Origin of the sequence: Pseudomonas sp. URIL14HWK12:I6, from assembly GCF_000514195.1 — a bacterium.
GTDB lineage: Bacteria > Pseudomonadota > Gammaproteobacteria > Pseudomonadales > Pseudomonadaceae > Aquipseudomonas > Aquipseudomonas putida_A.
This window is the reverse complement of the sequence record NZ_AZVL01000001.1, coordinates 688287-796202: the sequence shown is the minus strand read 5'-3', so window position 1 is coordinate 796202 and position 107916 is coordinate 688287. Positions and strand designations below refer to the sequence as shown.

Genomic DNA, 107916 nt, shown 5'->3' with positions numbered 1-107916 from the left:
TTCTTCAACAACTTCAACCACTTGCGCTTCCGATCTCTCGTTAGCGGGAGGCGAATTCTACAGCGTTACACGCTGCTGTCAACACCTCTTTTTCTCCGCTTTCGACCGAGAAGATCTAACCGTCAAAAGAGCCAAGCATCACCGCTCTTTCAACTCCTTCCAGGCTTCGATGAACTGAAGCAAGTCGCTGCCGAAAACTGCGTAACTCATTGAATCTCAAGGAGTTTTCCGTTTCGACTGCGCCGGAAGTGGGGCGAATTATAGACTTCTAAAATTCGCCGTCAACCCTTATTTCAAACTTTATTCAGCTTTCAGTGTGATTCGTGCAAATGCCTTCTTGCCCGCCTGGCAAACGTGGGTCGCGCCCAGCACATATATAAAGGAGCGATCAACCACCTCACCATCCACACGCACACCACCGGAAGCCAACAGATCACGCGCAGCCGCCGAGTTCTTCACCAGGCCTGCCTTATTAAGGACGGCCGCAATTGGCATATCTTCAGCAGAGGCCAGTTCGATCTCCGGCAGATCATCCGGCAGTTCGCCATCCTTCATACGGTTACCGGCAGCGCGATGAGCATTGGCCGCAGCCTCCTCACCATGGAAGCGCGCGACAATCTCTTCCGCCAACTTGATCTTGATGTCGCGCGGGTTAGCCCCCGCCTCAACATCTGCACGGAAGGCATTGATCTCATCCATCGAACGGAAGCTGAGCAGCTCAAAGTAACGCCACATCAGCGCATCCGGAATCGAAACCAACTTGCCGTACATGACACCCGGCGCTTCCTGGATACCAACGTAATTGCCCAACGACTTGGACATCTTCTTCACGCCATCCAGACCTTCCAGCAACGGCATGGTCAGAATGCACTGAGCTTCCTGGCCGTACCCACGCTGCAGCTCACGCCCCATCAGCAGGTTGAATTTCTGATCGGTACCGCCCAACTCAACATCCGCGCGCAGAGCAACCGAGTCATAACCCTGAACCAGCGGATAGAGGAACTCATGAATAGCGATCGGCTGATTGGTGGTGTAACGCTTATCAAAGTCATCACGCTCAAGCATACGCGCGACAGTGTATTGCGAAGTCAGACGAATAAAGTCCGCCGGCCCCATCTGATCCATCCAGGTGGAGTTGAACGCAACTTCGGTCTTCGCCGGATCAAGAATCTTGAACACCTGAGACTTGTAGGTCTCGGCGTTTTCCAGAACCTGCTCGCGAGTCAAAGGAGGACGCGTAGCGCTCTTGCCGCTTGGATCACCGATCATCCCGGTGAAGTCACCAATCAGGAAGATCACCTGATGCCCCAATTCCTGGAACTGGCGCAGCTTATTAATAAGCACGGTGTGACCCAAGTGCAGATCCGGGGCGGTTGGATCGAAACCAGCCTTGATACGCAGCGGCTGGCCGCGCTTGAGCTTCTCGATCAGCTCGGACTCGACCAATAGTTCTTCCGCACCACGTTTAATCAGCGCTAGCTGCTCTTCAACCGACTTCATAACAGACCCGCAAGGCTCAGATTCAAAGGGAACCAACCATACAAGATCGTGCACCAATTACAAGTTTTGCCCGGCGCACGGACACCAATCTGCAGACAGGGTGTCTGTAGACTTGCTTCGGGGATGATTTGGTTATATTTTATACAGTTATTTCATCTTCATCATGTCATTCATCTTTTCCAATTCATCTTTTTTCAAAGTCAAAATTACTTATGACCACTGAACCGTCTAAAGCGCCACCGCTTTACCCGAAGACCCACCTGCTCGCCGCAAGTGGAATCGCCGCCCTTCTCAGTCTGGCGCTCCTGGTATTTCCTTCCAGTGATGTTGAAGCCAAAAAGACGACCCTGAGCCTGGAACTGGAAAGTCCTGCTGAACAACTGACACAAGATCAAGACGCTGCTGACGCGATTCAAGCCACAAATGAGCCAGCAGCCTCACCTTTCGCCCAGATCGAAAACAGCACCGAAGAAACCCCGAAAACCGCTGAAGCCGCACCTGCCCCAGCTCCGGCTGCAGAGAAATCAAAAGCCCCGGGGCACCGCGAAGTCGTCGTATCCAAAGGCGATACGCTCTCTACATTGTTCGAGAAAGTCGGTCTGCCAGCCGCTGCTGTCCACGAAGTGCTGGCCAGCGACAAACAAGCCAAACAGTTCAGCCAGCTCAAGCACGGCCAGAAGCTGGAGTTCGAACTGAACCCGGAAGGCCAACTGAACAGCCTGCACAGCAAGGTCAGCGATGTCGAAACCATTACCCTGACCAAGAATGACAAGGGCTACGCATTCAACCGCGTAACAGCCAAGCCGACCGTTCGCACGGCTTACGTGCACGGCGTGATCAATAGCTCCCTGTCACAATCCGCTGCCCGTGCAGGCCTGTCCCATAGCCTGACCATGGATATGGCCAGCGTCTTCGGCTACGACGTCGACTTCGCTCAGGACATCCGTCAAGGTGACGAATTCGACGTGATCTACGAGCAGAAAGTGGTCAACGGCAAGGCAGTTGGCACCGGCCCGATTCTGTCTGCACGCTTCACCAACCGCGGCAAGACCTACACCGCCGTGCGTTACACCAACAAACAAGGCAACAGCAGCTATTACACCGCTGATGGCAACAGCATGCGGAAAGCGTTCATTCGTACCCCGGTGGACTTCGCCCGCATCAGTTCGAAATTCTCCATGGGCCGCAAACACCCGATCCTCAACAAGATCCGCGCCCACAAAGGTGTCGATTACGCAGCGCCACGCGGTACGCCGATCAAGGCTGCCGGCGACGGTAAAGTATTGCTGGCCGGCCGCCGCGGTGGCTACGGCAACACGGTGATCATCCAGCACGGCAACACCTACCGCACGCTGTATGGCCACATGCAAGGCTTTGCCAAAGGCGTGAAAACCGGCGGCAGCGTCAAGCAGGGCCAGGTGATCGGCTACATTGGTACCACCGGCCTGTCCACCGGACCGCACTTGCACTATGAGTTCCAGGTCAACGGTGTTCACGTCGACCCGCTGGGCCAGAAGCTGCCGATGGCAGATCCGATCGCCAAGTCCGAGCGCGCACGCTTCCTTGCGCAGAGCCAACCGCTGATGGCGCGCATGGATCAAGAGAAGGCCACCATGCTGGCTTCGAGCAAGCGCTAAGCCATGGCTCTTTATATCGGCGTGATGTCCGGCACCAGTCTCGATGGGCTGGACATCGCCCTGATCGAGCAGACCTCGGCGATCAAACTGATCGCCACGCATTACATCCCCATGCCTGAACCCCTGCGCGCCGAGCTGCTTGGCTTGTGCGCCAGCGGCCCCGACGAGATTGCCCGCTCGGCGATCGCCCAGCAGCACTGGGTCAAACTCGCTGCACAGGGCATCCATACCCTCCTCGATCAGCAGCAACTAAAGCCTGAGGCCATTCGTGCAATCGGCAGCCATGGCCAGACCATTCGCCATGAGCCCGCTCGTGGCTTCACAGTGCAGATCGGCAATCCCGCACTACTGACCGAGCTGACCGGCATCACCGTGGTTAGCGACTTCCGCAGCCGCGACGTGGCTGCTGGCGGTCAGGGTGCCCCGCTGGTACCAGCCTTCCATGAGGCTTTGTTCGAAGAGCGTAACGGCAACCGCGCAGTCCTGAATGTCGGCGGTTTCAGCAATCTCAGTCTGATAGAACCGACCAGGCCTGTAGCCGGTTTCGACTGCGGCCCTGGGAATGTGCTGATGGATGCCTGGATTCATCAGCAACGCGGCGAGAACTATGATCGCAACGGCCAGTGGGCAGCCACCGGCACGGTCGAGCCAGTCTTGCTGAAAGCTCTGCTCGGCGACCCGTTCTTCGTGACCAAAGGCCCGAAGAGCACTGGCCGGGAAGTGTTCAACCTGCCGTGGCTGGAGCACCACCTCTCAAGTTTGCCGAGCTTCGCTGCTGAAAACGTTCAGGCAACGCTGCTCGAACTGACGGCGCAGACCATCGTCGAGTCGCTGCAAAGCGCTCAATCCGATACGCGGGAAATGTTGGTCTGCGGCGGCGGCGCTCACAACGCTACGCTGATGAAACGTCTTGCCGACCTGCTGCCTAACGCCACCGTCGCCAGCACCGCCACTCACGGCGTCGATCCGGACTGGGTCGAGGCAATGGCCTTCGCCTGGCTGGCCCATTGCTGCCTCGAAGGCATTGCCGCCAATCGCCCGAGCGTCACCGGCGCCAAAGGCCTGCGGGTACTCGGCGCCATCTATCCCAACTGAATAAAACGCCAGCAACAAAAAACGCCGCAGAACCGTAAGGCTCTGCGGCGTTTTGTTGTGCGCAGCGAGGTGCGATCAGATCGAGAACGAAGAGCCGCAACCACAGGTCGTGGTGGCGTTCGGGTTCTTGATCACGAAGCGCGAACCTTCCAGACCTTCCTGATAGTCCACTTCGGCACCCGCCAGGTACTGGAAACTCATCGGATCGACCACCAGACTCACGCCTTCGCGCTCGACGATGGTGTCGTCCTCGGCCACATCCTCATCGAAGGTGAAGCCGTACTGAAACCCTGAACAACCACCGCCCGTAACGAATACGCGCAGCTTCAAGCGATCATTCCCCTCTTCATCGACCAGGCTCTTCACCTTGTGCGCAGCACCTTGGGTGAATTGCAAAGCCGTGGGGGTGAAGGATTCGACGCTCATGCTGACTATCTCCCGGCGTTACGCCGCCATAATGCGTGATGACGCGCATTATCCGCTTGTCCTAGAAAATCGGTCAACTATTGTTACGGTATATCAATAAACCCGACCAACTGCCCAGAATGAAAAAAGGCCCGTTTGACGGGCCTTTTTGCTGTGTTGCCGAACGTGTTACGGCAGCATACCGGCGTGGGACAAACCGAAGCGTTCATCCAGGCCGAACAGGATGTTCATGTTCTGCACCGCCTGACCCGACGCGCCTTTGACCAGGTTGTCGATCACCGACAGCACCACCACCAGATCACCATCCTGCGGACGATGCACAGCGATGCGGCAGACGTTGGCGCCACGTACGCTGCGGGTTTCCGGATGGCTACCGGCCGGCATCACGTCGACGAACGGCTCGTTGGCATAACGCTTTTCGAACAGTGCCTGCAGATCCACCGAACGATCAACCACGGTCGCGTAGAGCGTGGAATGAATGCCACGAATCATCGGGGTCAGGTGCGGGACGAAGGTCAGACCGACATCCTTACCGGCAGCGCGACGCAGACCCTGGCGAATTTCCGGCAGATGACGGTGACCTTTCACCGCATAAGCCTTCATGCTTTCCGACGTCTCGGAGTACAGCGAGCCTACAGAAGCACCGCGACCGGCACCGCTGACGCCGGACTTGCAGTCGGCGATCAGACGCGAAGTATCAGCCAGACCCGCTTCAAGCAGCGGCAGGAAACCCAACTGTGTGGCGGTTGGATAGCAACCCGGTACGGCGATCAGACGCGCCTTCTTGATCTGCTCACGATTGACTTCCGGCAGACCGTAGACCGCCTCGTCCAGCAACGCCGGCGCACCGTGTGGCTGTCCGTACCATTTGGCCCATTCTTCAGCGTCCTGCAACCGGAAGTCCGCTGACAGGTCGATGACCTTGGTGCCCGCCGCCAACAGTTCACCGGCCAACGCATGGGCAACGCCGTGCGGGGTGGCGAAGAACACCACATCGCACGCACCCAGGGTTTTGATGTCCGGCACGCTGAACGCCAGACCGTCGTAGTGGCCGCGCAGGTTCGGGTACATGTCAGCCACGGCCAGACCGGCCTCGGATCGGGAAGTGATCACCACCACTTCTGCCTGCGGATGCTGTGCCAACAGACGCAGCAGTTCGACACCGGTGTAACCCGTGCCGCCGACGATACCGACCTTGACCATAAACCTGCCCTCAACGAACCCACTGGAAAGCCGTCGATAATAGGGGCCGCGCGCCCCTGCGACAACCATCAAGGTGACGTGCGGACGCTCAAGCCTCTACTATCCCGGCTACCGTGAACCTGGGAATAACCAAAAATGCTCTATCTATGGATCAAAGCGTTTCACATCGTCAGCGTCGTCTGCTGGTTTGCCGGGCTGTTCTACTTGCCGCGGCTGTTCGTTTATCACGCGCAAAGTGAAGACGCGATCAGCAAGGAACGCTTCAGCCTCATGGAGCGCAAGCTGTATCGCGGCATCATGGGCCCGGCGATGATCGCCACGCTGATCTTCGGCGGCTGGCTGATCTACCTCAATCCGGGCATCTTCAGCATGGGCGGTTGGATTCACGCCAAGCTGACCCTGGTGGTGCTGCTGATCGGCTACCACCACATGTGCGGCGCGCAGGTAAAACGCTTCGCCCGTGGCGAGAACACCCGCAGCCATGTCTTTTATCGCTGGTTCAATGAAGTGCCGGTTCTGATATTGCTGGCTATCGTAATTCTGGTCGTGGTCAAGCCGTTCTAACTTCATAACAGCATCACATCTCGGGGGATTTCCAATGTCGCTGCCCGCTTTGCTCGAACAACGTCTGCGCTTGCCGATAGTGGCGGCGCCGATGTTCCTGATCTCCAACCCGGAGCTGGTGCTCGCCTGCTGCCGTAACGGCGTGGTTGGCAGCTTCCCGGCGCTGAACCAGCGTGAAAGCAGCGGCTTCAAGGCCTGGCTGGAGGAGATTGAAGCGGGCCTGGCGACACTGGACAACCCGGCGCCGTATGCAGTGAACCTGATCGTGCACAACAGCAATCCGCGCCTGCAGGCGGATCTGAACATCTGCGTCGAGCATAAGGTGCCGATTGTCATCACCAGCCTCGGCGCGGTGAAGGAACTGGTCGATGCCGTGCACAGCTACGGCGGCCTGGTGTTCCACGACGTGACCACGCGCCGGCATGCCGAGAAAGCCGCCGAAGCCGGAGTCGACGGCTTGATCGCCGTCGCGGCGGGCGCCGGCGGCCATGCCGGCACCTGGAGTCCGTTTGCACTGATCGCCGAGATCCGCGAGTTCTTCGATAAAACCCTGCTGCTTGCCGGGTGTCTGAACCACGGCCATGAGATTTTGGCCGCACAGCTGCTCGGCGCGGATTTGGCCTACTTCGGTACGCGATTTATCGGCACCACCGAAAGTCATGCGCCTGACGCCTATAAGGACATGCTGCTGACGGCCAAGGCGGCGGACATCATTCATACTCCTGCAGTCTCCGGAGTACCGGCCAGCTTCATGCGTCAAAGCCTGGAGGCGGCGGGTTTCGACATGGCCGCGCTGCAAGGCAAGGGCGAGGTCAATTTCGGTGACAAGCTCAAACCGATCAACGATGAAGCCAAGGCCTGGAAGACCGTGTGGTCGGCCGGCCAGGGCGTAGGCCAGATCGACGACCTGCCGAGCGTCGACCAGTTGATCGCCCGGCTCGACGCGGAATATCGTCAGGCGCTGGAACGCGCGGCGCAATTGCCAAAACGCTGGCCACGCTGAGAAAAATCAGGCCAGTGATCGACGGACTGGCCTTACACTTGCTGACCTTCAATTCATTCGCGACAAGGATGCCTCGGCCATGAGCGAACCTCGTTACAAGATCGTTTTCGACGGTGCTCTCCAGCCCGGTGTCGATCTCACCACCGCCAAGCTCAATCTGGCGGCCCTGTTCAAAAGCGATGTTGCCGCCATCGAGCGCCTGTTCAACGGCAGCACCGTCGCCCTCAAACGCGACCTGACCCACAGCGATGCGCAGACTTATCTGCAAGCACTGAGCAAGACCGGGATCGATGCACGGATCGAAAGCGAAACGGCGATCGAACTGAGTCTGTCGGACGTGCATGAACAACCGGCGACTTTCAACGAACCCGCATCACCCTATGCGCCACCTCGGGCCAACGTCGGCGAAAACCTGCCAGCATTCGCAGTGCTCAAGCCCTTCAGCGTCGAAGGCCGGATCGGTCGCCTGCGGTTTCTGGCCTGGACGATGGTGCTGAGCCTGGTGACCCTGCCGATCGTGGGCATATTCGCCCTGCTCGCTCTCGGACTAGTCAGTGGCGACTCCACCACCGGCCTGATCATTGGCGGGATATTCGCGTTCTTCCTGTTCCTCGGCTTCATCATTGTAAGCATTCTGTTCAGCGTACAGCGCCTGCACGATATCGGCTGGTCCGGCTGGCTGTGGCTGCTGAACCTGGTGCCGTTCGTGGGCAGCTTCTTCCCGCTGGTGATCATGGTCGTGCCGGGCAACACCGGCGCCAACCGCTACGGCCCGCCACCGCCCCCCAACAGTACTGCGGTCAAAGTGCTGTGCTCGCTCTGGATCGTGTTCTTCGCCCTGGTGTTTGCCGGCGGCATGCTCGGCGGTATTTCGGCCATTCAGCAAGAATATGAAACCAACCTCGAGAGCAGCTATGAAAGCGGCTCGGTCACCACCGATGAAGTCGAGGTCGAGACTGAACCGGCGAATTCCGTGGACGATGCAGCCGAAGCGCCCCCGGCCCCTGTAGACTCTGCGAAAGAATGAACAACGCTCCCCGCCGTGACACCTGCGTCGCTGGCGCGGAGCTGTTGCGATGGAGAATTGCATGACCCGTTACGCTCTGATCACCGGCGCCTCCAGCGGCATCGGCCTGGCCATGGCCGAAGCGCTGGCCCGGCGCGGTCGCAGCCTGATTCTGGTGGCCCGCCAGCGTGATCAGCTGGAAAGTATCGCGATCGAACTGACCCAGCGCTTTGGCGTGGAGGTGTTGTTCCGCGCCTGCGACCTGGGCGAGCCATTGCGCTTGTCCGGCTTCCTGCTGGAACTGGAAGAAGGCGACCGGCAGATCGATCTGCTGGTCAATTGCGCCGGCATCGGCACCTGCGGCCCGTTCCTCGCCCAAGACTGGATGACCGAGCAGGATCTGATCGAAGTCAACATCCTCGCCCTCACCCGCCTGTGCCACGCCATCGGCAACAGCATGGCGCTGCAGGGCGGCGGACAGATCCTCAACGTCGCCTCGGTGGCGGCGTTCAATCCCGGCCCGTGGATGAGCACTTACTACGCCAGCAAGGCTTACGTATTGCACTTCTCCGAAGCGCTGCGGGTTGAACTGAAACAGAGCGCGGTCAAAGTCTCGGTACTTTGCCCCGGCCCGACCCGCACCGCATTCTTCCGCACCGCGCAGCTCAACAGCGACAAACTCAAGGACAGCAAACTGCTGATGAGTCCCGAGGAAGTCGCGCTTTACACCGTGCGTGCACTGGAGAAAAACCGCGCCATCATCATTCCGGGACGACGCAACCGCTGGCTGGCCTTCCTGCCACGCCTCGGCTCGCGCTGGCTCAATCGCACCATCGTCGGCATGGTCAACAAGGCTTACTGCCCACGCTGAACTGTCCTACGGCAAAACACTGGGCGGGGTCATTTCCCATGAGTACACTCAGGCCAGCCCCCACAACGGAGAAAACAGCAGTGGATACTCTGTTCACCAAGATCATCAACCGGGAAATCCCGGCCAAGATCATTTACGAGGACGACCAGGTTCTGGCGTTCCACGACATCGCCCCTCAGGCACCGGTGCATTTTCTGGTGATCCCGAAGAAACCGGTGCGCACCCTCAACGACCTGACCGAAGACGACAAGGCACTGGCCGGGCACATCCTGTTCACTGCCCAGCGTCTGGCGCTGGAGCTGGGCTGCGAGGAAGGCTTCCGGGTGGTGATGAACTGCAATGAAAAAGGTGGTCAGACCGTCTATCACATTCATATGCACGTACTGGGTCAGCGCCAGATGAACTGGCCGCCGGGCTGATTCACTGCATCCGCCCCTGTAGGAGCGGGCTTGCTCGCGAAAGCGGAGTGTCTGACATTGATATTCTGAAGGTGCCGACGCCTTCGCGAGCAAGCCCGCTCCCACCAAAAGCATGACCGCGTGGCAAATGACCCAGCGCAAACCTTCCCCGGCCGATTCGGTTAAACTGGCGGTCGAGATTTTTCCCGGAGGTCAGCATGACTACCCAACGTCACTACTCGCCGATTGACCGTCTTCTGCTGCAAGCCGATGCCGCGATGCGGACCCTGCTGCCCTTCAGCGGTCAGCCCTACCGTCCGTCGCCAGCCATCGTGCAGCCGGATGTGCAGATGAGCGACGAGGACACCCGCCACGTCGCTGGCCTGATGCGCATCAACCACACCGGTGAGGTCTGCGCCCAGGCGCTGTACCAAGGGCAGGCGCTGACTGCAAAATTGCCGCAGGTGCGTGCCGCCATGGAGCATGCCGCCGAAGAAGAAATCGATCATCTGGTGTGGTGCGAGCAGCGCATCCATCAGCTGGGCAGTCACACCAGCGTGCTCAATCCGCTGTTCTACGGGATGTCGTTCGGCATTGGCGCCGTCGCCGGCCTGATCAGTGACAAGGTCAGCCTCGGCTTCGTCGCGGCCACCGAGCATCAGGTGTGCAAACACCTGAACGAGCACCTGGAACAATTGCCGGCCGAGGACGAGAAGTCCCGGGCGATTCTGGAGCAGATGCGCATTGATGAAGAGCATCATGCGGAGAGCGCACTGGATGCGGGCGGTTTCCGTTTTCCGGCGCCGGTGAAGTTCGGGATGAGTCTGTTGGCGAAGGTGATGACCAAGAGTACCTACAGGATCTGACTTCAGTGTTGTCTCGCAGGGCCCCTTCGCGAGCAAGCTCGCTCCCACAGGGTTCTGTTTCGGTAATAAAAAAGGCGACTACCGCACGGTAGTCGCCTTTTTTGTGCCCGGGAATCTTACGCCGGCATGTTGCGCGCGTAGAAGATTTCCAGCATTTCGTGTTTCACACGCTCGGTCACCTGAGCACGCTGCTCGGAGGACAGGTTGCTGGTGGCGTCGCCGAACAGGTAGTTATCCAGTTCGAAGTTCTTCAGCAGCATTTTGGTGTGGAACAGGTTTTCCTGGTACACATTCACGTCGGTCATCTGGTACGCGTCGCGAGTGTCTTCGGAAAGGTAGTTCTGGATCGAGTTGATCTCGTGGTCGATGAAGTGCTTGTTGCCTTCAACGTCACGGGTGAAGCCGCGCACACGGTAGTCCACAGTCACGATGTCCGAATCGAACTGGTGAATGAGGAAGTTGAGCGCTTTAAGCGGTGAAATGACACCACAGGTCGACACGTCGATGTCCACACGGAACGTCGCAATACCGGCGTCCGGATGGATTTCCGGATAGGTATGCACCGTGATGTGACTCTTGTCGAGGTGGGCAAGGATGATTTCGGGCAATGGACCCGGGGACTCTTCGATCTGGCTGTCAGTCGGGGTCACCGGCTCTTCCGAGATCAGAATCGTGACGCTGGCACCCTGAGGCTCATAGTTCTGACTCGCGATGTTCAGAATGTTGGCACCAATGATTTCGACAACTTCCGTGAGGATCTGCGTCAGGCGTTCGGCGTTGTACTCTTGATTGATGTACTCGACGTAAGCCTGCTGGTCTTGCGGGGTTTCCGCGTAGCAGATGTCATAGATGTTGAAGCTCAAGGTCTTTGTCAGGTTATTGAACCCGTGGAGCTTGAGTTTGCTTTTCACCGTTAAAAACTCTCTATGTATGCGGCGCAGCCGCGTGATCAAGCATGCCCGTCAAGTGCGAACAACGCACCTGCGTAGGACGGTTAACACCTCTTCGCGATGGCGATTTTGGTTATCTGTTCAGGCGGACGATCCGTCGGTTGACCGATCACTGCCCTGAAAAAAGTGGCGCATTATGCAGACGTCAGCGAGGGATCGCCAGAGTCTGCACTGCTTTTATGATAGTTGAATGTCGATTCAACCGAGCTCGACGATTTCATAATCGTGAGTGATCGCCACGCCGGCCGCGCCGAGCATGATCGAGGCCGAGCAATACTTCTCGGCAGACAGTTCGATGGCGCGCTTGACCTGGGCTTCTTTCAGGCCACGGCCCTTGACCACGAAGTGCATGTGGATCTTGGTGAACACCTTCGGATCTTCGGTCGCTCGCTCGGCTTCGAGGAACGCTTCGCAGCTTTCAACCGCCTGACGCGACTTCTTCAGGATGCTGACCACGTCGAAGTTGCTGCAACCGCCAACGCCCAGCAGGAGCATTTCCATCGGGCGAACACCCAGATTACGACCACCGGCGTCCGGTGGTCCGTCCATGACCACAACATGACCGCTACCGGATTCGCCGAGGAACATGGCTTCGCCAGCCCATTGGATGCGTGCCTTCATCGCCAAGACTCCACTGTAGAAAAAAGGGTCGCCAGCTTAGCACAGGCCTTTGCTCTGGCAGCGCCCGGCGTTCCTAGGACGGATGCCTCAGCTGCGTAGGTAATTTCTCGAATTTTCGACGAAGTGTCTGGTAAGCTGGCGCCAATTCGCTGGCGCCAATTGTCAGCCTGTGTAGCGACCGCCTTCAGCGCCTCATAAAAAAATCAAACATCACCGTGCAGTCTTTTCGGGATACAACCATGGTTGCTATTACCCCCACACCCAAAATCAAGAACCTCGACAAGCTGTTGATGCACTGCCAGCGTCGTCGCCATGCGGCCAAGAGCAACATCATCTGCGCCGGCGATCGCTCGGACACGCTGTACTTCATCATCAAAGGTTCGGTCACCATCTTGATCGAAGATGACGACGGCCGCGAAATGATCATCGCCTACCTCAACGCCGGGGACTTCTTCGGCGAGCTGGGTCTGTTCGAACAGGCAGGCCAGGAACAGCAACGCAGCGCATGGGTGCGGGCCAAGGTCGAATGCGAAATCGCCGAAATCAGCTACGTGAAGTTCCGCGAACTGTCGCAGCAGGATCCAGACATTCTTTACGTCCTCAGCGGACAAATCGCCCAACGTCTGCGCAATACCACGCGCAAGGTCGGCGACCTGGCGTTCTTCGACGTTACCGGTCGCGTGGCCCGCTGCCTGCTGGAGCTGTGTAAGCAGCCCGACGCAATGACTCACCCTGACGGCATGCAGATCAAGGTAACCCGTCAGGAAATCGGCCGAATTGTCGGTTGTTCGCGGGAGATGGTCGGTCGCGTGCTCAAGGATCTTGAAGAACGCAACCTGGTCGATGTGAAAGGCAAGACCATGGTGGTCTTCGGCACGCGCTAAGCGCGCAAAATCAGGCGCTGTAGACCTGCGCCAGCATCAGACGAAACAGCTCATCCAGACGCGCCAAAGCCGTTGGCGCGACGAACTTCTCATGCAGGGCGATGTGGCTTTCGGCGCGCACCCGCTGCTCCAGACCGCAAGCCTCGTTGAAGCGATTGACCGCTGCAACCATCGACTCGCGCTCGTTATCCATCAGCATCGCCCCGTGCACCAGCCCCACCGGACGCTGCCCGCCCTGACTCTGGCGCCAGCGCTGAGCGGTGCCGACCATCTTGCGGCCGTCGAGATTGACGTTGAAACGACCGTCGCAGAACGCGCCGTCGATTTCGCCCAACGACGACACACCACCCAACTCATCGAGCAATTCACAGATCGGATCACACAGGCGCCGGTAACCGGTTTCGATGCGGTTCAGATCGCCCTCGCTGCGGGGCGGGGCGTAAACCAATGCGATGTTGATGGTTGAAGCGGATTGCGGGACCGGTTCACCGCCGGTTTCCCGCAGCAAGACTGGCCAGCCGGCAGCGGCGGAGACTTCGCAGGCATGCTCGAAACCAGGCAGACGATTGAGGCGGCGCGGCATGACCAGGGCGCGATCGCTGGGTTGCCAGAACAGCAGGCCGAATTCGGCGTCGCCGGCGCAGACGGAAGCGAGCAAGTCTTGTTCGGCTTGCAGGCCGGCTTCGATGGGGAGGCAAACTGGAGTCATAAAGAAATCCGTTAGACGAGCAGTCTGTAGTGAATCTTATGACCCCTTCGCGAGCAGGCTCGCTCCCACATCAAGAATACATTTCCTGTGGGAGCGAGCCTGCTCGCGAAAGGGGCGACTCGGTCTGAAGCAGATCAGTCGAGGGTCGAACCACTGACCGGAACGCCACGCTCCGGGAAGAACAGGCGCTGCAGTTCGGTGCCCGGGCTTTCCGCGCGCATGAACGCTTCGCCGACCAGGAACGCATAAACGTCGCTGATTTCCATCAGCTCGACATCGGCACGGTTGAGGATGCCGCTCTCGGTAATCACCATACGGTCGCGCGGGATGCGCGGCAGCAGGTCGAGGGTGGTTTCCAGGCTGACGTCGAAGGTGTGCAGGTTGCGGTTGTTGACCCCGACCAGCGGCGTGTCGAGGGTTTTCAGTGCGCGTTCCAGCTCATCGTCGTCGTGCACTTCCACCAGCACGTCGAGACCGACGCCTTTGGCGACCGAGGCCAACTCAGCCATTTTCACGTCGTCCAGTGCGGAGACGATCAACAGCACGCAGTCGGCGCCCAGTGCGCGGGCTTCGACGATCTGGTACGGATCGATCATGAAGTCCTTGCGGATTACAGGCAGTTTGCAAGCGGCGCGGGCCTGTTGCAGGTAGGCATCGGCGCCCTGGAAGTAGTCGATATCGGTCAGTACGGACAGACAGGTCGCCCCGCCCTTCTCGTAGCTCTTGGCGATGTCGGCAGGCACGAAGTTCTCGCGAATCACACCTTTGCTCGGCGAAGCCTTCTTGATTTCAGCAATCACCGCCGGTTGTTTCTTCTTGGCCTGCGCCAGCAATGCCTGGGCAAAACCACGGGGTGCATCGGCCGCCTTGGCCAGACTTTCCAGCTCGCTCAGGCTGACACGAGCGCTGCGCTCGGCGACTTCCTGGACTTTGCGCGCCAGAATGTTTTCCAGAACCGTCGGTACACTCATCCCTCATTCTCCACTTTGAATACCGCGGTAAAGGCACCCAACTCCTCGAGTTTTTCCCGAGCAAGACCGGTGTGCAGTGCGTCGTGCGCAAGCGCCACGCCTTCTTTGAGACTGGTCGCCAGGTCAGCCGCGTACAGCGCCGCACCGGCATTGAGCACAATCATTTCGGCAGCCTTCTGGCCGTTTTCGGTCTTGCGCTTGCCCAGCGCATCGCGAATCAGCGCCAACGACGCTTCCGGGCCTTCGACCGACAGACCGTGCAGGCTCTGGCTCTTCATGCCCAGATCTTCCGGCTCGACCCAATATTCGGTGATTTCGTTGTTCTTCAGTTCAGCGACAAAGGTAGGCGCGGCAAGACTGAACTCGTCCAGACCGTCCTTCGAATGCACCACCAGTACGTGCTTGCTGCCCAGGCGCTGCAAGACTTCGGCCAATGGCCGGCACAGCGCGGGCGTAAACACGCCCACCACCTGATGTTTGACACCGGCCGGATTCGTAAGCGGGCCGAGCATGTTGAACAGCGTACGCAGGCCGAGATCGCGACGCGGGCCGGCGGCGTACTTCATGGCTTTGTGGTGGGTCTGGGCAAACATGAAACCGATGCCGACGTTGTCGATGCAACGGGCGACCTGTACCGGCGTCAGGTTCAGGTAGATGCCGGCTGCTTCCAGCAAGTCGGCGCTGCCGCTCTTGCCCGACACCGCACGGTTGCCGTGCTTGGCCACGGTGCAACCGGCTGCCGCGACAACGAAAGCCGAAGCAGTCGACACGTTGAAAATGTTCGCACCGTCACCGCCGGTACCGACCACGTCGACCACGCCGTCGAGGGTCTTGAGTTCGACCTGATCGGCCAGCTCACGCATCACCGAAACGGCACCGACGATTTCATCGATGCTCTCGCTCTTCATGCGCATGGCCATCATGAATGCGCCGATCTGCGCCTCGGTGCATTGACCGGTCATGATTTCGCGCATCACGTCACGCATTTCTTCGGTGCTGAGGTCGAGGTGTTCGACGATACGGCTCAGGGCTGTCTTGATATTCATGGGAAGTCCTTAGCGCGTGCCGCCGGTTTGTTTGAGGAAGTTGGCAAACAGTTCATGGCCCTGCTCGGTCAGGATCGACTCAGGGTGGAACTGTACGCCCTCAATGTTCAGGGTCTTGTGCCGCAGGCCCATGATTTCGTCGACTGAACCATCATCGTGCTGCGTCCACGCGGTCAGCTCAAGGCACTCGGGCAAAGTATCGTGCTTGACGATCAGCGAGTGGTAGCGGGTAACCGTCAGCGGATGGTTCAGACCGGCGAAAACGCCCTTGTCCTCATGGAATACCGGGCTAGTCTTACCGTGCATCACCTGACGGGCACGCACGACATCGCCGCCGAACGCTTGGCCAATCGACTGATGGCCGAGGCAGACGCCGAGGATCGGCAGTTTGCCGGCGAAATGCTTGATGGCTTCGATGGAAATGCCGGCTTCGGTCGGCGTGCACGGGCCTGGCGAGACCACGATGCGCTCGGGGTTGAGCGATTCGATTTCGGCGACGGTCAGTTCGTCGTTGCGCACGACTTTGACCTCGGCACCCAGCTCGCCGAGGTACTGCACAACGTTGTAAGTAAAGGAGTCGTAGTTGTCGATCATCAGCAACATGGCGTTTCGAACCTCTTGAATTCTGACTTGAAGACAGCCTTCGAATGACTTGCCCGCAGGGCGCTGCACGATGTCGGACGCGCAGGTGGCGTCGGCACAGCGGCATTTCAAACGGGCAAGGAAGGCAAAGCGATACAGATCCGGCCGGGCCGGCAGAAAAGATTCAGGCGCGCCAACGCCAACGGGCGTGTGCCTTGATGACTTGATCCAGAAGTTTGCTGACGATCAACACGGGGAAGGTCTCGTTCATACGTTCCGGCACAGTAACTTAGCTGGGCGGAGCGTGCAATATGGCGGGGCTGACGGGGGACAAAACTAAGGGAGGCTTCGCGACAGATGGCAAAACGCCGGGAGTTTTTGGTACTGTCGTTTCGTTCACCTACAACAATAAATAAACGGACTTGCTCATGATCAAACAGACGTTGTTTGTACCGCTCGCCGGTTGCCTGCTCGCCATGGCTTGCGCCCAGGCCTACGCAGCACCCGCGCCCTATTCGAACTTCATCGTGTTCGGCGATAGCTTGAACGACGCCGGAACCTTCAGGGACAGCGGCGGCCCGGCCGGCGCCACGCAGCGCTACACCAACCGCACCGGCCCGCTGTACAAGGATGGCACCGGGGAAAACCGTGACCTCAACGCCACCCAGATCATCGGCGGCAAACTGGGTTTCAGCCCCGACCAGACCGCCTCCTCATCCTCGGCCGTGCGTGCCGGCGAAGGCCTGGCCGATGGCAACAACTGGGCGGTGGGCGGTTACCGGACCGACCAGATTCTCGACTCGATCACCACGCAGTCCGCCACCGGCGAACGCACCCGCAGCGGTTACCTGCCGTCGAACGGCTTCCGTGCCGACCCGAACGCGCTGTATTACCTGTCGGGGGGCGGCAACGATTTCCTTCAAGGCCGCGTACTCAGTCTCGATCAGGCCAGCGCCGCAGCCGATCGCCTGGCCGACAGCGCCCGCACACTGCAAGGCGCCGGCGCCAAATACATCATGGTCTGGCTGCTGCCGGACATCGGCCTGACCCCGGCCATCAACGGCTCGCCGCTGCAGGGCTTCACCTCGCAGCTCAGCGCCCAGTTCAACACCGAACTGGTCAGGCAGTTGCAGGGCATCAACGCCGAAATCATCCCGCTGAACATCCCGGTGCTGCTCAAAGAAGCCTTCGCCAACCCGGCGCAGTTCGGCCTCGCGACCGACCAGAACCTGACGGCCACCTGCTTCAGCGGCAACAGCTGCACCGAGAACGCCCGATATGGCATCAACAGCGCCACGCCGGATCCGACCAAGCTGATCTACAACGACGCAGTGCACCCGACCGAAGCCGGCCAGCGCTTGATTGCCGACTACGCCTACTCGCTGCTGGCCGCCCCTTGGGAGCTGACCCTGCTGCCGGAAATGGCCCAGGGTTCGTTGCGTGCGCATCAGGATGAACTTCGCAATCAATGGCTGGCCGATTGGGAAAACTGGCAAGCCGTGGGCCAATGGCGCGCCATCGTTGCCGGCGGCGGTCAACATCAGGACTTCGACGGCCAACACAGCGCCGCCAGTGCCGACGGCAACGGCTACAACCTGAACATCGGCGGCAGCTATCGCGTCAACGAAGCCTGGCGTGTAGGTCTGGCCGCGGGTCTGTACCATCAGAAACTCGAAGCCGGCGACGCCGACTCGGAATACAAACTCAACTCCTACATGGGCACCGCGTTCGCCCAGTATCAGCAAAACCGCTGGTGGGGCGATCTGGCGATGACCGCCGGCAAACTCGACTACGACAGCCTCAAGCGTAAATTCCAGCTTGGGGTCAACGAGCGCGGAGAGAAAGGCGATACCGACGGTTACGTGCTGGCGATCAGCGGCCGCCTCGGCTACGACATCGCGCAGCAGGCCAGCAGCCCGTGGCACCTGTCGCCGTTCGTCAGTGCCGACTTTGGCAAGACCGAAGTCGATGGCTACTCGGAAAAAGGCGCTGACTCCACGGCGCTGACTTTTGACGACCAGTCGCGCAACTCGCGGCGCCTGGGCGTGGGTATCCAGGGCAAGTACCAGATCACCGCGCAGACTGAAGTGTTCGGTGAGTTCGCTCACGAACGTGAGTACAACGACGACCGCCAGGATCTGACCATCAACCTCAACAGCTTGCCGGGCAACCGTTTCACCCTCGAAGGCTACGAGCCGCAGACCAACCTCAATCGCCTGAACCTGGGCGTGAGCCATAAGCTCACGCAGGATTTGGCGTTGCGCGCCAGCTACAACGTGCGCAAGGATGATGACTTTACCCAGCAGGGGGTGAACGTCGGGGTCAGTCTCGATTTCTGATCTGCTGGCATAAAAAACGCGGCGCCCTCACAGGCGCCGCGTTTTTTTATGGCTGATCACAACACAATGTGGGAGCGGGCTTGCTCGCGAAAGCGGTGTATCAGCCGACATCAATTTTGAATGCCAGCCCGTATTCGCGAGCAAGCCCGCTCCCACAGGGGGATTGTGTGGACTCAGCTTTCCGGGGTTTGCTCAGCCAGGGCCACGGCGCGGAACATCGCGCGGCGTTTGTTCAGGGTTTCTTCCCACTCCAGCGCCGGGACCGAGTCGGCAACGATGCCGCCACCGGCCTGCACGTGCAGTTCGCCGTTCTTGATCACCGCGGTGCGAATCGCAATCGCGGTGTCCATGTTGCCGTTCCAGGCGAAGTAACCGACCGCACCGCCATACACGCCACGCTTGACCGGCTCCAGCTCGTCGATGATTTCCATCGCACGGATCTTCGGCGCGCCGGACAAGGTGCCCGCCGGCAGAATCGCCCGCAGAGCGTCCATCGCGGTCAGCCCGGCCTTCAACTGGCCGGTGACGTTGGAGACGATGTGCATCACGTTGGAATAGCGCTCGATAACCATTTTCTCGGTGAGTTTCACCGAACCGATTTCCGAAACCCGGCCAGTGTCGTTACGACCGAGGTCGATCAGCATCAAGTGCTCGGCGATCTCCTTGTCGTCCGACAGCAGGTCTTCTTCCAGCGCCAGATCCGCTTCTTCGGTGGCTCCGCGTGGACGAGTGCCGGCAATCGGGCGCACGGTGATCAGGTTGTCTTCGACCCGCACCAGCACTTCCGGCGAACTGCCGACGACGTGGAAGTCGCCGAAGTTGAAGAAGTACATGTACGGCGTCGGGTTGAAGCAACGCAGCGCACGATACAGATCGATCGGCGCCGCCTTGAAGTCGATCGACATGCGCTGCGACGGCACGACCTGCATGCAGTCACCGGCGAGGATGTATTCCTTGATGGTGTCGACGGCTTTTTCGTAATCGTCCTGAGTAAAACTGGAGCGGAACAGCGGGTCAGCCGCTTGCTGCTTGCTGAAATCCAGGCCACGGCGCGGGGTGATCGGCTGGCGCAGTTTCTCCAGCAGTGCCTGCAATTGCGCCTGCCCCTGCTCGTAAGCATCGGCTTGCGCCGGGTCAGCGAGGACAATCGCGTGCATCTTGCCGGCGAGGTTGTCGAACACCACCACCGCATCGGAAACCATCAGCAGAATGTCCGGCACGCCCAGTGGGTCCGGGTTCGGGCATTTGCCCAGACGTTTCTCGACATAACGCACACAGTCATAACCGAAGTAACCGACCAGGCCACCGTTGAAACGCGGCAGACCGGCAATGGTCGGCACGTTGTAGCGGGCCTTGAAGGTTTCGACGAAGGCCAGCGGGTCTTCGACGTCATGGCTTTCGGTCTCGACGCCGTCGACAGTGATGCTCACGTGATGGTCGTGCACTCGCAGTACGGTGCGGCACGGCAGGCCGATGATCGAGTAACGGCCCCATTTCTCGCCGCCCTGCACCGATTCGAGCAGGTAGGAGTTGGGCTGGTCGGCCAGTTTCAGGTAGATCGACAGCGGGGTGTCGAAGTCGGCCAGGGTTTCGCAGGCCAACGGAATGCGGTTGTAGCCATCAGCGGCCAGGCGCAGGAATTCTTCGCGGATCATGGGGTGCCTCGTGGTGTGAGGGGCAAATCAGTCAGGTGTGCAAACGCGCCGGCAAGCCGGCCAGGCATCAGTCAGGCGCGCCAACGCCAGCGGGCCAGGGCCTTGATGACTTTCATCCAGAGTTTGCGGGTGACCACCACGATGGCGTTTCCAGAAGGAGATTGAGAAGCGTCGGGCAACGTTATCTCAGCGGCAGTACCGAGGCAACCGGGAATTAGCTTGCGCAGATCGTCGATCACCAGTGCCGGGGATTCCTCGGCAATCGGTCGACCGTGGTTGTAGCCGTAGCTCAGCGCCACGCACTTGACCCCCGCCGCTTTCGCCGCCAGTACGTCGCTGCGCGAGTCGCCGACGAACAGCGATTGCGAGGCAGGAATGTTGGCCATCTTCATCACGAAGAACAGTGCCGCCGGGTCGGGTTTCTTTTGCGGCAGGGTGTCGCCACCGATGATCCATTTGAAGTAGCGGCCGATCTTCATCTGATCCAGCAACGGCGCGACAAAACGCTCCGGCTTGTTGGTGATCAATGCCATGGCCACGCCCTGTTTGTGCAGCCATTTGAGAGTGTCGCGTACGCCGGGATAGACCACGGTCAACTCGTGGCTCGCGCCATAGGCTTCCATGAATGCTTCCAGCGCGTGCTCGGCCTCGACGTCATCCACCGCCGAATGATCGATGCCACCGGCCAGCGCCCGGCGCACCAGCACCGGTGCGCCATTGCCGACCCACTCGCGCACCGCCTCGATACCGGCAGGCTTGCGGCCGAGGGAGAGCAGCATGGTGTCCACCGCCGCCGCCAGGTCGGGAACCGAGTCGATCAACGTGCCATCCAGATCGAACATCACCAACCGTGGCAGTTGCCCCGGGAACAGCTGCTCAAAACCGCTCATGGGCGCGCCAGCGCCAGTTCGGAACGCATCTTGTCGATGACTTCCTGATAGTTCGGCGCATTGAAGATTGCCGAGCCGGCCACAAAGGTGTCAGCGCCAGCGGCCGCGATTTCACGGATATTGTTGACGTTGACCCCGCCGTCGATTTCCAGACGGATGTCACGCCCCGAGGCATCGATGATCGCCCGCGCTTCGCGCAGTTTGTCGAGGGTGCCAGGAATGAACTTCTGCCCGCCGAAGCCCGGGTTGACGCTCATCAGCAAGACCATGTCGACCTTGTCGATCACGTACTTGAGCACGTCCAGCGGGGTCGCCGGGTTGAACACCAGGCCGGATTTGCAGCCGCCTTCACGGATCAGTTGCAGCGAACGATCGACGTGTAGCGTGGCTTCCGGGTGGAAGGTGATGTAGGTCGCGCCGGCCTCGATAAAGTCGCCAACGATGCGATCCACCGGGCTGACCATCAGGTGTGCGTCGATCGGCGCAGTGATGCCGTACTTGCGCAGGGCCGCGCAAACCATCGGGCCAATGGTCAGGTTCGGCACGTAGTGGTTGTCCATGACATCGAAGTGAACGAAGTCGGCACCGGCGGCCAGAACATTGTCCACTTCCTCGCCGAGGCGGGCGAAGTCGGCGGAGAGAATCGACGGAGCAATTACGAAGGGCTGCATGACGCACCTTTTCTGAGCTAAATCACGATGGCGCGCATTGTATACCTCAAGTTTCCGTGCGCGCACCGTGACCGCGATGATCAGTACGCCGCTCGGTAGATCTTCTCGATATCCGCAGCGCTGAGCTTGCGCGGGTTGTTGCGCATCAAACGCTCGATTCCCGCGGCCTCCACGGCCATGGCCGGGATCGCCTCTTCCGGCACACCGAAACTGCGCAGCCCGGCCGGAATTTCCACCGCAGCGCACAGTTCGGTCATTGCCTGCACGGCTTTGTCCGCCGCCTCGGTGGCGCTCAGATGCGCGGTCTTCACCCCCATGGCCTCGGCGACATCCTGCATGCGCTCGACGCAGGCCATCTTGTTCCAGGTCATGACGTACGGCAGCAACAAGGCGTTACTGACGCCATGGGCGATGTTGAAGCGCCCGCCCAACGGATAGGCCAACGCATGCACCGCGCCGACTCCGGCATTGCCGAACGCCATCCCGGCCATCAGGCTGGCGGTGGCCATGTCCTCACGGGCCTGCAGATTGGCGCCATTGGCATAGGCCTTGGGCAGCGACCTGGCAATCAACCTGATTGCGCCGAGCGCCAGCGAATCGGTGATCGGCGAAGCGTTGACCGACAGATAGGATTCAATGGCATGCACCAGCGCATCGACGCCACTGGCGGCGGTGACGCTGCGCGGGCAGGTCAGGGTCATTTGCGGACTGACCAGCGCAACGTCCGGCAACAGATAATCGCTGACGATGCCCTTCTTCAGTTGCGCGACCTTGTCGGAGAGGATGGCGACGTTGGTCACTTCCGAGCCGGTGCCGGCGGTGGTCGGGATGGCGATCAGCGGCGGACCTTTGCGTGGCACCTGATCAACGCCGAACAGGTCTTCCAGCGCGCCGTGGTATCCGGCATACGCGGCGACACTCTTGGCGATGTCGATGGCACTGCCGCCGCCGAGACCGATCAAGCCGTCATGCCCGCCCTCGCGATAGACGCGCATGCAATCTTCGACGATGGCGATTTCCGGGTCCGGTAGCACCCGGTCAAAAATCTCGTACTCGCGCCCGCCCAATTGGCACAGCGCCAGCTCCACGGTGCCGGACTTGACCAGCGCGGCGTCGGTGACGATCAGCGGGTTGTCGATATCGAGGCGGGTGAGTTCGGCGGCCAGTTGCTCGATGGCCCCGGCGCCGGTGATCAGTTTGTGAGCGATTTTGAACTGGGACAGACTCATTGTGCGCAGCCTCTTATAGATGTGGGAGCTGAGCACAAGCGTAGCTGAGGGTTTGGGGTTGTCTGGTATTCACTCCATGAATGACTGAGTGGAAAGGGCTACATACCTCTGATGTGGGAGGGGGCTTGCTCCCGAAAGCGGTGTGTCAGTCGACATCTGCTTCAACTGATCCACCGCTTTCGGGAGCAAGCCCCCTCCCACAGTTTTGACCGGGTTCGTCCTCAGACTTGGGCGGTACGCAGTTTTTCGCTGCGGCCACGCAGCCATTCAAGGGTCAGCAGCAGGATCACCGAGAAAGCGATCAGCAAGGTTGCCGCCGCCGCAATCGTCGGGCTGAGGTTCTCGCGGATCCCGCTGAACATCTGCCGTGGCAGAGTCGCCTGCTCGGGGCCGGCGAGGAACAGCGTCACTACCACCTCATCGAACGACGTCGCGAAGGCAAACAGCGCCCCGGAAATCACCCCCGGTGCAATCAGCGGCAAGGTTACCCGGCGGAACGCCGTCAGTGGCGATGCACCAAGACTCGCCGCAGCGCGTACCAGATTGTGGTTGAACCCCTGCAACGTCGCCGACACGGTGATGATCACGAACGGCACACCCAACACCGCGTGCACCACGATCAGCGAGAAGAAGCTATTGCCCAGTCCCAGCGGTGCGAAGAACAGATAACTCGCCACACCAATGATCACCACCGGCACCACCATCGGCGAAATCACCAGCGCCATCACCAGCGCCTTGCCGGGGAAGTCGCCACGGGTCAGGCCGATCGCGGCCAGGGTTCCGAAGACCATCGCCAGCACGGTCGCCGCGGGGGCGACGATGATGCTGTTCTTCAGCGAACGCATCCATTCCGCCGAGGCGAAGAAGTCCTGATACCAGTGCAGGGAAAAGCCCTGCAGCGGATACACCAGGAAACTGCCCGAGTTGAACGACAGCGGCACGATGACCAGTACCGGCAGAATCAGGAACAGCAGGATCAGGCCGCAGAGGATCCGCAAGCTGTAGAACCACACCCGTTCGATGGGCGACATGTAAGGACTCAGCATTTCAAATTCCCCTTAGCTCAGGCGCAGGCGACTGGCGCCCACCAGCCAGCTGTAGATCAGATAAAGCACCACGGTCGCCAGCAGCAACAAGCCGCCCAGCGCAGTGGCCATGCCCCAGTTGATGCTGGTGTTGGTGTAGAACGCGACGAAGTAGCTGACCATCTGATCGTTCGGGCTGCCGAGCAGCGCCGGGGTGATGTAGTAACCGATGGCGAGGATGAACACCAACAGGCAACCGGCACCGACGCCGGCATAAGTCTGCGGGAAATACACCCGCCAGAAACTGGCGAACGGATGGCAGCCCAGCGAGATGGCGGCGCGCATGTAGGTTGGCGAGATGCCTTTCATCACGCTGTAGATCGGCAGAATCATGAACGGCAGCAGGATGTGCACCATCGAGATGTAGACCCCGGTGCGGTTGAACACCAGCTCCAGCGGCTTATCGATGATGCCCATCGCCATCAGTGCGCTGTTGATCAGTCCACCCGATTGCAGCAACACGATCCACGCCGCGACCCGCACCAGAATCGAGGTCCAGAACGGCAGCAGCACCAGAATCATCAGCAGGTTGCTCTGCCGTGATGGCAGGTTCGCCAGCAGGTAGGCCAGTGGATAGGCGAGGAGCAGGCAGATCACGGTGATGATCAGGCCCATCCAGAACGTGCGGGCGAAGATGTCGAGGTAGATCGCCTGATCCGGGGTGGCCGGGGCCAGTTCGCCGAGATCATCTATACGGTGATCCACCGCCGCCAGCAGGTAGTAAGGCGTGATGCTGCTGGTGTTGCGTTTGACCGCTTGCCAGTAGGCCGGATCGCCCCAACGCTCATCGAGCGCTTCGAGGGCTTCTTTATAGGAGGCCGGTTCGCTGGCGAAGGGCAGCGCCCGGGCGGTTTTGGTCAGCAGGCTGCGATAGCCGGCCAACTCCATGTTCAAGCGCTTGGACAGATCGCCCAGCGTCTGGTTTTTGCGGGCTTCGGCGAGATCTTCGCCGGCCGCTTTGTACACCGGTTCAGCGGGCAGGCCACGGCCGTCCCAACTGGCGATGGCCGCCACGGTGCGCGGCATGCCGCCGACCACTTCCGGGTTGCCGACGCTTTTGTAGAGCAGCGCCACGATCGGCACCAGAAACACCAGCAACAGAAACAGCACCAGCGGCGCAATCAACGCCTGGGCCTTCCAGCGGTTGACCCGCTCGGCGCGCTTGAGCTTCTGCTTCAAGGTGGGGCTGGCGCCCTCGTTCAGGGGAACGGCGATGGCCATGACGTACTCCGCAAATCTTTGATCGTTACAGAGGTGGCGAACCACCTCTGTTGTGTTGAAACACAGCTACCTGTGGGAGCGAGCCTGCTCGCGAAGAGGCCAGCACATTCAACATCTATGCTGGTTGATCTACCGCTTTCGCGAGCAGGCTCGCTCCCACAGGGGTAGGCAAGCCCACCATCACCAGGCCTTGCTTATTTCGCAGCCCAGGAATTGAAGCGCTGCTCCAGTTGCTCGCCGTTGTCAGCCCAGAAGCTGACGTCGATCTGCACCTGGTTGGCGATGTTTTCCGGGGTGGTTGGCATGTCTTTCAGCACGTCCTTGCTCAGCAGCGGTACGGCTTGGGTGTTGGCCGGGCCGTAGGCGATGTTTTCCGAGTAGGTCTTCTGTTGCTGCGGCTGAACCGAGTAGGCGATGAATTTCTTCGCCGCTTCGGCGCGCTTGGCGTCCAGACCTTTCGGGATGGCCCACGCATCGAAGTCGTAGATGCCGCCGTTCCACACCACTTTCAGGTTGGATTCTTTCTGCACGGCGGCGATGCGACCGTTGTAGGCCGAGCTCATGACCACGTCACCGGAAGCAAGGTATTGCGGTGGTTGCGCGCCGGCTTCCCACCACTGAATGCTCGGCTTGAGTTCATCGAGTTTCTTGAACGCGCGATCCTGCCCTCCCTTGCTCGCCAGCTCTTTATAAACGTCCTTCGGTGCAACACCGTCGGCCATCAGCGCGAATTCCAGGGTGTACTTGGCGCCTTTGCGCAGGCCACGCTTGCCCGGGAATTTCTTGGTGTCCCAGAAATCGGCCCAACTGGTTGGCGCGGTTTTCAGCTTGTCGGCGTTGTACGCGAGCACGGTCGACCAGACGAAGAAGCCCACGCCGCATGGCTGAATCGCGCCTTTGACGTAGTCTTCAGTCTTGCCGAACAGCGCCGGGTCGAGCTGTTCGAACATGTCTTCATCGCAACCACGGGACAGCTCTGGCGATTCGACTTCCACCAGATCCCACGACACGCTCTTGGTGTCGACCATGGCTTTGACCTTGGCCATTTCGCCGTTGTACTCGCCGGCAACGATCTTGCCGTTGCCCGCCGCTTCCCACGGTGCGTAGAAGGCTTTGACTTGCGCCGCCTTGTTCGCCCCGCCAAACGACACCACAGTCAGATCGGGACCGGCGGCCATAGCGCTGGCCGCACCCATCAGGCCCAGGGTCAGGGCGGTGAACTTCAGGGATCTCAACATTTATTGTTCTCTCCACGTGCAGGGTTGGTGTTGGTATTGCCGGGGCGCTTAGTGCGCCTCTAGAAGAGGATCGAGTGCGCGAACGTGCTCGACCTGCCAGCCAAGCGGAACCACGTCGCCGACCGCGAGCGCTGGATCGAGCTCGGCAATCGGCTGTTTCACGAAGAAGTCGGTCTTGCCGCAGACTTCCAGGCGCACCCGGACGTGGTCGCCCAGATAGATGAATTCCGCCACCCTCCCTGAGAAGCGGTTGACGCATTGGTCGCTCGAACCGTTGAGGCTGACGCGCTCCGGACGGATCGACAGGGTCACCGGTTCGCCGGTCTGGCCGACGTTGACCGCCAGCGCCTCGACCTTCTCGCCCCGGCCCAACTCGACCACGCAACGCTCGCCGCTCTGGCTGAGCAGTCGGCCGTTGAGGCGGTTGTTCTCGCCGATGAAGTTGGCGACGAAAGTGTTTTTCGGTTCTTCGTAGAGCGTGCGCGGTGGCGCGATCTGCTGGATCTCGCCCTGATGAAACACGGCGACGCGGTCGGACATGGTCAGGGCTTCACCCTGGTCGTGGGTCACATAGACCACGGTCACGCCGAGGCGCTGGTGCAGGTGTTTGATCTCCATCTGCATGTGTTCGCGCAGTTGCTTGTCGAGTGCGCCCAGCGGTTCGTCCATCAGCACCAGTTGCGGTTCGAACACCAGCGCCCGGGCCAGCGCTACACGCTGCTGCTGACCGCCGGAGAGTTGTGCCGGATAACGCGAAGCGAAGGCGTCGAGCTGGACCATGCTCAGGACTTTCTTGACCTTGTCGCTGACGTCGCTCTTGTTCAGGCCACGTACGGTCAGCGGGAAGGCCAGATTCTCGGCCACGGTCATGTGCGGGAACAGCGCGTAGTTCTGGAACACCATGCCGATGTCGCGCTTGTGCGGCGGCACGTTGTTGATTGCACGGCCGGCCAGGAGGATTTCGCCGGCGGTCGGGGTTTCGAACCCGGCGAGCATCATCAGGCTGGTGGTCTTGCCCGAGCCGGACGGTCCGAGCAGAGTCAGGAACTCGCCTTTGCGAATGTCCAGGTTGAGGTCTTTGACGATCAGGTTCTCGCCGTCGTAGCTCTTCTGCACTCCACGAAAGCTGACCAGCACGTCACTGGCCCCTGCGTTTGAATCGACCTGGCTCATACCCACACCTTTGTTATTGGTAACTGCTGTGGATTAAGCCTAGTGGCTGGCGCCAGCCACGCAAATCGGGGCGCAGGAGAGAATCGCCTCAGCCGGATGGAAGGTTGGGGGTAGGGATTGCCCTACAAGGATGGCGCGTTTTGGCAAGCGAGCGACGAGCGCCATGCTGCGAGCCGCAAGAACAGGCAAAAGCGCCTGTCGCTAATGGATATGCCCGCAATGGCAAGCCCGCTCCCACAATTTTGATTGCGGTAATCTTTAGAGGAGTTTGTGTTCCATCGCGTATTTCACCAGTTCGGCCAGCGAGGTGATATTGAGCTTCTGCATCAGTCGCGCCTTGTGGGTGCTGATGGTCTTGCTGCTCAGCGCCAGTTGCTGGGCGATGTCGTTGACGTTGGCGCCCTGGGCCAGGCGTTCGAACACCGAGAACTCACGCTCGGACAGCAGCGAATGCAACGGACGCGTGTCGGTCAGGCCGACTTCGAAGACCATGCGGTCGGCCAGTTCCGGGTCGATGTAGCGTCCGCCGGCCGCCACTTTGCGAATCGCCGTCAACAACAATGCCGGATCGCTGTCCTTGGTCGCATAGCCGGCGGCGCCGACCTTCAGCGCACGGGCGGCCATTTGCGCCTCGTCGTGCATCGACAGCACCAGAATCGCGGGTGGATTGTTCAGCGCGCGAATCCGCGGGATCGCCTCCAACCCATTGACGCCAGGCATCGAGATGTCCAGCAACACCACTTCACACGGCACGCTGCGTAGGGTTTCGAGCAACTGTTCGCCATTGCTCGCCTCCCCCACCACTTGCAGATCCTTGGCCAGGCCGATCAATTGCTTGATGCCTTCACGGACGATGGTGTGGTCTTCGGCTACCAATACACGGATCACGTTGTTCTCCATTATTCTTATTCAGCGCCAAGGTCATTCGCGAGCAGGCTCGCGCCCACAGGGAAGAGCATTCCAATGTGGGAGCGAGCCTGCTCGCGATAGCGTCAGCTCAAACACCACAAACCTTCAAACCTCACTCACCGGCACCCACACATTCAGACTGGTGCCCTCCCCCGGCTCACTCTCAAGCAACAAGCGTCCGCCCATGATCAGCACCCGCTCGCGCATACCGACCAAACCAAAGGACGTCGGCCGATCCGCCGCAGCGACAAAGCCTACGCCATCGTCGCTGACCGTCAGACACAACTCGTCGCCTTCCAGCGCCAGTGTCAGCTCCACAGTATGCGCCTGAGCATGGCGCATGACGTTGGTCAGCGCCTCCTGCAGGATTCGGAACAGCCCGATCGCCTTGGCATCGCTGAGCGCCGGCAGATTGTCCGGCACCTGCACCAGACACGGAATCTGCGTACGCGCCTCGAAGCGCCGCGCCTGCCACTCGATCGCTGAAGCAATCCCGGCATCGAGAATCGGCGGGCGCAACGCCGTCGCCACATCACGCACCAGCTGGAACAACTGGGCGATCAGGCGCTTCATGCTGTTCAAGCGCTCGTGCAGCCCCGGGTCGAGCTGCGCATAGGCCAGTTCGCACATCGAGGTTTCCAGTTTCAGCACCGTGAGCATCTGCCCCAGTTCATCGTGCACTTCCCGGGCGATCCGCGCCTTTTCTTCTTCGCGCACGCTTTCCAGGTGCGCCGACAATTCGCGCAGTTGCTCGCGGGAGGCGGCCAGCTCCAGCTCGATACGTTTGCTTTCGCTGATGTCCCAGACGATGCCGTCCCAGACATAGGCGCCATCCTCCAGCTGTCGGGTGATTGCCTTGATCTCGGCCCAGCGCTGCTCGCCCTGACGGGTGAGGATGCGACCCTGCCACGACCAGTCACTGTCAGTGTCCAGCGCTTGATCCTGAGTCTGGTGGTAACTGGCCCTGTCGTCCGGGTGCACCAGACTGCGCAAGCCCATGTCGCGATGGGCGATGGCGGCCGGCGCATAGCCGACCAGACTCTCGCTGCCCTCGCTGATGTAGGCGAAATCGATCTGCCCGGTCACCGGCGCCCGCTCCAGGCGAAACACCAGCCCCGGTACGTTGGCGGCGATGCCTTGCAGGCGCGCTTCACTTTCCTGCAACGCGGCCAGGGCGCGGCGGCGCTCGGTGACGTCGGTGAGATAAACCACCAGATACTCGCTGTCGCGAAAACGCAGAAAACTCAGCGAGACGTCCGCCGGCAGGATGCTGCCATCGGCGCGCACGCAACTGGTTTCAAAACTCAGCGGCCCTTCTTCACTGGCCCGCGCGCGTTTCCACAGGTTGAGCCAGCGATCCATGTGCAGGCCGGGTTCGAAGTCGATCAGCGGCCGTTCGATCAGCGCGCCCTGTGGATAACCGAGCATGTGCTCCGCAGCGCGGTTGGCGTAGCGCACATGGCTATCCCAGTTGACCCAGAGAATGCCGACGGTGCTTTGGTCGATGGAAAACTGGGTCAGGCGCAAGGCTTCTTCGCTGGCCGCGCGCAGGGCGATGTCTTCACGTGCAGCCAGCAGACGCTGTTCGAGGCTGTGTTGCTGGCGTCGTTGCCAGACAACGATGGCCAGGCAACTGAGCAACAACACCGCAAACAACAGGCTGAGGTTCTGCCAGAACCCCGGCGATTCCGTCAGCCGTGGGTACTTGGGTTGCAGCCATTGGTTGTGCAGGCGCTCCAGATCCTTGGCCGGGATCGCTCGCAAGGCGCTTTCGATGATCCCGGCCAATTGCGGCCAGTCGCGCCGCGTGGCAACCCGCAACAGCTGCGGCAAGCCGATATCGCCGACCACCACCAACCCGGCGAACTCAGGTTCGGCGGACAACCGCCCGAGTTGTGCTTCATCTATCACGGCGTAGGACGCTTGCTGAGTCAACAACAGTTGCAGCGCCTGACGCTCCAGCGGCACGCCTTGCAGATTCAGGTGCGGATAATTGCTGCGCAAATAATCGGCGGTGACGCTGGGCATGCGCACCGCGACGCGGGACAGGCTGTCGAGCTTTTCCAGCTCGACCACGCCGCCGCTCTTCTGGTCGCTGACCACCAGTTGCGGCACACGCATGTAAGGATCGGAAAACAGCCACAGGCGCAGCGCACCCGGGGTCTGGGTCAGGCCCGGGGCGATGTCGATTTCGCCTTCGCGGGCGGCGTCTTCCAGTTGCGCCAGGTCCTGAAAATTGCGCCAGCTCAGCTCGACGTTCAGCGTCTTGGCCAGCGCTTTCATCAATTCGACATTAGCCCCGGACAGTCGCTGCAAGCGCCGGTCGTATTGCGCGTACGGCGCCTGCAATACCAGGCCAGCACGCAGCTCACGGTGCTGCGCCAGCCATTGCTGCTCGCCGGGCGTCAACAGCGCTGCATGCGCCGCCGGCGCAGACGCCGCCCAGCCCATCAAGGGAAAACACAACCAGCCGATAACCCACAGGCAGCAAAAACGCATCATTGAAGTCTCTTGCACTGACAAATTCTGACCAACCCATTAGGCTGCCGGGATACTTTTCTGGCCTGGAATAACCGATGCCCTCTGTCTACCGCCTGGCAATGCCAGCATTGTGCCTGTCGCTGATCCTGCCTTGTGCGTTTTCCGTCGAAGCCGCCGATCCGGCGCCCGCCTCCACCGCCGAGCAACCGGCCGCCGAAAAACCGGCCGAACGCCAGCCACTGCTTGAGCGTAGTCAGGAAGAAGCCGCAGCACTGGAACGCAAAGTCCCGGCACAAGAACAGCAGCAATTGCAGGCCGGCGCCGATACTTTCCTCGCCCTGTGGAAACCGGCCAACACTGCCGAGCCCAAAGGTGCGGTGATTATCGTCCCCGGCGCCGGCGAAACCGCTGACTGGCCGCAAGTGATCGGCCCACTGCGCAGCAAATTGCCCGATGTCGAGTGGAGCAGCCTGAGTATCACCCTGCCGGATCTGCAAAGCGATGTCATCGCACCGCGGGTGATTGCGCCCGCCGCCGCGCCGAAAGCCCCGGAAAGTGGCAGCAAGGATTCCACCACTGCGCAACCGATCGAACAGGCGGCGGGCGGTGAAGCGGAAGTGGCGGATCAGGTGGTCGCCGAAACGACTGAAGAACAATCCAAGGCTGATGCCGAACGGATCTTTGCGCGGATCGATGCGGCGATCGCCTACGCCGAGCAGCAAAGCGCACGCCGGGTCGTGGTCCTCGGTCACGGTACGGGCGCGTACTGGGCAGCGCGCTTTCTCAGCGAGCGGCAGAGTTCCCAGGTCGAGAAACTGGTGATGGTCGATGCGCAAACGCCGAGCAAGGCCAAGCCACAATTGGCCGAGCTGACACCGACCCTGAAGTTGCCGACCGCCGACATTTTCTACATGGACAAGGCGCTGGATCGCAACGCGGCGCTGGAGCGCATGCAGGCCAGCAAGCGCTTGAAGACTTCGACCTTCAGCCAAGTGGCGCTCAAGGCGTTACCGGATAAAAAGGCTGAGCAGGAACAAATGTTCCGGCGGGTGCGTGGCTGGTTGAATCCGCAGAAGACTGACTGATAGACCGAGTCGCCCCATTCGCGAGCAGGCTCGCTCCCACATTTGAATGCATTCCATCTGTAGGAATGCGATCAGTGTGGGAGCGAGCCTGCTCGCGATGAGGCCATTTCAGCCGCCCCATCTTTAACGGCAACGATCAGCGAAAATCCCGCCGCGCCCGAATCAGGGTAAACGCGTTGTGCAGCTCGCGGGTTTTCTCGGTCGCGTCACGCACCTGCTCCGGCGTCGCGCCGCTGCCGGCGATCTTGTCCGGGTGATGACGACTGAGCAGCCGGCGATAGGCGCGCTTGATCTGCGCCGGCTCGCTGGTCGCCGACACCCCGAGCAGGCGCATCGCTTCCTGATAACTCACCGCGGCACTGACAATCGGCCGTTTATTGGGCTCGTAATCATTGGCCAGCGCCTGAATCTGGTGGGTTGTCCAACCCAGCCACTTGCCCCACTGCGCCAACAATTCACGCTCACTGACGCCCGCACGACCGTCGGCCCAGACCATCCGCCAGCAGGCGCGCAACACGCCTTCGGCGGCATGCGGCTGAGCACTCAGGCGGCGCAGATAACCGCGCAGGCGGTCGCCGCCGGACTTGCCGCGATTAAACGCAGCAATCGCCCGCCGCCGTGCCGGCTCGCTCATTTCCAGGGCGTTCATTTCATGGCGCGCCTGCTGGATATGGCCGTCCGTCACTCGCCCGTCACTTTTGGCCAGACGCCCGAGCAACACGAACAGCAATTCGTCGTTACGCAACATCGGCCGTCCGCCGAGTTTTTCCCGCAAGTGCCCCCAGCTTTGCAGGTGCAGGCGCCGATCCAGCGCCTGTCCCAACAATGCCCCAAGCATGGCCCCCGGAATGCTGGCGATCGCAAAACCCGCTCCGGCTCCAATCAGAGTCCCTGGCCACAACATATCAACGACTCGCTTCTATCAATGCTTCAGCTTCGGCCAGACGCTCATGCGTACCGACATCCACCCAGTGACCTTTCAGACGCTCACCGCTGACCTGTCCGTCAGCCATGGCTTTGCGCAGCAGTGGTGCGAGCTTGAATGCGCCGTCCGCGCAGCCATCGAACAGCTGCGGATGGAGCACGGCGATGCCGCTGTAGGTCAGAGTTTGCGCGCCTTGCTGGCCATCCTGTACCCGGCCGTCAGTCAGGGTGAAATCGCCCGTCGGATGATGAGCCGGGTTGTCCGCCAGTACGAGATGCGCCAGACCGTTGATCGGTTGATGCAGCACGCTGAAGTCGTAATCGGTCCAGATATCGCCGTTGACCACCAGGAACGCATCGTCACCGAGTAACGGCAAGGCGCGGAAAATGCCGCCGCCGGTTTCCAGCGGCTCACCTTCCGGCGAGTACTGGATGCTCACACCGAACTGCGAACCGTCGCCCAGGTAATCTTCGATCTGCTGACCGAGCCAGGCATGGTTGATCACGATCTCGCTGAAACCAGCCGCCGCCAGCGCGCGCAGGTGATATTCGATCAACGGCACGCCGCCGGCACGCACCAGCGGCTTGGGGGTGGTCAGGGTCAGCGGGCGCATGCGCTCGCCCTTGCCTGCCGCCAGAATCATCGCCTTCATGCGCTCACTCCGCCACGCAGACTGGCGAGCAATGCCTGCAGATCCGCCAGTTCAGGACGGCGCGCGATCACCGCTTCTATATAGGCGAAGAAACGCGGCACGTCGGCCAGGTAGCGCGGCTTGCCATCGCGATGGCAGATCCGCGCAAAAATGCCGATGACTTTCAGGTGGCGTTGTACGCCCATCAAGTCGCTGGCGCGCAGGAAGTCTTCGAAGTCGGCCTGCACCGGGATGTCCAGCGCCGAGGCTTGCTGCCAGTAGCTTTCCAGCCAGCCACGCACGCGCTCTTCAGGCCAACTGAGGAAGGCGTCCTTGAACAGGCAGGTCACGTCGTAGGTGACCGGGCCGTAGACCGCATCCTGAAAGTCGAGCACGCCGGGATTTGGCTCGCTGAGCATCAGGTTGCGCGGCATGTAGTCGCGGTGCACCAGCACTTTCGGCTGGGCCAGGGCGCTGTCGATCAACAGATCGCTGACGGCTTGCCATTGTTGCTGCTGTGCCGCGTCGAACTCGATGCCGAGTTCGCGCTTTACGTACCACTCGGGGAACAGTTCCAGCTCGCGGCGCAGCAGTGCCACGTCGTAACTCGGCAGCGGTGCGACCATCGGCAATTGCTGAAAAGCCAACAGCGCCTGCAGGGCATCGCTGAACAAAGCGTCGGCATTTTCGCTGTCGATTACGTCCAGATAGGTCTTGTTGCCCAGGTCATTGAGCAAAAGAAATCCGCGTTCGAGGTCTTCTGCATAAATTTTCGGCACGTTAATTCCGGATTTCGCCAGCAAAAAGGCGATATCCACGAACGGTTTGCAGTTTTCCTGGGGCGGTGGCGCGTCCATCACGACGAAACTGCGACCCGCGCCTTCCCAACGGAAATACCGGCGGAAACTCGCGTCGCTGCTGGCCGCGGTCAACGTGGCCGGGGGCACGGCGCCCCAGCCCTGATCTGCAAACAGGATTGCCAACTGCTCATCGAGCCAAACTTTCAGGTGTTGCAAGCGTACATCTTGGTCAGGCATTGCAAGGGTCTCCGACGGCGCTAGCCGTCAAGCGGGTCATGCTTTATTATCCAGCATCTTTTTCAGACCATCGAGAGGCGTGCGGCCCACACCGCGGGCAGATGGCACGCAGGAAGCCCGGACTAATAAGATGGCATTGAAATCCCCCGCGTTTCGTAAAAAATTTCCGTTGTTGGTAACCGGCAGTCTGCTGGCTATGCAACCTCTGGCCAGTCAATTCGTTGTTGCCGCCGAGCAGTATGACTGCGCCGTCTCGGCAACGGGTGGCTGGGCGTGTGCGCCCAAGACGCCGGCAGCTGCATTGCCGCCGCGTCCGGTGCATGACGGCAGCGCTGTCAGCGCCGCCGGCGAAGCCCCGACCCAGAACGGTTCCACATCCGACACCGGCGCCAAGCCTGTGCTGGTCACCGAAGCCAAGGGCCGCGGTCTGAAATCCCGTAGCGAAGACTACAGTCACCTCGACTGGGTTCCGCGCGAGAAGCTCACCGCCGCCCAATTGGCCGAGACCGGTCCTTACTGCTCTGGTTCCTATATCGAACCGATTCGTCCTGGCATGAATGACAAGACGAATAAAAGTGACGCACCGACCTTTATCGGCGCCAAAGCCTCGCGCTACAACACCGAAGATCAGGTGGGTACGCTGGCCGGCGACGTGGTCCTGCGTCAGGGCAGCATGCAGGTCGAGTCCGACGAGGCCAGCCTGTATCAGGCCGAGAGCCGCGCCGAACTCAACGGCGACGTGCGCATCCGCGACAACGGCGCACTGATCGTCGGCGACCACGCCGATGTGCAGCTCGACACCGGTGAAGCCAAGGTCGACAACGCCGAATACGTGATGCACAAATCGCGCATCCGCGGTAACGCGCTGTACGCCAAGCGTGCCGAAAACGCGATCATTCGCTTGAAGGACGGCACGTACACCACGTGCGAACCGAACAGCAACGCCTGGCAGCTCAAGGGCAACAACATCACCCTGAACCCTGCCACCGGCTTCGGTACCGCGACCAACGTGACACTGCGGGTCAAGGACATTCCGATCCTGTACACGCCGTACATCTACTTCCCGATCGACGATCGTCGTCAATCGGGCTTCCTGCCGCCGACCATCGGCACCGGCAGCGATACCGGCTTCATGCTGGTGACCCCGTACTACTTCAACCTGGCGCCGAACTACGATGCCACGTTGTACCCGCGTTACATGAGCAAGCGCGGCATGCTGGTCGAAGGCGAGTTCCGTTACCTGACCAAGTCCAGCGAAGGCCAGTTTGGTGCGGCGTATCTGAACGACGAAGATACCGATCGCAGCAAGCAGTCCGATTACGAAAAAAATCGCTACATGTACAACTGGCAGCACAAGGGCGGTCTCGACTCCCGTGTGATGACTCAGGTCGACTACACCAAGATCAGCGATCCGTATTACTTCCAGGATCTGACCACTGATCAGATCGGCGTGAAGAGCGCTGACTTCGTGAACCAGCAGGGTTCGGTGACCTACCGCGGCGACAGCTACACCGCTCGCTTGAATGCTCAGCAGTACCAACTGGCTACTGTTTCGAACATCACGCCGTACGGCCGTCTGCCGCAGATCACTTTCAACGGGCAACTGCCGTATCATCCGGAAGGTTTGAACTTCGATTACGAGACCGAGATTGTTCGGTTCGATCGTGATCTGCAAAACGGCAACTTTACCAATGAAGACGGCACCATCTCGCCTCGCCTGGATACAAACGTTCAGGGCCTGGCGCGCGCCAACGGCGATCGTCTGAACCTGAAGCCGGGCGTCAGCCTGCCGATGAACTGGACATATGGTTTCCTGAAGCCATCGCTCAAGTACCAGTACACCCAGTATCAACTGGATCTGGATGGCACTGGCAAATCGCAGATTGCTGCAATGTCGCCGGAAAACCAGAAGCTCAATGGCAAGTTCGACAGCAACCAGAACCGTGGCGTACCGATCGCCAGCGTCGACAGCGGTCTGTACTTCGACCGCAACACGTCGTACTTCGGCAAGAACTATCGCCAGACCCTGGAACCGCGGCTGTTCTACCTGTATGTACCCAAGGTTGATCAGGAAGACATTCCGGTATTCGACACCAGTGAATACACCTTCAACTACGCGTCGCTGTTCCGTGACAACCGCTTCTCAGGCTCCGACCGTGTCGGCGACGAGAACAAGCTGTCGCTGGGCGTGACCAGCCGCTGGATCGAAGACGACGGTTTCGAGCGCCAGCGTATCAGCGTCGGTCAGGCCTACTACTTCAAGGATCGTGAAGTACAACTGCCAGGCATCGCGTTCAAGGATCGCAAGGACGCCCAGTCCGACGTATCGCCATACGCGCTGGAATACGAATACCGCTGGAACCGCGATTGGCGCACCACTGCCGACTACAACTGGGATCCGGACAGCCGCAGCCCTCGTTCCGGCAGCGCGATGTTCCATTACCAGCCTGAAGACAACCCGAACAAGGTGGTCAACGTCGGTTATCGCTATCGCAACGACCAGGTTCGTTACGATCAGAACACCGGTAAATGGTCGGTGGGTGGTGGCGACTACGGCACGCCTGGTCAGCCTGGCTACGTGAAGGACTACTACAAGATCCAGCAGCATGACTTCTCGGTCATCTGGCCGATCGTTCCGCAGTGGAGCGCGATCAGCCGCTGGCAGTACGACTACAACCGCAACCGTACGCTGGAAGCCTTCGGTGGTTTCGAATACGACAACTGCTGCTGGAAACTGCGCCTGATCAACCGTTACTGGGTTTCCTACGACGAATTCAGTCAGGAAGCTCCGCAAAACGAAAAAGGCGACCACGGCGTCTTCCTCCAAATTGTTCTGAAGGGACTCGGCGGCCTGACTGGCGCCAAGGTAGAGAGCTTCCTCGACAAAGGCATCCAAGGTTATCGTCAACGTGAAGACCAAGCTTTCTGATTCTCTGCGCCCGCTGCTGCTGGGCGCGCTGTTCCTGGGTACTGCGGCCAACGCCGCAGTACAGTCCATCGATAAAGTGGTCGCGATCGTTGATAACGACGTGGTCATGCAGAGCCAACTGGACCAGCGCGTCCACGAAGTTCAGCAGACCATCGCCAAACGTGGCGGCGGCATGCCGCCTCCAAGCGTGCTGGATCAGCAGGTGCTCGAGCGCCTGATCGTCGAAAACCTGCAACTGCAGATCGGCGAGCGTTCCGGGATCCGCATTACCGATGAAGAACTGAACCAGGCTGTTGGCACTATCGCTCAGCGTAACAACATGACTGTGGATCAATTCCGCGCGGCTCTGGCTCACGATGGCCTGTCCTACGACGACGCCCGTGACCAGATCAAGCGCGAGATGATCATCAGCCGTGTGCGTCAGCGTCGCGTGGCAGAGCGCATCCAGGTCTCCGAGCAGGAAGTGAAGAACTTCCTCGCCTCCGACCTGGGCAAGATGCAGCTGTCCGAAGAACTGCACCTGGCCAACATCCTGATTCCTACACCGGAAAGCGCCAACTCTGATGCGATTCAGAGCGCTTACCGTCAGGCGATGGACGTTTACCAGAAGCTCAAGCAAGGCGCTGACTTCGGTCAGATGGCCGTTGCCAAATCCGGCAGCGACAACGCTCTGGAAGGCGGCGACATGGGCTGGCGTAAAGCTGCGCAACTGCCACCGCCGTTCGATCGTGAGCTGAGCAGCATGGCCGTTGGCGACATCACTCAGCCTGCACGTACCCCAGGTGGTTTCATCATCCTCAAGTTGCTGGCCAAACGTGGTGGCGAAGCGCAGATGCGTGATGAGGTGCATGTGCGCCACATCCTGGTCAAGCCAAGCCCGATCCGTGACGAAGCCAAGACCAAAGCCCTGGTGCAATCGCTGTACGAGCGCATCCTGGCTGGCGAAGACTTCGCTGAACTGGCGAAGAACTACTCCGAAGACCCGGGTTCGGCGCTCAACGGTGGCGACCTGAACTGGATCGACCCGAACGCACTGGTACCGGAATTCCGCGAAGTGATGGCCAAGACCCCACAAGGTCAGCTGTCCAAGCCGTTCCAGACTCAGTACGGCTGGCACGTACTGGAAGTCCTTGGCCGCCGCGCCACCGACAGCACCGAGCAGGCTCGCGAGCAACAAGCGATGACCGTTCTGCGTAACAAAAAGTACGATGAAGAGCTGCAGAACTGGCTGCGTCAGATTCGTGAAGAAGCCTACGTAGAAATCAAACTCCCTGGTGCAGACCAGGCAGCGCAGTGAAACCCAAGCGTTTCGCGCTGACACCCGGCGAACCAGCCGGCATCGGTCCCGACCTGTGCCTGCTGCTCGCCTCGCAAGCCCAGCCACACCCCCTGATTGCCATCACCAGCCGCGACCTGCTCACCGAGCGGGCCGCGCAGCTGGGGCTGGCCGTCACTTTGCTGGAAGTGGCACCCGGTCACTGGCCGGATGCGCCAGCAGCGGCCGGCAGCCTGTACGTCTGGGACACCCCGCTGAGCGCTGCCGTGGTTGCCGGGCAACTGGACCAGGCTAATGCTGCCTTCGTTCTGGAAACCCTGACCCGCGCCGGCAACGGCTGCCTGAACGGCGACTTCGCCGGGATGATCACCGCCCCTGTACACAAGGGCGTGATCAACGAATCCGGCATCCCGTTCTCCGGACACACGGAATTTCTCGCCGACCTGACTCATACCGCCCAAGTGGTCATGATGCTCGCCACCCGCGGCTTGCGCGTGGCACTGGTCACCACCCACCTGCCGTTGCGCGAGATCGCCGATGCGATCACGCCGGAACGGCTGGAGCGGGTCACGCGGATTCTGCACGCCGACCTGCAAGACAAATTCGGCATCGCCCGGCCACGCATCCTGGTCTGTGGGCTCAACCCGCACGCCGGTGAAGGCGGACACCTGGGCCATGAAGAAATCGACATCATCGAACCTACCTTAGAGCGCCTGCGCGGCGAGGGCATGGACCTCCGTGGCCCGCTGCCTGCCGACACTCTGTTTACCCCCAAATATCTGGAGCACTGCGACGCAGTGCTGGCGATGTACCACGACCAGGGCCTGCCCGTGCTGAAGTACAAAGGCTTCGGCGCCGCAGTCAACATTACCCTTGGCCTGCCGATCATCCGCACCTCGGTCGATCACGGCACCGCCCTGGATCTGGCCGGCAGCGGCAAGATCGACACCGGCAGCCTGCAGGTCGCCCTGGAAACCGCCTACCAGATGGCCGAGACCCGTTTATGACCGAGCAATACCAACACAAGGCGCGCAAACGCTTTGGCCAGAACTTCTTGCACGACGCCGGCGTCATCGACCGCATCCTGCGCTCCATCAGTGCCAAATCCGGCGACCGCATGCTGGAAATCGGCCCGGGCCAGGGCGCGCTGACCGCTGGCCTGCTCAACTCCGGTGCGCAGCTCGACGTGGTGGAACTGGACAAGGACCTGATCCCGATCCTCAACCAGCAGTTTGCCGGCAAGAGCAACTTCAACCTGCATCAGGGCGATGCGCTGAAGTTCGACTTCAACACCCTCAACGCTGCGCCGAACAGCCTGCGCGTGGTCGGCAACCTGCCGTACAACATCTCAACGCCGCTGATTTTCCACCTGCTGAACAACGCCGGCATCATTCGCGACATGCACTTCATGCTGCAGAAGGAAGTGGTCGAGCGCCTGGCCGCAGGCCCGGGTGGCGGGGACTGGGGTCGTCTGTCGATCATGGTTCAATATCACTGCCGTGTGGAACACCTGTTCAACGTCGGCCCGGGCGCGTTCAACCCGCCGCCGAAGGTCGACTCGGCCATCGTCCGTCTGGTGCCGCACGCGGTACTGCCGCACCCGGCCAAGGATCATCGCCTGCTCGAGCGCGTCGTTCGCGAAGCCTTCAACCAGCGTCGCAAGACCCTGCGCAACACCCTAAAGCAATTGATGACCGCTGCCGAGATCGAAGCCGCCGGCGTCGATGGCAGCCTGCGCCCCGAGCAACTGGACCTGGCCGCATTCGTGCGCCTGGCCGACAAGCTCGCCGAGCAGGTTCCTGCCGCCCCCGCCGCCGACTGACGGCGATGAACGCTATCGGGCAGGCCGCCACTCTGGTTTACTGCCCGATACTTGCCTAGACTGATTCCCCATCAGCTACGCCTCGCGTCCGCTTTGCTTAAGGCCCTTTTGCATGTCCGACTCTCGTTATCAGGTCGACGTCAGTGTCGTTACCCGCTACCTGGCAGAACAATCGCAACCCGAGCACAACCGCTTCGCCTTCGCCTACACCATCACCGTGCAGAACAATGGCGAGCGCCCTGCCCAGCTGATGTCACGACATTGGGTGATTACCGACGGTGACGGGCATGTCGAAGAGGTTCGCGGCGCTGGCGTCGTCGGCCAGCAACCGCTGATCGAGGCTGGCAAAAGCCACACCTACAGCAGCGGCACGGTGATGACCACTAAGGTCGGCACCATGGAGGGCACTTACGAAATGGTCGCCGATGACGGCAAGCATTTCGACGCGATCATCAAACCTTTCCGCCTCGCCGTCCCCGGAGCCCTGCACTGATGACGACGTACGCCGTCGGCGACCTGCAAGGCTGCCTCGAACCGCTCAAATGTCTGCTCAAGCAAGTGGCTTTCGACCCGAAGCTCGATCGGCTGTGGCTGGTCGGCGACCTGGTCAACCGCGGCCCGCAATCGCTGGAGACCCTGCGTTTTCTCTACGGCATGCGCGATTCGCTGGTTTGCGTACTGGGTAACCATGACCTGCACCTGCTCGCTGCGGCCAACAACATTGAGCGCCTGAAGAAGTCCGATACCCTGCGCGAGATCATTGAAGCCCCCGACGCAGCCGATCTGCTCGAGTGGCTGCGCCAGCAGAAACTCATGCACTACGACGAACAACGCGAAGTAGCCATGGTGCACGCAGGCATCCCACCGCAGTGGTCCTTGCGCAAGGCCCTGAAGTACGCGGCCGAGGCCGAAGCGGCACTGCGTGACGACAACCTGTTTCCGCTGTATCTCGATGGCATGTACGGCAATGAGCCGGCGAAGTGGGACAGCGAGCTCACGGGCGTGACCCGCCTGCGCGTCATCACCAACTATTTCACCCGCATGCGCTTCTGCACTGCCGAGGGCAAGCTCGACCTCAAGAGCAAGGAAGGTCTCGACACTGCCCCGCCCGGCTATAAGCCATGGTTCCAGCACAAAGAGCGCAAGACCCGCGGTCTGCGCATCATTTTCGGCCACTGGGCCGCGCTGGAAGGCGATGTCCGTGAACCGGGCATCTCGGCACTGGACACCGGTTGTGTCTGGGGCGGCAGCCTGACCCTGATGAACGTCGACAGCGGCGAGCGCGTGTCATGCAAATGCGATGAACACGGCGGGCTTGCGCCATCAGTCGCACCACTTATCCCCGAAACTCCACCAGTCAGCGCCCCGCGTTAGACTGCGCACTCTGCCGAGCTACAGGAACCCGCCATGAGCGAATTCAAACGAATCCCCCCGGAACAGGCCCATGCCCTGCGTGAGCAAGGCGCAGTCGTGGTCGATGTCCGTGATCCTGCAACTTTTGCCGCCCTGCATATCAGCGGTTCGAAGCATCTGGACAACCACTCGCTGCACGCCTTCATTCAAGGCGCCGACCTCGATGCACCGACCGTTGTCGTCTGCTACCACGGCAATTCCAGCCAGGGCGCGGCCGCCTACCTGATCAGCCAGGGCTTCTCCGACGTCTACAGCATGGACGGCGGCTTCGAGCTGTGGCGTGCGACTTATCCGTCGGAAACCGCGCAAGGCACCGCCGAATAATTTTTTTGTCACGCGCAGGCCCCGGCTGCCGTGGGCCTGCGCGCGGCAGACGAACGGTCTGCCACAACTAATTACGTATCTCGCCTTTACCTCTCGAATTCCCAACTATCCTTAAGCCCAGGCCATCCAAAACAGGGGAGAGCCGGTACACCGGCGCACGGGTCATCGGGAGTGACTTTCAAGGTTGTCGACCGCGAAAGTGTTCTGGGGGGTAAACAAGCGGCCACCACGGCTGCTTGCCAGCATCGACTGAGTGATCCGGCGTCGGCTCCACGTATCGAGCGAGGTGACGTCATGAGTATCTTTAGCCACTTCCAACAACGCTTCGAGTCCACACGCCAGGAAGAACTCTCGCTGCAGGAGTACCTGGAGCTGTGCAAAAAGGACCGCAGCGCTTACGTTTCCGCCGCCGAGCGTCTATTGATGGCCATCGGCGAACCCGAGCTGCTCGACACGTCGACCAACTCGCGGCTGTCGCGGATCTTCTCCAACAAGGTGATTCGTCGCTATCCGGCCTTTGAAGACTTCCACGGGATGGAAGAATGCATCGACCAGATCGTCTCGTATTTCCGCCATGCCGCCCAAGGCCTGGAAGAGAAGAAACAGATCCTCTACCTGCTCGGCCCCGTCGGTGGCGGTAAATCGTCCCTGGCCGAGAAGCTGAAACAGTTGATGGAAAAAGTGCCCTTCTATGCGATCAAGGGCTCGCCGGTATTCGAATCGCCTCTGGGTCTGTTCAACGCCACCGAAGATGGCGCGATCCTCGAGGAAGACTTCGGCATCCCGCGGCGCTACCTGAACACCATCATGTCACCGTGGGCGACCAAACGCCTGGCCGAATTCGGTGGCGACATCAGCCAGTTCCGCGTGGTCAAGCTGTACCCGTCGATTCTCAACCAGATCGCCGTGGCCAAGACCGAACCGGGTGACGAGAACAACCAGGACATCTCGGCGCTGGTAGGCAAGGTCGACATCCGCAAACTCGAGGAATACCCACAGAACGACGCCGACGCCTACAGCTACTCCGGTGCGCTGTGCCGGGCCAACCAGGGCCTGATGGAATTCGTCGAAATGTTCAAGGCACCGATCAAGGTGCTGCACCCATTGCTGACCGCCACGCAGGAAGGCAACTACAACAGTACCGAAGGGCTGGGGGCGATTCCGTTCACCGGGATCCTGCTCGCGCACTCCAACGAATCGGAGTGGCACACCTTCCGCAACAACAAGAACAACGAAGCGTTCATCGACCGGATCTACATCGTCAAAGTGCCGTACTGCCTACGGGTCAGCGACGAGGTGAAGATTTACGACAAATTGCTGTTCAACAGTTCGCTGGCCAAAGCACACTGCGCCCCCGACACCCTGAAGATGCTGGCGCAGTTCACCGTGCTGTCGCGCCTCAAGGAACCGGAAAACTCCAACATCTACTCGAAGATGCGCGTCTACGACGGGGAAAATCTCAAGGATACCGATCCGAAGGCCAAGTCGATCCAGGAATACCGCGATTCGGCGGGCGTCGACGAAGGCATGAACGGTCTCTCGACCCGCTTCGCCTTCAAGATCCTGTCCAAAGTGTTCAACTTCGATCCGCATGAAATCGCCGCCAACCCGGTGCACCTGTTGTATGTACTGGAACAACAGATCGAGCAGGAACAGTTCCAGGCCGAGACCCGCGAACGCTACCTGCGCTACCTCAAGGAATACCTGGCGCCGCGTTATATCGAATTCATCGGCAAGGAGATCCAGACCGCTTATCTGGAGTCTTACAGCGAGTACGGGCAGAACATCTTCGACCGCTATGTGCTGTATGCGGACTTCTGGATCCAGGATCAGGAATACCGCGATCCGGAAACCGGCGAGATTCTCAACCGTGTCGCCCTGAACGAAGAACTGGAGAAAATCGAGAAACCGGCGGGCATCAGCAATCCGAAGGATTTCCGCAACGAAATCGTCAACTTCGTGTTGCGCGCCCGAGCCAACAACAACGGCAAGAACCCGACCTGGCTCAGCTACGAGAAACTGCGGGTGGTCATCGAGAAGAAAATGTTCTCGAACACCGAAGACCTGCTGCCAGTCATCAGCTTCAATGCCAAGGCGAGCAAAGAGGATCAACAGAAACACAACGACTTCGTTACTCGAATGGTCGAACGCGGCTACACCGACAAACAGGTAAGACTTCTGTCCGAATGGTACCTACGGGTCCGGAAATCGCAGTAAAACAGCTACAAGCTTCAAGCTACGAGCTGCAAGAAAAAAGCATGTGAACGCTGTGCTTCTTCTTGCGGCTCGCAGCTCACAACTTGAAGCTGCCCGGAGGGCCACGTATGAGCTATGTGATCGACCGACGTCTCAATGGCAAGAACAAGAGCACGGTTAACCGCCAGCGCTTCCTGCGGCGTTACCGTGATCACATCAAGAAGGCTGTCGAAGAGGCAGTCAGCCGCCGTTCCATCACTGACATGGAGCACGGCGAACAGATCAGCATTCCCGGTCGCGATATCGACGAACCGGTGCTTCACCACGGTCGCGGCGGCAAGCAGACCGTGGTTCATCCCGGCAACAAGGAATTCACTGCCGGCGAACACATCGCCAGGCCTCCGGGGGGCGGCGGTGGACGCGGTCCCGGCAAGGCTGGCAATTCCGGCGAGGGCATGGACGAATTCGTCTTCCAGATCACCCAGGAGGAATTCCTCGAGTTCATGTTCGAGGACCTTGAACTGCCGAATCTGGTGAAACGCAACCTGAGCGGCACCGACACCTTCAAGACCGTGCGCGCGGGGATCAGCAACGAGGGCAACCCGTCACGGATCAATATCATCCGCACCCTGCGCTCGGCACACGCCCGGCGCATTGCGCTGTCCGGCAGCAGCCGTGCCAAACTGCGCGAGGCCAAAGAGGAACTGGCGCGATTAAAGCGCGAAGAGCCGGACAACTTCGGCGATATTCAGGAACTGGAAGCAGAAATCGAGAAACTCAGCGCGCGCATTCACCGCGTGCCATTCCTCGATACTTTCGACTTGAAATACAACCTGCTGATCAAGCAACCCAACCCCAGCTCGAAAGCGGTGATGTTCTGCCTGATGGACGTGTCCGGCTCGATGACCCAGGCGACCAAGGACATCGCCAAACGCTTTTTCATCCTGCTGTACCTGTTCCTCAAGCGGAACTACGACAAGATCGACGTAGTGTTCATCCGCCATCACACCAGCGCCCGGGAAGTGGACGAGGAAGAGTTCTTCTACTCGCGGGAAACCGGCGGCACCATCGTCTCCAGCGCCCTGAAGCTGATGCAGGAGATCATGGCCGAGCGCTACCCGAGCAACGAGTGGAACATCTACGCCGCGCAGGCTTCCGACGGCGACAACTGGAACGATGACTCGCCGATCTGCCGCGACATCCTGATCAATCAGATCATGCCGTTTGTGCAGTACTACACTTATGTGGAGATCACCCCGCGCGAACACCAGGCCCTCTGGTACGAATACGAACGCATCGCCGAAGCCTTTTCCGACACGTTTGCCCAGCAGCAACTGGTCTCGGCCGGGGATATCTATCCGGTCTTCCGTGAACTCTTCCAGCGCAGGTTAGTGACATGACCGCCAAAGAGCAGAAACGCCAACCCATTTCCACCGGCTCCGAATGGACGTTCGAGCTGATCCAGGCCTACGACCGCGAAATCGCCCGGATTGCGGCCGGCTATGCCCTGGACACCTATCCCAACCAGATCGAAGTGATCACCGCCGAACAGATGATGGACGCCTATGCCTCGGTCGGCATGCCACTGGGCTATCACCACTGGTCCTACGGCAAACACTTCCTCAGCACCGAGAAATCCTACAGCCGCGGCCAGATGGGGCTGGCCTACGAGATCGTAATCAACTCGGATCCGTGCATTGCCTATCTGATGGAAGAAAACACCATCTGCATGCAGGCGCTGGTGGTGGCACACGCGTGCTATGGCCATAACAGTTTCTTCAAGGGCAATTACCTGTTCCGCACCTGGACCGATGCCAGTTCGATCATCGATTACCTGGTGTTCGCCAAGCAGTACATCATGCAATGCGAGGAGCGCCACGGTATCGATGCGGTGGAGGACCTGCTCGACTCCTGCCATGCGCTGATGAATTACGGGGTCGATCGCTACAAGCGTCCGTATCCGATTTCCGCCGAGGAAGAACGCCGGCGGCAGAAGGATCGCGAAGAGCACCTGCAGAAGCAGATCAACGATCTGTGGCGCACCATCCCCAAAGGCGCGGACAAGTACAGCGACAAGGACAACGCCCGGTTCCCGGCCGAGCCGCAGGAAAACATCCTGTATTTCATCGAGAAGCACGCGCCGTTGCTGGAGCCGTGGCAACGGGAGATCGTGCGGATCGTGCGCAAGATCGCCCAGTATTTTTATCCACAGCGTCAGACGCAGGTGATGAACGAAGGCTGGGCCACCTTCTGGCACTACACCCTGATGAACGACCTGTACGACGAGGGCCTGGTGACCGACGGGTTCATGATGGAATTCCTCACCTCGCATACCAGCGTGGTGTTCCAGCCAGGCTTCGACAGCCCTTACTACAACGGGATCAACCCTTACGCACTGGGCTTCGCGATGTATCGCGACATCCGCCGCATGTGCGAAAACCCCACCGAGGAAGACCGGCGCTGGTTTCCGGACATCGCCGGTTCCGACTGGCTGTCGAGCATCAAATTCGCCATGAGCAGTTTCAAGGATGAGAGCTTCATCCTCCAGTACCTGTCACCGAAAGTGATCCGCGACCTGAAGCTGTTCAGCATCCTCGATGACGACCAGAAGGACGACCTGCTGGTGCCGGCGATCCACGACGAAACCGGTTACCGGATCATCCGCGAAACCCTGGCCGCGCAGTACAACCTCGGCAACCGCGAGCCGAACGTGCAGATCTACAGCATTGACCGGCGCGGCGACCGCTCGCTGACCCTGCGTCATCAGCAACACGACCGCAAACCCTTAGGCGATTCCACCGACGAAGTACTGAAACATCTGCACCGGTTGTGGGGCTTCGACATTCATCTGGAAACCCTGCAGGGTGACCAGATCATGAAAACTCACCACGTACCGCCGCGCAGTGAACACAGCGAAGGCGATTACGGTCGGCTCGACCTGGCCGTGATTCATCTCTAGATGCGGATCTGACCTCCGAAAGTCCGACGCAAGGGTTATCCTGTCGGGCTAACGGAGGTTTTTTATGCAGATTTTCAAGGTTGGCGGTGCGGTACGCGATCGCTTGCTGGGTATACCGGTCACCGACGTTGATCGGGTGGTGGTGGGCGCGACCACTGAGCAAATGGTCGCTCAGGGCTTTCGCCCCGTGGGTGCGGATTTTCCGGTATTCCTTCACCCCAAGACCGGCGAGGAATATGCCCTCGCCCGCACCGAACGCAAAAGCGGTCGCGGTTATGGCGGGTTCACTTTTCACGCCAGTCCTGACGTCACTCTTGAAGAAGACCTGATCCGCCGCGACCTGACCATCAATGCAATGGCCGAGGACGACCAGCAAAACCTCACCGATCCCTATCATGGGCAACGCGATCTCGAAGCGCGGATCCTGCGCCACGTTTCCCCCGCATTCGCCGAAGATCCGCTCCGCGTGCTGCGCGTTGCGCGCTTTGCTGCCCGTTATGCCAGTCTAGGCTTCACTGTCGCACCAGAAACACTGGAACTGATGCGCCAGCTCAGCGAGTCCGGCGAACTGCAGGCGCTGACCGCCGAACGCAGCTGGAAAGAAATCTCCCGCGCACTGATGGAAGATCAGCCGCAGGTATTCATCCAGGTGCTGCGCGATTGCGGCGCACTGAAAGAACTGATGCCGGAAGTCGACGCGCTGTTTGGCGTGCCACAACCGGAAGTGCATCACCCGGAAATCGACACCGGCCTGCACACTCTCAGCGTTCTGGAGCAATCAGCGCTGCACAAACAACCGCTGACGGTACGCTGGGCTTGCCTGCTGCATGACCTCGGCAAAGGCCTGACGCCGGAAGAAGAGTGGCCACGACATATCGCCCATGAACACACTGGGTTGAAGCTGATCAAAGCGGTCAACGAACGCTTCAAGGCACCGAAGGATTGTCAGGAGTTGGCCTTGCTTGTCGGCAAGTACCACACCCACTGTCACCGGGCGCTGGAATTGAAGGCCTCAACATTGCTGGAGCTGTTGCAGAGCTTTGATGTGTATCGACGACCGCAGCGGTTTGAAGAGTTTATCGGCGCATGCGAAATGGACGCCCGAGGCCGTAAAGGGCTGGAGCAGAGAAGTTATCCACAGGCCGATTATTTACGCGGCGCTGCCCAGGCTGCGCGGGAAGTCGCGGTGCAGCCGTTGCTGGAGAAGGGATTCAAAGGCCCGGAACTGGGCGAAGCGCTGAAGCGAGAACGACTGAAGGCGCTAAAAGCCTACAAAGACAAGGCGTCAGCCTGAAAAGCTTCGCGAGCAAGCCCGTTCCCACAAGGGGAATGCATTCCAAATGTGTGGGCTTGCTCGCGAAAGCGGCCGTTAATTCAACGTAAATCCGAAGACGTCAGTTGCTGCCCACGCCACTCAAAGGCCACCGGCGCCAACACCTGATCAATCTGCGCCTCGGCCCACAACGTCGCGAAGCTTTTTCCCACACCCGGATGCACTCGATCCGGCGCAATCAGCGACAGCGGCCACAACACAAAGGCGTTTTTCAGGATTTCGGCACGCGGCAGGATCAAGCCGTCGAAGTTACCGGTCAGATCGCCGTATAACAGCACGTCGATATCCAGCGGCAGCCCCTTGCGATCCGGCGCATAGCGACCGTTATCGGCTTCGATGAATTTCAGGCGCCGATCCAGCTCCATCAAGGGCAGATCGGTAAGCGCCGAGACCACGAAGTTGAAGAAAGGCCCGCTCTTTATCCCCACCGGCTGACTCTCGAACACCGCCGAACAGCGGATATCCACCAGAAACGTCGCCAAAGCGTCGAGCCCGGCGCGCAAATGGGTTTCGCGCTCGATATTGCTACCGAGCCCGAGGTACACCTGAGTCAGCGACATCCGCGCTCAATCTCCACACCCACGCCACCCTTGGCCGCCGGCACTGCGCCAGGCTTGGTCAGCTTCAGGCGAACCCAGGTGATCTTGAACTCGGCCATCAATACTTCCACCAGACGCTCGGCAAAGGTCTCGACCAGTTGATACTGGGATTGCTCGGCAAACGCCTGGATACGCGTGGAAACGCTGGCGTAATCGAGCGCCAGGGTCAGGTCGTCACCCGCGGCGGCCGGGCGATTGTCCCAGGCGAAGCTCAGATCAAGACGCAGGCACTGTCGAATGCCCCGCTCCCAGTCGTAAGCACCGATCACGGTGTCGACTTCCAGGCCCTCGATAAACACTCTGTCCAAGCACTTTTCTCCGCTGCACGACAAGGGCGCAATGCGCCGTTAGAATCAGGGCGTCCTCGCCCGGAATAGTTAGCATGTTTTGGTTACTGGCGACTCTCGCCTACCTGCTCGGCTCTCTGTCCTTCGCCATTTTGCTCAGCCGCCTGACCGGAAACCCGGATCCGCGAATGAGTGGCTCGGGTAATGCCGGCGCCACCAACATGCTGCGCCTGGTCGGTCGCAAACTGGCGATCCTGACCCTGCTCGGTGATCTGTGCAAAGGCCTGGTACCGGTGCTGATCGCAGCGGCCGCTGGCCTTTCGCTGCAGGATCAGGCCTGGATCGGCGTGTGCGCCGTGATCGGTCACCTGTTCCCGCTGTATTTCCGTTTTCGCGGCGGCAAAGGCGTCGCCACGGCCGCCGGCATGCTGCTGGGCCTGTATCCACCCGCCGCGCTGCTGGCGGTGTGCGCCTGGCTGCTGACGTTCTACCTGACCCGTACCAGCTCGCTGGCGGCGTTGATCGCCACGCCCCTGACCTTGCCCTTACTCGCGTGGCAAGAACCGGAAGCGCTGCTGCCGATGAGCGCGTTGACATTGCTGATCGTCTGGCGCCACCGCGGCAATCTACGCGACCTGTTTGCCGGGCGCGAACGGCATTTTTAAATACCGCTCAGCCACACCGCCAATCGCACCGCCAATCACAGTGCCGACAACTGCTCCATCGGCCAGCGCGCCTGCACGCTGATCGCCAGACTTTCCTGCTGACCGGCCTGCAAACGCTGACAACCGGCAAACGCGATCATCGCGCCATTGTCGGTGCAGAACTCCGGGCGGGCGTAGAACACATCGCCCTGCATGTCGCCGAGCATCTTTTCCAGTGAAGCGCGCAAGGCCTTGTTGGCGCTGACGCCGCCAGCGATCACCAGACGCTTCATGCCCGCGTGTTTCAGGGCGCGCTTGCACTTGATGGTCAAAGTCTCCACCACGGCCTGCTGGAACGCCAGCGCGATGTCGCAACGGGCTTGCTCGCTGTCGTCCCCGGCGTTGACGCATTGCTGCCAGGTATTGAGAGCAAAGGTCTTCAAGCCGCTGAAGCTGAAATCCAGGCCCGGGCGATCACACATCGGACGCGGGAAGGTGAAACGTCCTACGACGCCCTTCTCGGCCAGCTTGGCGATTTCCGGCCCGCCCGGATAATTGAGGCCCATCATTTTCGCGGTTTTGTCGAACGCTTCGCCGGCGGCATCGTCGAGGGTCTCGCCGAGCAGGCTGTATTGGCCAATACCATCGACCTGAACCAGCTGCGTATGCCCCCCGGAAACCAACAAAGCGACGAACGGGAATTCCGGCGGTTTTGGCTCCAGCATCGGCGCCAGCAGGTGGCCTTCCATATGGTGCACACCGAGTGCCGGAATGCCCCAGGCAAACGCCAGTGCCTGAGCGCACGAAGCACCGACCAGCAGCGCCCCGACCAGGCCCGGGCCCGCGGTGTAGGCGATCGCATCGATCTCGGTCGGCACGCAGTCGGCCTCGGCCAACACCTGACGAATCAAGGGCAGCATGCGTTTGACGTGGTCACGCGAGGCCAGCTCCGGCACCACGCCGCCATAGACGCGGTGCAGGTCGATCTGGCTGAACAGCGCGTCGGCCAGCAGGCCGCGTTCACTGTCGTATAATGCGACGCCGGTTTCGTCGCAGGAGGTTTCTAATCCCAGTACTAGCATGGGTTTGCGCCTTGTTTAGGCTGAATTCGAAGGCGCGCATAATAGTCGCCATGCGATGCCCCGACTAGCGGTTTTCGATCAGAGGCTTTGCATTCCGAGCGATGAGGGGTTAACATCCGCAACCCTTAAAAACCGACGTCTTCAAGTGCTCTTTTGCCGCGAGGATGTTGACCCCGGTAATGAATGAAGGTAGCTCTGGATGCCAGCCGTCAAAGTTAAAGAGAACGAACCCTTCGACGTAGCTCTGCGTCGTTTCAAGCGCTCCTGCGAAAAAGCCGGTGTACTGGCTGAAGTTCGTAGCCGCGAATTTTACGAGAAGCCAACTTCTGAGCGTAAGCGCAAAGCAGCAGCCGCTGTTAAGCGTCACGCCAAGAAAGTTCAGCGCGAACAGCGCCGCGCCGTTCGTCTGTACTAATACACAGACGATCGTAGCAAGCCTCTTGCCTAAGCCCGGCCCTCAGCCGGGCTAATGGCATTTGCGTAAAACGCTTGATGCTTCACCGTCGAAGCCGCACACGCGACCGAGACAAATCTGCTTCACGCGTCAGACCTGGCTCTTTTGCCAGCGGTGCACGTCTTTTCTGACGAGCCTTTCAAGGCTACTGACGAGCACACCCACTGATTCCTCTTACGACGATCAGCCCAAGGCACCTGCATGCGTGCCCGTTTTATTGAGCTATCCGGGGCCATTTATCGGCCGTCAGCGGATTCAGCGCAACACTTTCAAATAGTCGAAAACTGATGAGTACTAACGTCAGTGGTTTTTCGGCAGATACACTTCCCGACAGCGATCACGCAACCGAACCCGGTCGAGCCGCCCACTTTGTGCGCCTCACTCAAGACCTGCGTCCGGCCGCCCTTCGCATCGGACTTATTACAGCGCAGACGAGAACGCCATGGCCGGGCTGATTCCCCAGAGCTTTATTGACGACCTCCTGAACCGCACCGACATCGTCGATGTGGTCAGCTCGCGCGTGCAACTGAAAAAGGCCGGCAAGAACTACACCGCCTGCTGCCCGTTCCATAAAGAGAAAACCCCATCGTTCAGCGTCAGCCCGGACAAGCAGTTCTATTACTGCTTCGGTTGCGGCGCCGGTGGCAACGCCCTCGGCTTTCTCATGGACCACGACAACCTGGATTTTCCCCAGGCGGTTGAGGACCTGGCTAAAGCCGCCGGCATGGAAATCCCCCGCGAAGAAAGTGGCCGCCCGCACAAACCGCGGCAGCCAACCGATTCGCCGCTGTACCCGCTGCTCACCGCCGCCGCCGATTTCTACCGCCAGGCGCTCAAGAGTCATCCGGCGCGCAAGGCTGCGGTGGATTATCTCAAGGGCCGCGGACTGACCGGCGAGATCGCCCGGGACTTCGGTCTCGGCTTCGCGCCGCCGGGCTGGGACAACTTGTTCAAGCATTTGAGCAGCGACACTTTGCAGCAGAAGGCCATGATCGACGCCGGCCTGCTGATCGAGAACGCCGAAACCGGCAAACGCTATGACCGCTTCCGCGATCGCGTGATGTTCCCGATTCGCGATACCCGCGGCCGCATCATCGCTTTCGGTGGCCGGGTACTCGGCGACGACAAGCCGAAATACCTGAACTCGCCGGAAACCCCGGTATTTCATAAAGGCCAGGAGCTCTACGGCCTCTATGAAGCACGCAAGAACAACCGCAACCTCGACGAAATCATCGTCGTCGAGGGTTACATGGACGTCATCGCCCTCGCCCAGCAAGGTTTGCGCAATGCCGTCGCGACCCTGGGCACTGCAACCAGCGAAGAACACCTCAAGCGTCTGTTTCGGGTAGTGCCGAACGTTTTGTTCTGCTTCGACGGTGACCAGGCCGGCCGCAACGCCGCCTGGCGCGCACTGGAAGCAACATTGCCGTGCCTGCAGGACGGGCGCCGCGCGCGCTTTCTGTTTCTGCCCGAAGGCGAAGACCCGGACACCCTGGTTCGCGCCGAAGGCACTGATGCCTTCAAGGCCCGAATCAACCAACATGCGCAACCGCTGGCCGATTATTTCTTCCAGCAACTGACCGAGGAAGCCGATCCACGCTCGCTCGAAGGCAAGGCCCACATGGCCACCCTTGCCGCGCCGCTGATCGACAAAGTGCCGGGCGCCAACCTGCGTATCCTGATGCGCCAGCGCCTGACCGAAATTACCGGCCTGAGCAGCGAAACCGTCAGCCAGCTGGCGCAAAGCGCGCCGCAGGAAGCGCCGCCCGCCTACGATCCGGGCATCGATTACGACGCAATGCCGGATTACAGCGACTACCATCAGCCGCAGGCACAAGACATGTATGTGCCGCAGCAGGAGTGGACGCCGAAGAAACCCGGCGCCGGCGGCAAGAAATGGGACAAGAAACCCTGGGACAAGAACGGCAAGCGTGGCGGCGATCGCGATCAACAACGCCCGCGCACGCCGATTGGCGTCGAATCACCGACCCTGACCGCCCTGCGAACATTGCTGCATCACCCGCAACTGGCCGAGCGCGTCGAGGACGCCGGGCACATTGCGGACGAAAATCAGACCAACGCACAGTTGCTTGTGGCGCTGCTCGAAGCCGTACAGAAGAATCCCAAGCTAAACTCATTTCAGTTGATCGCGCGATGGCACGGCACTGAACAGGGTCGCTTGTTGAAAGCGCTGGCGGAAAAGGAGTGGCTGATTGACGGAGAAAACCTTGAACAACAGTTTTTCGACACCATTACTAGCTTGTCAGCCCGCCAACGCGAGCGAAATCTGGAACAGTTGCTCAGGAAAGCGCGTCAAAGCGAACTGAGCGCCGAAGAGAAAAATCAACTGCGCGACCTTTTAAGTCGCAATGTTTCCGCATCAAACCCGACCTCAACTGGCGCGTGAGGTCATAGCTCAGGTATAATCCTCGGCTTGTTTTTTGCCCGCCAAGACCTTCAGTGGATAGGGTGTTATGTCCGGAAAAGCGCAACAGCAGTCTCGTATTATTGAGTTGATCAAACTGGGTCGTGAGCAGAAGTATCTGACTTACGCCGAGGTCAACGACCACCTGCCCGAGGATATTTCAGATCCGGAGCAGGTGGAAGACATCATCCGCATGATTAACGACATGGGGATCCCCGTACACGAGAGTGCTCCGGATGCGGACGCCCTTATGTTGGCCGACGCCGATACCGACGAGGCGGCTGCGGAAGAAGCAGCCGCTGCGTTGGCAGCGGTGGAGACCGATATCGGTCGCACCACTGACCCGGTGCGCATGTACATGCGTGAAATGGGTACGGTCGAGCTTCTGACTCGTGAAGGCGAAATCGAAATCGCCAAACGTATCGAAGAAGGCATCCGTGAAGTGATGAGCGCGATCGCGCACTTCCCTGGCACGGTTGACCACATTCTCTCCGAGTACACTCGCGTCACCACCGAGGGTGGTCGCCTGTCCGACGTTCTGAGCGGTTACATCGACCCGGACGACGGCATTGCGCCGCCGGCCGCCGAAGTGCCACCGCCGATCGACGCGAAAGCCGCCAAGGCTGACGACGATACCGACGACGATGACGCCGAATCTTCGGATGACGAAGAAGAAGCCGAAAGCGGTCCGGATCCGGTCATCGCTGCCCAGCGTTTCGGCGCTGTGTCCGATCAGATGGAAATCACCCGCAAGGCCCTGAAAAAGCACGGTCGTCACAACAAGGCAGCGATTGCCGAGTTGCTGGCCCTGGCCGAACTGTTCATGCCGATCAAACTGGTGCCGAAGCAATTCGAAGCCCTGGTCGAGCGTGTTCGCAGCGCCCTGGATCGTCTGCGTCAGCAAGAGCGCGCGATCATGCAACTGTGTGTACGTGATGCACGTATGCCTCGCGCCGATTTCCTGCGTCAGTTCCCGGGCAATGAAGTCGACGAAAGCTGGTCCGACGCCCTGGCCAAAGGCAAGAGCAAATACGCCGAAGCCATTGGTCGCGTACAGCCGGACATCATCCGTTGCCAGCAGAAACTGATCGCGCTGGAAACCGAGACCGGCCTGACCATCGCTGAAATCAAGGACATCAACCGTCGCATGTCGATCGGTGAGGCCAAGGCCCGCCGCGCGAAGAAAGAGATGGTTGAAGCCAACTTGCGTCTGGTGATCTCGATCGCCAAGAAGTACACCAACCGCGGCCTGCAATTCCTCGATCTGATCCAGGAAGGCAACATCGGTCTGATGAAAGCGGTGGACAAGTTCGAATACCGTCGTGGTTACAAATTCTCGACTTATGCCACCTGGTGGATCCGTCAGGCGATCACTCGCTCGATCGCCGACCAGGCCCGCACCATCCGTATTCCGGTGCACATGATCGAGACGATCAACAAGCTCAACCGCATTTCCCGCCAGATGCTGCAGGAAATGGGTCGCGAACCGACCCCGGAAGAGCTGGGCGAACGCATGGAAATGCCTGAGGACAAGATCCGCAAGGTATTGAAGATCGCTAAAGAGCCGATCTCCATGGAAACCCCGATCGGTGATGACGAAGACTCTCATCTGGGTGACTTCATCGAAGACTCGACCATGCAGTCGCCAATCGATGTTGCAACCGTTGAAAGCCTGAAAGAAGCGACTCGCGAAGTGCTGTCCGGCCTCACTGCCCGTGAAGCCAAGGTCCTGCGCATGCGCTTCGGCATCGACATGAACACCGACCACACACTCGAAGAAGTGGGCAAACAGTTTGACGTAACGCGTGAGCGGATTCGTCAGATCGAAGCCAAGGCGCTGCGTAAGTTGCGCCACCCGACGCGAAGCGAGCATCTGCGCTCCTTCCTCGACGAGTGATACCAGAACCCCCGGCCCAGGCCGGGGGTTTTGTTTATGCGGCAGATTAAATCCCTCGCACCGCCCCTCCCCGGCATACCCCGTCTACACTCGAAACAATGAATCCCGTGCCATAACGAGACGGTTATGCCCAGACTGGCGCCCGTGCTTTTCTTGCTGTCACTGATGATCTGGACCGCAACGGCTGACGCGCTGACTCTGACCGATGAAGAACGTAGCTGGCTGGCGGCTCACCCGGACTTGCGCCTGGGTGTCGATGCGTCGTGGCCGCCGTTCGAGTTCCGCGATGAACAGAATCGCTATCAAGGCCTGGCCGCCGACTATATCGACGTGATCCGCCAGCGCCTGTCGATCAAACTCAATCCGGTCGAGCCATCGAGCTGGACCGAAGTGCTGGCGCAGGTGAAAACCGGCAAGATCGACCTGCTGCCGGGGATCATGTCCACGCCGGAGCGCCAGAACTATCTGTCGTTTACCCGCCCCTACCTCGATTTCCCGATCGTGATCCTCGCCCATATCGGCGGCGCACAACCGCGCAAAATCGAGGACCTGTACGGTCTGAAGATCGCCGTGGTGGAGAACTACGCCCCCCACGAACTTCTGCGCACCCACCATCCCGACCTGAATCTGGTGGCCATGCCCAATGTCAGCTCGGCCTTGCAGGCTCTGGCTACCGATGAGGTAGACGCCGTGGTCGGCGACCTTGCCTCCAGCGTCTGGAGTCTGCGCCAGCTCAAGCTCGACGGTTTATACGTGAGCGGCGAAACCCCGTATCGCTATCAGCTGGCAATGGGCGTACCCCGCGACAACAAAATGCTGGTGGGTATTCTGGACAAAGTCCTGGCGGACATGAGCCCCGAGGAAATCAGCAGCATTCAGGAACATTGGGTCGGTAATGTTCTGGACCATCGGACATTCTGGTCGGATCTTCTGATCTATGGCCTTCCGGGCCTGTTGCTGCTGGTCAGCATTCTGGCGGTGGTCATTCGCATCAATCGCCGCTTGAGTTCGGAAATCGCCCGCCGCGTCGACCTAGAACAGGAATTGCGCAGCAGCGAATATCATTACCGCGGATTGGTCGAGAGCCTTTCGGCCATCGCCTGGGAAGCGCGCATGAGCGACTTTACCTACAGCTATGTGTCGCCCCATGCCGAAGATCTGCTCGGTTATCCACAGGCGCACTGGCTGATTCCGGGCTTCTGGCGCAACATCATTCACCCCGCCGACCTGACCCGCGCCCAGGCCATTTGCGATGAGGCGGTACGCGACGGACGCGATCACACCCTCGACTATCGGGTGATCACCGCTGACGGGCGCTGCCTGTGGGTGCGTGACATTGTCAGTCTGATTGAACATGGCCACGAGCCTGTGATGCGCGGGCTGATGATCGACATCAGCGAAACCAAGCGCACTGAGGAGGCGCTGCGGCTTTCGGAGCAGAAGTTCGCGTCGGTGTTCCAGCAATGCCCGGATATCCTCGTGATCGCGCGGTTGTCCGACGGCTGTCTGCTGGAGGTCAACGAAGCCTTTGAAGAACAGATCGGCCTCAAGGCCAAGGACGTCGTCGGCCAGACCGCCACCGAACTCAACATCTGGGGCATCCCCGGGGTCGGGCCCGGGCTGTTACAGCGCTTGCAGGCCGGCAGTATCCGCAACCTGGAGATGCCCTTTCGCCGCAACAATGGCCAGGTGTTCACCGGTCTGATCTCCGCCGAGCCCTTCGACCTCGACACCACTCCGGCGCTGGTGGTGGTCGTGCGCGACATCACCCAGCTCAAGGAAACCCAGCAGCAACTGCAAACCTCCGAAGAGAAGTTCGCCAAAGCCTTTCACGCCTCGCCGGACGGCTTGCTGCTGTCGCGTCAGAGCGATGGCTTGCTGCTGGAGGTCAACGAGGGCTTCAGCCGCATCACCGGGTTCAACAGCGCGATGTCGGTGGATCGCTCGGCGCTGGACCTGGGGATCTGGGTCAATCTCAACGAACGCAAGCAGATGCTCGACCTGCTGCACCGCGACGGCTTCGTACGCGATTTCACCTGCCATATCCGCCGCAGCGACGGGCAGATCCGTCTGTGCGAAGTGTCCAGCCGTCCGCTACCGATCGGCGAAGAAGATTGCATGTTGACCATCGCCCGGGACATCACCGAGCGCCATTTGATGCAGGAAAAACTGCAGCAGGCGGCCACCGTATTCGAGAGCACCGCCGAAGGCGTGTTGATCACCGACACCCAGCAGCACATCAGCGCGGTGAACCGTGCGTTCACCGAAATCACCGGCTACAGCGAAAGCGAAGCCCTCGGCCACACCCCGCGTCTGCTCGCCTCGGGACTGCATGACAGCGCGTTTTATGCGGCAATGTGGCACCAGTTGACTGCTGAGGGACACTGGCAGGGCGAGATTTCCAACCGGCGCAAGAACGGCGAGTTGTATCCGAGCTGGCTGACCATCAGCGCCGTACGCAACCGCGACAAGTTCATCACCCACTTCGTCGCGGTGTTCGCCGATATCTCCAGCCTCAAACACGCACAAGCCAAGCTCGACTATCAGGCGCACCACGACCCGCTCACCGGCCTGCCGAATCGCACCCTGTTCGAAAGTCGCCTGCTCACCGCGCTGAACAGTCAGCAGGAAAACGGTGGTCAGGGCGCGGTGCTGTTCCTCGATCTCGACCGCTTCAAACACATCAACGACAGCCTCGGCCACCCGGTTGGCGATCTGCTGCTCAAAGGCATTGCCGTGCGTTTGAAAGAACAACTGCGTGATATCGACACCGTCGCACGACTGGGCGGTGATGAATTCATCATTCTGCTGCCGGGTCTGCAACAAGCCAGCGATGCCGACAACATCGCATTCAAACTGCTCAACTGCTTTGGCGCACCGTTTCAGGCCGGTGAGCACGAGTTCTTCATCAGCGCCAGCATCGGCACCAGCCTCTATCCACGGGATGGCTGCGATGTCGCCACCTTGGTGAAAAACGCCGACGCGGCGATGTACCGCTCCAAGGCCAAGGGCCGCAACCGCGTCGAAAGCTACACTCGCGACCTCACTGCCCAGGCCAGCGAGCGCGTGGCACTGGAGCACGAACTGCGCCGGGCCATCGAGCGCGAAGAGTTGTTCCTCTACTACCAACCGAAAATCAGCCTCGACGACCATCGCCTGGTCGGTGCCGAAGCACTGATCCGCTGGCGTCACCCGACCTTCGGCGAAGTGCCGCCGGAGCACTTCATTCCACTGGCCGAAGAGAACGGCATGATCCTGCAGATCGGCGATTGGGTGCTCGAGACCGCCTGCCGGCAGATGTTCGAGTGGAGCCAGATCTACGACAGCCTCGGCCCGCTGTCAGTCAACCTCGCCGGTGCGCAACTACGCCAGCCGAATCTGCTCGGACGCATCGAACAACTGCTCAGGGACAACCGTCTGCAGCCGGATTTACTGCAACTGGAAATTACCGAAAACTTCATCATGAGCCAGGCCGAGGAGGCCTTGGCGGTGCTGCACCAGCTCAAACACTTGGGCGTACAACTGGCGATCGACGACTTCGGCACCGGTTATTCTTCGCTCAGTTACCTCAAACGCCTGCCGCTGGACATCCTCAAGATCGACCAGTCCTTTGTTCGCGGACTGCCCGATGACCCGCACGACGCGGCGATTGTCCGCGCGATCATCGCTCTGGGCCGGAGCATGCAATTCACCGTGATCGCCGAAGGCGTCGAGACCCAGGCCCAGCAACAATTCCTCGCCGCCGAAGGTTGCGAACAGATCCAGGGCTACATCGTCAGCCTGCCGCTGCCCCCGGAAGAATTCGCCGCAACGTTTCTTCGTGTAACCGTATCGGATTATTCGGATAGCACAGCCGCCAAACCGTCGCTATAATCCGCGGCCTACTGAGGGCCTATAGCTCAGTTGGTTAGAGCAGAGGACTCATAATCCTTTGGTCCACGGTTCAAGTCCGTGTGGGCCCACCACATTTGAAAGCCGCGCTACATGCGCGGCTTTTTCTTGGGCGATCAGTTGAGGGGACAATCTTTGCGAGCGCAATGTTCGGAAGACCTCCCCGAAGGCCGTAGGAATGTTCCGAAGTTATGTTTTCTCCCCTCCCCGCGCCTTGTTGACTGTTTCCCCAGACAAGTAATCTCCGGACGCCACTGCCCGTCCAGGATTGTTTTTATGCTTGTGAATGCTGCGCCACTGATAAAGGAAGCAGCCGATCAACAAACCTGGATCGACCTTGCTCTACCCGATCTGAGAACGTTATCGCGAGAGCTTCGGTCAGCCGCAATAGAAGAAATAAAGAGGGCTGACGACGCAGAAGGCGCCCTCAAAATCCTCTTGGATCACTTCGGATTCTTCGACGACTCCGTATTGGCGGTTACCATCCTCACGCCTATTGGAAACGTTGCAGTCATGCGAGACAAACTGGCCCATATAGTCGAGAAACGTCCAGACTCCCGAGAACGCTATGTTCGGCATGCCATCGACACGCTGGCGGGACCATTCGAAGTATGGAAAGTCCTCTACGATAATGGCGGTTTCCGATTGGCATTCATCAACGCCTATGAGGCAAAAAACGACATGCTCGTCGTGGTCGATGTGCGGAACGGGCACGTCCTCTGGAATTTCATGCACGCTCCGTCAAGAGCAATGAACAAGCACCGCCATGGCGATCTTTTGTACAAGCGGTACATTCTTGAAGACAAAGAAAAGGGCAGCCATTTGGCTGCCCTTGATATTTAAATCCTGATATTTGCATCCTCAGGAAATGGGATGAAGAGGTCTCACCTTACACCGATGTTGCAGCATCGCTGAGGTACCTACGTCCGCTAAAGCCCTGCAAGGCAGCAGATTTCGCGCTCTTGTTGGCATTCTTGATAAATAGGCCCGGCAAGTCAAACCAAATATTTGATGTTTGTTTTGGCGCAACAATTGCCTCCACGCATAAGTGACGTGTTCAGTCATCGCCAGCAGCGTGTCGCTGATAGTGCCTGTAACATGCAAACTCATCCGACCTCGACAGTCACGGAGCCGACCCTTGCCCGACACCCGCCCACCCGCCCTCGACGAAATCGACCGCCAGCTGATCGCCGCCCTGCAAATCAACGCCCGCGAAAGCGTGGCCATGCTTGCCCGGCAGCTGGGCATTGCGCGGACCACCGTCACATCGCGGTTGGCGCGGCTGGAGAGGGCCAAGGTGATCACCGGTTATGGCGTACGTTTGGGGCAGCGCGTGGTCGATGGCGGGTTGCAGGCGTATGTCGGGATCAAGGTGCAGCCGCGTTCCGGCAAAGAGGTATTGCGTCGGTTGAGTGCGATGGCGCAGGTGCAGCAGTTGTGTGCGGTGAGTGGCGAATTTGATTATGTGGCGTGGCTGCGCACCGATTCGCCGGAGCAGCTCGATCAGTTGCTGGATCAGATTGGCAGTGTGGATGGGGTGGAGAAGACCACGACCTCGATCATTTTGAGCAGCAAGATTGATCGGGGGCAGCCGGTTTGAGTGTGACGACACATTTCGGCAGATATATAGGGCCTCTTCGCGAGCAAGCCCGCTCCCACGTTTGGCCGGGTTGAGCGCAGAATCTGCGTCAGACACAAAACCAACTGTGGGAGCGGGCTTGCTCGCGAAAGCGGTCTGTCAGCCACCTTCCTTGGTGGCGGGAACATTGCCTTCGCGAGCAAGCCCCCCCCACAATGATCGAAGTACAGTAAAAGATTGTCACTTTGATCAATAGAATGGCAAAACGACGACACTTTGCATCTTATTAACGTGTTCTACGCTCCCTAGAATGGCTGGCATCTTTTCCTATACTCAGACGCGCATCCTGCGTCGGGTCGCCAGCAAGGTCAGCCATGAACAAGAACAATCGCCATCCTGCAGACGGTAAGAAACCCGTCACCATTTTCGGCCCGGACTTTCCGTTCGCCTTCGACGACTGGATCGAACACCCGGCCGGTCTCGGCAGCATTCCTGAACACCATCATGGCGCTGAAGTGGCGATTGTCGGCGCGGGTATCGCGGGTCTGGTGGCCGCCTACGAACTGATGAAGCTCGGCTTGAAACCAGTGGTGTACGAGGCCTCGAAACTGGGTGGCCGCCTGCGTTCGCAAGCGTTCAACGGCACCGACGGCATCGTCGCGGAACTGGGTGGCATGCGTTTCCCGGTGTCCTCAACTGCGTTTTATCACTACGTCGACAAGCTCGGTCTCGAGACCAAACCGTTCCCGAACCCGCTGACACCGGCCTCCGGCAGCACGGTGATCGATCTCGAAGGCAAAACCCATTACGCACAAAGCCTGAAGGATCTTCCTGCACTGTTCCAGGAAGTGGCTGACGCCTGGGCGGATGCACTGGAGGCTGGCTCGCAGTTCGCTGATATCCAGCAAGCGATCCGTGAGCGCGACGTACCACGCCTCAAAGAACTGTGGAATAAACTCGTTCCACTGTGGGACGACCGCACGTTCTACGACTTCGTTGCCACTTCCAAAGCCTTCGCCAAACTCTCGTTCCATCACCGCGAAGTGTTCGGTCAGGTCGGTTTCGGTACCGGCGGCTGGGACTCGGACTTCCCCAATTCGATGCTGGAAATCTTCCGCGTGGTGATGACCAACTGCGACGATCACCAGCACCTGGTGGTGGGCGGTGTGGAGCAAGTGCCGCAAGGCATCTGGCGCCATGTGCCGGAGCGCTGCGTGCACTGGCCTGAAGGCACCAGTCTGAAATCCCTGCACCGTGGCGCGCCACGTTCCGGCGTGAAGAAAATCGCTCACGCGCCGGACAGCCGTTTCGCCGTCACCGACAACAACGGCGACACCCGCGAGTACGCCGCCGTGCTGACCACCTGCCAGAGCTGGCTGCTGACCACCCAGATCGAATGCGACGAAACCCTGTTCTCGCAGAAGATGTGGATGGCGCTGGATCGCACGCGCTACATGCAGTCGTCGAAGACCTTCGTGATGGTCGACCGGCCATTCTGGAAGGACAAGGATCCGCAAACCGGCCGCGACCTGATGAGCATGACCCTCACCGATCGCCTGACCCGCGGCACCTATCTGTTCGACAACGGTGACGACAAGCCGGGGGTGATCTGCCTGTCCTACTCGTGGATGAGCGACGCGCTGAAGATGCTGCCGCACCCGGTGGAAAAACGCGTAGAGCTGGCGTTGAACGCGCTGAAGAAGATCTACCCGAAAGTCGATATCGCCGCGCGGATCATCGGCGATCCGATCACCGTGTCATGGGAAGCCGACCCGTACTTCCTCGGCGCATTCAAAGGCGCCCTGCCCGGCCACTATCGCTACAACCAGCGCATGTACGCGCACTTCATGCAGGACGACATGCCCGCCGAGCAACGGGGGATTTTCATCGCCGGTGACGACGTGTCGTGGACGCCGGCATGGGTCGAAGGCGCGGTGCAGACGTCGCTCAACGCGGTGTGGGGGATCATGAAGCATTTCGGCGGTTCGACACATAAAGAGAACCCGGGCCCGGGTGATGTGTTCAAAGACATCGGCCCTATCGCCCTGCCCGAGTAAGAGGATTCCCCGATGCGTGTAGCCCTTTACCAATGCCCACCGCTGCCCCTGGACCCCGCCGCCAACCTGCATCGCCTGCAGCAACTGGCGATGGAGGCCAAGGGTGCCGACCTGCTGGTGCTGCCGGAGATGTTCCTGACCGGCTACAACATCGGCGCCGAGGCAGTCAGTACGCTGGCCGAGGTCTACAACGGTGAATGGGCGCAACAGATCGGTCGAATCGCCAAAGCCGCCGGGCTGGCGATTGCTTACGGTTACCCCGAGCGCACCGCCGACGGGCAGATCTACAACGCCGTGCAGTTGATCGACGCGCACGGCGAGCGCCTGTGCAATTATCGCAAGACCCATCTGTTCGGCGATCTCGATCGATCGATGTTCAGCCCCGGCGAAGATGATTTTCCGGTGGTTGAACTCAACGGCTGGAAGCTCGGTTTTCTGATCTGCTACGACCTGGAGTTTCCGGAGAACGCGCGACGTCTGGCGCTGGCCGGTGCCGAGCTGATTCTGGTGCCGACGGCAAACATGATTCCGTTCGATTTCGTCGCTGACGTTACCGTGCGTTCCCGTGCCTTCGAAAACCAGTGTTACGTGGCGTACGCCAATTATTGCGGGCAGGAAGGCGAGATCCACTATTGCGGACAAAGCAGCATCGCCGCGCCGGACGGCAGCCGTATCGCCCAGGCCGGACTCGATGAAGCATTGATCGTCGGTGAGCTGGATCGACAGTTGATGGCCGATTCCCGCGCCGCCAATCGCTACCTCAACGACCGCCGTCCCGAGCTTTACCATGCGTTGAACAAGCGCTGACCCCACCCAATCCGCTAGCATTGGCACTTCACTGTTCTGGAAGTGCCCATGCCTGCGCCGACTCACCCCCGCCCCCACACTGAAACCCTGCCAAACGGCTTGCGCGTGACCCTGCGTCAGGTGCCCGGCTTGAAGCGCAGTGCCGCTGCGTTGCGGGTGGCTGCCGGTAGCCATGACGTGCCACTCAAGTGGCCGGGGCTGGCGCATTTCCTTGAGCATCTGCTGTTTCTCGGCACTGAGCGTTTTCCTGCGAGTCAGGCGCTGATGGCCTACGTGCAAAGTCACGGTGGCCAAGTGAATGCAAGCACCCGTGAACGCACCACCGACTTCTTCTTCGAACTGCCGACCTCGGCCTACAGCGCCGGGCTCGAGCGTCTGTCAGACATGCTCGCCCAGCCGCGTATGAATCCGCACGATCAGTTGCGCGAACGGGAAGTGCTGGACGCTGAATTCGTCGCGTGGTCGCAAGATCCGACGGCTCAGCAGGAACTGGCGCTGTACGAGGGATTGCCGGCCACACATCCGCTGCGCGGGTTTCATGCGGGAAATCGCGACAGCCTGAAAGTTGAGTTACCAGCGTTTCAACAGGCGCTGAAAGATTTCCACCGGCAGTTTTATCGCACCGGACAAATGACGCTGAGCCTGGTCGGGCCGCAGAGCATCGAGGAATTGCGCGTACTGGCGCAGCAGTTCGCCGCCGTGCTGCCGGTTGGGGATAAGGTCGAGCAAGCAGCGCCGCTGCCATTGGCGGTAAAAAGTTATCAACAGGTCGGCGAGCGAAGCGGCAATCTGTTGTTCGCTTTCGAAGCGCTGCCCGACTCGTCCGCCGAAGCGCTGGCGTTTCTCTGCCATTGGCTGAACAGCGCCAAGCCCGGCGGGCTGCTCGCCCATTTGCAGCAACAACGCCTCGCGGACGGTTTGAAAGCCGTGCCGCTGTATCAGTTCGCCGGGCAAGCGCTGCTGCATCTGCAATTCACCGCCCCCGCCGAATCCCTGAGCGTCATTGGTGAACAACTGCTGGACTGGTTGAGCTTCTTTGCCGCGCAACAGGACTGGGCAGCGCTGCGCGAGGAGTACACCAGGCTGCTTGAGCGTCAGCAGCAAATCAGCGGCGCCCTGCAACTGGCGCGGCTCGACAGTGAACAACGCGAACACGGTCTGTCGGAAAACGGCGTTGTTGCGCTCAAACAGATCCTGCGCGACATCGGCGTTGTGGATAACTTCAGCGACCATTGGCATCTGCCTGCCGCCAACCCTTTCCTGCGCTCCAGCGAACCGCTGGCCAACGCCGGCCTGATTCGCGGCCAGACCAGCGCCCATCGTGGCTTGCGTACTTTCGCTCAGGATCGCTCGCGCGGTCGGCGTGAGCGTTCGCCGATGCAATTCAGCCAGGCGTTGCCGGATCATAGCGACCACGGCGCGATTTATTTGCGTTGGCAAACGCAGGCGGCGGCCGGCACAGATCTGCAAGGCAAGCTGCGACGCAGTCTGTGGGAAACGCAGGAAGACGCGCGGCAGGCCGGCGTCGAATTGGCGTTCAGCGCCACCGGCACGCAGTGGCTGCTGAAACTGACGGGCTTGCAGGAGCCGATGCCCAGTGTCCTCGAACACGCGCTGAAATGTCTGACGCAAATTGACGCCGATTCAGCGAGCGCAGAGGCAGAAACACCGTTGATACCGATCCGCCAGTTGCTCAAGGCGTTGCCTGAATATTGTCTGTCATCGGCCGTCGAGTCGAACGACGTCAAACAGCTGTGGACAACTTCGCGCTGGGACGGACTGGCCCTTGGCCTCAACGCACAGACGCAATCGGCCATGGGCCTGGCCCTGAGCCGCATCCCCGGCACACCGGACAATCAATTGCCGACCGCGCCGACGATCAATACGCAACATCTGTGGAGCCACATCGACACCGCGTCCAGCGAGCATGCGTTGCTGCTGTTCTGCCCGAGCGCCAGCCGCGAGATCGCCGACGAAGCCGCCTGGCGCCTGCTCGCGCAACTGTGTCAAACCCCGTTTTATCAGCGCCTGCGGGTCGAATTGCAATTGGGCTACGCGGTATTCAGCGCCTTGCGACAGATGCATGGCCAGAGTGGATTGCTGTTTGGTGTGCAGTCGCCAAATACTGCGCCAGTTGAAATGCTTGGGCATATCCAGCAGTTCCTCGAGGGCATTCCTGCGCTGATCGAAAACCTCGATGAAGAGGACTTCAACCAGCAACGCCAGTCACTCGCGGATCAGTTCGATGAGAGTCATCTGTCCGGCAAAGACGCCGCCGAGTTGCTGTGGCAGGCCAAGCTCGCCGGCCACTCGTCGGATTATCTGGCGCAACTGCACACAGCCATTAGTCAACTGAAACGCTCAACATTGCTGGAGGCAGCGCAGCGGTTGCTCAACGCCGAGGGCGGCTGGCGCTGCCTGGCCAACGAATCGTCACCTGGCGCGCCGTGGCAAGCGACAAAATGATCATTACCAAGGCTGCAAGGAGCTTTCTCAAAGATTCACGGGCAATACCGTTGAAATTTTGAGTAACATAGCAGCCTAACTATTTGGAACATCCCTGCGCTGCCGTGGACTATAACTATGGACAGCGCTATCCCACCCACCCAATGAGGAGTCACCCTATGTCCTGGACAAAACCGGCTTACACCGACCTGCGTATCGGCTTCGAAGTCACCATGTACTTCGCCAGCCGCTGAGTTCTGCCTACGCAGACTTGCAGTGCAACGCCTCGGCTCGCCGGGGCGTTTTATTTTCAGCGTTGAAAGATGGGAGCGTTCATGTTCGTCCAGATTCTGGGTTCGGCCGCCGGTGGCGGATTTCCGCAGTGGAACTGCAACTGCGTCAATTGCGCAGGCTTTCGCGACGGCAGCCTGAATGCCAAGGCCCGCACCCAATCGTCCATCGCAATTTCCGATGACGGTGTGAACTGGGTGCTGTGCAACGCTTCGCCGGACATCCGCGCGCAACTGCAGAGCTTCGCCCCGATGCAACCGGGCCGTGCACTGCGCGACACCGGCATCAGCGCGATCATCCTGATGGACAGCCAGATCGACCACACCACCGGCCTGCTCAGCCTGCGTGAAGGCTGCCCGCATCAGGTCTGGTGCACGGACATGGTTCACGAAGATTTGAGCACCGGTTTCCCGCTGTTCAAGATGCTGACCCACTGGAACGGCGGACTGAACTGGAATCGCATCGAGCTCGACCAGAGCTTCACTGTCGCTGCCTGCCCGAACCTGCGCTTCACCCCGCTGCCGTTGCGCAGCGCCGCGCCACCGTATTCGCCGCACCGTTTCGACCCGCACCCGGGCGACAACATCGGCCTGATCGTCGAAGACATGAACACCGGCGGCAAACTGTTCTATGCACCGGGGCTGGGCAAGGTTGATGTGCCATTGCTGGAGATCATGGCCGGCAGTGATTGCCTGCTGGTGGACGGAACGCTGTGGGATGACGATGAAATGCAGCGCCGTGGCGTCGGCACCCGCACCGGTCGCGAGATGGGCCACCTGGCGCAGAACGGCCCCGACGGCATGCTCGAAGTGCTGGAGCAGTTGCCCGAGCAGCGCAAGGTGCTTATCCACATCAACAACACCAACCCGATTCTCGATGAAGATTCGCCGGAGCGCGCGGAGCTGGCGCGGCGTAATGTTGAAGTGGCGTTTGATGGCATGAGTATTGTGCTGTAAGCCGCAGATACCGATGCGCGGCCCTTCGCGAGCAGGCTCGCTCCCACATTTGGAATGCGATCAACCTGTGGGAGCGAGCCTGCTCGCGAAGAGGCCAGTGCAAACAGAAAAGATTTCTAGGGTTGTTCCCCGGAGAACCGCAATGACCGACACCCCGCTGTCCCCCGCCGAATTCGAAGCGGCCCTGCGCGCCAAAGGCGCCTACTACCACATCTACCACCCGTATCACGTGGCGATGTACGAAGGCCGTGCCACCCGCGAGCAGATTCAGGGCTGGGTCGCCAACCGCTTCTACTATCAGGTGAACATCCCCCTGAAAGACGCGGCGATCCTCGCCAATTGCCCGGATCGCGAGATTCGCCGGGAGTGGATTCAACGCCTGCTCGACCACGATGGCGCCCCCGGTGAAGACGGCGGGATCGAGGCCTGGCTGCGTCTCGGTCAGGCGGTCGGCCTCGACCCGGATCAACTGCGCTCCCAGGAACTGGTGCTGCCCGGCGTGCGTTTCGCCGTCGATGCCTACGTCAATTTCGCTCGCCGCGCCAGTTGGCAGGAAGCCGCCAGCAGTTCGTTGACCGAGCTGTTCGCGCCGCAGATCCACCAGTCGCGCCTCGACAGCTGGCCGCGGCATTACCCATGGATCGACCCGGCCGGTTACGAATATTTCCGCACTCGCCTCGGTCAGGCGCGGCGCGATGTCGAGCATGGTCTGGCGATCACGCTCGAGCACTACAAGACCCGCGAGGGTCAGGAGCGCATGCTGGAAATTCTCCAGTTCAAACTGGACATTCTTTGGAGCATGCTCGATGCCATGAGCATGGCTTACGAACTGAACCGCCCGCCGTATCACAGCGTCACCGAGCAGCGGGTCTGGCACAAAGGAATCACCCTATGAGTTTTGATCGCAGCAAGATCCCGACCTGGCGTCCCGGCTACCGTTTCCAGTACGAACCGGCGCAAAAAGGTCATGTGCTGCTCTACCCCGAGGGCATGATCAAGCTCAACGACAGCGCCGCGCTGATCGGCGGTTTGATCGACGGTGAACGCGATGTCGCGGCGATCATCGCCAAACTCGACGAGCAGTTTCCCGGCGTGCCCGAGCTCGGTGAAGACATCGAGCAATTCATGGAGGTTGCCCGTGCGCAGCACTGGATCGAACTTGCCTGAGGCATCGGTGCAAGTACCGCCAAAACCTGAAGTCGGCCTGCCGCTGTGGTTGCTCGCCGAGCTGACCTACCGTTGCCCGCTGCAATGCCCGTACTGCTCCAATCCGCTGGATTTCGCCGAGCAGGGCAAAGAGCTGAGCACCGAGCAGTGGATCAAGGTCTTCCGCGAAGCGCGGGAGATGGGCGCGGCGCAACTGGGCTTTTCCGGTGGCGAACCGCTGGTGCGTCAGGACCTCGCCGAACTGATCCGTGAAGCGCGACAGTTGGGTTTCTACACCAACCTGATCACTTCCGGCATCGGTCTGACCGAGCAGAAGATCAGTGACTTCAAGAAGGCCGGCCTCGATCACATCCAGATCAGTTTCCAGGCCAGCGACGAGCAAGTGAACAACCTGCTCGCCGGCTCGAAAAAAGCCTTCGCGCAGAAACTGGAAATGGCTCGCGCGGTGAAGGCCCACGGCTATCCGATGGTGCTGAACTTCGTCACCCACCGACACAACATCGACAAGATCGACCGCATCATCGAGCTATGTATCGCGCTCGAAGCCGACTTCGTCGAACTCGCCACCTGCCAGTTCTACGGCTGGGCCCAGCTCAACCGTGTCGGCCTGTTGCCGACCAAAGAGCAACTGGTGCGCGCCGAACGCATCACCAACGAATACCGCGTCAAACTGGAAGCCGAAGGGCATCCGTGCAAGCTGATTTTCGTCACCCCGGACTACTACGAAGAACGCCCGAAAGCCTGCATGAACGGCTGGGGCAGTATTTTTCTGACGGTGACTCCGGACGGTACTGCCCTGCCCTGTCATGGTGCCCGACAGCTGCCGGTACAATTTCCCAATGTGCGCGACCACAGCATGCAGCACATCTGGTACGACTCGTTCGGCTTCAACCGCTTTCGCGGTTACGACTGGATGCCCGAGCCATGCCGCTCCTGCGACGAGAAGGAACAGGATTTCGGCGGCTGCCGCTGTCAGGCGTTCATGCTCACGGGGGACGCGAGCAATGCCGACCCTGTGTGCAGCAAGTCCGACCATCACGGCGTGATTCTCAAGGCCCGCGAAGAAGCCGAGACCGCCACTCAGACCATCGAACAACTGGCCTTCCGTAATGAACGAAACTCACGCCTCATCGCCAAGGGCTGAGCCTTTCAGCGCCGCCCAGGCTGTCGCCGCCGGAATGGATTTCGCCGAACTGCAACTCGGTGCCCACGGTTTGTTCTGGAATGAATATCGCCCCGAAGATGCTGCGTGCCGGATCTGGCACTGGCGAGACGGCGCGGCGAAATGTCTGACGCCGGATGGCTTCAGCGTGCGCAGCCGGGTGTACGAATATGGCGGTGGCGCGCTTTGTCTGACGCCGGACGAGGTGGTTTTCGTCAATGAGGCGGATCAGCAGCTGTATCGGCAGACGCTGGACGGCGCGCCTGAGGCGCTGACTTCAGGCGAGTGTCGTTATGGCGATCTGCATTTTGCTTTCGGCCAAGTGCTGGCGGTCGAGGAACTGCGCGACCAGCATCGGCTGGTAGCGATTGATCTGGCCGACGGCACCCGGCATTTGCTGGCTGAAGGTGCGGATTTTTATGCAGCACCGGTGACCAGCCCGGACGGTTCGCGATTGGCCTGGATCGAGTGGAGTCGGCCGCATCAGCCTTGGACATCCACGCGATTGATGGTGGCCGAGCGTCTGGCTGAGGGTGGCTTTGGCGCACCGTATTGCGTGGCGGGGGCTGACCTTGAAGAGTCGATCCAGCAACCGCGGTTCGACGCGAAAGGACGCTTGTTATGCCTGACTGATCGCGGCGGTTTCTGGCAGCCGTGGGGCGAAACGTCCGACGGTTTGCAGCGACTGTCCTGCGCCGAGGCCGATCATGCGCCCGCCCCGTGGCAAATGGGTGGCTGCACCTGGTTGCCGGTGGGCGATTCGTTTCTGGCGAGCTGGAGCGAAGGCGGTTTTGGTCGCCTGGCGCTCGACGGCGAAGACTTCACCGGCGACTACAGCCGCTTCCGCCATCTGGCGCTGGATCAGCAATTTATCTATTGCATCGCCGCTTCGCCGATCAGCCCTTCTGCGGTGATCGCCATTGATCGCGCTACCCGCGAAGTGAATGTGCTGGCTGGCGGTGTGGCGCCTTTGCCGGCGGAGTGCATCAGCCGTCCGCAGACCTTGCGCTACCCGAGCGGCAGCGGTGAGGCTCACGGATTTTTCTATCCGGCGATGAACGACGAAGCCCAGCCGCCGCTGGTGGTATTCATCCACGGCGGTCCGACCTCAGCCTGCTACCCGATGCTCGACCCGCGCATTCAGTACTGGACGCAGCGTGGTTTCGCCGTCGCCGACCTCAACTATCGCGGCAGCAGCGGTTACGGTCGCGAATATCGTCAGGCGTTGCATCTGAGTTGGGGTGAGGTGGATGTCGAGGACGCCTGCGCAGTGGTGGCATATCTGGCCGAGCAAGGTCTGATCGACGGCGAGCGCGCGTTTATCCGCGGCGGCAGCGCCGGGGGTTACACCACGTTATGCGCGTTGGCGTTTCAGCAGGTGTTCCGCGCGGGCGCCAGCCTCTATGGCGTCAGCGACCCGGTGGCACTCGCCCGGGCGACCCACAAGTTTGAAGGTGATTATCTCGACTGGCTGATCGGCGATCCCGAACAGGATGCCGAACGCTACGCCGCCCGCACGCCGCTACTGCATGCGAGCAACATCCGTGTGCCGGTGATTTTCTTCCAGGGTGAACTGGATGCGGTGGTGGTGCCGCAACAGACCCGCGACATGGTCGCGGCGCTGGAGCAAAACGGCATCCCGGTCGAGGCGCATTACTACGCCGACGAACGCCATGGTTTCCGTCGCGCCGCCAATCAGGCGCATGCGCTGGAGCAGGAGTGGCGGTTTTATCGGCGGGTGATGGGGTTGGCGGACTGATCACCGCCCCAATTCAAAATAGCGTCGTCCCATTCGCGAGCAGGCTCGCTCCCACATTGGATCTGTGTTGTGCACAAAATCCCCTGTGGGAGCGAGCCTGCTCGCGAAAGCTATCTATCAGGTGCCGCTGAACTCAGCGCTTGGCGATGATGTACACCGCATGCACGATCCCCGGGATATAGCCGCACAGCGTCAGCAGAATGTTCAGCCAGAACGCCCCGCCGAACCCGACCTGCAGAAACACACCCAGTGGCGGCAACAGAATAGCGATGATGATACGAATGAAGTCCATGGGTCAGCTCCTGAATGGGGGTTGGCTCACATGAGCCATACAAGCTAATCGACCTGCGCAGTTCTTCAGGGTTCAGTGCAAACGCCATTTGATCGCCACCATCGGGCACAAAAAAACGCCCCACGCCAAAAGAATCAGGCGTGGGGCGTGCGTTATACCGCGAGACGGTTCTTCAAATTGGGCAGCAAACTTCAGCTCAGACGGCAATCCCTTTGCGGCATTGCAGTTGCGCGGTACGCACTCGCGAGAAGGCGCGGGCCAGGCGCAGGAGCATTTCGTCGATGTTGGCCTTGCTGACGCTGAGTGCCGGGGTGAAACGCAGGCAGTTGGCTTGCGGCGCGTTGAGCAGCAGGCCTTCATGCAAGGCGGCTTTGACTACGGCATCGGCGGAATCCTCTGACAGGCTCAATCCCCAGAACAGACCTTGACCACGCAGTTCGCCATGCCCGTAGCGGTGTGCCAATCGAGCTAGACCTTCGCGCAGGTGCTGGCCGAGGTCTTTGACCTGCTCGAGAAATACCCGATCCTGCACGCTATCAAGCACCACCAGACCGGCCGCTGTCATCAGCGCATTGCCGTGATGAGTACCGCCCAGTTCACCGGCGTCAAAACAGCAGGCCTTGCCACGGGCCAACAACGCCGCCAGAGGAACACCGCCGCCGAGGCCTTTGCCGAGCACAACGATATCGGCGCGCACGCCGTAGGACTGTTCGGCGAGCAATGTGCCGCAGCGCCCGATGCCGGTCTGCACTTCGTCGAGGATCAGCAAAATGCCCAATTCTCGGCACAGACGCTCGACGCCTTTGAGGTAATGCTCGGTGGCCGGAATCACCCCGGCATCGCTCTGGATCGGTTCGAGCATGATCGCCACGGTTTGCGCATCGACAGCCGCATGCAGCGCCGGCAAATCGTTGAACGGCACCAGATCGAAACCCGGCAGCAACGGCGCGAAGCGGTTGTGCAGATTGCAACTGTCCGAGGCGGAAATCGTCGCCAGGCTGCGGCCATGGCAACCCTGCTTCGCGACGATGATCCGCGAGGCGCCGCCGCGATTCAGTTGCCCCCATTTGCGCGCCAGTTTGATCGCCGCTTCACAGGCCTCGCTGCCGCTATTGAGCAGGTAAGCCTGATCGCTGGAAGTGCTGGCGCACAGGCGCTCGGCAAGGCTGAGCACGCCGCGGTTGTGCAGATTGAAACCGGGATTGATCAACGCCTGGGCCTGACTGGCGATGGCCTTGACCAGCGCCGAAGGGCTGTGGCCGAGGCTGTTGGCGCCGCCGGCCTGGGAGAAGTCGAGATAAGCGCGGTCGTTGCTGTCCCACAACCAGGAGCCCTGGCCGCGCACGAAGACCTGCGCCGGTCGCTCGACGCTGGGCATCAGTCGCTCGGCATTCAGGCTATCGCCTGCCTGGGGTGGACCGGCCTCGAAAGCGAGGTCATCGAGACTCGGCGCCTGACGCCGCAAACTGAACAGATTCATTGCAAAAAACCTCGCTTGAGGTTTTTTGAACCGCCTATGCAAACCCTATCGAAGCAAACGCTATTCATCGCGCTCTCTGGCCCTGTAAGCCTTGTGATTGCGGTTAGACTAGGCTCACTGACGGCTTCGGGCCATTTCGATTTACCAGCATTTTCGATAAGTATTACTTATGGATTTCAAACAACTGCGTTATTTCGTCGCGGTCTACGAAGAGGGCCATGTCGGTCGGGCCGCCGAACGCCTGTCGATTTCGCAACCGGCGCTGTCGCAGCAGATTCGTCAGCTCGAACAGAACCTCGACGTCACGCTGTTCGAACGCAGCAGCAAACGCCTGTTGCCGACCCTTGCCGCGCACACGCTGTACAACCACGCCGTGCCGCTGCTCGACGGTTTGCAGCGGGCGCGGGAAGCGCTGGGCAACTTCAAGGGGCAGGCCTTGCGCACGCTGGCGATCGGCGTACTGCAAACAGTGCACACCAGCCTCGTGCCGCAAATGCTCGAACGGGTGCGCAAGGCGCAGCCGCATCTTGTGGTGCAGATCTATGAACTGACGGGGCTGGAGATCGAGCGCCGTTTGCTCAACGGCTCACTGGACATCGGCATCAGCTACCTGCCGCCGCGCCAACCGGGGCTGCATGGCGTGATGTTGTATGAAGATGAGCTGACGCTGGTCATCCCGGCGGATCACCCGCTGCGTGAATTCAAGAAGGTCTCGATGCGGCAGGCAGCGGAATTGCCGATGTTGCTGCTGGGCGAAGAGTTTCAGATCCGGCAGATCTGGCAGGCGCAACTGACCAGCCTGGGTCGGCGCCCGCAAGTGCAGGCCGAGCTGAACAATATGCTGGGGATTCTCGACAGTCTGCCGCACACCAAGCTGGCAACGGTGCTGCCCGGGCGTTCACAGAAGGAATACGACGAGCAGGATCTGTTGTGGAAGCCGTTGAGCGAACCACGGGTGCCGCTGAAGGTTGGGCTGGTGTGCCGCGATGTGCAACGCCAGCAGGCGTCTTTGACCTTGCTGCGCACATTGCTGGAAGAAGTGATTCAGCGTGAAGACAAACCGTTGAAAGCCGCACCGCCACTGGATCCGCTGGCCTGAAAACTTTTCTTCAGGCAAAAGAAAACCCCGCCGAAGCGGGGCTTTGCAGACTGTTTCCCTGACATCCATTTCACTCCGCCACCCTGGCAGAATCCTACGTGTCCGTGTTGTTGCTTTGCGCTTCCTGCGCGACGTCCATGAGTTGTAGATTAGCTGTGGATCCAATCTACGCCTATGGGAGAACAGCAGCACGTCATGTAAGAGAATGCTTACATGACGTTACATCATCAGAACTGCTCAGCATTCAGCAGGAACAGCGACTCGCTACCCGCCTTCACCGACGCGCTCAACGAGTGGATACGCGGCAGCAGACGGGCGAAATAGAACCGTGCGGTGCCCAGCTTGCTGGCGTAGAAATCGTCCTGCGCTTCTTTGCCCAGTGCGGCTTTCGCCATCAGTGCCCACATGTAGGCATAGGCGGTGTAGCCGAACGCTTGCAAATATTCGACCGAGGCCGCGCCGATTTCGTTCGGATTGGTTTTCGCCCGATCCAGCAGCCACGCCGTCAGCTCGTCGAGGGTGCTGACGGCATCGTTCAGCGGCTTGGTGAATTCGCCGAGGTCAGCGCTGGCGGTCGCGGTGAAGTGGCGGATCTCGTCGGCGAACAGCTTGTAGAACGCGCCACCGCTACCGACGATCTTGCGCCCGACCAGGTCCAGCGCCTGAATGCCGTTGGTGCCTTCGTAGATCTGGGTGATGCGCACGTCACGCACCAGTTGCTCCTGCCCCCACTCGCGAATGTAACCGTGGCCGCCGAAAATCTGCTGGCCGTGGACGGTGGTTTCCAGGCCCAGGTCGGTGAGGAATGCCTTGGCCACCGGAGTCAGCAGCGCGACCAGATCTTCTGCGCGCTTGCGGGTGGTCGCGTCTTCGCTGAACTTGGCGGTGTCGAGTTGCATCGCCACATAAGTGGAGAAGGCGCGACCGCCCTCGTTCGAGGCTTTCATGGTCAGCAGCATGCGACGCACGTCCGGGTGAACGATGATCGGGTCGGCAACCTTGTCCTTGTTCTGCGCGCCGGTCGGCGAACGGCTTTGCAGACGATCACGAGCGTATTCAACGGCGTTCTGATAGGAACGCTCGCCGCTGGCCAGGCCTTGAATACCGACGCCCAGGCGCTCGTAGTTCATCATGGTGAACATCGCCGCCAGGCCCTTGTTCGGCTCGCCGACCAGATAGCCCACAGCTTCATCGAAGTTCATCACGCAGGTCGCGGACGCCTGGATGCCCATCTTGTGTTCGATCGAACCACAGTTCGCCGGGTTGCGCGCGCCCAGGCTGCCATCGGCATTGACCATGAACTTCGGCACCAGGAACAGCGAAATGCCTTTCGGGCCAGCAGGTGCGTCCGGCAGTTTCGCCAGCACCAGGTGGATGATGTTCTCGGTCAGGTCGTGCTCACCGCCGGTGATGAAGATCTTGGTGCCGCTGACCTTGTAGGAACCGTCGGCCTGCGGTTCGGCCTTGGTGCGGATGATGCCCAGGTCGGTGCCGGCGTGCGGCTCGGTCAAGCACATGGAACCGGCCCAGATGCCGGCGTACATGTTCGGCAGGTAGGCGGCCTTCAGCTCTTCGCTGGCGTGGGCGTTGATCGACAGGCAGGCGCCGGCGGTCAGCATCGGGTACAGGCCGAACGACAGACTGGCGGAGTTGACCATCTCTTCGACCTGCGCCGAGACAGCCTTGGGCATGCCCATGCCGCCGTAGGCCGGATCGCCACCGACACCGACCCAGCCGCCTTCAGCGTAAGTCTGATAGGCCTGTGGGAAACCGGCCGGGGTGCTGACGGCACCGTCCTTCCAGTGGCAGCCTTCTTCGTCGGCCGCACGGCTCAGTGGCGCGATGCTTTTGCTGGTGACCTTGCCGGCTTCTTCGAGAATGGCTTCTACGGTTTCTGCATCGACAGTCTCGGCCAAGGCCGGCAGTTCGGCCCAGAGTTTGGCGACTTCGAATACTTCATTGAGGACGAAGCGCATATCGCGCAGCGGCGCTTTGTAGTCAGCCATGGCAAACCTCGCAAGATCTAAACAGGTGATTCGTGGAAGAGTGTTTTCGTTGAGGCCGAGTGTACCTCAACAACTTTTGCGACACATAGGGTCAACCGGTGACTGATTTGTTATTTTTGGTCACCAGCATTCAGAGATAAAAGAAAGCCCGCAATCAGCGGGCTTTTGAGTGATAACGTGCGGCTTGAGTCAGCCAGCAGCGCTGTCCATCCGCACCGCGCCGCGACGGTTCTGTCCGAACGCCATGACGCAGTTACGCCCGGCGCCCTTGGCACTGTATAACGCCTGGTCGGCGGACTTGAGGACTTCTTCCGGCGTCCGTTGCTCGACGCGCTCGGCGACGCCGATACTGACCGTGACCGACACACTGGAAGCACCGCTGCCGCTACGACGCTGACGACCTTGCTGATCGTCCTGCGGACGGTTCTCCTGATTGCGCAACTGGATGTTATAGGAGGCAATCGACTCGCGAATCACCTCCAGATGCGGCATGCACTCCTCGAGGGTTTTGCCCGCAAACACCAAGGCGAATTCCTCACCACCATAGCGATATGCCCTACCGCCACCGCTGATTTTCGACAGCTTGCTGGCGACCAGTCGCAACACTTGATCACCGACATCGTGACCGTGGGTGTCGTTGAATTTCTTGAAGTGATCGACGTCGCTCATCGCCAGCACATAGTTGCGGCCCAGACGCTGCATTCGCTCATTGAGCGCGCGCCGCCCCGGCAGACCGGTGAGTTCATCGCGGAAGGCCATTTGATAGGCCTCATGCGCCACGGCAGCGGCAATCATCAGCATCACCTGACTGCACATGATGTTCAGGGTGAACGGCAGGATGAAAGTTTTCGGCAGCATCCAGAACACCCCGAGCAACCCGACCAGCTGTGCCGCGTGCAGCGGGCGCGGATTGCGCCAGTATTGCCAGGCCAACAGCAGGAACGCCGAAAGAAACACCGGATAGGACATCTGGATCAGGCTCATCCAGGCGCCGTGGAGCGCCGGCCAGCGGATTTCCGAGAGCCACATCAGCAGCGCCTGCGGATAACTTTGTTCAAGCCCCAGAGCAACACTGCCAAAGGCCAGCAACACGGCGAAGCGCGCGACCATGTCCTGAAACAGATGGGTACGTTCCTGCCACGCCGCGAACAGCCCGAACAGCAACGGCAACAGCAGACAGACCAGGTGAAACACCACGGCGGCGTCTTCGCGCACCTTGCCATTGTCGCGGTAATAGTCGGTCTGGGTGTCGAGCAAGAAGTAGGCGATGTACACCGTGAGCATCAGAAACAGCTCGCGCTGACGTCGGTAAACCGCACAGTAAGCGCCGCCCAACAGCAGAACCAGGGTCGGCAACACGTTGAACAGCGAAGTGAAGAACACGTTGAGGTCTTTGACGTACGCAGCCGCCAACCCCGCGAGCAACAACAGCAGTGAAGGTAGGAAATGGCTGAAACGTACAGCGGAAGAACGCGGCAAGGGTAAAGCTCCGACCCGTCATATCAAAGAGATGGCATTGTGCCTGCAATGTGGCCAGTTAAGCACACACAATGTGATCCAGATCACACGCAGTCTCTTTAACGGCAGAAAACCCGGGTTTCTGAGCGATTCAGCAACAAAAAAACCGCTGCCCCCCGAGGGAGCAGCGGTTTTCGTCAGACCGCGTTGAGGCTTAGTAGCCCAGGGCGAAGTCTTCTTCTTTCATGTCCATCAGGTTGTTGGCGCCCGACAGCATGGTGGCCACGTGGGTACGGGTACGTGGCAGGATTCGCTGGAAGTAGAAGCGCGCGGTTTGCAGCTTGGCGGTGTAGAACGCAGCGTCGCCGGTGCCTTCTGCCAGCTTCTCGGCTGCCAGACGTGCCATGTCGGCCCAGAAGTAGGCCAGGCAGGCGTAACCGGAATACATCAGGTAGTCCACGGAGGCCGCGCCGACTTCTTCGCGATCTTTCATGGCAGCCATACCGACCTTCATGGTCAGCTCGCCCCATTCCTTGTTCAGTGCAGCCAGCGGTGCAACGAACTCTTTGACGGCTTCGTTGCCTTCGTTGTTCTGGCAGAACTTGTGGACGATCTTGGTGAAGCCCTTCAGGGCCTCGCCTTGAGTCATCAGCACTTTACGGCCCAGCAGGTCGAGTGCCTGGATGCCGGTGGTGCCTTCGTACAGCATCGAAATGCGGCTGTCGCGAACGTTCTGCTCCATGCCCCACTCGGCGATGAAGCCGTGGCCACCGTAGATCTGCACGCCGTGGTTGGCGGCTTCGAAACCGACTTCGGTCATGAACGCCTTGGCGATCGGCGTCATGAACGCCAGCAGTGCGTCGGCCTTCTTCTTCTCTTCTTCGTCGACGCCGTATTTGACGATGTCGACCTGTTTGGCGGTGAAGTACACCATCGCACGGTTGCCTTCGGCGAAGGCCTTCATGGTCAGCAGCATGCGACGTACGTCAGGGTGCACGATGATCGGGTCAGCGGCCTTGTCCGGCGCTTTCGGGCCAGTCAGGGAGCGCATTTGCAGACGATCGCGAGCGTATTTCAGGCCACCCTGGAAGCCGATCTCGGCGTGGGCCAGACCTTGCAGCGCGGTACCCAGACGTGCGGTGTTCATGAAGGTGAACATGCAGTTCAAGCCTTTGTTCGCCGGGCCGATCAGGAAACCGGTGGCACCGTCGAAGTTCATCACGCAAGTGGCGTTGCCGTGGATGCCCATCTTGTGTTCCAGCGAACCGCAGCTCACTGCGTTGCGCGCACCGAGGGTGCCATCGGCGTTCGGCAGGAATTTTGGAACGATGAACAGGGAAATGCCTTTGGTGCCAGCCGGAGCGTCCGGCAGGCGGGCCAGTACGATGTGGACGATGTTGTCGGCCATGTCGTGTTCACCGGCCGAGATGAAGATCTTGGTCCCGGAAACCTTGTAGGAACCATCGGCCTGAGGTTCGGCCTTGGTGCGCAGCATGCCCAGGTCGGTGCCGCAGTGCGGTTCGGTCAGGCACATGGTGCCGGTCCATTCGCCGGAAACCAGTTTGGTCAAATAGGCTTCTTGCTGCTCAGGGGTACCGTGCTCGGAGATGGTGTTCATCGCGCCGTGGGACAGGCCTGGGTACATGCCCCACGACCAGTTGGCTTCACCGACCATTTCGCTCACAGCCAGACCCAACGACTCCGGCAGACCTTGACCGCCGTGCTCGACGTCGTGCGCCAGGCTTGGCCAGCCGCCTTCGACGAATTGCTTGTAGGCTTCTTTGAAGCCCGTCGGGGTTTTCACACCGGACTCGCTCCAGGTGCAGCCTTCGAGGTCGCCCACACGGTTCAGCGGTGCCAGTACCTGCTCACAAAACTTGGCGCCTTCTTCAAGAATGGCGTCAACCATGTCCGGCGTTGCTTCGGAGCAAGCTGGAAGGCTCTGATAGTGCGCTTCGTAGCCGAGCAGTTCGTCACGAACGAAGCGAATATCACGCAAGGGGGCCTTGTAGTCAGGCATAGCGATAAACCTCTGCTGATGTAACCGGGAATGAACGACCGCGTTGATTTGTTGTGACGGTCAAACAGTTGTTTGAAACATACGTTTACGCCGAAATCTTGTCAAGCGTCGATCTTTTGCCGTTCGTCATGACTTTTTTCAAATGCCGGACACGGCAAACCGCCATGAACTGCAAAGCGTCACGGGCAATGAAAAAAGATTAGTTGAGGGAGAAGGACTTACAACGAAAAACGCCGCGACAAGACGCGGCGTTCGGCAGGCAGGAGGCGCGAAAAGTCAGGCAAACGTATCGATGATCGTACCGAGCATTTCATCGGAAGCCTTGGCGACCTTGGTGCCCAGCTCTACCTGAAACTTGCCCTGGGCCATTTCGGCCATGGCGCTGCCCGGATCCATTTGCTGACTGCGGTCGATACCGCGCAGACGATCGACCTGCGCTTCGGAAGACTGGCTGGTGACCGAACGCTCGATGGTGTTGTTAGCGATCTGGCTGGCCGCCTGATCGACACGGTTCTGACCGGTCTGAATCGTGCTCAAACCCGCATAAAAAGCTGTGTTACCGGAGATTTCCATGGGAGCTCTCATCCTTGGGAAGGATCAATGGTTGCCATTGAAGCAGAGGCGCCAGAAAAACACCCGTCAAAAATACTGATAGCACAGTGCCTTGTCATAGCCAAAAACATTAATCGAGCAGATCGAGTTGCAGATGATCAGCCACCGCCTCGGCGCTAAGCGACTTCAGTCTCGGTACCCGCCCCAGACACGGCGCTGGAAGCCGCTCGGCCAGCGTCGCCAGATTCTCTTCCAGACGCGAGGTTTTCGGATCGATGATATTGGCCACCCAACCGGCCAGTTGCAGGCCATCGCGGGCAATCGCCTCGGCCGTCAGCAGCGCATGACTGATACAGCCCAGGCGCACACCCACCACCAGAATCACCGGCAGCTTCAACGCGATGGCCAGATCCGACAGATTGTCCTGATCGGCCAACGGCACCCGCCAGCCACCCGCCCCTTCGATCAACGTGAAATCGGCATTCAGCGCCAGAATTTCGCGCATCGGCGCCAGCAACGATTGCACGGTCAGCGCGACGCCGGCCTCACGCGCTGCCAGATGCGGCGCGATGGCCGGCTCGAATGCCACCGGATTGACCTGTTGATAAGTCAGCGGCACCGAACACTCGGCGAGCAACGCCAGCGCATCGGCATTGCGCAAACCCTTGGGCGTTACCTCGCAACCCGAAGCCACCGGTTTCCCCGCCGCCGTACTCAGCCCTGCCGAGCGCGCAGCATGCAGCAACCCGGCAGCCACGGTGGTCTTGCCGACATCGGTGTCAGTCCCGGTGATGAAATAGGCTGCGCTCATAAGGGTTTCTCCAACACGGCGTAGACCACCTGGTAAGTCGCCGGCAATCCCTGTGCCTGACGGAACTGCTCGTAAGCCTCGACCAGACCGAGAATCCGCGCGCGTCCGGTCAAGCCACCCGGCCGACCGGGGTTCAGATTGTGCGCGCCGAGTGCCTTGAGTTCGTGAGTCAGGCTGCGCACATCCGGGTAGTGCAACACATGCGCCTGATTCTGCAGACTCACCGTACGCAAGCCACTGGCGGCACACAACTGCTCATACCGGGCGAATTCGCGGAAGCGGTTGACGTGCACCAGACCATCGACCTGCCGCCAACTGTCGCGCAACTCGTACAAGGTCCCTACACAAAGACTAGCAAACGCGAAAATCCCGCCGGGTCTCAGCACTCGAAAGGCTTCGCTGAGCACCGACTCGAAGTCCGCACACCACTGCACCGCGAGGCTGGAGAAGATCAGCTCGCACGTCGAATCCTGCAACGGCAGACGCTCCGCATCACCCGCGATGAAATGCTGCGCACCGCCCAATGGCCGTGCGTGATTGAGCATGCCCTCGGCGATATCCAGCGCCAGCCCCTGACCTTCGACATATCGCTCGGCCAATGCGCGAGTGAAATAGCCGGTGCCGCAGCCCAGATCCAGCCAGCGTGCCGGCACAAAACCCGCTGGCAAGCGCGCGAGCAACTGCGAACCGACGTCGCGCTGCAACTCGGCAACGCTGTCGTAGCTGGCCGCCGCACGGGAGAAAGAGGCCGCGACCTGGCGCTTGTCGGGCAAGCCGCCGGGCAGCGCAACAAGAGACAAATCAGTCATCACCGCGCTCGTGTAGAAATGCCTGGATCGCTCCCGCCACGCCATGGGGGTCTTCCAGAAGAAATGCATGACTGGCCTGTTCGATCAGACCAATTTCGATATCCGGCAACAGGGCGAACAACGCCCCCGCCGCTTCTGCCGGCACCAGGCCGTCCTGCCCGGCGAACAGGTGCAACTGCGGGCCGCGAAACGCCTGCAACGCTTCCCGGGTATCCAGCTGTGCGAGCAATTCCAGCCCGGCCATCAAGATCTCAGCCGCCGCATTCGGCGCACCGCCGAGCATCAGCCGCGACATGCCGCGCGGGTCCTGCGCGCCCTGAGCACACAACAACGAGAACCGTTTTAGGGTCATCCGCGGGTCGGTCTGGCAGCTGGCGAGAAATGCATCGAACGTCTCGCCCGGCATCGCACTCGGCCAATGCTCATGGGCGACAAATGAAGGATTGCTCGCCAGCGTCAGCAGACCGCAGCAACGCTCGCCGCGCCGTGCTGCCAGTTCAGAGGCAAGCATGCCGCCCAGCGACCAACCGCCCAGCCACACGTCTTGAGGAATACATTCATCGAGTTCGTCGAGCCAGTCCTGCAAGTCGCTGGAATCGAGCTCCGGCAACGGCTCGATCTCGACATGCAGATGCTCGTCGAGCCCTTGCAATGCCGCGGCCAAGGGCTCCAGCGGCGAAACGCCGAGGCCCCAGCCGGGCAGCAGAATCAGGCGATCACGCATGGCTTGGCTCCGACGACAGTTGGGCAAAGCAATCGGCCAGTCCTTCTAACAATAGCTGCACCTGCGCCTCGCTGTGAGCGGCGGTCAGGGTCACGCGCAGGCGTGCACTTCCTGCCGGGACGGTAGGCGGACGGATTGCCGTGACCATCAAACCGCGTTCGCGCAGCATCTGCGACAGGCGCACGGCTCGACCGGCGTCGCCGATCAGGATCGGCTGGATCGGGGTGAAGCTGTCCATCAGCTGCAGACCGATCTGCTCGGCCCCTCGACGAAATTGGCGGATCAGCAGGTTAAGGTGCTCACGTCGCCAATGCTCGCTGCGCAGTAATTCCAGACTTTTCAGCGTCGCACAGGCCAACGCCGGTGGCTGGCTGGTGGTGTAGATGTAGGGCCGGGCGAACTGGATCAGGCTTTCGATCAGCTCTTCGCTGCCGGCGACGAAAGCACCGGCGGTGCCGAACGCCTTGCCGAGGGTGCCAACCAGCACCGGCACATCGTCCTGACTCAAGCCGAAATGCTCGACGATCCCGCCGCCATTGGCACCGAGCGGGCCGAAGCCATGAGCATCATCAACCATCAGCCACGCGCCTTTGGCCTTGGCCTCACGCGCCAGCGCCGGCAGATCGGCAAGATCGCCGTCCATGCTGAACACGCCGTCGGTGACCACCAGCTTGTTGCCGGTGGCTTTCTCCAGGCGCTTGGCCAGGCTGTCGGCGTCGTTGTGCAGATAACGATTGAAACGCGCGCCGGACAACAGACCGGCATCCAGCAACGAGGCGTGATTGAGGCGGTCTTCCAACACCGTATCGCCCTGCCCCACCAATGCCGTGACCGCACCGAGGTTGGCCATGTAGCCAGTGGTGAACAGCAAAGCACGTGGCCGGCCAGTGAGATCGGCGAGGGCTTCTTCCAGGGCGTGATGCGGGCCGCTGTGGCCGATCACCAGATGCGACGCTCCGCCACCGACGCCCCAGCGCTCGGCACCGGCGCGCCAGGCTTCGATCACCTGCGGGTGATTGGCCAGTCCGAGGTAGTCGTTGTTACAGAACGCCAGCAACGGCTGGCCGTCGACCACCACTTCAGGCCCTTGCGGGGACTCGAGCAACGGACGCTGGCGGTAGAGATTTTCGGCACGGCGGGCAGCAAGGCGTGCGGCGAGATCGAAAGACATGCAGGCCTCGACTTTCAAGTGACACAGATTCCCTGTGGGAGCGGGCTTGCTCGCGAAGGCGGTCTGACATTCAACGGTAATGTCGACTGCACTGACGCTTTCGCGAGCAAGCCCGCTCCCACAGGGGTTTTGCATTCCTTCAGAGAAATCCGCGCAGGTTTAGACCGCCGCGTTATAGAACTGCTCGCTGCTCTTCTGCTCCACCAGCGCCTGCTCGATCGCGGCCTGATGCACTTCATCGGCATGCTCTTCGCGCGCTTCCGGTTGAATGCCCAGACGCGCGAACAGTTGCATGTCCTTGTCGGCCTGCGGGTTGGCGGTGGTCAGCAGTTTGTCGCCGTAGAAAATCGAGTTGGCACCGGCGAAGAACGCCAACGCCTGCATCTGCTCGTTCATCGCTTCGCGGCCGGCGGACAGGCGTACGTGGGATTGCGGCATGAGGATGCGCGCCACGGCGAGCATGCGGATGAAGTCGAACGGATCGACGTCATCGGCGTTTTCCAGCGGCGTGCCGGCGACCTTCACCAGCATGTTGATCGGCACCGACTCCGGATGCTCCGGCAGGTTGGCCAACTGGATCAGCAGGTTGGCGCGGTCGTCCAGCGACTCGCCCATGCCGAGAATGCCGCCGGAGCAGATCTTCATCCCCGACTCACGCACGTAGGCCAGCGTCTGCAAGCGTTCGCTGTAGGTGCGGGTGGTGATGATGCTGCCGTAGAACTCAGGCGAGGTGTCGAGGTTGTGGTTGTAGTAATCGAGGCCAGCCTTGGCCAGCGCCTCGGTCTGTTCCTGATCGAGACGACCGAGGGTCATGCAGGTTTCCAGGCCCATGGCCTTCACGCCTTCAACCATCTTCAGCACATACGGCATGTCTTTGGCCGACGGGTGCTTCCACGCGGCCCCCATGCAGAAACGGGTCGAGCCGATGGCCTTGGCGCGAGCAGCCTCTTCGAGGACTTTCTGCACTTCCATCAGCTTTTCTTTTTCCAGGCCGGTGTTGTAGTGACCGGACTGTGGGCAGTACTTGCAGTCTTCCGGGCAGGCGCCGGTCTTGATCGACAGCAGCGTGGAAACCTGCACGCGATTGGCGTTGAAATGTGCACGGTGCACCGTCTGCGCCTGGAACAGCAAGTCGTTGAATGGCTGTACGAAGAGCGCTTTGACTTCGGCTAAAGACCAGTCGTGACGCAGGGTGGCAGAGGTGCTGGCGCTCATGGGCAGTTCCTTGGTTATGCTTGGCTGGCGGCTGCGGGAACGGAATACCCACAGGCGCGACACGGATGTTCGGCATATTTAAGGAAGAGTCATGCGCTGTCAACCACGAGACGAAGCACAGGTTTACATCTGTTTAAAAAACATACAAAGCTGTTTGTTGTGCGATGAGCCCGCAGAAGCAGAAGTGCCAATCTGCGTCGCCTGCGAAACCGATCTGCCCTGGCTCGGCGACCACTGCCAGACCTGCGCCTTGCCGCTGCCCAGCGCTGGCCTGACCTGCGGCGGATGCCTGCTAGAGCCGCCGGCGTTCGAACAGGTGGTGGTGCCGTGGCGCTATGACTTCCCGGTGGACAGTCTGATTACGCGTTTTAAACACAACGCGAAATGGCCGTTTGGTCACTTGCTCGCCGACGTTGCCGGACAATACCTGCAACATCGCTTCGATGAAGGTTTGCCGCGACCCGATGTGTTGTTGCCGGTGCCACTGGCGAGCAAACGTCTGCGCCAACGCGGGTTCAATCAAGCGGCGATGCTCGGGCGATGGTTGAGCCAACAGCTGGATCTGCCTTTTGAGGAACATGCTCTACGGCGGGTCCACGACACCAGCGCCCAGCAGGATCTCGACGCCAAGGCGCGCAAGCGCAATTTGCGTCACGCCTTCGCTGTGGCCCCTGACGCCGAGGTGAAAGGTCGGCACTTCGCGTTGATTGATGATGTGCTGACCACCGGCGCCACGGCCCAGGCACTGGCGCGATTGTTGAGGGATGCGGGCGCTGCAAGAGTCGACGTCTATTGTCTGGCCCGCACGCCAAAACCCGGAAACTGAAACCGACACAATCCCTTGTAGGAGTGAGCCTGCTCGCGATAGCGCAATTACTGCCAACATTGATGCTGACTGTTCCACCGCCATCGCGAGCAGGCTCACTCCTACAAGAGCACTGTGTTTGGCTTGACTGATGCGTCGCAAGCCGCCAACTTCACTCTCCACCGCCACTGTGAAAAAGCACCCACCAATGTCCCTGCCCACCCTGCTCTCCCAGCACATCGTCCGCCGTCCGCAGCGCATCGCCCTGCTGCAACACATTGTCGAACAGGGCTCGATCACCCGCGCCGCAAAAAGCGCCGGGCTGAGTTACAAAGCGGCGTGGGATGCGATTGATGAGCTGAACAACCTGGCGCAGAAACCGCTGGTGGAACGTGCGGTCGGCGGCAAGGGCGGCGGCGGTGCCAGATTGTCCAGCGAAGGCGAACGGGTGTTGCGTCTGTACCAAAAGCTGCAAGCTTTACAGGCGCAGGTGCTGGAGGCCGCTGAGGACGCCAGCGATCTGGATCTGCTTGGGCGATTGATGCTCAGAACCAGCGCGCGCAACCAGTTGCACGGCAAAGTCGTGGCTATCGAGGGTCAGGGCCGCAACGACCTAATTCGCCTCGAACTGGCCGAAGGCCTGTGGATCAACGCGCAGATCACCCACGACAGCACCGTGCACCTGGAACTGCAACCGGGCACCGAAGTGGTGGCCTTGATCAAGGCTGGCTGGCTTGAACTACTGCCCCCGGAGCAAGTTGCAACATCTGGACACAATCTTCTGAGCGGCACTATCGAAGCCATTCTCGATGCCGAAGACGGCCCCAGCGAAGTGCGCATCGCCCTGCCCAACGGCCAGACGCTCTGCGCTCTGGCGGAGCCGCTGCAGCTTCGCACCCGCGGGCTGAGTGTCGAGCAACCGGTGCAGGTGCAGTTCTCGCCGTCCAATGTGCTGATCGGCACGCCGCTGTAATAAGGCGCTGCAACGAAAGCGTAATCGACGCTCATTAAGGTGGCTGCCAAAACCAAGCAGGGAGCCTGATGTGAGCCTATTAGAAGAAAACCAATCCACAGATCTGGAAAAGATGGTCGGCCTCAGCCGTCGCGGTTTCATCAGCGCCGGTGCGCTGTGCGGCGCCGCCATGTTCCTCGGCGGCAACCTGCTGAGCCGCAGCGCGCTGGCCACCGGCATCAGCGCCGGCAACAGCCGCCTGCTCGGTTTCGAGAGCATTCCCGCCGCGACCACCGATGTCATCAGCCTGCCCAAGGGCTACAAGTCCTCTGTGCTGATCAGTTGGGGTCAGCCGCTGCACAAGAACGGCCCGGCGTTCGATCCGAGCGGCAATGGCACCGCCGCCGCCCAGGAAGTGCAGTTCGGCGACAACAACGACGGCATGAGCCTGTTCGAATTCCCCGACGACCGAAACCGTGCGTTGATGGCGATCAACAACGAATACACCAATTATCGCTACCTCTACCCGCACGGCGGCATGCCGCAATCGGCCGAAGACGTGCGCAAGGCGCTGGCCTGTGAAGGCGTGTCGGTGATCGAAGTGCAGCGCAGGAACGGCCAATGGCAGTTCGTCCAGGGCTCGCGCTACAACCGCCGCATCCACGGCAACTCGCCGCTGCGCATCAGCGGCCCGGCGGCTGGTCACGAGCTGATGAAGACGGCCGCCGACAAGCACGGCAAGAGAGTCCTCGGCACCTTCCAGAACTGCGCCAACGGCAAGACACCGTGGGGCACCTATCTGACCTGCGAAGAAAACTTCACCGATTGCTTTGGCAGCAGCAACGCCCAGCAGCAGTTCGACCCGGCGCAAAAGCGCTACGGCGTGTCGGCCGCCAGCCGCGAGATCAACTGGCACCCGTTCGACCCGCGCTTCGACATGGCCAAGAACCCCAACGAACTCAACCGTCACGGCTGGGTGGTCGAGATCGATCCGTTCGATCCGCAATCGACCCCGGTCAAGCGCACCGCCCTCGGCCGCTTCAAGCATGAAAACGCCGCACTGGCCGAGACCGATGACGGTCGCGCCGTGGTGTACATGGGCGACGACGAGCGTGGCGAGTTCATCTACAAGTTTGTCAGTCGCGACCGCATCAACCATCGCAATGCGAAAGCCAACCGCGACATCCTCGACCACGGCACGCTGTATGTGGCCAGGTTCGACGCCGGCGACGGCAACCCGGATCACCCGAAAGGCCAGGGCCAGTGGATCGAACTGACCCACGGCAAGAACGGCATCGACGCCAGCAGCGGTTTCGCCGATCAGGCCGAAGTGCTGATCCACGCCCGCCTCGCCGCCAGTGTGGTCGGCGCCACGCGCATGGACCGCCCGGAATGGATCGTGGTCAGCCCGAAGGACGGCCAGGTTTATTGCACCCTGACCAACAACGCCAAGCGCGGCGAAGACGGGCAGCCGGTGGGCGGGCCGAACCCGCGCGCGAAGAACGTCTACGGACAGATCCTGCGCTGGCGCACCGACCGCGACGATCATGCGGCGAAAACCTTCGCCTGGGACCTGTTTGTGGTCGCCGGCAACCCGGGTGTACACGCCGGCACGCCGAAGGGCGGCTCGTCGAACATCACCCCGCAGAACATGTTCAACAGCCCGGACGGTTTGGGCTTCGACAAGGCCGGGCGCTTGTGGATTCTCACAGATGGCGATTCGAGCAACGCCGGGGACTTTGCCGGGATGGGCAACAACCAGATGCTCTGCGCCGATCCGAAGACCGGCGAAATTCGCCGGTTCATGGTCGGGCCGATTGGTTGCGAAGTCACCGGGATCAGCTTCTCGCCGGATCAGAAAACCCTGTTTGTCGGGATTCAACATCCAGGCGAAAACGGTGGTTCGACCTTCCCCGAGCATCTGCCGAATGGCAAGCCGCGCTCATCGGTGATGGCGATTACCCGTGAGGATGGCGGGATCATCGGCGCCTGATAAATCGCTTTCGCGAGCAGGCTCGCTCCCACATTGGATCGGCTGAGTGCATGAGATGGTCGGCACACCGGATATCCACTGTGGGAGGGGGCTTGCTCCCGAAGAGGCCCTTCCAGGCAGCCCACTATTCAAGGCAAAACCCTCAACTCCCACAGTCTGCGCTACCATGCTGGGCCGGACGCGGCAGCCTGCTGCGCGCAGGAGTCAGCATGGCCCACCCGTTTGAAACCCTCACACCCGATCTCGTACTCGATGCCGTCGAAAGCATCGGGTTTCTCAGTGATGCGCGCATTCTCGCGCTCAACAGCTACGAGAACCGCGTCTATCAGGTCGGCATCGAAGACTCCGAACCGCTGATCGCCAAGTTCTACCGTCCGCAACGCTGGACCAACGAAGCCATCCTCGAAGAACACCAGTTCACCTTCGAACTGGCCGACGTCGAAATCCCGGTGGTGGCGCCGCTGATCCACAACGGCCAGACCCTGCACGAACACGCCGGTTTCCGTTTCACCCTGTTTCCGCGTCGCGGCGGCCGTGCGCCGGAGCCGGGCAATCTCGATCAGTTGTATCGTCTCGGCCAGTTGCTCGGGCGTATTCATGCGGTCGGCGCGACCAAGCCGTTCGAACACCGTGAAGCACTGGGCGTACAGAACTTCGGCCATGCCTCGCTGGCGACGTTGCTTGAAGGCAACTTCATCCCCAAGAGCCTGCTGCCGGCCTACGAGTCAGTGGCCCGCGACCTGCTCAAGCGGGTCGAAGACGTCTACGCCGCCACGCCGCACCAGAACATCCGCATGCATGGCGACTGTCACCCCGGCAACATGATGTGCCGCGATGAAATGTTCCACATTGTCGACCTCGACGACTGCCGCATGGGCCCGGCCGTGCAGGACATCTGGATGATGCTCGCCGGCGACCGTCAGGAATGCCTCGGGCAACTGTCGGAACTGATGGACGGCTACAACGAATTCCACGACTTCGACCCCCGCGAACTGGCGCTGATCGAACCGCTGCGCGCCCTGCGCCTGATGCACTACAGCGCCTGGCTGGCGCGGCGCTGGGACGACCCGGCATTCCCGCACAGTTTTCCGTGGTTTGGTACGGAACGGTATTGGGGTGATCAGGTGCTGGCGCTGCGTGAACAGCTGTCCGCGCTGAATGAGGAGCCACTGAAACTCTTCTGATTCACCACAAACCTTTGTGGGAGGGGGCTTGCTCCCGAAGGCGGTGTGTCAGGCAATTATTCTGCTGCTGATACACCGCATTCGCGAGCAAGCCCGCTCCCACATTTGGCCAGTGTTCACAAATTCAAAACTCATTCGCCACCAAATCTCCTTACAATCCCTGCTTTGTCAGCTGCCTAAGCAAGGATTCTGCATGCAAGCCGCCAACCCGCGTCGCGGGTACATTCTGGGCCTGAGCGCCTACATCATCTGGGGCCTGTTCCCGATCTACTTCAAAGCCATCGCCGAAGTCCCCGCTGTCGAGATCATCATTCACCGCGTGTTGTGGTCGGCACTGTTCGGCGCACTGTTGCTGATGGTGTGGAAGCATCCGGGCTGGTTGCGCGAGTTGCTCGACAACCCCAAGCGTCTGGCGATCCTCGCCCTGAGCGGCACCCTGATCGCGGCCAACTGGCTGACATACGTATGGTCGGTGAACAACGGGCGCATGCTCGAAGCGAGCCTCGGTTACTACATCAACCCGCTGGTCAACGTGCTGTTGGGGATGCTGATTCTCGGCGAACGCCTGCGGCGCATGCAGTGGATTGCGGTGGGGCTGGCAGCCATCGGCGTGGCGCAGCAGGTGTGGCAGGTCGGCAGTCTGCCGTGGGTGTCGCTGGTGCTGGCGCTGACCTTCGGTTTTTACGGTCTGATCCGCAAACAGGCGCCGGTCAAGGCCTTGCCGGGGCTGGTGGTGGAAACCTGGATGCTGGTGCCGATCGCTGTGGCCTGGCTTCTGTTTAACCAGACCGCCACCAGCGCACAACCGGAGTTCTGGACCACCTCGCAAGCCTGGTGGCTGGTCGCGGCGGGGCCGGTGACGCTCATCCCGCTGGTATGCTTCAACGCCGCTACCCGTCATCTGCCCTACACCACCATCGGTTTCCTCCAGTACACCGCGCCAACCCTGGTGCTGCTGCAGGCGGTGCTGCTGTTTGGTGAACACCTGTCGTCGAGTACGCTGATCGCGTTCATCTTCATCTGGGCCGGTCTGGCCGTTTATAGCGTCGATGCAGTGATCAGTTTGCGTCGGCGCAGCTGATCAAAAAACGCACAAAGCTTCGCAGGCCACGGTTCTCGTGGCCTGCGACATTCCTTCCCAAGGTTATCCACAGCGTGATCCCCGCCGTTTGTGCGCAAGTCACTGAATGCTGGCGGTTTTTTGATCAGCATGCTGCAAGCCACGGCCGACGTGGCGTTGCGCCCGGTCTCTACAGGTTATCCACAGGCAGGTGCACGTTAAAACTGGATAACCCTGGCGGCGCTTAAACGTCTGTGCGTAACACCAGTTCGACCATCAGATCATCGGCCAGAGTTTCCAGGCGCGATTGCAGCACATCCAGCGACAGGGTCAGCGGCACCGCCAGAATCGCTTCGGCGTGAAACAACGGCTCGCTGCTCATCGGTGCCGGGCGCACTTCGGTCACCAGCCGTTCGAGGTTCACCCCCTGCTCGCTGAGCAACCGGGTGATGTCGCGCACGATGCCCGGTCGGTCATTGCCGACCAACTCCATGGCGATCGGTTTCCAGGTGCAGGACTGCTCGATACTGCTTTCGGCAATCAGTACGCGAATGCCTTGGGCCGACAGTGCTTGTAAGGAATCGACTAATTCGTCGTAAGCCTCCGCCGGTACGCCCACCCGCAGAATCCCGGCGAACTGCCCGGCCATCCGTGACATGCGGCTTTCCAGCCAGTTGCCGCCGTGCTCGGCGATGCATTGGGCGATGCGCTCGACCTGCCCGGGCTTGTCCGGGGCAAACACAGTGAGTACGAGATGGTCCATGGCGCCGCCCTCTTGTCATGACTTTTGTTATAGAAAGGCAAGTATAGGCAAGCACCGACATTCAGCCGCCATGCTCAAGTGAACAACACTTGTGGCGAGGGAGCTTGCTCCCGCTGGCGGCCGCAGGACGCCCTCTTCAGTCAGTAATATCTTTCGCGGATGCTTCGCACCCGAGCGGGAGCAAGCTCCCTCGCCACAAACGCGGGCTCATCGAAGCTGAATGGAAGCCACACAGTATTTATGTGTACAACTTTTTATATTTAGCTGGAACAATCCGATGGTTTTTTGAGAACATCCCGTTCCGCGACGTGACCGCAATGCGTCATGAGGTCGCAGAACGACGTTATTAGTCTGATTTTCACAAGCGCAACGCATCATGTAGTATGCCTCGGCGCGCACTACATAACGCTGGATCGATGTCTGCCCAAGGCATGTTCGCAACCCTGAAAGCCCCGTCAGCAAGGCCCCCAAGCCGTTGATTGGTCCCAGCCCAGCCGCCAGCAATGGCATGTACTGGTCGGAAGGTTTGTGGTTTAAATGGCCAGAGGCTTCATTGTCAAAATTGAAGAGCTGAAAAGCGAAATAGCTGAGCAGAGTGAGGCAAGCAATGACTGAACACGTTCAAGTCGGTGGCCTGCAGGTCGCCAAAGTCCTGTTCGACTTCGTGAACAACGAAGCCATTCCCGGTACCGGCCTCACCGCCGAAAAATTCTGGGAAGGTGCCGACAAGGTCATTCATGACCTGGCGCCGAAGAACAAAGCCCTACTCGCCAAACGCGATGACTTCCAGGCTCGTCTTGATGCCTGGCATCAGGAGCGTGCTGGTCAGGCGCACGACGCCGTGGCCTACAAAGCCTTCCTGCAAGAAATCGGTTATCTGCTGCCAGAAGCGGCTGATTTCCAGGCAACGACGCAAAATGTCGATGATGAAATCGCCCGTACCGCCGGCCCGCAACTCGTGGTGCCGGTGATGAACGCCCGCTTCGCCCTCAATGCCTCGAACGCCCGCTGGGGTTCGCTGTACGACGCCCTCTACGGCACCGACGCGATCAGCGAAGACGGTGGCGCGGAAAAAGGCAAAGGCTACAACAAGGTGCGTGGCGACAAAGTCATCGCCTTCGCCCGTGCGTTCCTCGACGAAGCGGCGCCCCTGGCCGCTGGCTCCCACGTCGATTCGACGGCTTACAAGATCGTTGACGGCAAACTGCTGGTCACCCTCAAGGGCGGCAGCAACACCGGCCTGCGTGACGATGCTCAACTGATCGGCTTCCAGGGCCCGGCAGACGCGCCGATCGCGATCCTGCTGAAGAACCACGGTCTGCATTTCGAAATCCAGATCGACGCCAGCACCCCGGTCGGCCAGACCGACGCCGCCGGCGTCAAAGACATCCTGATGGAAGCGGCACTGACCACCATCATGGACTGCGAAGACTCCGTGGCTGCCGTCGATGCCGACGACAAAGTGGTGATCTACCGCAACTGGCTCGGCCTGATGAAGGGCGACCTGTCCGAAGAAGTCGCCAAGGGCGGCCAGACCTTCACCCGCACCATGAATCCGGATCGCACCTACACCAAGGTCGATGGCAGTGAACTGACCCTGCACGGTCGCTCGCTGCTGTTCGTGCGTAACGTCGGTCACCTGATGACCATCGACGCGATCCTGGACAAGGACGGCAACGAAGTGCCGGAAGGCATACTCGACGGTCTGGTGACGTGCCTCGCGGCGATGCACAACCTCAACGGCAACACCTCGCGCAAGAACACCCGCACCGGCTCGGTCTACATCGTCAAACCGAAGATGCACGGCCCGGAAGAAGCGGCGTTCACCAACGAGTTGTTCGGTCGCATCGAAGATGTGCTGGGCCTCAAGCGCAACACCCTGAAAGTCGGGATCATGGACGAGGAGCGCCGCACCACGGTCAACCTCAAAGCCTGCATCAAGGCTGCCAGCGAGCGCGTGGTGTTCATCAACACCGGTTTCCTCGACCGTACCGGCGACGAAATCCACACCTCCATGGAAGCTGGCCCGATGGTGCGCAAGGCCGACATGAAGGCCGAGAAGTGGATCGGCGCCTACGAGAACTGGAACGTCGATATCGGTCTGAGCACCGGCCTGCAAGGTCGTGCACAAATCGGTAAAGGCATGTGGGCGATGCCCGACCTGATGGCGGCGATGCTCGAACAGAAAATCGCGCACCCGCTGGCCGGTGCCAACACCGCCTGGGTACCGTCGCCGACCGCCGCTGCGCTGCACGCGCTGCACTACCACAAGGTCGACGTGTTCGCCCGTCAGGCCGAACTGGCCAAGCGTGCCCGTGCTTCGGTAGACGACATCCTGACCATTCCGCTGGCGGTCAACCCGAGCTGGACCCCGGAGCAGATCAAGAACGAACTGGACAACAACGCCCAGGGCATTCTCGGTTACGTGGTGCGCTGGATCGACCAGGGCGTGGGTTGCTCCAAGGTGCCGGACATCAATGACGTCGGCCTGATGGAAGACCGTGCAACGCTGCGCATCTCCAGCCAGCACATCGCCAACTGGCTGCGCCACGGTATCGTCACCGAAGCGCAAGTGATGGAAAGCCTCAAGCGCATGGCGCCAGTGGTTGACCGTCAGAACGCCAACGACCCGCTGTACCGTCCGCTGGCACCGAACTTCGACAGCAACATCGCCTTCCAGGCGGCGGTCGAACTGGTGATCGAAGGCACCAAACAGCCGAACGGCTACACCGAGCCGGTACTGCACCGTCGTCGTCGCGAGTTCAAGAAGGCCAACGGCCTGTAAGTTTGCGCTGATGTGAAAAAGCCCTGATCGAGAGATCAGGGCTTTTTTGTTGGCCGATAAAAATCTCCGGACCACTGGAAATCCCTTGTGGGAGCGGGCTTGCTCGCGAAGACGGACTCACATTCAACATTAATTTCGACAGAAAGGACGCATTCGCGAGCAAGCCCGCTCCCACAGGGGGGCAGTGTTGCCTGAGAGTCAGGGCTCGATGCCTAACTCGTGTTTGACCAGGCCCAGCAACTTCACCGTATCAATCGGCTTGAGCAGAAAGTCCACCACGCTCAGGTGCATCGCGGCGATGGCGTCCTTCACATCGGCATCGCCGGAAACAATGATGATCGGCAACGCCGCCCGCACCGATTCGCGTACCTGGCGGATCAAGTCCAGGCCATCGACGTTGCCCATGCGCAGATCCGTGATCACCAGGCCAATCGAGGGTTTTTCCGCGAGCATCTTCAGTGCGGCTTCACCGCTGGCCGCAGTCATGCAACGAATACCGTCCAACGCGAGAATCTCCGACAACAGCTCCCGGGCGTCCTTGTCGTCATCGACGATCAGTACACGTTGCGGCGGCAAGTCGGGTTCGAGCATTACAGCGCTGAGCGCTTCACGCTCGGCGTCGCTCAAAATATCGTGGTCGGACATGGCATTCTCTACGTTTTCAATTCAGTCACCTGGCACAGTCGTCAGACATCGCTAAGCAGAGCTTCAATGTGCACTTCGTCGGATTTTTTTCCAAGTGGCTGGCGGAGGAATTTCCGACTGTTTTTGTAGGGCACTTCCTAAATGTGCCGAGCGGCAGCCCAAACCTAGACTTACGTCCAATGGGCACCCCGCGCGCAGGGGCCGACCATGGCTGCAACGATCCGACAACAACAATTCGAAAAAGACTGCGGTAATGGTTATGAGTAAAGCGGACGCCTTCACCCAGGCAGGGAAAACCGCGGTGTTGCAGAACATTCAGGGCACTCTGCAATTCCTCCAGCGCTTCCCGCCCTTCAATCAGATGGAACACGCCCACCTGGCTTTTCTGGTGGAACAATGTCAGCTGCGCTTCTATGGCCAGGGCGAAAGCATCATCAAGCCCGCCGACGGGCCGGTCGAATATTTCTACATCGTCAAACAGGGCCGAGTGGTCGGCGAACGCCAGCACATCACCCGGCCCGGCACCGAAACCACCTTCGAGATCACCACCGGCGAATGCTTCCCGCTGGCCGCGCTGATTGGCGAACGGGCGACCCGCACCGAACATCTGGCCAGCGAAGACACCTTCTGCCTGCAGCTGAACAAACCGGCGTTCATCAAACTGTTCGCCCTGTCCAACAGCTTCCGCGATTTCGCTTTGCGCGGGGTCAGCAGCCTGCTCGATCAGGTCAACCAGCAAGTCCAGCAGAAAGCCGTGGAAACCCTCGGCACCCAGTATTCGCTGAACACCCGCCTCGGCGAATTGGCGATGCGCCATCCGGTGACTTGCAGCCCCGACACGCCGTTGCGCGAAGCGGTGAAGCTGATGCACGAGCAACAGGTCGGCAGCATCGTCGCGGTGGATGAGCACAAGGCGCCGCTGGGGATTTTCACCCTGCGTGACCTGCGCGAAGTGGTCGCCAATGGCAGCGGTGATTTCAGCGAAACCATCGAGCGGCACATGACCTGTTCGCCGTTCTTTCTGTCGCCCGATCACAGCGCTTTCGACGCGGCGATTGCCATGACCGAACGGCACATCGCCCACGTTTGTCTGGTCAAGGATCAGCGTCTGTGTGGCGTGGTCTCCGAGCGTGATCTGTTCTCGCTGCAACGGGTCGACCTGGTGCATCTGGCCCGGACCATCCGCAGTGCCCAGCGCCTCGAACAAATGGTGAGCCTGCGCGGCGAGATCGGCCAACTGGTCGAACGCATGCTTGCCCACGGTGCGTCTTCGACGCAGATCACCCACATCATCACCCTGCTCAACGACCACACCGTGTGCCGGGTGATCGAGCTGACCCTCGCCGAAAAAGGCGACCCCGGCGTACCGTTCAGCTGGCTGTGTTTCGGCAGCGAGGGCCGGCGCGAACAGACGCTGCACACCGATCAGGACAACGGCATTCTGTTCGAAGCGCGGGACGCGGCGCATGCGGCGGAGATTCGCGGCAAGCTGCTGCCGATCGCCCAGCAGATCAACCAGAGCCTGGCGCAGTGCGGCTTCAGCCTGTGCAAGGGCAACATCATGGCCGGCAACCCTGAGCTGTGCCTATCCAGAGCAGAATGGGCGCGGCGCTTTGCAGCATTTATCCGCGAGGCGACGCCGGAGAACCTGCTCGGTTCGAGTATCTATTTCGACCTGCGGGTGGTCTGGGGCGACGAAAAAGGCTGCGCGCAACTACGCCGAGGGATTCTCGATCAGGTCGGCGACAACCGTTTGTTCCAGCGTATGCTGGCCGAGAACGCGCTGCGCAATCGTCCGCCCGTGGGGCGTTTCCGCGAATTTGTGCTGGCACGCAAGAACGGCGAGAAAGCCACCCTTGATCTCAAAGTCCAGGGCCTGACGCCCTTCGTCGACGGCGCACGCCTGTTGGCGCTGGCGCATGGCATCGAAACCAACAACACTCTGGAGCGCTTGCGTCAGCTGGTCGAAAAAGAAGTCATCGAACGGCTCGATGGCGCGGCATATGAAGAGGCCTACCACTTCATCCAGCAGACGCGCATGCAGCAGCACCAGATCCAGACCCGTGAGAATCTGCCTTGGTCGAACCGGGTCGATCCCGACAGCCTCAATCATCTGGATCGGCGCATTCTGCGTGAATCCCTGCGCCAGGCCCAGCGTCTGCAAAGCAGCCTGGCTCTGCGGTATCAGCTGTGAGCCTGTTCTCGTGGCTGCGGCCGGCCAGCCCTTTGCTGTCGGCAGACCTGCAACAACGTCTGGCACAACTGCCAACCATCGGCGAACTGAAAGAATGCAGCCTGCGCGAACAGCGCTGGGTGGTGCTCGATCTGGAAACCACCGGGCTGAACCTGAACAAGGATCGCGTGCTGTCGATCGGCGCGGTGGTGATCGAAGACGGCGCAATCGACTTCAGTCAGCAGTTCGAGCGCACCCTGCAATGTCGGGAGCTGAAGCTCAGCCCCAGCGTGTTGATTCATGGCCTGGGGCCGAATGCGATTGCCGCCGGCAGCGACCCGGCCGAGGCGTTGCTGGAGTTCATGGAGTTCATCGGCGACAGCCCGGTGCTGGCGTTTCATGCGCCCTTCGATCAACACATGCTCGGACGCGCATTGAAGGAACACCTGGGTTACAGGCTGCAGAATGTGTTTCTGGATGTCGCGCACATGGCGCCATTGTTGTGCCCACAGGCGAACATTCGCGAGGCCGGCCTGGATGAATGGATCGACTGGTTCAAGCTTGAGGTGTTCGAGCGGCACAACGCGAGTGCCGATGCGCTGGCCACGGCGGAACTGGCGTTGATCCTGTTCAGCCGGGCGCGGCAGCAGCAGATTCATAGTCCGTTGAACCTGCAACAGCGCTTGAGTCAGTGGAAACGCCGTCAGCAGGCGCCTTCCTTCTAGATCTTCGGTGCCGGTACTGGCCTCTTCGCGAGCAAGCCCGCTCCCACACTGGCATGCATTCCCCCTGTGGGAGCGGGCTTGCTCGCGAAGAACGATGATCCGGTCTTACTGATACCACCCGACCAGTGGCCAATTGCTAACCATTCCCACCTCTGCGAGAATCGCGAACAATTCTCGTTGGTTAACACTTCCCAATCGGTGCGTCTGGTGTCGTCAGTCCCAAGCCCTCACAGTGAACTCGTCGGTGCGTTGTATCGCGACCATCGCGGTTGGCTGCTGAGCTGGTTGCGGCGCAACGTGGCGTGCCCGCAGCGGGCCGAAGACCTGAGCCAGGACACCTTCGTACGGCTGCTCGGTCGCGATGAATTGCTGACGCCGCGCGAACCGCGGGCGTTTCTGGTGGCGATCGCCAAGGGCCTGCTGTTCGACTACTTCCGCCGCGCCGCGCTGGAACAGGCATACCTCACTGAATTGATGCTGATCCCCGAAGGCGAACAACCTTCGGTGGAAGAACAGCAACTGATCCTCGAAGACCTCAAGGCCATCGACCGCCTGCTCGGCAAACTGTCGACCAAGGCCAGCGCCGCTTTCCTGTATAACCGCCTCGACGGCCTCGGCCACGCCGAAATCGCCGAGAAGCTTGGCGTCTCGGTGCCGCGTGTGCGGCAGTACCTCGCGCAAGGCATTCGCCAGTGCTACATCGCCCTGTACGGTGAGCCGACATGAACCCGGCCAGTTCCAAACCGGTCTCGGCTCAGGTGCTGGACGCGGCGATTGCCTGGCAGTTGTCGCTGGATTCCGGCAGTCCGCTGGAGCGCGAAGAGTTCGCCAAGTGGCACGCGGCCCATGAAGAACACGCCCGCGCCTGGCGCCAGCTGGGCATGCTCGATCAGCGCTTCAGCGTCGCCAACGGCCCGGCCCGCGCGGCCTTGCTGCAATCGCGCGAAGGCATTCGACGCCGTGTGCGCAAGCTCGGCAGCGGATTGGCCAGCGTGGTGGCGCTCGTCGGTCTGGCGTTGTTTGCCGGTGATCGCTACTTGCCGCTGGATTACTGGCTCGCCGATCAACGCACCGCCACCGGCGAGCAGCGTACGGTGCGCCTGGCCGATGGCACCGTGCTCAACCTCAACACCCACAGCGCGGTGGATGTGCGTTTCGATGCCAGGCAGCGGCTGATCGTGTTGCAGGCAGGCGAGATCATGGTCGAGACCGGCCATGGCGATGCGCGGCCGTTCATTGTCGAAACCCGCGAAGGCAGCATGCGCGCGTTGGGCACGCGGTTTCTGGTCAAGCGTGAAGACCAAGGCACACGCTTGAGCGTGTTGCAGTCGGCGGTGGCGGCGCATCCGCAAAGTCATCCTGAAGAGCAGATCCTGCGCGAAGGCCAGCAAGTGCTGATCCGCAATGACGGCCTCGACACGGTCGCCGCGCTCACGCCCGGCGCCGATGCCTGGACCCGCGGCATGCTGGTGGTGGACAACGCGCGACTGGAAGACCTGGTGCATGAACTGGGTCGTTATCGCCGAGGGCATCTGGGCGTCGCGCCGGAAGTCGCTGACCTGCGCATCACCGGCAGTTTCCCGCTGCACGACACCGACAAGGCCTTGAGTGCGCTGCTGCCGACCCTGCCGGTGCAGATCGAGCGGCATACACCGTATTGGGTCACGGTGGCGAAGGCTGATACCAAGCCTTAAAAAATTCGTTGTCAGGGAAATAGCTATCGCGAGCAGGCTCACTCCTACAGTAGGAATGCGTTCCCCCTGTAGGAGTGAGCCTGCTCGCGATAGGGCCATCCGCCACACTCGAAAATCCCGAAGCGGCCGCCCCCTTCCAAGTTAATCGAAATTATTTTCATCCAGCCCTATCACTTTTCAATTCTCGTCCGGCACTCAGGCAATTGAGAAATATTTCCATTCAGGAGCCTTCGCATGTCCCGTTCGCTAGACACCTTGTTGCGCCCCAGTCTGTTGGCCATCGCCATTGCCCTCAGCGCGCCGCTGCTCAGCAGCCCGTTGCTCGCTGCTGAACAGGCCTCCAGCGTGCGTGCCTACAACCTGCCAGCGGCGCCGCTGTCGACCACGCTGAACCAGATCGCCAGCCAGGGCGGCCTCGCGTTGTCGCTGAATCCGTCGCTGGCCGCCGGCAAGACCTCTGCGCCGGTCAGCGGTCAGTACGACGCCGCCGGTGCTCTGCGCGCGGCGCTGCAAGGCACCGGTCTGCAACTGGAACAAAGCAGTACCGGCACCTACACCCTGGTTGCCGTGCCGGAAGGGACATTGGCGCTGCCGGAAACCGCAGTGATCGGCGTGGAAAATCTGGAAACCGCCTGGGGCCCGGTCGAAGGCTACACCGCCACCCGCACCGCCGCCGGCACCAAGACCGACACCGCGCTGGTCGAAGCACCGCGCTCGATCTCCGTCGCCACGCGTCAGCAAATGGACGATCGCAGCGTGCACAGTCTCGATGACGCCGTGCGCTATATGCCGGGCATCACCGCCAGCAGCTACGGCAGCGACACCCGTATCGACTGGCTGCGGGTGCGCGGTTTCGAGCCGACTCAGTTCCTCGACGGCCTGCCGCTGCCCAAGGGCGTATACGCCAACCCAAAGCCTGAAACCTGGAACCTCGACCGCCTCGCGCTGCTGCGCGGCCCGGCCTCTTCCGTCTACGGCCAGACCCCGCCGGGCGGCCTGCTGGACATGGTCAGCCGGCGCCCGAGCGCGGAAGCCAGCAGCGAAATCCAGTTGCAGTACGGCAGCGACAACCATCGTCAGATCAACTTCGCCAGCACCGGCAAGATCGACGACGCCGGGCAGTTTCTCTACGGCATCAGCGGTGTAGTGCGCGACAGCGACACGCAGATCGATCACATCGAGAACAAGCGCTACAACATCGCGCCGAGCCTGACCTGGAACATCGATGACGACACCAAATTCACCCTGCTGACCCAATTCACCCGCGACGATACCGGTGTCACCAGCCAGTTCTACCCGATTCAGGGCACCAAGATCGACATGCCGTTCGGCAAGATTTCCCATCACAAGAACCTCGGTGATCCGGACTACGACTTCTACGACCGCACCTACTACGCGCTCGGTTATGCCTTCGAGCATCGCCTCAACGACGTCTGGCAGTTCAAGCAGAACCTGCGCTACACCAAGTCGGATCTGTCGTTCCAGACCGTGACCGTCAACAGTTACAACCCATCGTTCGCCGGCTTCACCGTGGATGCTCAGGGCAATGTCGGTCGCGGCACCACCAACGTTGATGAAGACATCAGCCAGTTCGCCGTGGACAACAACTTCCAGGCCGACTTCGCCACTGGCGACATCCGCCATACGCTGTTGCTCGGTCTGGATCACCAGCGCAGCAACACCAACTACACGTCGATCTTCGGCACCGCGCCGGACATTAACGTCAACAACCCGATCTACGGTCAGCCGATCACCCGTCCAGCACGTTCTTCGGCGTTCTATGACTATGACCAGAAGACCTACCAGACCGGCCTGTACGTGCAGGACCAGATGGCCCTCGACCAGTGGCGCCTGACCCTCGGCGGGCGTGAAGACTGGGTGCACACCGGCACGCAGTTCATCAACAAGGGCGACGCCACCAACACCCAGCGCGACAAGGCGTTCAGCGGCAACGCGGCGCTCAGCTACGTGTTCGACTCGGGCTTCGTGCCGTACCTGTCGTACGCCGAATCCTTCCAGCCAACCAGCGGCGCCGATGCCACCTCCACCGGTTCGCTCAAGCCGACCGAAGGCAAGCAATGGGAACTGGGCATCAAGTACCAGCCGCCGGGCAGCAAGACTCTGCTGAGCGCTGCGGTGTATGACCTGACTCAGAAGAACGTCGCGGTCAACAGCATCGTCAACAACGTGACCATCACCAGCCAGACCGGTGAGGTGAAAGTCAAAGGCCTGGAGCTGGAAGCGGTTTCGGACGTCACCGATAACCTGAAAGTCATCGCCGCCTACACCCTGGCCAAATCCGAAGTGCAGAAAGGCGTGGACAAGGGCAATCGCCTGCAACTGATGCCCAACCAGCAAGCTTCGCTGTGGACCGACTACACCTGGCACAGCGGCGTACTCGACGGTTTCGGCATCGGCGGTGGCGTGCGTTACACCGGCAACACTTACGGCGACAAGGCCAACACCTGGCTGGGCAAGGCGGACGCCTACACCGTGTTCGACGCCTCGGTGCATTACGACCTCGGTCGCCTGGACAACAGCCTCAAAGGTGCGTCGCTGGCAATTAACGCCACCAACCTGTTCGACAAGGACTACATCTCCACCTGCGACGGCTACTACTGCTACTACGGTGACCAGCGCAGCGTCATCGCCAGCGCCACTTACAAGTGGTAAGCGCGTGAGCTGAACCAGGTTCTGTCACCAGGCCGTCCCCCGTGGACGGCTTCGGTGTTTTTGAAGGTCATGAAATGAAAAGTAAAACAATTCGCCGCTGGTCGTTCATCCACACCTGGACCAGCCTGATCTGCACCGTGTTTCTGCTGCTGTTGGCATTGACCGGTCTGCCGCTGATCTTTCATCACGAAATCGAGCACCTGCTCGGCGATGCCCCGCAAGTGCGCGAGATGCCGGTCGACACGCCGCGCCTGAACCTGGCGCAACTGGTCGAGGCCGCAGAAAAACATCGCCCAGGTGAAGTGGTGCAGTACTTCGGTTTCGAAGACGACGAACCGAACGCCGTGCTGACGATCATGGCGAAAACCGCCGGCACCGAACCGAACTCGTCGCACACCTTCATGCTCGATGCGCGCACCGGTGAAGCGTTGGAAACCCCGTCGGCCAATGGCGGGCTGATGCTGTTCATCTTGCGCCTGCACGTCGACATGTTTGCCGGGCTGCCGGGCAAGTTGCTGCTGGCGTTCATGGGTCTGCTGTTCGTGGTCGCGATCATCTCGGGTACGGTGCTCTACCTGCCGTTCATGCGCCGCTTGCAGTTCGGCACCGTGCGTCAGGACAAGTCCACCCGCCTGCGCTGGCTCGACCTGCACAACCTGATCGGCGTCGTCACCCTGACCTGGGCGCTGGTGGTCGGTGTCACCGGCGTGATCAGCGCCTGCGCCGATCTGCTCATTGCCGCGTGGCGCAATGACACGCTGACCGCCATGGTCGCGCCCTATCGCGATGTCCCGCCGCTGACCCGCCTGGCCCCGGCCACCCGCCTGCTCGACATCGCCCGCGACGTGGCGCCGGGGATGAACCCGGACTTCATCGCCTTCCCCGGCACGCGGTTTTCCAGTGAGCATCACTACGCAGTGTTCATGAAGGGCGGCACGCATCTGACCTCGCACCTGCTGACGCCGGTGCTGATCGACGCCAGTACCCTGCAGGTCACCGCTGTGGCCGAGCGCCCGTGGTACATGGACGCCATGGGCATGTCCCAGCCGCTGCACTTCGGCGACTACGGCGGCATGCCGATGAAGATCCTCTGGGCAACCCTCGACGTGCTGACCATCATCGTCCTCGGCAGCGGCGTGTATCTGTGGGTGGTGCGGCGTAAAGCGGCAAAACCGTTGCCGCTGGAGGCTGCTGCATGAAGCCGCGTCAGAGCAATTTCTGGAAGGTCTTCAGCACGCCGCTGGTCATCGCGCTGCTGAGTGCGGCGGGGTTGTTTTCGGCGTTGTTGGGCGATGGAATCTGGGATGCGTTGAGCTGGGTCGGGCTGGGTGTTCCGGCATTTCTGGCGATCAAGGGGTTGCTGCGACGCGGGTGATTTCCGTGTCGCCTGACAAGGCCTCTTCGCGAGCAAGCCCGCTCCCACAGGGGATTTGTGAACGAAACAGATCCAGTGTGGGAGCGGGCTTGCTCGCGAAGGCGGCCTGATGAACACCAGCAAATTCCTCGCCAGCCGCTCTGTATCTGACTAGGCTAATCTCCTGCTCTTCGATGACCACCGAGGTTTGCCAATGTCCGCCCCCAGCATGACCCTGTTTCACAACACGCTCTCCCCGTTCGTGCGCAAAGTGATGGTGCTGTTGCACGAGACCGGCCAGCAGGATCGCGTCGCCCTGCAAGACTGCGTCCTCACTCCGGTCAGCCCGGACACCGCGCTCAATGCCGACAACCCGCTGGGCAAGATCCCGGCGCTGCGTCTGGCGGACGGTAGCGTGATCCATGACAGCCGCGTGATCCTCGAATACCTCGACCAGCAACACGTCGGCAATCCGCTGATCCCCCGCGAAGGAACGGCCCGTTGGCGGCGTCTGACCCTGGCCTCGCTGGCCGACGGGATCATGGACGCCTCGGTGATGGTGCGTTACGAACTGGTGTTGCGTGCCCCGGAAAAGCACTGGGACGAGTGGCTCGACGCCCAGCGCGAGAAGATCCGGCGCGCCCTGGCCTATCTGGAAAGTGACGCCATGGCCGAGCTGACCAGCCACTTCGACGTGGCCGCCATCAGCGTGGCATGCGCACTGGGTTACATCGATCTGCGTCATCCGGATCTGGACTGGCGCAGCGCCAATCCGCAACTGGCCAACTGGTATTTCGACGTGAGCCAGCGACCGTCCATGGTCGCCACCCTGCCCAAGCCTTAAGGCTGCGGCGCCTGATCCGGCCCCTTCGCGAGCAAGCCCGCTCCCACATTGGAATGCGTACTCCTGTGGGAGCGAGCCTGCTCGCGAATGCACCAGCTCGGTCCCACTGGCAGAAACCCGACAATCCGCGTCACCAACTCTTCCTTCCAGCGCTGATCCTCACGCAGCCCGCTCATTGCATCGCCCCCACATCAAAATCCAGCGGCTTGGCCGGTTTCTGCCCGATCCCGTACCAGTCGAGTTTGCGCGTCAGCACCATGAACACCCCGAGCAGGCCGAACAACAGCAGCGAACCCATCAGCAACGCGTAATCCTCGGCGCTCAGCAGGCCATACAGCAGGCCATACAACGCCGCCAATCCCGCGGAGAAACTCAGACCGTGACGCACGCTGTGCAGCACGTGACAAACATAAAACCCGATCAACAGCACGCAGCCACTGGCCGACAGCAGATACGCCAGGGCAAAGCCGATGTGCTCCGACAACGACAACAGCAACAGGTAGAAGAACGCCAGCGCCACCCCGACCAACGCGTATTGCACCGGGTGCACCGCCAGACTCTTGAGCACCTCGAACAGGAAGAAACCGGCGAACGTCAGGACGATGAACAACAGCGCATATTTGATCACCCGATCACTCTTCAGGTACTGATCCACCGGATCGATGAAGCTCACTCCAAAGCTGCGCCCGTTGAACGCCTCGCAGTCATTGCCCATCACGCAACGGCTCATGGCTTCTTGCAGGTTGGTGGAGAAAAACGTGGTCTGCCAATCGGCGCTGAAACCCTGGTCGCTGATCTCGCGTTTGCCCGGCAGGAAGTTGCCGACAAAACTGGGGTGCGGCCAGTTGGCGGCAAGGCTGACGTGACTGCTTTTGCCCACCGGCAACACCTGCAGCGAACCGGTGCCTTGCAGGCGCAGGTCGAAACCGAAAGTCAGTTCCGTGGCGTTGCGGGTATCCAGCGCCGGCAACGTCACCCGGACGCCTTCGCCGAGCCAGCCGACTTGGGTACCTGGTACGAAGTCCAGGCGCTGGCCGTCGAGTTCCAGTTTCAGGGCGTTTTCAATACCGCGAATGTCACTGATGCCCACCGCCAGAAACGGCGCTTCGAACTGGTAATCGGCAAAGTCTTCCTTGATCCCCAACTGCGCCGGCAACGAGAAATGCCCATTGATGCGATTGTCGGCATGGAACAGTCGCGCTTCGTAGATACCGCGATTGCGCAGCTCGGTCTGCACCTGACCGTCGAGCTCGAAGCGCTCCGGCAAAAAATACAGACGACCGCGCTCTTCGCCGAGTTCCTCATAGCGCTGGCTGGTTTTCTCGTTGGTCTTCCAGGTGCGCACCACCTTGCGGTACGGCACCACCATCACTGGCCCGCTCAGTTGCTGGCTGTAGCTGGAGCTGCGAGCGATGTCTTCAAGCACACCATCGCGCAATTGCTGACGGTCATCGATGATGCCGTCAATCATCAGCAGCGGGATCAGCAACAGCAAGATCAGCAGGGCAATAGCCCCGAGCTTTATGGTCAGATTCTTGTTCATGGGACTCTCCCTGTTTGGATGGGCAGAGTCTGCTGTTGATGTATGAGGGGAATGTGGGGGGAATATGGAGATTGTGTGGAGACTGCACCGGCCCCTTCGCGAGCAAGCCCGCTCCCACAGTTGATCTTTGGTGTGACAGAGACCTGTGTTTCAACACCCCCCCTGTGGGAGCGGGCTTGCTCGCGAAGGCAGCGACTCGGTTTCAGGACAAGCGCAATGTCACTTCCACACCGCTCTCGACGTTGCGGATATGCATCGACCCACCATGCAACTTCACCACTTCCTCAACAAAGTTCAGCCCCAGTCCAGTGCTCTTGCGCCCACTGTCCGGGCGCGGCAGCGAGTAAAACCGTTCACTCAAGCGCGGCAGAGCGTACTCGGGAATCGCCGTCGCTTCGTTGAACAAGCGCAACTCGACCTGCTCCCCCACG

93 protein-coding genes and 1 tRNA gene (1 of these 94 cut by a window edge) are annotated in these 107916 nt (G+C 60.4%); 54 read left to right on the top strand and 40 right to left on the bottom strand.

The features are described 5' to 3' along the window. Positions 1–300: 300 nt before the first annotated feature. Positions 301–1500 carry a tyrosine--tRNA ligase gene (tyrS, locus tag H043_RS0103615; RefSeq protein WP_027610745.1) on the bottom strand — a complete coding sequence of 400 codons (1200 nt, stop codon included), beginning with the start codon at positions 1498–1500 and terminating at the stop codon, positions 301–303. A gap of 212 nt (positions 1501–1712) precedes the next feature. On the opposite strand from tyrS, the gene H043_RS0103610 reads away from it, so the two are divergent. Together H043_RS0103610 and H043_RS0103605 are read left to right on the top strand one after the other, a co-directional pair. Next, positions 1713–3137 carry a peptidoglycan DD-metalloendopeptidase family protein gene (locus tag H043_RS0103610; protein ID WP_027610744.1) on the top strand — a complete coding sequence of 475 codons (1425 nt, stop codon included), beginning with the start codon at positions 1713–1715 and terminating at the stop codon, positions 3135–3137. A gap of 3 nt (positions 3138–3140) precedes the next feature. Beyond that, positions 3141–4232 (top strand): anhydro-N-acetylmuramic acid kinase, encoded by a 1092-nt coding sequence (locus H043_RS0103605; protein ID WP_027610743.1) that lies wholly within the window; start codon positions 3141–3143, stop codon positions 4230–4232. 75 nt (positions 4233–4307) lie between these two features. Here H043_RS0103605 and erpA read toward each other — a convergent pair whose 3' ends face one another. Together erpA and argC are read right to left on the bottom strand one after the other, a co-directional pair. Then, positions 4308–4658, bottom strand: a complete 351-nt coding sequence (erpA, locus tag H043_RS0103600; RefSeq protein WP_003228776.1) for an iron-sulfur cluster insertion protein ErpA — start codon at positions 4656–4658, stop codon at positions 4308–4310. 168 nt (positions 4659–4826) lie between these two features. Next, a complete protein-coding gene (argC, locus tag H043_RS0103595) occupies positions 4827–5861 on the bottom strand; it encodes an N-acetyl-gamma-glutamyl-phosphate reductase (protein ID WP_007966420.1) in 1035 nt (344 codons plus the stop codon). Between the two features lie 135 nt (positions 5862–5996). On the opposite strand from argC, the gene hemJ reads away from it, so the two are divergent. The 6 genes from hemJ (at position 5997) to coq7 (ending at position 10569) form a co-directional block, all read left to right on the top strand. Continuing rightward, positions 5997–6425, top strand: coding sequence for a protoporphyrinogen oxidase HemJ (hemJ, locus tag H043_RS0103590; RefSeq protein WP_027610742.1), 429 nt, complete (start codon positions 5997–5999; stop codon positions 6423–6425). 34 nt (positions 6426–6459) lie between these two features. Continuing rightward, positions 6460–7428, top strand: coding sequence for a nitronate monooxygenase family protein (locus H043_RS0103585; RefSeq protein ID WP_027610741.1), 969 nt, complete (start codon positions 6460–6462; stop codon positions 7426–7428). 79 nt (positions 7429–7507) lie between these two features. Continuing rightward, positions 7508–8455: a DUF805 domain-containing protein gene (locus H043_RS0103580; protein WP_027610740.1), complete on the top strand. Its 948-nt coding sequence runs from the start codon at positions 7508–7510 to the stop codon at positions 8453–8455. 61 nt (positions 8456–8516) lie between these two features. Beyond that, on the top strand, positions 8517–9305 hold the full coding sequence (locus tag H043_RS0103575; protein ID WP_027610739.1) for an SDR family oxidoreductase: 789 nt from the start codon (positions 8517–8519) through the stop codon (positions 9303–9305). Positions 9306–9385: 80 nt separating this feature from the next. Beyond that, positions 9386–9724, top strand: a complete 339-nt coding sequence (locus tag H043_RS0103570) for a histidine triad nucleotide-binding protein (protein ID WP_003228789.1) — start codon at positions 9386–9388, stop codon at positions 9722–9724. Positions 9725–9921: 197 nt separating this feature from the next. Beyond that, a complete protein-coding gene (coq7, locus tag H043_RS0103565; protein WP_027610738.1) occupies positions 9922–10569 on the top strand; it encodes a 2-polyprenyl-3-methyl-6-methoxy-1,4-benzoquinone monooxygenase in 648 nt (215 codons plus the stop codon). A 116-nt stretch (positions 10570–10685) separates the two neighbouring features. On the opposite strand, the gene speD is transcribed toward coq7, so the two are convergent. Beyond that, positions 10686–11480 carry an adenosylmethionine decarboxylase gene (speD, locus tag H043_RS0103560; RefSeq protein ID WP_027610737.1) on the bottom strand — a complete coding sequence of 265 codons (795 nt, stop codon included), beginning with the start codon at positions 11478–11480 and terminating at the stop codon, positions 10686–10688. Positions 11481–11717: 237 nt separating this feature from the next. Continuing rightward, entirely contained in the window at positions 11718–12140 is a 423-nt protein-coding gene (locus tag H043_RS0103555; protein ID WP_003228794.1) for an OsmC family protein, read from the bottom strand. Positions 12141–12379: 239 nt separating this feature from the next. On the opposite strand from H043_RS0103555, the gene crp reads away from it, so the two are divergent. Next, entirely contained in the window at positions 12380–13024 is a 645-nt protein-coding gene (gene crp, locus H043_RS0103550) for a cAMP-activated global transcriptional regulator CRP (RefSeq protein ID WP_007966430.1), read from the top strand. 10 nt (positions 13025–13034) lie between these two features. On the opposite strand, the gene H043_RS0103545 is transcribed toward crp, so the two are convergent. The 4 genes from H043_RS0103545 to H043_RS0103530 form a co-directional block, all read right to left on the bottom strand. Next, positions 13035–13733, bottom strand: coding sequence for a lipoate--protein ligase family protein (locus H043_RS0103545; RefSeq protein WP_027610736.1), 699 nt, complete (start codon positions 13731–13733; stop codon positions 13035–13037). Positions 13734–13867: 134 nt separating this feature from the next. After that, positions 13868–14704 (bottom strand): indole-3-glycerol phosphate synthase TrpC, encoded by an 837-nt coding sequence (gene trpC, locus H043_RS0103540; protein ID WP_027610735.1) that lies wholly within the window; start codon positions 14702–14704, stop codon positions 13868–13870. After that, positions 14701–15750: an anthranilate phosphoribosyltransferase gene (gene trpD, locus H043_RS0103535; RefSeq protein ID WP_003228800.1), complete on the bottom strand. Its 1050-nt coding sequence runs from the start codon at positions 15748–15750 to the stop codon at positions 14701–14703. The genes trpC and trpD overlap by 4 nt, the downstream gene beginning before the upstream one ends. A 9-nt stretch (positions 15751–15759) precedes the next feature. Continuing rightward, positions 15760–16353, bottom strand: coding sequence for an aminodeoxychorismate/anthranilate synthase component II (locus H043_RS0103530; RefSeq protein ID WP_027610734.1), 594 nt, complete (start codon positions 16351–16353; stop codon positions 15760–15762). A gap of 407 nt (positions 16354–16760) precedes the next feature. On the opposite strand from H043_RS0103530, the gene estP reads away from it, so the two are divergent. Then, positions 16761–18671 (top strand): esterase EstP, encoded by a 1911-nt coding sequence (gene estP, locus H043_RS0103520; RefSeq protein ID WP_027610733.1) that lies wholly within the window; start codon positions 16761–16763, stop codon positions 18669–18671. A 173-nt stretch (positions 18672–18844) separates the two neighbouring features. Here estP and trpE read toward each other — a convergent pair whose 3' ends face one another. The 10 genes from trpE to H043_RS0103470 all read right to left on the bottom strand — a co-directional run bounded on the left by trpE (position 18845) and on the right by H043_RS0103470 (position 31244). Then, positions 18845–20326, bottom strand: a complete 1482-nt coding sequence (gene trpE / locus H043_RS0103515; RefSeq protein WP_027610732.1) for an anthranilate synthase component I — start codon at positions 20324–20326, stop codon at positions 18845–18847. A 71-nt stretch (positions 20327–20397) separates the two neighbouring features. Continuing rightward, positions 20398–21216: a phosphoglycolate phosphatase gene (locus H043_RS0103510; RefSeq protein WP_027610731.1), complete on the bottom strand. Its 819-nt coding sequence runs from the start codon at positions 21214–21216 to the stop codon at positions 20398–20400. Beyond that, on the bottom strand, positions 21213–21887 hold the full coding sequence (gene rpe / locus H043_RS0103505) for a ribulose-phosphate 3-epimerase (RefSeq protein ID WP_003228808.1): 675 nt from the start codon (positions 21885–21887) through the stop codon (positions 21213–21215). Before rpe ends, H043_RS0103510 begins: the two co-directional genes overlap by 4 nt. Positions 21888–21967: 80 nt before the next feature. Then, positions 21968–23116, bottom strand: coding sequence for an iron-containing alcohol dehydrogenase (locus H043_RS0103500; protein ID WP_027610730.1), 1149 nt, complete (start codon positions 23114–23116; stop codon positions 21968–21970). A gap of 221 nt (positions 23117–23337) precedes the next feature. Beyond that, complete coding sequence (locus H043_RS0103495; protein ID WP_027610729.1) at positions 23338–24162, bottom strand: ABC transporter permease; 825 nt, start codon at positions 24160–24162, stop codon at positions 23338–23340. A gap of 12 nt (positions 24163–24174) precedes the next feature. Beyond that, complete coding sequence (locus H043_RS0103490; protein ID WP_027610728.1) at positions 24175–25422, bottom strand: ABC transporter permease; 1248 nt, start codon at positions 25420–25422, stop codon at positions 24175–24177. Between the two features lie 194 nt (positions 25423–25616). After that, a complete protein-coding gene (locus H043_RS0103485; RefSeq protein WP_027610727.1) occupies positions 25617–26660 on the bottom strand; it encodes an ABC transporter substrate-binding protein in 1044 nt (347 codons plus the stop codon). 48 nt (positions 26661–26708) lie between these two features. Beyond that, a complete protein-coding gene (locus H043_RS0103480) occupies positions 26709–27833 on the bottom strand; it encodes an ABC transporter ATP-binding protein (protein WP_007966453.1) in 1125 nt (374 codons plus the stop codon). Positions 27834–28091: 258 nt separating this feature from the next. Continuing rightward, positions 28092–28733 (bottom strand): response regulator transcription factor, encoded by a 642-nt coding sequence (locus tag H043_RS0103475; RefSeq protein ID WP_177325596.1) that lies wholly within the window; start codon positions 28731–28733, stop codon positions 28092–28094. A 114-nt stretch (positions 28734–28847) separates the two neighbouring features. Then, positions 28848–31244 carry a transporter substrate-binding domain-containing protein gene (locus H043_RS0103470; protein WP_027610726.1) on the bottom strand — a complete coding sequence of 799 codons (2397 nt, stop codon included), beginning with the start codon at positions 31242–31244 and terminating at the stop codon, positions 28848–28850. A 74-nt stretch (positions 31245–31318) separates the two neighbouring features. Between H043_RS0103470 and H043_RS0103465 the strand changes: the two genes are divergently transcribed. Next, a complete protein-coding gene (locus H043_RS0103465; protein WP_027610725.1) occupies positions 31319–32308 on the top strand; it encodes an alpha/beta hydrolase family protein in 990 nt (329 codons plus the stop codon). Between the two features lie 136 nt (positions 32309–32444). Here H043_RS0103465 and H043_RS0103460 read toward each other — a convergent pair whose 3' ends face one another. The 3 genes from H043_RS0103460 to H043_RS0103450 are packed head-to-tail and all read right to left on the bottom strand — an operon-like array spanning position 32445 to position 34901. After that, a complete protein-coding gene (locus H043_RS0103460) occupies positions 32445–33212 on the bottom strand; it encodes a TerB family tellurite resistance protein (RefSeq protein ID WP_027610724.1) in 768 nt (255 codons plus the stop codon). A gap of 1 nt (position 33213) precedes the next feature. Then, positions 33214–33885 carry an N-acetylmuramate alpha-1-phosphate uridylyltransferase MurU gene (gene murU / locus H043_RS0103455; RefSeq protein WP_027610723.1) on the bottom strand — a complete coding sequence of 224 codons (672 nt, stop codon included), beginning with the start codon at positions 33883–33885 and terminating at the stop codon, positions 33214–33216. Beyond that, complete coding sequence (locus tag H043_RS0103450; protein ID WP_027610722.1) at positions 33882–34901, bottom strand: aminoglycoside phosphotransferase family protein; 1020 nt, start codon at positions 34899–34901, stop codon at positions 33882–33884. Before H043_RS0103450 ends, murU begins: the two co-directional genes overlap by 4 nt. A gap of 130 nt (positions 34902–35031) precedes the next feature. Here H043_RS0103450 and H043_RS0103445 point away from each other — a divergent pair, with 130 nt between their 5' ends. The 11 genes from H043_RS0103445 to H043_RS0103395 all read left to right on the top strand — a co-directional run bounded on the left by H043_RS0103445 (position 35032) and on the right by H043_RS0103395 (position 49114). Further along, positions 35032–37830: an LPS-assembly protein LptD gene (locus H043_RS0103445; RefSeq protein WP_027610721.1), complete on the top strand. Its 2799-nt coding sequence runs from the start codon at positions 35032–35034 to the stop codon at positions 37828–37830. Then, positions 37811–39127, top strand: coding sequence for a peptidylprolyl isomerase SurA (gene surA / locus H043_RS0103440; RefSeq protein ID WP_027610720.1), 1317 nt, complete (start codon positions 37811–37813; stop codon positions 39125–39127). The genes H043_RS0103445 and surA overlap by 20 nt, the downstream gene beginning before the upstream one ends. Then, a complete protein-coding gene (gene pdxA, locus H043_RS0103435) occupies positions 39124–40113 on the top strand; it encodes a 4-hydroxythreonine-4-phosphate dehydrogenase PdxA (RefSeq protein ID WP_027610719.1) in 990 nt (329 codons plus the stop codon). The genes surA and pdxA overlap by 4 nt, the downstream gene beginning before the upstream one ends. Beyond that, positions 40110–40928 (top strand): 16S rRNA (adenine(1518)-N(6)/adenine(1519)-N(6))-dimethyltransferase RsmA, encoded by an 819-nt coding sequence (rsmA, locus tag H043_RS0103430; RefSeq protein ID WP_027610718.1) that lies wholly within the window; start codon positions 40110–40112, stop codon positions 40926–40928. Before pdxA ends, rsmA begins: the two co-directional genes overlap by 4 nt. A gap of 112 nt (positions 40929–41040) precedes the next feature. Continuing rightward, complete coding sequence (gene apaG, locus H043_RS0103425; protein ID WP_027610717.1) at positions 41041–41421, top strand: Co2+/Mg2+ efflux protein ApaG; 381 nt, start codon at positions 41041–41043, stop codon at positions 41419–41421. Then, positions 41421–42302, top strand: coding sequence for a symmetrical bis(5'-nucleosyl)-tetraphosphatase (locus H043_RS0103420; RefSeq protein WP_027610716.1), 882 nt, complete (start codon positions 41421–41423; stop codon positions 42300–42302). The genes apaG and H043_RS0103420 overlap by 1 nt, the downstream gene beginning before the upstream one ends. Positions 42303–42335: 33 nt before the next feature. Further along, positions 42336–42665 carry a thiosulfate sulfurtransferase GlpE gene (glpE, locus tag H043_RS0103415; protein ID WP_027610715.1) on the top strand — a complete coding sequence of 110 codons (330 nt, stop codon included), beginning with the start codon at positions 42336–42338 and terminating at the stop codon, positions 42663–42665. Positions 42666–42959: 294 nt separating this feature from the next. After that, positions 42960–44882: a PrkA family serine protein kinase gene (locus tag H043_RS0103410; protein WP_003228848.1), complete on the top strand. Its 1923-nt coding sequence runs from the start codon at positions 42960–42962 to the stop codon at positions 44880–44882. A gap of 107 nt (positions 44883–44989) precedes the next feature. Beyond that, positions 44990–46261: a YeaH/YhbH family protein gene (locus H043_RS0103405; protein ID WP_003228849.1), complete on the top strand. Its 1272-nt coding sequence runs from the start codon at positions 44990–44992 to the stop codon at positions 46259–46261. Then, on the top strand, positions 46258–47820 hold the full coding sequence (locus tag H043_RS0103400; protein ID WP_027610714.1) for a SpoVR family protein: 1563 nt from the start codon (positions 46258–46260) through the stop codon (positions 47818–47820). Before H043_RS0103405 ends, H043_RS0103400 begins: the two co-directional genes overlap by 4 nt. Before the next feature lie 64 nt (positions 47821–47884). Beyond that, on the top strand, positions 47885–49114 hold the full coding sequence (locus H043_RS0103395; RefSeq protein ID WP_027610713.1) for a multifunctional CCA addition/repair protein: 1230 nt from the start codon (positions 47885–47887) through the stop codon (positions 49112–49114). Positions 49115–49194: 80 nt separating this feature from the next. On the opposite strand, the gene folK is transcribed toward H043_RS0103395, so the two are convergent. Together folK and folB are read right to left on the bottom strand one after the other, a co-directional pair. After that, a complete protein-coding gene (gene folK / locus H043_RS0103390; RefSeq protein WP_027610712.1) occupies positions 49195–49713 on the bottom strand; it encodes a 2-amino-4-hydroxy-6-hydroxymethyldihydropteridine diphosphokinase in 519 nt (172 codons plus the stop codon). Then, the gene (gene folB / locus H043_RS0103385; RefSeq protein WP_003228857.1) at positions 49704–50060 is read right to left on the bottom strand and encodes a dihydroneopterin aldolase; all 357 of its coding nucleotides are present in this window, start codon (positions 50058–50060) and stop codon (positions 49704–49706) included. The genes folK and folB overlap by 10 nt, the downstream gene beginning before the upstream one ends. A gap of 74 nt (positions 50061–50134) precedes the next feature. On the opposite strand from folB, the gene plsY reads away from it, so the two are divergent. After that, positions 50135–50704, top strand: a complete 570-nt coding sequence (gene plsY / locus H043_RS0103380; protein ID WP_027610711.1) for a glycerol-3-phosphate 1-O-acyltransferase PlsY — start codon at positions 50135–50137, stop codon at positions 50702–50704. Positions 50705–50739: 35 nt separating this feature from the next. On the opposite strand, the gene tsaD is transcribed toward plsY, so the two are convergent. Further along, entirely contained in the window at positions 50740–51765 is a 1026-nt protein-coding gene (gene tsaD / locus H043_RS0103375; protein WP_027610710.1) for a tRNA (adenosine(37)-N6)-threonylcarbamoyltransferase complex transferase subunit TsaD, read from the bottom strand. 199 nt (positions 51766–51964) lie between these two features. Between tsaD and rpsU the strand changes: the two genes are divergently transcribed. The 16 genes from rpsU (at position 51965) to H043_RS0103300 (ending at position 72655) form a co-directional block, all read left to right on the top strand. After that, positions 51965–52180, top strand: a complete 216-nt coding sequence (rpsU, locus tag H043_RS0103370) for a 30S ribosomal protein S21 (RefSeq protein ID WP_002551877.1) — start codon at positions 51965–51967, stop codon at positions 52178–52180. A 481-nt stretch (positions 52181–52661) separates the two neighbouring features. Then, positions 52662–54626 (top strand): DNA primase, encoded by a 1965-nt coding sequence (gene dnaG / locus H043_RS0103365; protein ID WP_007966496.1) that lies wholly within the window; start codon positions 52662–52664, stop codon positions 54624–54626. A 67-nt stretch (positions 54627–54693) separates the two neighbouring features. After that, positions 54694–56541 carry an RNA polymerase sigma factor RpoD gene (gene rpoD, locus H043_RS0103360; protein WP_027610709.1) on the top strand — a complete coding sequence of 616 codons (1848 nt, stop codon included), beginning with the start codon at positions 54694–54696 and terminating at the stop codon, positions 56539–56541. Between the two features lie 126 nt (positions 56542–56667). Continuing rightward, on the top strand, positions 56668–60414 hold the full coding sequence (locus tag H043_RS0103355) for a bifunctional diguanylate cyclase/phosphodiesterase (RefSeq protein ID WP_027610708.1): 3747 nt from the start codon (positions 56668–56670) through the stop codon (positions 60412–60414). Positions 60415–60429: 15 nt separating this feature from the next. Beyond that, positions 60430–60506: transfer RNA gene (locus tag H043_RS0103350), tRNA-Ile, on the top strand. Between the two features lie 202 nt (positions 60507–60708). Further along, a complete protein-coding gene (locus H043_RS0103345) occupies positions 60709–61275 on the top strand; it encodes a PBECR2 nuclease fold domain-containing protein (RefSeq protein WP_027610707.1) in 567 nt (188 codons plus the stop codon). 295 nt (positions 61276–61570) lie between these two features. Beyond that, positions 61571–62032: an Lrp/AsnC family transcriptional regulator gene (locus tag H043_RS0103340; protein WP_027610706.1), complete on the top strand. Its 462-nt coding sequence runs from the start codon at positions 61571–61573 to the stop codon at positions 62030–62032. Between the two features lie 353 nt (positions 62033–62385). After that, positions 62386–64068, top strand: coding sequence for an NAD(P)/FAD-dependent oxidoreductase (locus H043_RS0103335; protein WP_027610705.1), 1683 nt, complete (start codon positions 62386–62388; stop codon positions 64066–64068). Positions 64069–64080: 12 nt separating this feature from the next. After that, positions 64081–64875, top strand: a complete 795-nt coding sequence (locus H043_RS0103330; protein WP_027610704.1) for a carbon-nitrogen hydrolase family protein — start codon at positions 64081–64083, stop codon at positions 64873–64875. A gap of 48 nt (positions 64876–64923) precedes the next feature. Then, entirely contained in the window at positions 64924–67341 is a 2418-nt protein-coding gene (gene pqqF / locus H043_RS0103325; RefSeq protein ID WP_027610703.1) for a pyrroloquinoline quinone biosynthesis protein PqqF, read from the top strand. A gap of 158 nt (positions 67342–67499) precedes the next feature. Next, a complete protein-coding gene (gene pqqA / locus H043_RS29565; protein WP_003422658.1) occupies positions 67500–67574 on the top strand; it encodes a pyrroloquinoline quinone precursor peptide PqqA in 75 nt (24 codons plus the stop codon). An 81-nt stretch (positions 67575–67655) separates the two neighbouring features. Then, positions 67656–68567 (top strand): pyrroloquinoline quinone biosynthesis protein PqqB, encoded by a 912-nt coding sequence (gene pqqB / locus H043_RS0103320; RefSeq protein WP_027610702.1) that lies wholly within the window; start codon positions 67656–67658, stop codon positions 68565–68567. Positions 68568–68709: 142 nt separating this feature from the next. Then, positions 68710–69462 carry a pyrroloquinoline-quinone synthase PqqC gene (gene pqqC / locus H043_RS0103315; protein WP_027610701.1) on the top strand — a complete coding sequence of 251 codons (753 nt, stop codon included), beginning with the start codon at positions 68710–68712 and terminating at the stop codon, positions 69460–69462. Next, on the top strand, positions 69459–69734 hold the full coding sequence (gene pqqD / locus H043_RS0103310) for a pyrroloquinoline quinone biosynthesis peptide chaperone PqqD (RefSeq protein ID WP_003228880.1): 276 nt from the start codon (positions 69459–69461) through the stop codon (positions 69732–69734). Before pqqC ends, pqqD begins: the two co-directional genes overlap by 4 nt. Next, positions 69706–70878, top strand: coding sequence for a pyrroloquinoline quinone biosynthesis protein PqqE (pqqE, locus tag H043_RS0103305; RefSeq protein ID WP_027610700.1), 1173 nt, complete (start codon positions 69706–69708; stop codon positions 70876–70878). The genes pqqD and pqqE overlap by 29 nt, the downstream gene beginning before the upstream one ends. Continuing rightward, a complete protein-coding gene (locus H043_RS0103300; protein WP_027610699.1) occupies positions 70844–72655 on the top strand; it encodes a S9 family peptidase in 1812 nt (603 codons plus the stop codon). The genes pqqE and H043_RS0103300 overlap by 35 nt, the downstream gene beginning before the upstream one ends. A 133-nt stretch (positions 72656–72788) precedes the next feature. Here the strand turns inward: H043_RS0103300 and H043_RS29560 are convergent, their stop codons facing one another. Both H043_RS29560 and H043_RS0103290 read right to left on the bottom strand, forming a co-directional pair. Next, positions 72789–72947 (bottom strand): YqaE/Pmp3 family membrane protein, encoded by a 159-nt coding sequence (locus H043_RS29560; protein ID WP_003228885.1) that lies wholly within the window; start codon positions 72945–72947, stop codon positions 72789–72791. 196 nt (positions 72948–73143) lie between these two features. After that, positions 73144–74427 carry an aspartate aminotransferase family protein gene (locus tag H043_RS0103290; RefSeq protein WP_027610698.1) on the bottom strand — a complete coding sequence of 428 codons (1284 nt, stop codon included), beginning with the start codon at positions 74425–74427 and terminating at the stop codon, positions 73144–73146. Between the two features lie 169 nt (positions 74428–74596). Between H043_RS0103290 and H043_RS0103285 the strand changes: the two genes are divergently transcribed. Continuing rightward, positions 74597–75526, top strand: a complete 930-nt coding sequence (locus H043_RS0103285) for a LysR family transcriptional regulator (RefSeq protein ID WP_027610697.1) — start codon at positions 74597–74599, stop codon at positions 75524–75526. A 227-nt stretch (positions 75527–75753) separates the two neighbouring features. Here the strand turns inward: H043_RS0103285 and H043_RS0103280 are convergent, their stop codons facing one another. The 9 genes from H043_RS0103280 to bioB form a co-directional block, all read right to left on the bottom strand. Then, entirely contained in the window at positions 75754–77532 is a 1779-nt protein-coding gene (locus tag H043_RS0103280) for an acyl-CoA dehydrogenase C-terminal domain-containing protein (protein ID WP_027610696.1), read from the bottom strand. 189 nt (positions 77533–77721) lie between these two features. Further along, positions 77722–79011 (bottom strand): GGDEF domain-containing protein, encoded by a 1290-nt coding sequence (locus H043_RS0103275; protein WP_027610695.1) that lies wholly within the window; start codon positions 79009–79011, stop codon positions 77722–77724. Between the two features lie 193 nt (positions 79012–79204). Continuing rightward, the gene (locus H043_RS0103270) at positions 79205–81010 is read right to left on the bottom strand and encodes a phenylacyl-CoA dehydrogenase (RefSeq protein ID WP_027610694.1); all 1806 of its coding nucleotides are present in this window, start codon (positions 81008–81010) and stop codon (positions 79205–79207) included. 276 nt (positions 81011–81286) lie between these two features. Continuing rightward, positions 81287–81583: a hypothetical protein gene (locus H043_RS0103265; protein WP_003228898.1), complete on the bottom strand. Its 297-nt coding sequence runs from the start codon at positions 81581–81583 to the stop codon at positions 81287–81289. A 109-nt stretch (positions 81584–81692) separates the two neighbouring features. Beyond that, a complete protein-coding gene (gene bioD, locus H043_RS0103260; protein WP_027610693.1) occupies positions 81693–82373 on the bottom strand; it encodes a dethiobiotin synthase in 681 nt (226 codons plus the stop codon). Continuing rightward, positions 82370–83182 carry a malonyl-ACP O-methyltransferase BioC gene (gene bioC / locus H043_RS0103255; RefSeq protein WP_027610692.1) on the bottom strand — a complete coding sequence of 271 codons (813 nt, stop codon included), beginning with the start codon at positions 83180–83182 and terminating at the stop codon, positions 82370–82372. The genes bioD and bioC overlap by 4 nt, the downstream gene beginning before the upstream one ends. Next, complete coding sequence (locus H043_RS0103250; protein WP_027610691.1) at positions 83175–83906, bottom strand: alpha/beta fold hydrolase; 732 nt, start codon at positions 83904–83906, stop codon at positions 83175–83177. Before H043_RS0103250 ends, bioC begins: the two co-directional genes overlap by 8 nt. After that, positions 83899–85077, bottom strand: coding sequence for an 8-amino-7-oxononanoate synthase (gene bioF / locus H043_RS0103245; RefSeq protein WP_027610690.1), 1179 nt, complete (start codon positions 85075–85077; stop codon positions 83899–83901). The genes H043_RS0103250 and bioF overlap by 8 nt, the downstream gene beginning before the upstream one ends. Before the next feature lie 159 nt (positions 85078–85236). Then, a complete protein-coding gene (gene bioB / locus H043_RS0103240; protein ID WP_027610689.1) occupies positions 85237–86292 on the bottom strand; it encodes a biotin synthase BioB in 1056 nt (351 codons plus the stop codon). Between the two features lie 91 nt (positions 86293–86383). Between bioB and H043_RS0103235 the strand changes: the two genes are divergently transcribed. From H043_RS0103235 to rarD, 5 genes are all read left to right on the top strand, one after another. Further along, positions 86384–87118, top strand: coding sequence for a ComF family protein (locus H043_RS0103235; RefSeq protein WP_027610688.1), 735 nt, complete (start codon positions 86384–86386; stop codon positions 87116–87118). Between the two features lie 187 nt (positions 87119–87305). Further along, on the top strand, positions 87306–88070 hold the full coding sequence (locus H043_RS0103230; protein ID WP_027610687.1) for a TOBE domain-containing protein: 765 nt from the start codon (positions 87306–87308) through the stop codon (positions 88068–88070). A 70-nt stretch (positions 88071–88140) separates the two neighbouring features. Next, positions 88141–90042, top strand: coding sequence for a PhoX family phosphatase (locus H043_RS0103225; protein WP_027610686.1), 1902 nt, complete (start codon positions 88141–88143; stop codon positions 90040–90042). A 209-nt stretch (positions 90043–90251) separates the two neighbouring features. Continuing rightward, positions 90252–91226, top strand: coding sequence for a serine/threonine protein kinase (locus H043_RS0103220; protein ID WP_027610685.1), 975 nt, complete (start codon positions 90252–90254; stop codon positions 91224–91226). A gap of 193 nt (positions 91227–91419) precedes the next feature. Further along, entirely contained in the window at positions 91420–92307 is an 888-nt protein-coding gene (rarD, locus tag H043_RS0103215) for an EamA family transporter RarD (protein WP_027610684.1), read from the top strand. Between the two features lie 223 nt (positions 92308–92530). Here rarD and H043_RS0103210 read toward each other — a convergent pair whose 3' ends face one another. Continuing rightward, complete coding sequence (locus tag H043_RS0103210) at positions 92531–93049, bottom strand: glycine cleavage system protein R (protein ID WP_027610683.1); 519 nt, start codon at positions 93047–93049, stop codon at positions 92531–92533. A 607-nt stretch (positions 93050–93656) separates the two neighbouring features. On the opposite strand from H043_RS0103210, the gene H043_RS0103205 reads away from it, so the two are divergent. Then, positions 93657–95834, top strand: coding sequence for a malate synthase G (locus tag H043_RS0103205; protein WP_027610682.1), 2178 nt, complete (start codon positions 93657–93659; stop codon positions 95832–95834). Between the two features lie 198 nt (positions 95835–96032). On the opposite strand, the gene H043_RS0103200 is transcribed toward H043_RS0103205, so the two are convergent. Further along, a complete protein-coding gene (locus H043_RS0103200; protein WP_027610681.1) occupies positions 96033–96479 on the bottom strand; it encodes a response regulator in 447 nt (148 codons plus the stop codon). Positions 96480–96738: 259 nt separating this feature from the next. Between H043_RS0103200 and H043_RS0103195 the strand changes: the two genes are divergently transcribed. From H043_RS0103195 to H043_RS0103160, 8 genes are all read left to right on the top strand, one after another. Continuing rightward, positions 96739–98673, top strand: a complete 1935-nt coding sequence (locus H043_RS0103195) for a putative nucleotidyltransferase substrate binding domain-containing protein (RefSeq protein WP_305809463.1) — start codon at positions 96739–96741, stop codon at positions 98671–98673. Then, positions 98670–99377, top strand: a complete 708-nt coding sequence (locus tag H043_RS0103190; protein ID WP_027610679.1) for a PolC-type DNA polymerase III — start codon at positions 98670–98672, stop codon at positions 99375–99377. Before H043_RS0103195 ends, H043_RS0103190 begins: the two co-directional genes overlap by 4 nt. A gap of 207 nt (positions 99378–99584) precedes the next feature. Then, positions 99585–100103: an RNA polymerase sigma factor gene (locus H043_RS0103185; protein WP_027610678.1), complete on the top strand. Its 519-nt coding sequence runs from the start codon at positions 99585–99587 to the stop codon at positions 100101–100103. Continuing rightward, positions 100100–101071 carry a FecR domain-containing protein gene (locus H043_RS0103180; RefSeq protein WP_027610677.1) on the top strand — a complete coding sequence of 324 codons (972 nt, stop codon included), beginning with the start codon at positions 100100–100102 and terminating at the stop codon, positions 101069–101071. Before H043_RS0103185 ends, H043_RS0103180 begins: the two co-directional genes overlap by 4 nt. A gap of 234 nt (positions 101072–101305) precedes the next feature. Next, on the top strand, positions 101306–103744 hold the full coding sequence (locus H043_RS0103175; protein ID WP_027610676.1) for a TonB-dependent siderophore receptor: 2439 nt from the start codon (positions 101306–101308) through the stop codon (positions 103742–103744). 74 nt (positions 103745–103818) lie between these two features. Next, positions 103819–104943 (top strand): PepSY domain-containing protein, encoded by a 1125-nt coding sequence (locus H043_RS0103170; protein ID WP_049827803.1) that lies wholly within the window; start codon positions 103819–103821, stop codon positions 104941–104943. Next, positions 104940–105119, top strand: coding sequence for a hypothetical protein (locus H043_RS0103165; RefSeq protein WP_027610674.1), 180 nt, complete (start codon positions 104940–104942; stop codon positions 105117–105119). Before H043_RS0103170 ends, H043_RS0103165 begins: the two co-directional genes overlap by 4 nt. A 193-nt stretch (positions 105120–105312) precedes the next feature. Next, entirely contained in the window at positions 105313–105942 is a 630-nt protein-coding gene (locus H043_RS0103160; RefSeq protein WP_027610673.1) for a glutathione S-transferase, read from the top strand. Positions 105943–106114: 172 nt separating this feature from the next. Here the strand turns inward: H043_RS0103160 and creD are convergent, their stop codons facing one another. Further along, the gene (gene creD, locus H043_RS0103150) at positions 106115–107485 is read right to left on the bottom strand and encodes a cell envelope integrity protein CreD (RefSeq protein WP_027610672.1); all 1371 of its coding nucleotides are present in this window, start codon (positions 107483–107485) and stop codon (positions 106115–106117) included. Between the two features lie 202 nt (positions 107486–107687). Next, positions 107688–107916, bottom strand: partial view of a two-component system sensor histidine kinase CreC gene (gene creC / locus H043_RS0103145; protein ID WP_027610671.1) — the end only. Its footprint extends 1190 nt past the window's final position; the window shows 229 of its 1419 coding nt (coding positions 1191–1419); its start codon lies beyond the right edge, outside the window; it ends in the stop codon at positions 107688–107690.

Coding starts and splice junctions, on each gene's coding strand:
- H043_RS0103345 (WP_027610707.1), top strand. CDS start 60,709: ATGCTTGTGAATGCTGCGCCACTGATAAAGGAAGCAGCCGATCAACAA.
- rpe (WP_003228808.1), bottom strand. CDS start 21,887: ATGCAGCCCTTCGTAATTGCTCCGTCGATTCTCTCCGCCGACTTCGCC.
- H043_RS0103500 (WP_027610730.1), bottom strand. CDS start 23,116: ATGAGTCTGTCCCAGTTCAAAATCGCTCACAAACTGATCACCGGCGCC.
- H043_RS0103420 (WP_027610716.1), top strand. CDS start 41,421: ATGACGACGTACGCCGTCGGCGACCTGCAAGGCTGCCTCGAACCGCTC.
- H043_RS0103235 (WP_027610688.1), top strand. CDS start 86,384: ATGCGCTGTCAACCACGAGACGAAGCACAGGTTTACATCTGTTTAAAA.
- H043_RS0103445 (WP_027610721.1), top strand. CDS start 35,032: ATGGCATTGAAATCCCCCGCGTTTCGTAAAAAATTTCCGTTGTTGGTA.
- rpoD (WP_027610709.1), top strand. CDS start 54,694: ATGTCCGGAAAAGCGCAACAGCAGTCTCGTATTATTGAGTTGATCAAA.
- H043_RS0103575 (WP_027610739.1), top strand. CDS start 8,517: ATGACCCGTTACGCTCTGATCACCGGCGCCTCCAGCGGCATCGGCCTG.
- H043_RS0103280 (WP_027610696.1), bottom strand. CDS start 77,532: ATGGCTGACTACAAAGCGCCGCTGCGCGATATGCGCTTCGTCCTCAAT.
- H043_RS0103545 (WP_027610736.1), bottom strand. CDS start 13,733: ATGACTCCAGTTTGCCTCCCCATCGAAGCCGGCCTGCAAGCCGAACAA.
- H043_RS0103580 (WP_027610740.1), top strand. CDS start 7,508: ATGAGCGAACCTCGTTACAAGATCGTTTTCGACGGTGCTCTCCAGCCC.
- H043_RS0103285 (WP_027610697.1), top strand. CDS start 74,597: ATGGATTTCAAACAACTGCGTTATTTCGTCGCGGTCTACGAAGAGGGC.
- bioF (WP_027610690.1), bottom strand. CDS start 85,077: ATGTCTTTCGATCTCGCCGCACGCCTTGCTGCCCGCCGTGCCGAAAAT.
- H043_RS0103165 (WP_027610674.1), top strand. CDS start 104,940: ATGAAGCCGCGTCAGAGCAATTTCTGGAAGGTCTTCAGCACGCCGCTG.
- H043_RS0103395 (WP_027610713.1), top strand. CDS start 47,885: ATGCAGATTTTCAAGGTTGGCGGTGCGGTACGCGATCGCTTGCTGGGT.
- H043_RS0103355 (WP_027610708.1), top strand. CDS start 56,668: ATGCCCAGACTGGCGCCCGTGCTTTTCTTGCTGTCACTGATGATCTGG.
- rsmA (WP_027610718.1), top strand. CDS start 40,110: ATGACCGAGCAATACCAACACAAGGCGCGCAAACGCTTTGGCCAGAAC.
- creD (WP_027610672.1), bottom strand. CDS start 107,485: ATGAACAAGAATCTGACCATAAAGCTCGGGGCTATTGCCCTGCTGATC.
- hemJ (WP_027610742.1), top strand. CDS start 5,997: ATGCTCTATCTATGGATCAAAGCGTTTCACATCGTCAGCGTCGTCTGC.
- H043_RS0103555 (WP_003228794.1), bottom strand. CDS start 12,140: ATGAAGGCACGCATCCAATGGGCTGGCGAAGCCATGTTCCTCGGCGAA.
- rarD (WP_027610684.1), top strand. CDS start 91,420: ATGCAAGCCGCCAACCCGCGTCGCGGGTACATTCTGGGCCTGAGCGCC.
- H043_RS0103475 (WP_177325596.1), bottom strand. CDS start 28,733: ATGGAGAACAACGTGATCCGTGTATTGGTAGCCGAAGACCACACCATC.
- dnaG (WP_007966496.1), top strand. CDS start 52,662: ATGGCCGGGCTGATTCCCCAGAGCTTTATTGACGACCTCCTGAACCGC.
- H043_RS0103205 (WP_027610682.1), top strand. CDS start 93,657: ATGACTGAACACGTTCAAGTCGGTGGCCTGCAGGTCGCCAAAGTCCTG.
- H043_RS0103270 (WP_027610694.1), bottom strand. CDS start 81,010: ATGCCTGACTACAAGGCCCCCTTGCGTGATATTCGCTTCGTTCGTGAC.
- H043_RS0103495 (WP_027610729.1), bottom strand. CDS start 24,162: ATGCTGAGTCCTTACATGTCGCCCATCGAACGGGTGTGGTTCTACAGC.
- apaG (WP_027610717.1), top strand. CDS start 41,041: ATGTCCGACTCTCGTTATCAGGTCGACGTCAGTGTCGTTACCCGCTAC.
- pqqB (WP_027610702.1), top strand. CDS start 67,656: ATGTTCGTCCAGATTCTGGGTTCGGCCGCCGGTGGCGGATTTCCGCAG.
- H043_RS0103490 (WP_027610728.1), bottom strand. CDS start 25,422: ATGGCCATCGCCGTTCCCCTGAACGAGGGCGCCAGCCCCACCTTGAAG.
- glpE (WP_027610715.1), top strand. CDS start 42,336: ATGAGCGAATTCAAACGAATCCCCCCGGAACAGGCCCATGCCCTGCGT.
- H043_RS0103585 (WP_027610741.1), top strand. CDS start 6,460: ATGTCGCTGCCCGCTTTGCTCGAACAACGTCTGCGCTTGCCGATAGTG.
- H043_RS0103220 (WP_027610685.1), top strand. CDS start 90,252: ATGGCCCACCCGTTTGAAACCCTCACACCCGATCTCGTACTCGATGCC.
- H043_RS0103180 (WP_027610677.1), top strand. CDS start 100,100: ATGAACCCGGCCAGTTCCAAACCGGTCTCGGCTCAGGTGCTGGACGCG.
- tsaD (WP_027610710.1), bottom strand. CDS start 51,765: ATGCTAGTACTGGGATTAGAAACCTCCTGCGACGAAACCGGCGTCGCA.
- H043_RS0103400 (WP_027610714.1), top strand. CDS start 46,258: ATGACCGCCAAAGAGCAGAAACGCCAACCCATTTCCACCGGCTCCGAA.
- H043_RS0103290 (WP_027610698.1), bottom strand. CDS start 74,427: ATGAATCTGTTCAGTTTGCGGCGTCAGGCGCCGAGTCTCGATGACCTC.
- argC (WP_007966420.1), bottom strand. CDS start 5,861: ATGGTCAAGGTCGGTATCGTCGGCGGCACGGGTTACACCGGTGTCGAA.
- erpA (WP_003228776.1), bottom strand. CDS start 4,658: ATGAGCGTCGAATCCTTCACCCCCACGGCTTTGCAATTCACCCAAGGT.
- H043_RS0103230 (WP_027610687.1), top strand. CDS start 87,306: ATGTCCCTGCCCACCCTGCTCTCCCAGCACATCGTCCGCCGTCCGCAG.
- bioB (WP_027610689.1), bottom strand. CDS start 86,292: ATGAGCGCCAGCACCTCTGCCACCCTGCGTCACGACTGGTCTTTAGCC.
- H043_RS0103610 (WP_027610744.1), top strand. CDS start 1,713: ATGACCACTGAACCGTCTAAAGCGCCACCGCTTTACCCGAAGACCCAC.
- H043_RS0103485 (WP_027610727.1), bottom strand. CDS start 26,660: ATGTTGAGATCCCTGAAGTTCACCGCCCTGACCCTGGGCCTGATGGGT.
- H043_RS0103605 (WP_027610743.1), top strand. CDS start 3,141: ATGGCTCTTTATATCGGCGTGATGTCCGGCACCAGTCTCGATGGGCTG.
- H043_RS0103330 (WP_027610704.1), top strand. CDS start 64,081: ATGCGTGTAGCCCTTTACCAATGCCCACCGCTGCCCCTGGACCCCGCC.
- trpD (WP_003228800.1), bottom strand. CDS start 15,750: ATGAATATCAAGACAGCCCTGAGCCGTATCGTCGAACACCTCGACCTC.
- H043_RS0103250 (WP_027610691.1), bottom strand. CDS start 83,906: ATGCGTGATCGCCTGATTCTGCTGCCCGGCTGGGGCCTCGGCGTTTCG.
- H043_RS0103450 (WP_027610722.1), bottom strand. CDS start 34,901: ATGCCTGACCAAGATGTACGCTTGCAACACCTGAAAGTTTGGCTCGAT.
- H043_RS0103265 (WP_003228898.1), bottom strand. CDS start 81,583: ATGGAAATCTCCGGTAACACAGCTTTTTATGCGGGTTTGAGCACGATT.
- H043_RS0103300 (WP_027610699.1), top strand. CDS start 70,844: ATGAACGAAACTCACGCCTCATCGCCAAGGGCTGAGCCTTTCAGCGCC.
- H043_RS0103510 (WP_027610731.1), bottom strand. CDS start 21,216: ATGAGCGGTTTTGAGCAGCTGTTCCCGGGGCAACTGCCACGGTTGGTG.
- trpC (WP_027610735.1), bottom strand. CDS start 14,704: ATGAGTGTACCGACGGTTCTGGAAAACATTCTGGCGCGCAAAGTCCAG.
- H043_RS0103465 (WP_027610725.1), top strand. CDS start 31,319: ATGCCCTCTGTCTACCGCCTGGCAATGCCAGCATTGTGCCTGTCGCTG.
- rpsU (WP_002551877.1), top strand. CDS start 51,965: ATGCCAGCCGTCAAAGTTAAAGAGAACGAACCCTTCGACGTAGCTCTG.
- crp (WP_007966430.1), top strand. CDS start 12,380: ATGGTTGCTATTACCCCCACACCCAAAATCAAGAACCTCGACAAGCTG.
- tyrS (WP_027610745.1), bottom strand. CDS start 1,500: ATGAAGTCGGTTGAAGAGCAGCTAGCGCTGATTAAACGTGGTGCGGAA.
- H043_RS29560 (WP_003228885.1), bottom strand. CDS start 72,947: ATGGACTTCATTCGTATCATCATCGCTATTCTGTTGCCGCCACTGGGT.
- pqqF (WP_027610703.1), top strand. CDS start 64,924: ATGCCTGCGCCGACTCACCCCCGCCCCCACACTGAAACCCTGCCAAAC.
- H043_RS0103335 (WP_027610705.1), top strand. CDS start 62,386: ATGAACAAGAACAATCGCCATCCTGCAGACGGTAAGAAACCCGTCACC.
- H043_RS0103200 (WP_027610681.1), bottom strand. CDS start 96,479: ATGTCCGACCACGATATTTTGAGCGACGCCGAGCGTGAAGCGCTCAGC.
- bioC (WP_027610692.1), bottom strand. CDS start 83,182: ATGACTGATTTGTCTCTTGTTGCGCTGCCCGGCGGCTTGCCCGACAAG.
- H043_RS0103460 (WP_027610724.1), bottom strand. CDS start 33,212: ATGTTGTGGCCAGGGACTCTGATTGGAGCCGGAGCGGGTTTTGCGATC.
- trpE (WP_027610732.1), bottom strand. CDS start 20,326: ATGATCCGCGAAGAATTCCTGCGCCTGGCCGCTGATGGCTACAACCGC.
- H043_RS0103470 (WP_027610726.1), bottom strand. CDS start 31,244: ATGATGCGTTTTTGCTGCCTGTGGGTTATCGGCTGGTTGTGTTTTCCC.
- folK (WP_027610712.1), bottom strand. CDS start 49,713: ATGTCGCTGACTCAGGTGTACCTCGGGCTCGGTAGCAATATCGAGCGC.
- H043_RS0103170 (WP_049827803.1), top strand. CDS start 103,819: ATGAAAAGTAAAACAATTCGCCGCTGGTCGTTCATCCACACCTGGACC.
- H043_RS0103160 (WP_027610673.1), top strand. CDS start 105,313: ATGTCCGCCCCCAGCATGACCCTGTTTCACAACACGCTCTCCCCGTTC.
- coq7 (WP_027610738.1), top strand. CDS start 9,922: ATGACTACCCAACGTCACTACTCGCCGATTGACCGTCTTCTGCTGCAA.
- H043_RS0103410 (WP_003228848.1), top strand. CDS start 42,960: ATGAGTATCTTTAGCCACTTCCAACAACGCTTCGAGTCCACACGCCAG.
- H043_RS0103480 (WP_007966453.1), bottom strand. CDS start 27,833: ATGAGCCAGGTCGATTCAAACGCAGGGGCCAGTGACGTGCTGGTCAGC.
- H043_RS0103405 (WP_003228849.1), top strand. CDS start 44,990: ATGAGCTATGTGATCGACCGACGTCTCAATGGCAAGAACAAGAGCACG.
- H043_RS0103195 (WP_305809463.1), top strand. CDS start 96,739: ATGAGTAAAGCGGACGCCTTCACCCAGGCAGGGAAAACCGCGGTGTTG.
- H043_RS0103175 (WP_027610676.1), top strand. CDS start 101,306: ATGTCCCGTTCGCTAGACACCTTGTTGCGCCCCAGTCTGTTGGCCATC.
- bioD (WP_027610693.1), bottom strand. CDS start 82,373: ATGAGCGCAGCCTATTTCATCACCGGGACTGACACCGATGTCGGCAAG.
- murU (WP_027610723.1), bottom strand. CDS start 33,885: ATGAAGGCGATGATTCTGGCGGCAGGCAAGGGCGAGCGCATGCGCCCG.
- pqqD (WP_003228880.1), top strand. CDS start 69,459: ATGAGTTTTGATCGCAGCAAGATCCCGACCTGGCGTCCCGGCTACCGT.
- H043_RS0103210 (WP_027610683.1), bottom strand. CDS start 93,049: ATGGACCATCTCGTACTCACTGTGTTTGCCCCGGACAAGCCCGGGCAG.
- plsY (WP_027610711.1), top strand. CDS start 50,135: ATGTTTTGGTTACTGGCGACTCTCGCCTACCTGCTCGGCTCTCTGTCC.
- pqqC (WP_027610701.1), top strand. CDS start 68,710: ATGACCGACACCCCGCTGTCCCCCGCCGAATTCGAAGCGGCCCTGCGC.
- estP (WP_027610733.1), top strand. CDS start 16,761: ATGATCAAACAGACGTTGTTTGTACCGCTCGCCGGTTGCCTGCTCGCC.
- H043_RS0103530 (WP_027610734.1), bottom strand. CDS start 16,353: ATGTTGCTGATGATCGACAACTACGACTCCTTTACTTACAACGTTGTG.